We start from the raw sequence: 104,579 nt of genomic DNA on the forward strand, positions 1-104,579 counted from the left end.
CTTGTCTTCATCCACCACGATAGAAGCAACGTCTGCTGGCGCCATTGCGTTAATCACGAACTGCGCCGGGTTATCATCCCACAGGACGATATCGATACGCTCGCCGCCCAGTTCGGTAGAAACCGCCTGAACGCGCGCACCGCGCATACCAACACAGGCGCCGACCGGATCAATACGCTTGTCGTTGGTCTTAACGGCGATTTTCGCACGCGATCCCGGATCACGGGCAGCCGCTTTAATTTCGATAACTTCTTCGCCAATTTCCGGTACTTCAATGCGGAACAGCTCAATCAGCATTTCCGGTTTGGAACGGGTTACAAACAGCTGCGCACCGCGCGCTTCCGGGCGTACAGAGTACAGAACGCCACGAATACGGTCACCTGGGCGGAAGTTTTCACGCGGGAGCATGTCTTCACGCAGGATAACAGCTTCAGCATTGCTGCCCAGATCCAGAGAAATGTTGTCGCGGTTTACTTTCTTTACCACACCGGTGACGATTTCGCCTTCGTGTTCGCGGAACTGATCGACAACCATTGCGCGTTCAGCTTCACGTACTTTCTGTACGATAACCTGTTTCGCGGTCTGGGTGGTGATACGGTCAAAGGTGACAGATTCAATCTGATCTTCAACATATTCGCCCACGTTCAGACTTTCGTCTTCGAAGCGTGCCGCTTCCAGCGTAATTTCTTTGGTCGGCTGAGTAACTTCTTCTACGATTACCCAACGACGGAAGGTATCGAAATCACCGCTTTTACGATCGATTTCTACGCGAACGTCGATCTCTTGCTCATATTTTTTCTTTGTTGCTGTAGCCAGCGCACTTTCCAGTGCTTCAAAAATTTTCTCGCGTGGCAGCGCTTTTTCGTTGGATACGGCTTCAACAACAGCCAAAATTTCTTTGTTCATCGCGGGCTTTTCACCTCAATCCAGACTGTTAAAAGTGGGGAACCAGGTTCGCCTTCTGGATATTACTCAGCGCGAACACTTCATCTTTGCCTTCGACTGTGACCGTGATCATCTCACCGTCCACCGCTTTGATAACGCCCTGCCATTTACGACGGTTTTGTACCGCCATACGAAGAACCAGCGTGACTTCTTCACCCAGGAAACGCACGTAGTGTTCAGCTGTGAACAGAGGACGGTCGAGACCCGGAGAGGAGACTTCCAGGTTATAGGCAACGGTGATTGGGTCTTCGACATCCATCACGGCGCTTACCTGATGGCTCACATCAGCACAATCATCAACATTGATGCCATCTTCACTATCAATATAGATGCGCAGTGTGGATGTGCGACCACGAATAAATTCGATGCCGACCAGTTCGTAGCCCAGGGCTTCAACTGGCGCTGTAATCATCTCTGTTAATTTTTGCTCTAATGTGGACAAGCCCACCCCCAAGACATAAAAAAAGGGCCTAAAGCCCAGTTATTCTGTAGTCAGATAACAAAAAACCCCGATAAATCGGGGCTTTAGATAACTGAACCCTATAACCGCACCTGCGGTTCGGAGAACCTTCCGAAAGAATTTTTTTCAAATCCAGCTACGAAGGCCTAAGTCTTCACAGTATATTTGAAAAAGAACTCTAAGGGAAAGTGGTTGCGGGGGCCGGATTTGAACCGACGACCTTCGGGTTATGAGCCCGACGAGCTACCAGGCTGCTCCACCCCGCGCCTGAAACGTGGCAAATTTTACTCGTTTTGGGTAAAAAATGCAAATACTGCTGGGATTTGGTACCGAGGACGGGACGTAAAATCTGCGCACAGTATATTGATTCACTATGCGTTATGTCAACCTTGTTACGACTATGCAAATCAATGAATGCTGCCCAGCGCTAGCCCAGCAAGATAAATATGCCACCCACGCCGTTATTTAACGAAATTATCACTAAACTCTTCCTGTCATCCAGAAAAGATGATTAAATGAAAACTCATTTATTTTGCATAAAAATGCAATTAGCATAATAAGCGACCTCTTCACCAGTCTATCAAGCAGGGTTTTATTTTATGACGACGATTCTCAAGCATCTCCCGGTAGGTCAACGTATTGGTATCGCTTTTTCCGGCGGCCTGGACACCAGTGCAGCACTGCTGTGGATGCGACAAAAAGGGGCTGTCCCATATGCATATACTGCGAATTTGGGCCAGCCGGATGAGGATGACTATGACGCCATTCCTCGCCGTGCAATGGAATATGGTGCTGAGAATGCTCGCCTGGTAGATTGCCGTAAGCAGCTCGTTGCCGAAGGGATCGCTGCCATTCAGTGCGGTGCATTCCACAACACCACTGGCGGACTGACCTACTTCAATACCACCCCGCTGGGCCGTGCCGTGACCGGCACCATGCTGGTTGCCGCCATGAAAGAAGATGGCGTAAATATCTGGGGTGACGGTAGCACCTATAAAGGTAACGATATTGAACGTTTCTATCGTTACGGTCTGCTGACCAACGCCGAACTGCAGATTTATAAACCATGGCTGGATACCGATTTTATCGATGAACTCGGCGGTCGCCATGAGATGTCCGAATTTATGATTGCCTGTGGTTTCGACTACAAGATGTCCGTTGAGAAAGCGTACTCAACAGACTCCAATATGCTCGGGGCGACCCACGAAGCAAAAGATCTGGAATTCCTGAACTCAAGCGTCAAAATCGTCAACCCAATTATGGGCGTGAAGTTCTGGGATGAGAGCGTGAAGATCCCGGCAGAAGAAGTGACCGTGCGTTTTGAACAGGGTCATCCGGTTGCACTGAACGGTAAAACCTTCAGCGACGACGTTGAGATGATGCTGGAAGCCAACCGTATCGGCGGCCGTCACGGTCTGGGTATGAGCGATCAGATTGAAAACCGCATCATTGAAGCGAAGAGCCGTGGCATCTACGAAGCCCCGGGGATGGCATTGTTACATATCGCATACGAGCGTCTGCTGACCGGTATTCACAACGAGGATACCATCGAGCAGTATCACGCACATGGTCGCCAGCTTGGTCGTCTGCTGTATCAGGGTCGCTGGTTCGACTCTCAGGCGCTGATGCTGCGTGACGGTCTGCAGCGTTGGGTTGCCAGCCAGATTACCGGTGAAGTGACGCTGGAACTGCGCCGTGGTAATGACTACTCGATCCTCAACACCGTATCTGACAATCTGACTTATAAACCAGAACGTCTGACGATGGAAAAAGGCGATTCCGTATTCTCTCCGGACGACCGTATCGGTCAGTTGACCATGCGTAATCTGGATATCACCGATACCCGTGAGAAGCTGTTCGGCTATGCGCAGTCTGGTCTGCTGACCGCTTCTTCCACAACCGGCCTGCCGCAGGTTGAGAATCTGGAAAATAAGGCGAAGTAAAGATACACCATCTTAAGGCCGCGAAAGCGGCCTTTTTTATGTGCGGAATGTAGCTCTGCGGCCCAGTAGGTCGGATAAGGCGTTTACGCCGCCATCCGACATTATTACAACGCCTGATGGCGCTATGCTTATCCGACCTACAGGACAGCCAAAAATAACAGACGAAAAAAAAGACGCTTTGCAGCGTCTTTTTTTTGGAATTTGGTACCGAGGATGGGACTCGAACCCACAAGCCCGTTAGGGCACTACCACCTCAAGGTAGCGTGTCTACCAATTCCACCACCTCGGTACAGAATACTTAGCGTGGGATATCGCTGGTCGGCTGAGCCGGAGCAGCTGGCTGAGTTTGCTCGGTTTTCGCCGGTGCACTCAGATTTTCCCACTCACTTCCTTTATTGGTCTTATTGCTGTTCATGTTACCCAGCACCAGACTGATGATGAAGAACAAGGTTCCCAATACAGCTGTCATACGGGTCATGAAGTTACCAGAACCACTTGAACCAAACAGAGTACCAGAAGCGCCTGCGCCAAAAGAGGCTCCCATATCAGCGCCTTTGCCTTGCTGCAGCATGATCAAGCCTACCAGGCCAATTGCCACAATAAGGAAAACTACTAAAAGAGCTTCGTGCATAATCAACCTGTTCCTTGCGGAGTTGCCGCGTACAATGCTTCGACCATTAAAGCGGGAATATTTACTGTTTCCCACTGAAGCGGGTGTGAATACTAACCAAAGCGAATAACCTTCGCAAGGGCAATTTGTTAGCATTGTATCAACTGCGGAAAAAATCGCCATATCAATCAAAAACGCAGCAACTTCTCCCAGCATCTCTGCATGACGGCGCGTTGATCGTCAAGATTCGCCCATACCACAACGGGGATTTCACAAATCAGATCTGCATTTTGTGGCCAGCAGTGAATAATTTGCTGATTCACCAACTCTTCCGCCACCATCGATTCAGGTAACCAGGCCATTCCCATATGGCGCAACACCATTTCTCGTATCGTTTCGCTTAAACCACTCTCAAACACTTTTTTCAATCGTGGTCGCACTCGTTGTTCTGCCAGATCAATAATACGTCTGACAAAGGTATAGTCGCTGTAACATAGCCAGGGGATCGGGGTATGCGGATCGTCAAGCGTATCCACCAACTGTGCAGAAATCACAGGAATAAATCGCTCATACCGCCATAGTGAACGTTTTAACCCTCCGGCAATCTCCAGCCCTGGTTGTGAAGAGGGTAAATCGTAAGTCACCAGCATATCAATTTGCCGGTTTATCAGGGCATTGAAGTGGTTGTCTATCCCCTGGATACTGGCGTTTACCGTAAAGTTTAACTGCGGCTCACTCTGTCGCAGGTAGTTGATCATATCCGGCAGGATATTCACCGACAGCGTATGCAGGCTGACCATCACCAGCGTGTTATCCGTTGCTGGCGTCATCGCCGACAGCTCATGGCGTGCCTCTGTTAACGTACTGAGGACGTGCCGGGCATAAGGTTCAAAGCGTTCACCATAGCGCGTCAGCGTGACGGGGGTCGTTGTCCGATCAAACAAAGGCACGCCCAGCACCTCTTCAAGCGCCTTTATACGCCGACTCAGCGCAGGTTGAGTAATATGTCGCTGCGCCGCGGCCTGAGAGTAGTTTCCATGCTGGCTCAAGGCCAGAAAATCTTCCAGCCACTTACAATCCACGTTGTGCTCTCCGCCATGCCATAACCGCATCCTCCAATAACAAATCGGTAATAGTCATAGTTATAGTAATGGCTTTATGGTGGGCATCATAACAACAATATTCCGTTTCACCTGCCGACTCTCACCTTCGACGTTTGACAGGACCGCTATGTTTACTTTATTGACCAATGCCCGTGTTTTTTCTCCTGAGGATTTAGGCCTCTGCTCCCTGCTCATTCATGCCGACCGAATTGTGGCGGTAGAAAAAGATATTTCATTGTTTGATGGCGTCAACGAGGTCATCGATTGTCGGGGTAAATGGGTTATCCCTGGCATCATCGATCAGCATGTTCATCTTACCGGTGGCGGTGGCGAAGCCGGATTTGCCAGCCGGACACCCGCCGTCAAGCTGCGCGATCTGATTCAGGCGGGTATTACCACGGTGGTTGGCGTGTTAGGCACCGATGCCATTTCTCGTTCGCCCAAAGACCTCTACGCTAAAATGCAGTCTCTCAACCTTGAGGGATTACGCGCGTTTATGCATACGGGAGCCTACGCCGTTCCCAGCCCAACCATTACGCGATCCATCCGCGATGATATGGCCTTCATTCCGGCAATTCTTGGTGTAAAAATCGCCCTCGCCGATCACCGCGGCTCTTACCCCTCTTTCCAGGAGTTGCTGAGGATAGTGAGCGATATTCGCGTCGCTTCCCTGCTGGCAGGGAAAAAAGGCTTGCTGCATGTGCACCTGGGGAATCTGCCGGAAGGGATGTCGCAACTTATTGAGTTGTGTGATGCGGGTATTCCGATTCACCATATTTCACCGACCCATGTTGCAAGAACAGAGCCCTTGTTCGAACAGGCTATTGCTTTCGCCCATCGTGGCGGCCATATCGATGTTACGTCTGGTGGCAGTCGTTTTATGCCTCAGGAGCAAGCGATTCTCCACGCACTCGAAGCACAGGTTCCGGCGGAGCGCATCACGATCAGTTCTGACGGCAATGGCAGCGTTCCGCGCTTTAACGCTCAGGGTATCGTTGAAGGTTTAAGCGCGGCACCGGTCGCAGGCAATCTTAACCTACTTCCTCGCCTGATTGATGTCGGTATTCCGGTGCCGCAGGCCATCGCAATGCTGACGGCAAACGTTGCACGCTCGCTGGGTATTTCCGGGGGTGTGCTCTGCGCCGGAGAACGTGCCGATATCTGTGTACTCAATGATGACCTCTCGCTGGCCCATCTGTTTGCCGCGGGTAAACCGTTGCTGCGGGATGGCGAGTGCCTGGTTACCGGCAACTTCGAGTAAGGGGGCAAGAATGTCATTACTACTGGCGCTAATCGCCATCATTTTTGCCGGACGTCTGATCCTCAAAAAATATCACCCCCAGTCGGTACTGTTATTGACCGGGATTGTGCTGTTGCTTATCGCGCATTTTAGCGGAATGACCTCACTCAGTGGTCTGGTGAAAAAGAGCACCGGATTTGGCCCCTTTGACGCCTTTGAGTTTATCCGCGATACCCTGAGCGTGCGTCTCGGCGGCCTCGGGCTGCAAATTATGCTGATTGGTGGTTTCGCCACGTACATGTCAGCCATTGGCGCAAGCCAGGTACTGGTTCGGGTAACATCTCGTCCTCTACAACGGCTGAACTCGCCTTATCTGCTGCTGGGACTGGCACTGCTATTAGGCCAATTCCTGTCGCTGTTTATCAGCAGCGCCACCGGATTGGGTCTGCTGTTGATGGCGACGCTTTACCCATTGCTTACCCGTCTTGGCTGTAGCCGCGCCGCAGTTGCCGCAGTTATCGCCAGTACCTGTGCGGTTGAGTTTGGCCCAGGATCCGGCAACTCGGTTCTCGCCGCCAAAACCGCAGGTATTGAGGTGGTGAACTATTTTGTGCAGGATCAGTTGCCGATCGTTGTGCCCGTCATCCTTTTCATCGCCCTGTTGCATATTGTTGTGCAACGCTTTTTTGACCGTCGGGAAAGTGGCGACAATGCAGCTCAGCAGATGCAGACATTAACGGCAACTGATGAAGCCGACGCACCTATCGCCTGGCTGTTTCTGCCCATGCTGCCGCTGGTATTGATGTTGGTGTGTAGCGATTTAGTATTTAGCTCGCTTAAGATTACGCTGGATACCGCCGTACTGATAAGCCTCGCTATTACGCTGGTTTGTGAGTACTGCCGTCATCGCAAAGCGCGCGAGGTGATGGCTGGCGTACAAAAGGTTTTCGACAGCATGGGCAGCGTTTTTGCCACCGTCGTGACGCTGATTATCGCCGGTGAAGTTTTTTCCGCCGGGCTGAAAGCCATTGGCGCCGTCGACGCGCTGCTGTCGCTTTCTCGCGAATTTGGCCTCAGCGCCGCCTCTATTATCCTGCTGATGACCCTGATCACCTTCGCTATTTCAGCGCTGATGGGCTCCGGGAATGCGGCATTTTTCTCCTTCGCACCCATGGTGCCGGAGATCAGCCGTCATATCGGTAGCGATATCGCAGTCATGATGTTGCCTATCCAGATATCGGCGGGTATTGGTCGTACGTTATCGCCGATTGCCGGCGTCATCATTGCTATCGCAGGGATTGCAGGCGTCTCGCCTGTGGATATTGTTAAGCGCACCGCGATTCCGATGCTGGGCGGTTGGCTACTGATGATTGCGCTAACCTTTGCCCGGTCTGGGCATTTGCTGGCGGTTCTGCCGTGGCTGGCAGTCCTTGTACTACTGATGGTCGGTGGTTACTTCTGGCAGCGCCGACGTAAACAGCCGCTTGCCGTACAGTAAAAAAAAGCCGGAGTCTCAGACTCCGGCTCTCACTTTCTTCGGGATTACGCCGCTTTCACAGCATCGGCAATACGGTGGGCGAATTCAGTCACCTGCGCTTCGTCTTCACCTTCAACCATCACACGAATTAACGGTTCGGTACCAGACTTACGCAGCAGGACGCGTCCACGGTTACCCAGTGCCGCTTCCACTTCCGCCATCACCGCTTTCACATTTTCATGTTCCAGCGGATCGCCGCTACCTGCGGTGTAACGTACGTTAACCAGCAGCTGTGGGAACATTTTCATGCCGCTGCACAGGTCGTGCAAACTCATATGGTTACGCACCATCGCCGCCAGCACCTGCAGGCCCGCCACGATGCCGTCACCAGTGGTGGTTTTGTCCAGCAGGATCACATGACCAGAGTTTTCGGCACCGATACGCCAGCCTTTTTCCTGCATTTTTTCCAGCACATAGCGGTCGCCAACTTTCGCCCGAGCAAAAGGAATACCCAGCTGTTTCAGCGCCAGCTCGAGGCCCATGTTGCTCATCAGCGTACCTACCGCACCACCACGCAGCTGTCCCTGACGCAGGGCTTCACGGGCGATGATGTACATGATCTGATCGCCATCGACCTTATTGCCTTCGTGGTCAACCATAATAACGCGGTCGCCATCGCCGTCCAGCGCAATACCCAGATCGGCTTTTTCCGCAATCACGCGCGCCTGCAGGGCACGGACGTCAGTGGCGCCGACTTCTTCATTGATGTTCACACCGTTTGGCTCACAGCCAATGGCAATCACGTTTGCACCCAGCTCACGCAGTACATTTGGTGCAATGTGGTACGTTGCACCGTTAGCGCAATCCACCACAATTTTAAGCTCACTCAGACTCAGTTCGTTCGGGAAGGTGCCTTTGCAAAACTCGATATAGCGACCGGCAGCATCAACGATACGGGTAGCTTTACCCAGTTCAGCCGAGTCCACGCAGGTGATCGCTTTTTCCATTTCGGCTTCGATAGCTTCTTCAACCGCATCCGGCAGTTTGGTCCCATCGATGGAGAAGAATTTAATCCCATTGTCATAGAATGGGTTGTGCGAAGCGGAGATAACAATCCCGGCCTCAGCACGGAAAGCACGCGTCAAATAAGCAACGGCAGGTGTTGGCATTGGCCCTGTGAATGAGGCTGAGAGTCCGGCGGCTGCCAGGCCCGCTTCCAGCGCGGACTCCAGCATATAGCCGGAAATACGCGTATCTTTACCGATAATAATTTTACGTGAACCATGACGAGCCAGCACTTTCCCTGCAGCCCAGCCCAGCTTGAGCACAAAGTCAGGAGTAATTGGGGCATCACCTACGCGACCGCGGATCCCATCAGTGCCAAAATATTTACGATTACTCATAGCGTTTTTTTTCCTTTGCAGACAATGTGGCTTCCACCACACGCATCGCTTCTACGGTTTCTTTGACGTCATGGACACGAACGATCTGCGCCCCCTGCATTGCGGCAATCACCGCGCACGCCAGACTGCCGCTCAGGCGTTCGGATGGCCCCACATTCAGCAACTGGCCAACCATTGATTTTCGTGACATCCCAACCAGCAGCGGCAGATTAAAATGATGAAACTCCGCCAGACGTGCCAGTAATGTGTAGTTGTGAGTGAGATTTTTACCGAATCCGAACCCGGGGTCGAGCAACAATTTATCTTTTGTGATTCCAGCCCGCTCGCAACGTGCTATTTGCTCAACAAAGTAACGATCTACCTCAGCAAAAACATCCTCATACTTTGGCGCTTCCTGCATGGTTTTCGGCTGCCCCTGCATATGCATCAGGCAAACCGGCAATCCGGTCTCCGCTGCGGCTTCCAACGCTCCAGGCTCCGAGAGTGAGCGAATGTCATTGATGATATGCGCGCCAACTCTGGCGCATTCGCGGATCACTTCGGGCTTTGAGGTATCAACCGAAATCCACACTTCAAAACGCTGAGCAATCGCCTCCACCACAGGGATCACTCGCTGCAACTCTTCTTCAACACTCACATCAGCCGCGCCCGGACGCGTGGACTCACCACCCACATCAATGATAGTCGCCCCGGCGTTAATCATCAGGTTTGCGTGTTTTACCGCCTCAACCAAAGAGTTGTGCGCTCCACCATCGGAAAATGAGTCTGGCGTGACGTTCAAAATCCCCATGACGTGCGGATGGCTGAGATCCAGTGAAGACCCCTGAGCAAAGAGTTTCATAGTTTTATCCCTGGTAAAATCTTGAATATGCAGATAAGAAAAACCCCGGAGCAAGCCCCAGGGTTTTCAATTAAAACACGGTCATCATCAACGATAACTTATTTGTCGCCCAGCTGCTCTGACATAGTGCCAGAGTCCGGCGCACGCGGTTCATCAACCGGACGCGGTGCACTCGGCTTGCCGGTGCTGCCAGAGTTGTTGTTAGAAGAACCCGGTTCTTCCCAACCCGCAGGCGGACGCACATCGCGGCGAGCCATCAGATCGTCAATCTGCGGCGCATCGATAGTCTCATATTTCATGAGCGCATCTTTCATCGAGTGCAGAATGTCCATGTTTTCGTTCAGCAAACGACGTGCACGGTCATAGTTACGCTCAATCAGCAGTTTAACTTCCTGATCGATAATGCGAGCGGTTTCATCGGACATGTGTTTCGCTTTCGCCACAGAACGTCCCAGGAACACTTCGCCTTCTTCTTCAGCGTACAGCAACGGACCGAGTTTATCGGAGAAGCCCCACTGAGTAACCATGTTACGCGCCAGGTTAGTCGCGACTTTAATGTCGTTCGACGCACCGGTAGAAACATGTTCAGCACCGTAGATGATCTCTTCCGCCAGACGGCCACCGTACAATGTGGAGATCTGACTTTCCAGTTTCTGACGGCTGGCGCTGATTGCATCGCCTTCAGGCAGGAAGAAGGTCACACCCAGCGCACGACCGCGCGGGATAATCGTCACTTTGTGCACCGGATCGTGTTCCGGCACCAGGCGACCGATAATCGCGTGGCCAGCTTCGTGATACGCGGTAGATTCTTTCTGCGCTTCCGTCATCACCATGGAGCGACGTTCCGCACCCATCATGATTTTGTCTTTCGCTTTTTCGAACTCAACCATCGACACTACGCGCTTGTTGCCACGAGCAGCAAACAGTGCCGCTTCGTTGACCAGGTTCGCGAGGTCCGCACCGGAGAAGCCAGGCGTACCACGTGCAATGATTGCCGCATCGATATCCGGAGACAGCGGCACGCGACGCATATGCACTTTCAGGATCTGTTCACGACCGCGAACGTCCGGCAGACCAACCACAACCTGACGGTCGAAACGGCCTGGACGAAGCAGCGCAGGGTCAAGAACGTCCGGACGGTTAGTCGCTGCGATAACGATAATACCTTCGTTACCTTCGAAGCCGTCCATCTCAACCAGCATCTGGTTCAGCGTCTGTTCACGTTCATCGTGACCACCGCCCAGACCTGCGCCACGCTGGCGGCCTACGGCGTCGATTTCATCGATGAAGATGATGCACGGTGCCGCTTTTTTGGCTTGTTCGAACATGTCACGCACACGAGATGCACCGACACCCACGAACATTTCCACGAAATCAGAACCGGAAATTGTGAAGAATGGAACCTTCGCTTCACCTGCGATAGCTTTCGCCAGCAGGGTTTTACCCGTACCCGGAGGACCGACCATCAGGACGCCTTTCGGGATTTTACCGCCCAGTTTCTGGAAACGGCTCGGTTCGCGCAGATACTCAACCAGCTCAGCGACTTCTTCTTTTGCTTCGTCACAACCCGCAACGTCAGCAAAAGTCGTTTTGATCTGATCTTCCGTCAGCATGCGCGCTTTGCTCTTGCCGAACGACATGGCACCTTTGCCACCACCGCCCTGCATCTGACGCATGAAGAAGATCCAGACACCAATCAGCAGCAGCATTGGGAACCAGGAAATGAAGATAGAAGCCAGCAGGCTCGGCTCTTCAGGTGGTTCGCCAACAACCTTGACGTTTTTGGTCAGCAGGTTATCAAGCAGCTTCGGATCGTTAACCGGGATGTAGGTCGTGTAACGGTTACTATCTTTCTTGGTAACGTTAATCTCACGTCCGTTGATCTTCGCTTCACGAACCTGGTCCTGATTGACCTCTTGCAGGAAGGTAGAGTAATCAACCTTACGGCCATTAGACTCGCTGGGCCCAAAGCTCTGGAATACTGACATCAGCACAACGGCAATGACCAGCCAGAGAATTAGGTTTTTCGCCATGTCACTCAAGGGATTAACCTCATATTACAACTGTGTTAAAAACAGCGTCAGGATACTCTATATCCAGTTTCTTTCAAACTTTCGTTTGAAATCTGCCGGTTATGGTTTACGCCCGGTCGCTACAATATACACTTCACGCGAACGGGCGCGAGAAGAGTCCGGCTTACGAACTTTGACCTTCGTAAACAGGGAGCGAATCTCTCTTAGATACTCATCGAAGCCTTCGCCCTGGAACACCTTCACTACAAAACTACCACCTGGCGCTAATACATCACGAGCCATTCCAAGCGCCAGCTCTACCAGATACATGGCCCGGGGAATATCCACCGCCGGTGTTCCACACATATTTGGCGCCATATCAGACATGACAACTTGTACTTTACTGTCACCTACGCGTTCAAGTAACGCTTTCAGGACTAATTCATCACGAAAGTCGCCCTGAAGGAAGTCCACACCAACGATTGGATCCATAGGTAAAAGATCGCAAGCGATAATGCGGCCGGTGTTGCCGATCTGCGTAACTGCATATTGCGACCAGCCACCGGGTGCAGCACCGAGATCAACTATCGTCATCCCCGGTTTAAAAATTTTGTCACTTTGCTGTATTTCATCAAGTTTAAACCAGGCACGGGAACGTAACCCCTTTTTCTGCGCCTGTTGAACATATTTATCGCTAAAGTGTTCCTGAAGCCAGCGACTCGAGCTGGCAGAACGCTTTTTACCTGTCATTTCACATTCCCAAAGGGCAGTTCATCGTAACCAATGGTGTAAATTTCTACACAGCTATTTGGTGATATATGGGAGATGGCGGTAGAATGACCCGTTTTCAATCCCAACGTAAGCAAAAATATACGATGAATCTGAGTACTAAACAAAAACAGCACCTGAAAGGTCTGGCACATCCGCTCAAGCCTGTAGTTATGCTTGGCAACAATGGTTTGACCGAAGGGGTACTGGCCGAGATTGAACAAGCGTTAGAGCACCATGAACTTATCAAGGTGAAAATCGCCTCGGAAGATCGCGATACTAAAACCTTGATCGTGGAAGCTATCGTACGCGAAACCGGCGCCTGTAATGTGCAGGTCATCGGCAAAACGCTGGTACTGTATCGCCCGACTAAAGAACGTAAAATCTCGCTGCCACGCTAAGAATATCCCAAAGTTGCACACGAAGTTTGTGTAAAACGCGGGGTTTTCCGCTAGCAGGAGAGCAAAATGCCACGCTCTCTTCGTTGATAAAAGGCCGCTATGCGGCCTTTTTCCTTTCTTTACAATGTATCAACATCTTAACCAAGATGCGAATTACAGGTATTCTACCTTCGTCACTTCATATTCCACTTCGCCGCCCGGCGTTTTGATAACCACGACGTCATCCTGCTCTTTACCGATAAGGCCACGAGCGATAGGCGAGTTCACTGAAATCAGGTTCTGTTTAAAATCGGCTTCATCATCGCCGACAATACGCCAAGTCTGCTCTTCATCGTTATCGAGATTCAACACGGTAACCGTCGCGCCGAAAACAACGCGGCCATTGTTCGGCATTTTAGTAACGTCGATTACCTGCGCGTTGGACAGTTTAGCCTCGATATCTTTAATGCGTCCTTCGCAGAAACCCTGCTGTTCGCGCGCCGCGTGATACTCCGCGTTCTCTTTCAGGTCACCGTGCTCACGCGCTTCAGCGATAGCGGCAATAATTTCAGGACGGCGCACAGATTTCAGAAAATCCAGCTCTTCGCGCAGTTTTTCAGCACCACGTAAGGTCATCGGGATAGCTTGCATTTGTTATACCTCTTGAACATTCCTGTAGGGGGCAGTTGCTCTCACCCCGGCTGCTAAGCCCACCCTGGCGAATGTCATGCCAGAGTCAGAAGCAAAAAAATACCGACCCGGGGCTCAAGGTCCCAGGTCAGCTACAATTCTCTATTTGATGATCATTTTACCCTGGAGTTCCTTATGGGTCATCGTTTACTTTTTGGGGCGTTGCGCCGTAGTATGACGGCCTGTTTCCAGGTTGTTAGCGCGAGATTATGCGATTTTCCAGATTTACCATCGGATTGACTGCCAGTATAGCGTTCAGTGTTCAGGCTGCGAACGTCGACGAGTATATCAATCAGCTCCCTGCCGGGGCCAACCTCGCCCTTATGGTACAGAAGGTTGGCGCACCTGCACCCGCTATTGATTTTCATAGCCAACAGATGGCGCTGCCGGCCAGTACCCAGAAAGTGATCACCGCGCTGGCGGCATTGATTCAGCTCGGGCCTGACTTTCGTTTTACCACTACGCTTGAGACTAAAGGCAACGTGGAAGGCGGCGTATTGAAAGGTGACTTAGTGGCACGATTTGGTGCTGATCCGACGCTAAAACGCCAGGATATTCGCAATATGGTGGCAACCCTGAAAAAATCAGGCGTGACGCAAATTGCCGGAAATGTCCTGATCGACACCTCTATTTTCGCCAGTCATGATAAAGCGCCCGGTTGGCCCTGGAACGACATGACGCAGTGTTTTAGCGCACCGCCCGCAGCGGCTATTGTCGATAGAAACTGTTTCTCGGTTTCACTCTACAGCGCGCAAAAACCCAACGATCTCGCCTTTATTCGCGTGGCATCTTATTACCCGGTCACCATGTTCAGTCAGGTGCGTACTCTCGCCCGAGGTTCTGCGGAAGCGCAATATTGTGAACTGGATGTGGTTCCCGGCGATCTCAACCGCTATACGCTGACCGGATGCCTGCCCCAACGAGCCGATCCGCTGCCGCTGGCGTTCGCCATTCAGGACGGAGCCAGCTATGCCGGGGCGATTATCAAAGATGAGCTAAAACAAGCAGGTATCACCTACAGCGGTACGCTGCTGCGCCAGACGCTGGTCAACGAGCCGGGAACGGTGGTCGCCAGTAAGCAGTCAGCGCCACTGCATGACCTGCTTAAGATTATGCTGAAAAAATCGGACAACATGATTGCCGATACCGTTTTCCGTATGATTGGTCATGCCCGATTTAACGTGCCAGGCACCTGGCGGGCGGGTTCTGATGCCGTACGCCAGATTTTGCGTCAGCAGGCGGGCGTTGATATCGGCAACACCATTATTGCCGACGGTTCAGGCCTCTCCCGGCATAACCTGATTGCTCCGGCGACCATGATGCAGGTGCTGCAATATATCGCTCAACACGATAACGAGCTGAACTTTATCACTATGCTGCCTCTGGCGGGGCACGACGGCTCCCTGCAATACCGTGCGGGTCTGCATCAGGCTGGTGTGGATGGCAAAGTATCGGCGAAGACAGGCTCGCTGCAAGGAGTCTATAACCTTGCCGGCTTCATTACCACGGCAAGCGGCCAACGCATGGCATTCGTGCAGTATTTGTCTGGTTATGCGGTAGAGCCGGCTGACCAGCGTAATCGCCGTATTCCGTTGGTGCGCTTCGAGAGCCGGTTGTACAAGGATATTTATCAGAACAATTAGATGGGTAGTTTGATTGCCGGATGGCGGCACTAACGTGCCTTATCCGGCCTACAGAGAAACCTGAAAACAATAACCCCGGCAACATGGCCGGGGTTTTTCATGCGATTAACGCTTGTAGATGAACTCGACGCCTTCGTCGTCTTCTTCGTCCCAATCGTCATCCCAGTCATCTTCCGCTTCGTCTTCGACTTCAGCGAGCTGCTGGCGGTGATAATCATCCCACATGAACTCAACTTTCTCTGGCTGTTTCGCTTCTTCAGCCTGAACAATCGGGTTCTCGATGATAAAGGTCATCACATCCCAGCAAAGATCCTTCACGCCCAGCTGGCTGGCGGCAGAGATCAGGTAATATTTACCTTCCCAGCCCAGCGCTTCGGCGATCGCTTTCGCTTTCTCTTCCGCTTCAGCCTTGTCCATCAAATCAATTTTGTTGAAAACTAACCAGCGCGGTTTAGATGCCAGATCCTGACTGTATTTTTCCAGTTCGCCAATAATGATACGGGCGTTTTCTACCGGATCGGAACCGTCAATCGGATCGATATCGATGAGGTGCAGCAACACGCGGCAACGTTCCAGATGCTTCAGGAAGCGGATACCCAGGCCTGCGCCTTCAGCCGCACCTTCAATCAGACCCGGAATGTCGGCAACCACGAAGCTCTTTTCGTTGTCCATACGCACCACGCCCAGGCTCGGCACCAGGGTGGTGAACGGATAATCAGCGACTTTCGGCTTCGCCGCAGATACTGCACGGATAAACGTCGATTTCCCGGCGTTTGGCATACCCAGCATACCCACGTCTGCCAGCAGCATCAGCTCCAGCATCAGATCGCGCTTATCACCCGGCGTACCCATTGTTTTCTGACGCGGAGTACGGTTAACCGATGATTTGAAACGGGTGTTGCCCAGACCATGCCAGCCGCCTTTAGCGACCATCAGACGCTGACCGTGTTTGGTCATGTCGCCCATAGTTTCGCCCGTGCCCTGATCGATAACACGCGTACCAACAGGCACTTTGATCGTGACGTCTTTGCCACGCTTACCGGTGCAATCACGGCTCGCGCCATTCTGACCACGTTCCGCACGGAATGATTTTTCAAAACGGTAATCGATTAGTGTGTTCAGGTTTTCGTCGGCTTCCAGCCAAACGTCACCACCGTCACCACCATCACCACCGTCCGGACCGCCTTTTGGGATGTACTTTTCGCGGCGGAAGCTGACGCAACCATTACCGCCATCACCTGCAACGACCAGAATCGATGCTTCATCAACAAACTTCATTTTACTCTCCGTAAATCATTCGCCTGAGCGGGGTTGCGAAACCACCGTTTCATGCTTACGTAAACCGCCCCAAATTCGATGACCAATGGCGGAATACATCGCGCCCGCAACCACGATAAACGCACCGAGATAACCTAATAGGTTTAGCATCGGTCTGGCGAAGAAATCGGGCCAGGCCAGTGATAATAAATCTGAAAATAACAACGTAAACAGCGGTGTGAGCGTGATAATAGCGCTCACCTGCGCCGCCTGCCAACGCGCCATCGCTTCCGCAAGAGCGCCGTATCCTACCAGCGTATTCAGGCCGCAGAATACCAGGCATGCCAGCTGCCAGTCGCTGAGCTGCGTGATGACACCGGGTTTAGCCAGCGGCAACAACGCAATCGTACATAAAGTGTACAGTAAAAACAGGATCTGCGGTGATGCCAGACGGCGCAATAACACCTTTTGCGCGACCCCATAGCTCACCCAGACCATCGCCGCACCGACACCAAAGATAACGCCCCAGGTGTAATCGGTGAGTCGGGTAAAAATTTCGATCAGACTGGTATTAAAAAACAGGACCAGGCCGCTCAGAAGCATAATGGCGCCAATCACCTGCGTGCCGCGCATCTTTTCTTTCAGGATAAAGACGCTGGCGATCATCATACCAACCGGTGACAGCTGACCGATAACCTGCGAAGCCGTTGGGCTCAAATACTGCAAGGATGAACTAAACAGAATGAAGTTACCGAACAGCCCACCGGTTGCGATAGCCAGCAACACCAGCCAACGCGCTTTGCGAAAAATACGCAATGGAGGGAGCTTTTTTTTAACCGCAAGAATAGCGCCAAGGCCAACGCTTGCCATTAAAAAACGGTAGAACACCACGGTAGGAGGCTCCATCACCTCCAGCACTTGCTTCATTGCTATTGGCAAAGCCCCCCAACATACTGCCGTTGTGAGTGCTAACAGAATACCAATGCCTGCCTGTTGCTTCATGCCGTATTCCCTGCAAGGGCTCGTTTCCGGGTTGTCACGGCGTGACGAGCGTATTTACCGGCCGTCGAATGTAAAAAGCCCCGCAACGTGTTGCGGGGCTTTTATCCGTTACCGGGACGCGAAAACTTATTCAGCAACGATGCTGATGAATTTACGGTTTTTCGGACCTTTCACTTCAAATTTCACTTTACCGTCTGCTTTAGCAAACAGAGTGTGGTCTTTGCCGCAACCAACGTTGGAACCAGCGTGGAATTTAGTGCCACGTTGACGAACGATGATGCTACCAGCCAAAACTGTTTCACCGCCGAAGCGTTTTACGCCCAGACGTTTAGCTTCTGAATCGCGACCGTTACGAGTCGAGCCGCCAGCCTTTTTATGTGCCATTTAATCTGCTCCTCTTAACTTAAGCGCTGATGCCAGTGATTTTCACATCAGTAAACCACTGACGATGGCCCTGCTGCTTACGGTAGTGTTTACGACGACGAAACTTAACAATTTTAACTTTCTCGCCACGACCGTGAGCAACAACTTCAGCTTTGATAACGCCGCCATCAACGAAAGGAACGCCGATTTTGACTTCTTCACCGTTTGCGATCATCAGAACTTCTGCGAATTCAACAGATTCGCCAGTTGCGATGTCCAGCTTTTCCAGGCGAACGGTCTGACCTTCGCTTACTCGGTGTTGTTTACCACCACTTTGGAAAACCGCGTACATAAAAAACTCCGCTTCCGCGCACACCTTTTTGATGATTCAGAGCGCGCTATAAATATTCACAATAGGGCGCGAATATTACGCAAAACGCGAGCCTTTGACAAGTGCTACCGTCAATACATGAAGAAAAAAAACACAACACGTACGGTAACGTTTATCTACGGCGTTTTTTCAGTACAATCAGCATATATTTATAACCCTAAACCCGACGTTACCTTCTCATACAGTAAGGTAATCGGGGCGAGAAGCCCGGCTTTTGCGATGAATTTAGAAAAAATCAATGAGTTAACCGCGCAAGATATGGCGGGGGTCAATGCGACAATCCTTGAACAGCTCAATTCTGACGTTCAGTTGATCAATCAACTGGGGTACTACATCGTTAGCGGCGGCGGAAAACGCATTCGCCCAATGATCGCCGTCCTCGCAGCGCGGGCCGTTGGTTACCAGGAAAATGCGCACGTTACGATCGCGGCCCTCATCGAGTTTATCCACACAGCGACCCTGCTGCACGATGATGTTGTGGATGAGTCAGACATGCGCCGTGGGAAAGCTACGGCAAATGCGGCGTTTGGTAATGCGGCCAGCGTGCTGGTTGGCGATTTTATCTATACCCGCGCATTTCAGATGATGACCAGCCTTGGCTCGTTGAAAGTGCTGGAAGTCATGTCGAAAGCAGTCAACGTCATCGCCGAAGGTGAAGTCTTGCAGCTGATGAACGTCAACGACCCAGACATCACCGAAGAAAACTATATGCGCGTCATCTACAGTAAGACGGCGCGGTTGTTTGAAGCGGCAGCCCAATGTTCAGGCATTCTGGCTGGCTGTAGCGAAGAACAAGAAAAAGGGTTGCAGGATTATGGCCGTTATCTCGGTACAGCTTTCCAGTTAATTGACGATTTGCTGGATTACAGCGCGGATGGCGAGCAGCTGGGTAAAAACGTCGGTGATGACCTCAACGAGGGTAAACCTACGCTGCCGCTGCTGCATGCCATGCGCCACGGTACTCCAGAACAAGCGCAAATGATCCGCCAGGCCATTGAGCAAGGTAATGGTCGTCACCTTCTGGAGCCGGTTCTGGAAGCGATGAACGCCTGTGGTTCCCTGGAGTGGACGCGCCAACGTGCAGAAGAAGAGGCTGATAAGGCCATCGCTGCGTTGCAGGTGCTGCCTGATACGCCGTGGAGAGAAGCGCTGATTGGTCTGGCGCATATCGCCGTACAGCGCGACCGTTAATTCCCTACAGCATCCTCCCTCATCCCGTGCTCTGCACGGGATTTTTTTATAAGTTCTAGTAATCCCCCCACCCTCCTCCGGATAATTACGCAGAACCTTGGCATATTCTGAATATATACACACTTTACATGAACATTTTAGAACATTCGTTCTTCGGGCGTTATAGTGTCGCCACAACCGATCGTGGAACCGTAAGTCGTTAACCAAAGGAGAGATGAATTTATGGAAAACAAGCTGATTGACTGGCATCCGGCCGACATCATCGCCGGACTGCGCAAGAAAGGGACCTCAATGGCCGCTGAATCACGTAAAAATGGATTGAGTTCATCAACGCTGGCAAATGCGTTAACGAGACCATGGCCAAAAGGTGAGTTGATTATCGCCCGGGCACTGGGAACTGATCCCTGGGTGATTTGGCCGTCACGCTATCACGATGCCAAAACGCATGAGTTCATCGACAGAACGCGGATGATGAGGAGTCGCAGAGAGAAAAAGAATCCGGAATGAACATTGAGCTGTAACCCCCGGCCAACTGAACTGGGGGTTACAAGAGACGTTGACGATTACTCGCCTTTCACGCGCTCAATGTTTGCGCCCAGCGCACGCAGTTTATCTTCGATGCGCTCATAGCCGCGATCGATGTGATAAATACGATCGACCACTGTTGTACCTTCAGCAATACAACCTGCCAGCACTAAACTTGCAGATGCACGCAGATCGGTCGCCATAACCTGTGCGCCTGAGAGTGTTTCCACGCCGTGGCAAATCACGGTATTGCTTTCGATTTCTGCGTGAGCGCCCATACGGCTCAGCTCAGGCACGTGCATAAAGCGGTTCTCAAACACGGTTTCCGTGATGAAGCCGGTCCCTTCTGCCACCAGGTTCAGCAGCGTGAACTGGGCCTGCATATCGGTAGGGAACGCCGGATGCGGCGCAGTACGCACATTGACCGCTTTCGGACGTTTGCCGTGCATATCAAGGCTGATCCAGTCATCACCCACTTCAATATCTGCACCCGCATCACGCAGCTTCGCCAGAACGGCATCCAGTGTGTCCGGTTGTGCATTACGGCAGATAATTTTGCCACGAGAAATTGCCGCCGCCACCAGGAAGGTACCGGTTTCGATACGGTCTGGCAGAACGCGATACACACCACCGCCGAGACGCTCAACGCCTTCGATCGTAATACGATCTGTGCCCTGGCCAGTGATCTTCGCGCCCAGCGCAATCAGGAAGTTCGCGGTATCCACAATCTCCGGCTCGCGCGCGGCATTTTCGATGATGGTGGTGCCTTCGGCAAGCGTTGCTGCACACATGATGGTGACAGTCGCACCGACGCTCACTTTGTCCATGACAATATGCGCGCCTTTCAGACGGCCATCAACGGACGCTTTCACATAGCCTTCTTCCAGCTTGATAGTCGCGCCTAACTGCTCCAGACCGGTAATGTGCAGGTCAACCGGACGCGCGCCGATGGTGCAGCCGCCCGGCAGTGAAACCTGGCCCTGACCAAAGCGAGCAACCAGCGGCCCGAGCGCCCAAATGGATGCACGCATGGTTTTCACCAGATCGTACGGCGCACAGAAGACGTTCACATCACGCGCATCAATGTGCACGGAACCATTACGCTCAACTTTCGCACCCAGCTGGCTCAACAGCTTCATTGATGTGTCAACGTCCTTCAGTTTCGGGACGTTTTGGATCTCTACAGGTTCTTCAGCCAGCAGCGCCGCAAACAGGATCGGCAGTGCGGCGTTTTTAGCGCCTGAAATTGTGACTTCGCCCTGGAGCTTGGTTGGCCCCTGAACACGAAATTTATCCATTATTCTGTTCTCTGTTAAGAATTTATCTTCGCTACCGGCACATCACCCGTAGCTCAAAAACCGTTAAGTTTGCGATCGCGCGCCCATTCCGCTGGGGTAAACGCCTTAATCGACACGGCATGAATGCGGTTGTCCGCAATGTACTCCATCAACGGGCCATAGACCGATTGCTGCTTCTTGACCCGGCTCATGCCTTCAAACATCTCACCCACGGCAATAACCTGAAAGTGACTGCCGTCGCCAGAAACGTGGACTTCCTGGAGGGAGAGTGCATTCATCAGCACGCTCTGAATTTCATTATTTTCCATGGGCTCTTCATTCGTCAGATAGTGAAAACAGCCCAACATCTTAGAGCAAAGTGGCGCTGTCATAAATAAGCAAAAAGCCTCGCTGATAAATCAGACAAGGCTTTAGTGGCAGATCCCCCTCGGGGGTTTTGCCGGATAGCGGCACAAGACCTTATCCGGCCTGGAAAAATTAACGCGGAAGGACGTCGTCAGGCAGATTGTAAAGCTGCGCCAGCGTGTACACTTTATCGTTAACACCAGTGAGCGAAACGCTGTTTCCCTGCTGCTTGCCTTGATTAATCAGATGCAACAGTAACGCCAGACCGCCGGTATCTACCCGGGATACCTGGTTCAGATCGATGCAGGATACCCCTTTCATCGCCTCAATTCGCGCATCCCATAAGGGATTTAACACGTCCTGATCCAGCTCTCCCACCAGCACCAGCTTGTCGCCTTCGCGCGTCCAGGTGAGTGACTGCGTCATTATTTTTTCTCTTCCAGAGTGATTTTCTGCTGAGAAATAGATTTCAGCTGTGCCGTCAGGCCATCAATACCTTTGGTACGCAGCAGGTCGCTCCACTCATTTTGTTTGGTGGTGATCATACTTACGCCTTCGGCGATCATGTCATACGCCTGCCAGTTACCGGTCTGGGAGTTTTTACGCCACTGGAAATCCAGACGTACCGGAGGACGACCGTTTGGATCGATGATGGTTACGCGGATAGGTACGATGGTCGCATCACCCAACGGCTGCTCAGGGGCAATCTGATAGGTCTGGCCGTGGTACATCGCCAGTGCCTGGCCGTAAGCCTGCTTCAGATATTCACGGAATGCAGCAAAATAGGCTTCACGTTGGGCAGGAGTCGCATCTTTGTAGTAACGACCCAGCACCAGCGCACCGGCATACTTAACCTGCACATAAGGCAGCAGTTCCTGATCGACGACCTGACGCAGGTAATCGGGGTTGGAACGGATTTTTGGTTGCTCGTTTTTCAGACGGTCAAAGGTCTTTTGCGCCGCCTCATCCATCAGTTTGTACGGGTTAGTCTGGTCTGCTGCGGTTGCCGCGCTAAGTGGAGCAATCACCAGCATAGCCACCATCATCAATCGTTTAAACATACGTCGATTCTCCTGATATTATTTCGTTGCGCCCGCAGGCGTAGTGGCTTCATTATTGCCTTCAGTTGCGGCTGGCGCATCGCCAGAATTCTTATTGTCATCACCTTTGCTGTTGCTGTTGTAAAGGAACTGACCAATCATATCTTCCAGCACCATCGCGGATTTCGTGTCCTGAATCGTACCGCCATCTTTGAGGATAGACGTTCCCAGCTCAGGATCTTCAAAACCCACGTTCAATGCCAGATACTGTTCGCCCAGCAGACCGGAAGTACGGATGCTCAGAGAACTGGTGTCAGGAATATGGTTAAAACGCGATTCGATTTCCAGCGTCACGCGCGGCAGGTACGTTTTCGGATCTAACGAGATGTCCGATACGCGTCCAACTACCACCCCGCCAATCCGCACCGGAGAACGCTCTCTCAGGCCGCCGATATTATCAAAGGTCGCATAAATCGTGTAAGTCGGTTCAGTACGCATTGAGGTAACGTTCGCCGCCTTCAGGCAGACAAACAGCGCAGCCAGCAGCGCAACCAGCAGGAATAACCCGACCCAAATTTCATTTTTTTTCGTTTGCATGAACTCAATTCCCAAACATCAGTGCGGTCAGCACAAAATCCAGCCCCAGAACGGCAAGAGAGGCGTGCACAACGGTGCGTGTCGTTGCCCGGCTAATCCCGGCAGAGGTCGGGATCGCATCATAACCATTGAACAATGCAATCCAGGTGACCGTAATGGCGAACACCACGCTCTTAATCAGACAGTTGACCAGGTCCAGACGCCAGTCGACGGCATTTTGCATAGCCGACCAGAAAAAGCCCGCATCAATACCCTTCCAGCTTACGCCAACCAGTGAACCACCCCAGATCCCCACGGCGACAAATATAATCGTTAGCAGCGGCAATGAAATGACACCGGCCCAAAAACGCGGAGAGATCACTCGGCGCAGTGGATCGACGGCCATCATTTCCAGGCTGGAAAGCTGCTCGGTCGCTCTCATCAGACCAATCTCTGCGGTTAAGGCCGATCCGGCTCGCCCGGCAAACAGCAGCGCCGCAACAACCGGCCCCAGCTCACGTAACAATGACAGCGCCACCAGCATACCGAGGCTGGTTTCCGCACTGTAGGTCGTCAGCACCAGGTATCCTTGCAACCCCAACACCATACCGATGAACACGCCAGAAACAATAATGATCAGCATCGATAAGACACCGACATTATAGAGCTGGCGTATCAGCAGCGGCGCATGTTTGCGAAACTCCGGTTTGCCGACAACCGCATTGAACAACATTAATCCGGCTCGCCCGAACGTCCTGAGGGTTTTTATTCCTCGGTGTCCGAGTGATGCCAGCGCATTTAACAACATGGGTGGCTTAACTCCCTGTTTAGAGTAAATCGATATGGTAGTCACCCGCCGGGTAACGGAACGGAACCGGTCCATCGGCAATGCCGTCAAGGAACTGGCGTACGCGCGGATCGGCATTTTCTTGTAGCGCCTGAGCACTACCGTAGGCCACTATTTTTTTGTCCGCCATTATATAGGCGTAATCCGCAATACTCAGTACTTCAGGCACATCATGGGATACCACCACACAGGTGACACCCAGCGCGCTGTTCAGTTCTGAAATCAACTTCACCAGCACGCCCATGGTGATGGGATCCTGACCGACGAACGGCTCATCAAACATAATGAGGTCAGGCTCTAGCGCGATAGCACGCGCTAACGCAGCGCGGCGCGCCATCCCACCGGATAATTCAGAAGGCATTAATTTGGCCGCACCCCGCAGGCCGACGGCCTCGAGCTTCATCATCACCGTGCTCTTCAGCAACGGCGCTGGCAACGTCGTATGCTCGCGCAGAGGGTACGCAACGTTGTCAAACACATTCATGTCGGTAAATAGCGCACCTGACTGAAACAGCATACTCATGCGCTTACGCACGGTAAATAAACGTGAACGGGACATGGCCGGGACGTTCTCACCGTCAAACAGAATCTCGCCCTTATCCGGTGAGATCTGTCCGCCAATCAGACGCAACAGCGTCGTTTTGCCGATGCCTGATGGCCCCATGATTGCCGTCACCTTACCGCGCGGTACCGTCAGGGAAATATTATCAAAGATGCAGCGGTCACCCCGGGAAAAGCTGACATCGCGCATATCGACTAGATTCGCCACAGACTGCCCCATTGATTCATCCTTTACTATTGCCTCGTTGATCGAAGAGTTTGGCGCTCAATTTAGCCCTGAACTCAACATATTTACAGATTATTGCCTGTCCTGGTTAGCGAAAGCTGGCATTTGTTTTACTTTTTAGCCGCATAAAGTCAAAATTAAGACTTCGTTACGGCTTCCAGAAGATCCTTCAAGAGGACCGGCGAGTATACCTGAAGAAAGGACTTTAGATGCTTTTAGCGACGGCGCTGTTAATAATTGGTTTACTTCTGGTGGTCTACGGTGCCGACCGTCTGGTATTTGCCGCATCCATTTTATGTCGAAACGTCGGTATTCCCCCCATTATCATCGGAATGACCGTGGTCAGCATTGGTACGTCGTTACCCGAGATCATTGTCTCCGTTGCCGCATCGATGAATGGGCAACTCGATCTGGCTGTCGGGACCGCCATAGGTTCTAACATCACCAACATTCTGCTTATTTTGGGCCTGTCGGCGCTGATTCATCCTTTTACCGTGCATTCTGATGTTCTGCGTCGTGAATTACCGCTAATGTTGCTGGTAAGTATTTTAGCTGCATCCGTACTGTATGACGGGCAGTTGAGCCGCAGCGACGGTTTCTTTCTTCTACTCCTGGCCGTGCTATGGCTGCTATTCATTGTTAAAATCGCTCGTCTGGCCGAGCGACAAGGCAATGACAGCCTGACACGCGAGCAGATAGCTGAGCTGCCGCGCGAAGGCGGGTTACCCGTCGCATTTTTGTGGTTGGGTATTGCGCTGATTATTATGCCTATGGCTACGCGTATGGTGGTAGATAACGCTACCGTACTGGCGAACTATTTCGCCATGAGCGAACTCACCATCGGGTTGACGGTGGTCGCCATTGGTACCAGCCTGCCGGAACTGGCAACGGCGATTGCGGGTCTGCGTAAAGGTGAAAACGATATTGCCGTCGGTAACATTATCGGCGCGAACATTTTTAATATTGTTATCGTCCTCGGGCTACCGGCGTTGATTACGCCGGGCGAAGTCAATCCGATGGCCTTCGTCCGGGACTACAGCGTCATGCTGCTGGTGAGCGTTATTTTTGCATTACTCTGCTGGCGACGTCCGCGCCAGATTGGTCGCGGCGCGGGCGCGCTGCTGACCGGCGGTTTTATCATATGGCTGGCGATGCTGTATTGGTTATCGCCACTTCTCGTTGGATAACTGGAAACGCATTATGTCGCACTTAGAGTTGCAACCGGGTTTTGACTTTCAGCAAGCAGGCAAGGAAGTCCTGGCAATTGAACGTGAAGGCCTGGCGGAGCTTGATCAGTACATCAACCAAAATTTTACCCTGGCATGCGAGAAAATATTCAGTTGCCCGGGCAAAGTCGTGGTGATGGGAATGGGGAAATCCGGCCATATCGGGCGGAAAATGGCAGCCACATTTGCCAGCACCGGCACCCCCTCATTTTTTGTACACCCAGGCGAAGCTGCACATGGCGATCTGGGTATGGTCTCGCCGCAGGATGTGGTCATCGCCATCTCTAACTCCGGTGAATCCAATGAGATAGCGGCGCTGATCCCGGTATTAAAACGTCTTCATGTACCGCTTATATGCATGACCGGTCGTCCGGAAAGCAGTATGGCGCGTGCAGCAGATGTGCATCTGTGTGTTAAAGTGCCCAAGGAAGCTTGTCCGTTAGGCCTGGCGCCGACCAGCAGCACGACAGCAACACTGGTGATGGGCGATGCCCTTGCGGTGGCATTATTAAAAGCGCGCGGCTTTACCGCGGAAGATTTTGCATTGTCTCATCCCGGTGGCGCACTGGGCCGTAAGCTTTTACTGCGCGTTAACGATATTATGCATACGGGCGACGAGATCCCGCATGTAACCAAAAACGCCAGCCTGCGTGACGCCTTAATTGAGATCACGCGTAAAAATCTCGGCATGACCGTCATTTGCGATGATGCCATGAAGATTGACGGTATTTTCACCGATGGTGATTTACGTCGTGTCTTCGATATGGGCGTTGATGTACGCCAGTTAGGCATTGCCGATGTGATGACCCCTGGAGGCATTCGCGTGCGTCCGGGTATTCTTGCCGTCGATGCCCTGAACTTAATGCAGTCCCGCCATATCACCTCGGTAATGGTTGCTGATGGCGACCAGTTACTCGGTGTGTTACATATGCATGATCTGCTACGTGCAGGTGTAGTGTAAGAAACTCAAGGATAACGAAAATGAGTAAAGCAGGTGCGTCGCTTGCGACCTGTTATGGACCCGTCAGCGCAGACGTTATCACCCGGGCAGAAAACATCCGTTTGCTGATCCTGGATGTGGATGGCGTACTGTCTGATGGTCTGATTTATATGGGCAACAACGGTGAAGAGCTGAAGGCTTTTAACGTCCGCGATGGTTACGGAATTCGCTGTGCGCTCACTTCCGGTATTGAGGTTGCCATTATTACCGGACGAAAGGCTAAACTTGTAGAAGATCGCTGTGCCACTTTGGGGATCACCCACCTGTATCAGGGACAGTCAGACAAACTGGTTGCTTTTGGCGATCTCCTTAGCAAACTGGCGATCGCGCCGGAGAATGTCGCCTACGTTGGCGATGACCTGATCGACTGGCCGGTGATGGCACAAGTGGGATTGAGCGTCGCGGTGGCAGATGCCCACCCTTTGCTGATCCCGCGGGCCGATTATGTCACCCGTATTAATGGGGGACGTGGCGCTGTGCGTGAAGTCTGCGATTTATTACTCCTGGCGCAGGGCAAACTGGACGAGGCCAAAGGGCAATCGATATGAGCAAAACCAGACGTTGGGTTATCATTCTACTGTCGCTGGCTGTCCTTGTGATGATTGGTATTAATCTGGCAGACAAAGAGGACACCGCTCAGGTCGTCGTCAATAACAACGAGCCAACCTATAAGAGCGAACATACTGATACCGTCGTGTATAGTCCGGAAGGCGCGCTGAGCTATCACTTGATCGCACAACACGTTGAATATTATTCGGAACAAGCGGTTTCGTGGTTTACTCAACCAGTATTAACCACATTTGATAAGGATAAAGTACCGACCTGGACGATCAAGGCCGATAAAGCCAAATTGACCAACGATCGGATGCTGTATCTGTACGGCCATGTTGAGGTTAACGCCCTGGTGCCTGACTCTCAACTACGCAGAATTACGACCGATAACGCGCAGATTAACCTGGTGACACAAGATGTCACTTCCGATGATCTGGTGACGTTGTATGGCACAACATTTAACTCCAGCGGACTGAAGATGCGCGGCAACTTACGCAGCAAGAACGCCGAGCTGATTGAAAAGGTTAGAACCTCATATGAAATCCAAAACAAACAAACTCAGCCTTAATCTTGTACTTGCCAGCTCACTTCTGGCCGCCAGCATTCCGGCATTTGCCGTCACCGGCGATACCGAGCAGCCGATTCACATTGAGTCGGACCAGCAGTCCCTGGATATGCAGGGCAACGTGGTAACGTTTACTGGCAACGTGATTGTGACTCAGGGCACCATCAAAATTAACGCCGATAAAGTCGTCGTGACCCGTCCTGGCGGCGAAGACGGCAAAGAAGTGATTGACGGCTATGGCAATCCAGCGACGTTTTACCAGATGCAGGACAACGGTAAACCGGTTAAAGGCCGCGCCTCGCAGATGCACTATGAACTGGCGAAAGATTTTGTCGTGCTAACCGGCAAGGCGTATCTGGAACAGCTCGATAGCAACATCACGGGCGATAAGATCACCTATCTGGTAAAAGAGCAGAAAATGCAGGCCTTCAGCGATAAAGGCAAACGCGTCACCACCGTTCTGGTTCCGTCGCAGTTGCAGGACAAAAACAAGGCTCCGGCAGAGAAAAAAGGTAACTGATTCGTTATGGCAACATTAACTGCAAAGAACCTTGCAAAAGCCTATAAAGGCCGTCGTGTGGTGGAAGATGTCAGTCTGACCGTCAACTCCGGGGAGATCGTCGGTCTGCTCGGTCCTAACGGTGCAGGCAAGACAACAACCTTTTACATGGTGGTCGGCATTGTCCCGCGCGATGCGGGTAACATTATCATTGATGACGAAGACATCAGCCTGCTGCCTCTGCATGCGCGCGCGCGTCGCGGCATCGGCTACTTACCGCAGGAAGCATCGATTTTCCGTCGCCTGAGCGTGTTTGATAACCTGATGGCGGTACTGCAAATTCGTGACGATCTGACCAGCGAGCAGCGGGAAGATCGCGCCAACGAGCTGATGGAAGAATTCCACATCGAGCACCTGCGTGACAGTATGGGGCAGTCGCTCTCCGGTGGTGAACGACGCCGCGTGGAGATCGCCCGCGCACTGGCCGCTAATCCGAAATTTATCCTGCTGGATGAACCGTTTGCCGGTGTTGACCCGATTTCCGTTATTGATATCAAACGGATCATCGAACACCTGCGCGACAGCGGCCTTGGCGTGCTGATTACCGACCATAACGTCCGCGAAACGCTGGCAGTGTGTGAGCGCGCCTATATCGTGAGTCAGGGGCACCTGATCGCGCACGGCACGCCAACAGAAATACTGCAGGATGAGCACGTTAAGCGCGTATACCTTGGGGAAGACTTCAGACTCTGATAGGGTAGAAGACTTCACGTCACCGCAGGAGAAAACAACTCTGAACATGAAGCAAGGTTTGCAACTCAGGCTTAGCCAACAACTGGCGATGACGCCTCAGCTACAACAGGCTATCCGTCTGTTGCAGCTGTCCACGCTGGAACTTCAGCAAGAACTTCAGCAAGCGCTGGAAAGTAACCCACTGCTCGAGCAAACCGATCTTCACGACGAAATTGATACCCAGGAAAAACAGGACAGCGAAACCCTCGACACCGCTGATGCTCTCGAACAAAAAGAGATGCCTGAGGAGCTGCCACTCGATGCCAGTTGGGATGAAATTTATACCGCCGGGACGCCTTCGGGCACCAGCGGAGATTACATCGACGACGAGCTGCCTGTGTATCAAGGTGAGACCACGCAATCACTACAGGATTACCTGATGTGGCAAGTGGAACTGACCCCGTTCTCGGATACCGATCGCGCCATTGCGACATCCATTGTGGATGCGGTAGACGAAACCGGTTATCTCACCGTGACCCTGGACGATATTCTCGAAAGCATGGGCGATGACGACGTCGGTATGGACGAAATCGAAGCCGTGCTTAAACGCGTTCAGCGCTTTGATCCCGTAGGCGTGGCCGCTAAAGATCTCCGCGACTGCTTACTGATCCAACTTTCGCAGTTTGATAAAGCCACACCGTGGCTGGAAGAAGCGCGCCTGATCATCAGCGATCATCTCGATCTGTTAGCCAACCATGACTTCCGCACGCTGATGCGCGTGACCCGACTAAAAGAAGACGTGCTAAAAGAAGCCGTCAATCTTATTCAGTCACTGGATCCAAGGCCTGGGCAGTCGATCCAGACTGGCGAACCAGAATACGTTATTCCGGATGTGCTGGTGCGTAAGCATAATGATCGCTGGGTGGTCGAACTCAACAGCGACAGCATCCCACGACTGCAGATTAACCAGCACTACGCCGCTATGTGCAATAGCGCGCGCAACGATGCCGACAGTCAGTTTATCCGTAGCAATCTACAGGATGCGAAGTGGCTGATTAAAAGCCTGGAAAGCCGCAATGATACACTGCTGCGCGTAAGCCGTTGCATCGTTGAACAACAGCAAGCCTTCTTTGAGCAAGGCGAAGAGTTTATGAAACCGATGGTGCTGGCGGATATCGCCCAGGCCGTCGAGATGCACGAATCGACCATTTCCCGTGTGACCACGCAAAAGTATCTGCACAGTCCGCGCGGCATTTTTGAATTGAAGTATTTCTTTTCCAGTCACGTTAACACTGAAGGTGGAGGCGAAGCCTCATCCACGGCGATCCGTGCGCTGGTGAAGAAATTAATTGCTGCGGAAAACCCCGCGAAACCACTGAGTGACAGCAAGTTAACCTCTATGCTGTCAGAACAGGGTATCATGGTGGCACGCCGCACCGTTGCGAAGTACCGAGAGTCTTTATCCATTCCGCCGTCTAACCAGCGCAAACAGCTGGTCTGACCCAACCGATAAGGAAGACACTATGCAGCTCAACATCACTGGAAACAACGTCGAAATCACTGAAGCCCTGCGCGATTTTGTTAATACAAAATTTGCCAAGCTTGAACAATATTTCGACCGGATTAATCAGGTCTATATTGTGTTGAAAGTGGAGAAGGTTACACATATCTCGGATGCAACGCTGCATGTGAACGGTGGCGAAATTCATGCCAGCGCGGAAGGTCAGGATATGTACGCCGCCATTGACGGTTTAATTGATAAACTGGCTCGGCAGTTAACAAAACATAAAGATAAACTGAAACAGCACTAACTTGTCCGGGCAGTTAGCGGGTGCAGGACGGCCTGTTGTGTAGCACAACGGGCCATTTGTACAGTTAGCGCTTAGGTGAAATTATGACAAATAACGATACGACTCTACAACTGAGCACTGTTCTTAACCAGGAATGTACACGCGCAGGCGTTCACTGCCAAAGCAAGAAACGCGCACTGGAAATCATCAGTGAACTGGCGGCAAAACAGCTCAGCTTGCCTTCTCAGGTGGTATTTGAGGCCATTCTGACGCGTGAAAAAATGGGCAGTACCGGCATCGGTAATGGTATTGCTATCCCGCATGGAAAGCTGGAAGAAGACACGATGCGCGCGGTTGGTGTGTTTGTGCAACTTGAAACGCCTATCGCCTTCGACGCTATTGATAATCAGCCAGTCGATCTGCTGTTCGCCCTGCTGGTTCCGGCGGACCAAACCAAGACGCATTTGCATACGTTGTCACTGGTCGCAAAACGTCTGGCGGATAAAACCATCTGTCGTCGTCTGCGCGCCGCACAGAGTGACCAGGAGTTGTATCAAATCATCACGGACACCGAAGGTGGACAGGATGAAGCATAACAACCCAATGGCATCCTTTTTTGTCGTTGTGAGGAGAAACAGTACATGGTACTGATGATCGTCAGCGGCCGTTCAGGGTCAGGTAAATCTGTCGCTCTGCGTGCGCTGGAAGATATGGGTTTTTACTGCGTGGATAACCTTCCCGTAGTGCTGTTGCCCGATCTGGCTCGTACTCTGGCCGATCGCCAGATTTCTGCGGCCGTCAGCATTGATGTGCGCAACATGCCTGAGTCCCCGGAGATTTTCGAGCAGGCCATGAACAATCTGCCTGAAGGTTTCTCACCACAACTGCTGTTCCTTGATGCTGACCGTAACACGCTGATTCGTCGCTACAGTGACACGCGTCGCCTGCACCCACTCTCCAGCAAGAACTTGTCTCTGGAAAGCGCTATCGATAAGGAAAGCGATTTGCTTGAGCCTTTGCGCTCTCGCGCTGACCTGATCGTTGATACCTCCGAAATGTCCGTGCACGAACTGGCGGAAATGTTGCGTACCCGACTGTTGGGCAAACGTGAACGTGAATTGACGATGGTTTTCGAATCCTTTGGTTTCAAACACGGTATCCCGATTGATGCGGATTACGTCTTTGACGTGCGCTTCCTGCCTAACCCGCACTGGGATCCGAAGCTGCGCCCAATGACCGGTCTTGACCGCCCCGTCGCCGCGTTCCTCGACAGGCACACAGAAGTACACAATTTTATCTACCAGACGCGCAGCTATCTTGAGCTATGGTTACCCATGCTGGAGACCAACAACCGCAGCTACCTCACCGTAGCCATCGGTTGTACCGGCGGGAAGCACCGTTCGGTGTATATTGCAGAGCAGCTGGCAGACTACTTCCGCTCACGCGGTAAAAACGTGCAGTCACGCCATCGTACGCTGGAAAAACGTAAATCATGACCGTGAAGCAAACTGTTGAAATCACTAATAAGCTGGGCATGCATGCCCGTCCAGCTATGAAACTGTTTGAATTGATGCAGGGTTTCGAAGCAGAAGTTTTGCTGCGTAATGATGAAGGTACGGAAGCCGAGGCCAACAGCGTTATCGCTCTGCTGATGCTGGATTCAGCCAAAGGGCGTCAGATAGAAGTTGAAGCCACGGGTCCGCAGGAAGTTGAAGCCCTTGCCGCAGTGGTTGCCCTGTTTAATTCAGGTTTTGATGAAGATTAGTCAAGTGGTTTTAACACGTAGCCAGTAGGTCGGATAAGGCGTTTACGCCGTATCCGGCAATGCCATTGTGTCGTATTGTGTCTGATGCGCTGCACTTAAATCAGGCCTACAAAAACAGCGACAGCAGCAATTAATACAGCTTATTTTCCCGCATAAACGACTCACCGCCTAACTGGCGCATTTGACGCATGATCCACGCCTGACGGCTACGCACATAACCAGAAGGCGCATTCGCTTTAAAACGCAAAGGATTGGGTAATACCGCCGCCAGCAAGGCCGCTTCAGACAGACTCAACCGACTGGCAGGTTTATGGAAATAGCGCTGCGCCGCCGCCTCCACGCCGAAAACCCCATCGCCAAACTCAGCGATATTCAGGTAAACGGTCAGAATACGTTTCTTGCTCCAGACGGTTTCCATACCCAGCGTTAGCCCGGCTTCAAGACCTTTACGTACCCAGCTACGCCCATCCCACAGAAAGAGATTTTTCGCCGTCTGTTGCGATAACGTCGACGCCCCGCGAATACGGTTTTCATTGCGTTCATTGTGCGCCAGCGCTTTCTCTATGGCGGAGACATCGAATCCCCAGTGCTCGGGAAACTTCTGGTCCTCCGCGGCAATGACGGCCAGTCCCATCCACGGTGAGATCTCGTCCATGCTCACCCAGTCTGAGTGCGCCACATAACCAAAATCACCGGACAGCCATGCTCCCAGTTGCCGTTCAACCATCACCGCCGAGAAAGGTACAGGCATCACGCTGAAAAGTGCGATGCCTCCGCCCCAGAATACGCCGAGGACAATGACCGCCCGCAGAAAGATACGTCGCAGAAAGGCGGTAACTCCTGTTCTCATTCAGCCAGCACCAGCACACGTGATACCAGTTTATCGATGCCACTCGCAGCCTGAGCGATATCCTGCGCCAGCATATAGGCGGGCGTGGTGACAATTTTGTTGTCCTCATCGACGACAATGTCATCAACCGGACAAGGCACATGCTCAGCGCCCATCTCTTCCAGCACCTCTGCCGTATCGATATCAGTACCAATGGTCAGACGCAGAGGGAAATCAAAAATTTTAGGTAACATAGCGGGCGCAATGCACATAAATCCCAGCGGCTTACCCGCCTGATGCATAGCCACCGCCAGCGCGGCTAAATCGCTGTCAACCCGGCATTCGCTGCCCTGACTGGCAAAATTGCTCAGATTTTTGGCCGCACCAAACCCACCCGGCACGATCAACGCATCCAGTTCCGTTGAGACTGCCTGAGCGAGCGGGCGAATTTCACCGCGTGTTATACGTGCGGCTTCAATCAGTACATTACGCGTTTCCAGCATCGGCTCGCCGGTCAGATGATTAATCACATCCGCTTGCTGTTTATCCGGAGCAAAGCAGACGGCCTGAGCGCCGTTGCGGGCAATGGCCAGAAGCGTGAGAACAGTTTCATGGATCTCTGCACCGTCATACACGCCGCATCCGCTGAGCACTACACCCACTTTTTTCATCGTGATACTCCTTTCTCAACTGGCTGAAACATATTAGTTATTATGATTTAAATGCTACGCTTCACACATTTAACTGATTCATGTAACAAATTATTTAAGATTTGCTATCTTAACTGCGTGCGGCCTGAAAATTAGGGCTGCGCCCTTGTAAACAATGATAATAATTTACGGCGCAGCCACGATTTCCCTGGTGTTGGCGCAGTATTCGCGCACCCCGGTCAAGCCGGGGTCATTTTTTTTCCACGCTCGCCACCCAGGCTTTTAATACCGCCACGTCGTGCTGCCACTCCTGCTTCATCTCTTCAATCCATTCAGCAACGTTATCTTCCCAGGCGGGAAGGTCCGGCGACTGGATTTGCTGACCTAACTGTTGCAGGTGACGCAGCCCCACTGAACCTGCTGCGCCTTTAATTTTATGACCTTCCTCAACCACACCTTTTTTATCCCGTGCGGTCAAGTTTGACTCCAGCACGCTCAAATATCCCGGCATCATCTTCTCAAACACCGCCAGCCCGTCGGTAATTAACTTCGGTCCCACCAGCTCGAGGTATTGTTCCAACATAGGAATATCTAACAGCGCTTGCGATTTACTGCTTTCTTCAGATGTCACAGTGCTCTCCTCTTCGTTTCTGGTATCCCAGTATTTTTTGATCATGGCGGTTAGCGCCGGAACCGACAGCGGCTTACTCAACACGTCATCCATTCCCGCGTCCAAATACTCTTTTTTATCTTTCAGTACGTTGGCGGTGAGTGCAACCAGCGGCGGAAGGTCCTCACGAGCGTATTTTTGCGTGAGCTCCCGCGAGATATCCAGACCGGTCATATCCGGTAGCTGAATATCCAGCAGCACCAGGTCATATTCACCCGGCTTAAACATTTCCAGCGCGGCTTTCCCGGTCATCGCGACATCCACGCTGTTGCCTAATTTTTCCAGCACGGAACGCGCAACAATAACGTTTAGTTCAATGTCTTCCACCAGCAGCACATTCAGGGCTGGCAGCGGCATGTCATCGTCTTCAAAGGCGTCTTCAATCTCTTCCGCTACCGCAGGCGCATGTACGGTCAGCGTAAAGATGGAGCCTTTACCTGCCTGGCTGGAAACCGTAATATCGCCGCCCATATTTTTCGCCAGACGCTTCGACACGGCCAAACCAATCCCGGTTCCTGTGGCCGGTTTACCGCCGTTGCTGTCCTTCACCTGATAATACATGGCGAAGATTTTATCCTGCTCATCCTGCGGAATGCCGATCCCAGAATCTTCAACCTCGAAATGCAGCATATCGCCCTGGTCATAGCGCGCCCGCACGGTCACCTGTCCCTGCTGAGTGAACTTCACGGCGTTGCTGATCAGATTCCACAGAATCTGGCGCAAACGCGTGCCGTCGGTAATGACCTTATGCGGTAGCGGTAACGTTGGCTCAAGTACAAAACGCAGCCCTTTTTGCTGCGCCTGCAGGCCAGAAAGGTTTTCCAGATCCGCCATAAAACTGGTGAAATCAACAGGCTGGTTATCGAGCTGGACTTTACGTCGCTCCATCTTATCCATATCTATGATATCGTTGAAAATATTACCCAGCGTCACGGCAGAGACATGGATGGTTTTCAGGTATTTTTCCTGCTCAGCGGTCAGGTCTGTATCCAACAGGATTCGGCTTAAGCCGACAATGCCGTTAAGCGGAGTGCGCAGCTCGTGGCTGATGGTGGAAATGAAGGTGGTCTTATCGCGGCTGGCACGTTCAAGCGCGTCCTGATAGCGCTTACGCTCGGTAATATCGCGCCCAAAGCCCATCAGGCCATGTCGCTTACCTACGCGGTCATAGTACGGCACTTTACGAATTTCAAAGCAGGCTTTGCGCCCGTCCGGGTAGTCCAGCCACTGTTCGTAGGTGAGTGAGACGTTATGACGGAATACCTTCTCGTCGGTTTCAATTACCTTTTCAGCCGCTTCAGGAGAGTAAACGTCAGCCGGTTTTAAGTTCACCAGCTGCTTTTCGCTTTTGCCAGTCAGCAGCTCCATGGCACGGTTACAGCCAGAAAATTCTTTATCTTCATTGCGATAAAAAACCAGATCCGGCGAGGCATCAAGGAAAGAGCGTAAAAAGGAAGACTGTTGCTCGAGCTGGATCTGCGCTTCTTCGCGCTCTTTGATTTCAACCTTCAGTTGCTCGAACGTTTCCTGGCGCTCCGCTTCGGCTTTTTCGCGCTCAACAATTTCCTGATTGAGCTGGGCTATATTATCTTTCAATTGCACATTGAGCTTGAGATCGCGCTCGCGCATCTCTTCCAGCTTTTGTACCAGTCGTGACAGGCGTTGCCGGGACTCTTCCAGTTGCTCCACCACCACTGACAGGAAATAGACAGCCCAAGGGGTAATTAACAGACCAAAAAAGATAGAACGGATAACATCAATGCTTTCTACCTGGCCATGCAGCACCATGGTGACAGCCATCTGCACCACAATTGCCAACACGACCAGAGCCAGCGCTAATAGCAGCGAAAAGCGCACCAGACCCAACTTCATCATTAGGTCGACGTAATATTGCGCCAGCATACGGATTTGCTTCATAGAGGGTTCCTTCACGACAACTTGGCACAATAATACTCAATTCTTGGCGTGACGTTTGAGAATGTGCAAGAAATGCGGAGGTTATCAGTGAAATGACCGTAGAGAGGTTAATCGTAGGCCTGATAAGCTAAGCGCCATCAGGCAAGCAGGCGCAGATTGCCGGATGTCGGCTTTGCCTTATCCGGCCTACGAGGGTTAGATCACCGGCTGCACCCATGGCGTACCCAGCGCCGAGCCTTGCACGCCGTGCTCGTTAAGGTACTTATCCAGTTCAACCATCCCAGTCCAGCGATTTTCACACCATAGCGGTGCTAACAACGTTGGGCGACGCGCGCTGGCGGAAATGCGATGATAAATCACCTCTGGCGGCGTATGGCGGATCATCTCCCCGGCGGTAACCGTATAATCGTCCAGTTCAATTCCGTTCAGCCGCCCAGCCTCCCAGGCTTTCGCCATCGTACTGCCTTTCACAATATGCAGCGGATGCAGCTTAATACCGTCGACACCCGTCTCCACCACACGTTCCATGGTTTGCAGGCATTCTGCCTGCCCTTCTCCCGGCAGACCGACAATCAGGTGCGAACATACTTTCAGCCCGCGTTCACGCGCCAGCCGCGTGGTGTTCTGGTAGCAGGCAAAATCATGACCGCGGTTAATACGGTGCAGGGTTTTGTCATGTGCGGTTTGCAGACCAAGTTCCAGCCATACCTCATAACCCAGGTCTTTATACTCGCAAAGCAGATCGAGTACCGCATCCGGCACGCAGTCGGGGCGCGTCCCAACGCATAACCCGACGATACTGGCCTGGCTGACCGCCTGCTGATACATCGAACGCAGCACCTGTACTTCAGCAAAGGTGCTGGTATAGGCCTGGAAATAGGCCAGATAGCGTCTGGCGCGATTGACCAACTGCGCCTGATGCTCAAGTTGCTCGGCAATGGAATGATGCTGCTGAGTTTCATCGGCAAACGAGGCGACATTACAGAAAGTACATCCGCCACGTCCGATGGTGCCATCACGATTTGGACAGCTAAAGCCGCCGTGCAGCGTGAGTTTATGAACCTTTTGCCCATAACGGCGAGAAAGATCCCCACCAAACATATTGACTAATTTCTGTAACTGCATAATCTGGTAGACCGCGCCTTGAAAAGAGGCCAAAGCCTGCCATTTTTTGCCCCAGTCGGCGATGACCTGGATCAATCGCCCTGGCGAGCCTTTATTTATTGCATAATAAATCAAAATAATTGAAATTTCATTCACTCAAAATCTAATTACTTTTCCTTATATTCAGCGGTTTTTTTTATCTTCTTATACTCTGAGCGTAAAAACAGTATCTTTAAGACGCCTGAACTCTAAAAACCAGCATAAAATGCCAGTCATCTCGATAAATAAAGGGAAGACGGGGGATATCCAGCCTTTCTGACAGTGAGACAGATCACACTTCCAGGGGGATTCCTCTTAGGTTAAATCAATGTAAAAAACCCTTTTATTTCAATATTTTCATAAAGTTAATTGCCCTATAGCACATTTTTGCATAAATAAGATTGCCATTTGACCTGTGTGTGGATTCCCGATAACTTGGAAATCCGCTGGAAGCTTTCTGGATGAGCAGTCTGCTCATCATATTTATGCAGTAATTGAGATTCCCTCTGAAGCAAGTCCTCAAACTTGTTTGACCTGTGCGAAAAGGATAAAGAGGGCGAATGCGAGGTAAGCGTATGACACGCAAACCCCGTCGCCATGCTCTTGGTGTGCCCGTGCGCAACGGTCCAGATGGGAATCCCTCAGAGCCTGGGGAGGTTCACTGATATGTTGTACGATAAATCCCTTGAGAGGGATAACTGTGGTTTCGGCCTGATCGCCCACATAGAAGGCGAACCTAGCCACAAGGTAGTGCGTACCGCCATACACGCACTGGCCCGTATGCAGCACCGTGGCGCAATTCTTGCCGATGGAAAAACCGGCGATGGTTGCGGCCTGCTGTTACAAAAACCTGACCGCTTTTTCCGCATCGTGGCGCAAGAGCGCGGCTGGCGTTTAGCCAAAAACTACGCCGTCGGCATGATCTTTTTAAATAAAGACCCTGAGCTGGCTGCAGCTTCTCGTCGCATTGTTGAAGAAGAATTACAGCAGGAGACCCTGTCGATTGTCGGCTGGCGCGACGTGCCGACCAACGAAGGTGTTCTCGGTGAAATTGCGCTCTCCTCCCTGCCTCGTATCGAGCAAATTTTTGTTAACGCCCCTGCAGGCTGGCGTCCGCGTGATATGGAGCGTCGCCTGTTCATCGCGCGTCGTCGTATCGAAAAACGCCTCCTGCAAGACAAAGATTTCTACGTCTGTAGCTTGTCGAACCTGGTCAATATCTATAAAGGTCTGTGTATGCCGGCCGATCTGCCGCGCTTCTACCTGGACCTGGCAGACCTGCGTCTGGAATCGGCCATCTGCCTGTTCCACCAGCGCTTCTCTACCAACACCGTACCGCGCTGGCCGCTGGCGCAGCCGTTCCGCTATCTGGCGCACAACGGTGAAATCAACACCATCACCGGCAACCGCCAATGGGCGCGCGCCCGTACCTATAAGTTCCAGACCCCGTTGATCCCGGATCTGCACGACGCCGCGCCGTTTGTTAACGAAACCGGCTCAGACTCCAGTTCGATGGACAACATGCTGGAACTGCTGCTGGCAGGCGGGATGGACATCATCCGTGCCATGCGCTTACTGGTTCCACCGGCATGGCAGAACAACCCGGATATGGATCCGGAGCTGCGCGCGTTCTTTGACTTTAACTCCATGCACATGGAACCGTGGGACGGCCCGGCGGGCATCGTCATGTCCGACGGCCGCTTTGCCGCCTGTAACCTTGACCGTAACGGCTTGCGTCCGGCACGCTACGTCATCACCAAAGACAAGCTGATTACCTGCGCCTCTGAAGTCGGGATCTGGGATTATCAGCCGGATGAAGTGGTAGAGAAAGGCCGCGTCGGCCCTGGCGAGCTGATGGTTATCGATACCCGCAGCGGGCGCATTCTCCACTCCGCCGAAACCGATGATGACCTGAAAAGCCGTCACCCATACAAAGAGTGGATGGAGAAAAACGTCCGCCGTCTGGTGCCGTTCGAAGACCTGGCTGACGATCAGGTCGGCAGCCGTGAACTGGACGATGACACCCTCGCCAGCTATCAGAAACAGTTTAACTACAGCGCTGAAGAGCTGGATTCCGTGATCCGCGTGCTCGGCGAAAATGGCCAGGAAGCGGTCGGTTCAATGGGTGACGATACCCCGTTTGCCGTACTCTCCAGCCAGCCGCGCATCATTTATGACTACTTCCGCCAGCAGTTCGCGCAGGTGACTAACCCGCCGATCGATCCGCTGCGTGAAGCGCACGTTATGTCGCTGGCCACCAGCATCGGTCGTGAGATGAACGTCTTCTGCGAAGCCGAAGGTCAGGCACACCGCCTGAGCTTTAAATCGCCGATCCTGCTGTACTCCGATTTCACCCAGCTTACCACCATGAAAGAGGAGCATTATCGCGCTGACCGTCTGGATATCACCTTCGACGCGACCGAAACTACGCTCGAAGAGACCGTCAAAGCATTGTGCGATAAGGCGGAACAGATGGTGCGCAACGGCACGGTACTGCTGGTACTCTCTGACCGCAACATCGCTAAAAATCGTCTGCCGGTTCCGGCGCCGATGGCCGTGGGCGCAGTGCAAACGCGTCTGGTAGAACAAAGCCTGCGCTGCGACGCCAACATCATCGTTGAAACCGCCAGTGCCCGCGATCCGCACCATTTTGCCGTCCTGCTCGGTTTTGGCGCGACGGCAATCTATCCGTATCTCGCGTATGAAACATTGGGACGTCTGATCGACACTCAGGCGATTGCCAAAGATTACCGGACCGTGATGCTGAACTACCGTAACGGCATCAACAAAGGTCTGTACAAAATCATGTCCAAAATGGGCATCTCGACCATTGCCTCCTACCGCTGCTCGAAGCTGTTTGAAGCCGTTGGTCTGCACGATGATGTGGTTGCGTTGTGCTTCCAGGGCGTGGTCAGCCGTATTAGCGGTGCAGGGTTTACCGACTTCCAGCAGGATCTGCTGAACCTCTCCAAACATGCATGGCTGGCGCGTAAACCTATCAGCCAGGGCGGTTTGCTGAAGTACGTCCACGGCGGCGAATACCACGCCTACAACCCGGACGTGGTACGCACTCTGCAGCAGGCGGTACAAAGCGGCGAGTACAGCGACTATCAGGAATACGCCAAGCTGGTTAATGAGCGTCCGGCGGCCACGCTGCGCGATCTGCTGGCGATTACGCCTGGCGATGAAGCCGTAAGCATTAGCGAAGTAGAACCCGCGACCGAACTGTTTAAACGCTTTGATACCGCCGCCATGTCTATCGGCGCATTAAGCCCGGAAGCACACGAAGCGCTGGCCGAAGCCATGAACAGCATCGGCGGCAATTCGAACTCCGGTGAAGGCGGCGAAGACCCGGCGCGCTATGGCACCAATAAAGTGTCACGGATTAAGCAGGTTGCTTCCGGTCGATTTGGCGTAACCCCGGCATACCTGGTCAATGCCGATGTCATTCAGATTAAAGTCGCTCAGGGCGCGAAACCTGGCGAAGGTGGTCAGTTACCGGGTGATAAAGTCACCCCGTACATCGCCAAACTACGCTATTCCGTACCGGGCGTGACGCTGATCTCCCCGCCGCCGCACCACGATATCTACTCTATCGAGGATTTAGCGCAGCTGATTTTCGACCTGAAACAGGTCAACCCGAAGGCGATGATCTCGGTGAAGCTGGTTTCCGAACCAGGCGTTGGTACCATCGCCACTGGCGTAGCGAAAGCCTATGCGGATCTGATCACCATTGCTGGCTACGATGGCGGCACAGGCGCAAGCCCGCTCTCATCAGTGAAATATGCGGGCTGCCCGTGGGAACTCGGCCTGGTGGAAACCCAGCAGGCGCTGGTGGCTAACGGTCTGCGTCACAAGATTCGTCTGCAGGTCGATGGCGGTCTGAAAACCGGCGTCGATATCATTAAAGCGGCAATTCTGGGTGCAGAAAGCTTTGGCTTCGGTACCGGCCCGATGGTGGCGCTGGGCTGTAAATATCTGCGTATTTGCCACCTGAACAACTGCGCAACCGGTGTTGCAACTCAGGATGAGAAACTGCGTAAGAACCACTATCACGGCCTGCCGTTCAAAGTGACCAACTACTTTGAATTTATCGCCCGTGAAGTGCGCGAGCTGATGGCCGAGCTGGGCGTCACCCGCCTGGTCGACCTGATTGGCCGCACCGATCTGCTCAAAGAGCTGGAAGGGTTTACCGCCAAGCAGCAAAAGCTGGAGCTGTCTCGTCTGCTGGAAACAGCCGAACCGCATCCTGGTAAAGCGCTGCATTGCACCGAGAACAACCCGCCGTTTGATAATGGCGTGCTGAACGCCCAGCTGTTGCAGCAGGCGAAGCCGTTCGTCGACGAGCGCCAGAGCAAAACCTTCTGGTTCGATATCCGCAACACCGACCGTTCCGTCGGCGCATCGCTGTCGGGCTATATCGCTCAGACGCATGGCGATCAGGGGCTGGCGTCTGACCCGATCAAAGCGCACTTCAGCGGTACTGCAGGCCAGAGCTTTGGCGTGTGGAACGCGGGCGGCGTGGAGCTGTATCTGACCGGCGATGCCAACGACTATGTCGGTAAAGGCATGGCGGGTGGCCTGCTGGCAGTGCGTCCTCCGGTTGGCTCTGCTTTCCGTAGCCATGAAGCGAGCATCATCGGTAACACCTGCCTGTATGGCGCCACCGGTGGTCGCCTGTTTGCTGCGGGTCGTGCGGGTGAGCGCTTTGCAGTACGTAACTCCGGCGCAATCACCGTGGTTGAAGGTATTGGCGACAACGGCTGTGAATACATGACCGGCGGCATCGTCTGTATTCTCGGCAAAACCGGCGTTAACTTTGGCGCGGGCATGACCGGCGGATTCGCCTACGTGCTCGATGAAGACGGTGAATTCCGCAAACGCGTAAACCCGGAACTGGTCGAAGTGCTGAGCGTGGACTCGCTGGCGATCCACGAAGAGCACCTGCGTGGCCTGATTACCGAGCACGTACAGCATACCGGCTCTTCTCACGGCGAAGAGATCCTGGCGAACTGGCCAGCATTCTCGGCGAAATTCGCGCTGGTAAAACCAAAATCCAGTGATGTGAAAGCACTGTTGGGTCACCGTAGTCGTAGCGCAGCAGAGCTGCGTGTGCAGGCGCAGTAAGGGGTAGCAGCAATGAGTCAGAACGTATACCAATTTATCGACCTGCAGCGTGTTGATCCGCCGAAGAAGCCGCTGAAGATCCGCAAGATCGAGTTTATCGAGATTTACGAGCCGTTTTCCGAAGGCCAAGCCAAAGCACAGGCAGATCGCTGCCTGTCCTGCGGTAACCCGTACTGCGAGTGGAAGTGCCCGGTGCATAACTACATCCCGAACTGGCTGAAGTTGGCGAATGAGGGACGTATTTTTGAAGCGGCTGAGCTGTCACATCAGACCAACACCCTGCCGGAAGTCTGCGGGCGCGTGTGTCCGCAGGACCGTCTGTGTGAGGGTTCCTGTACGCTGAACGATGAGTTCGGCGCGGTGACCATCGGCAATATTGAACGCTATATCAACGACAAAGCGTTTGAGATGGGCTGGCGTCCGGATATGACCGGTGTTCGCCAGACGGACAAGCGCGTCGCCATTATCGGTGCCGGTCCTGCAGGTCTGGCCTGTGCTGATGTGCTGACCCGCAACGGCGTGAAGGCGGTGGTCTTTGACCGTCACCCGGAAATCGGCGGCTTGCTGACCTTCGGTATCCCAGCCTTCAAGCTGGAAAAAGAGGTCATGACCCGTCGCCGTGAAATCTTCACCGGCATGGGCATTGAGTTCAAACTGAACGTGGAAGTAGGCCGTGACGTACAGCTCAACGATTTGCTGAAGGATTACGACGCCGTGTTCCTTGGCGTAGGAACCTATCAGTCGATGCGCGGCGGGCTGGAAAACGAAGACGCTGATGGCGTGTTTGATGCCCTGCCGTTCCTGATTGCCAATACCAAACAGTTGATGGGCTTTGGCGAAAGCAGCAATGAGCCATACATCAGCATGGAAGGCAAACGTGTCGTCGTGCTCGGCGGTGGCGATACCGCGATGGACTGCGTGCGCACCTCCGTACGTCAGGAAGCATCACACGTTATCTGCGCCTATCGTCGCGATGAAGAGAACATGCCGGGTTCGAAACGCGAAGTGAAAAACGCGCGCGAAGAAGGCGTCGAGTTCCAGTTCAACGTCCAGCCTTTAGGTGTGGAAGTGAATGCCAACGGGAAAGTGTGCGGCGTGAAAATGGCGCGCACTGAAATGGGCGAACCGGATGCGAAGGGACGTCGCCGTGCGGAGATCGTCGCTGGCTCCGAGCACGTTGTTCCGGCTGATGCCGTGGTCCTGGCGTTTGGTTTCCGCCCACATAGCATGGAATGGTTGAAAGAGCACAGCGTCGAACTGGATTCACAGGGGCGCATTATTGCCCCGGAACGTAGCGACAACGCTTTCCAGACCAGCAACCCGAAAATCTTCGCAGGCGGCGACATCGTACGCGGTTCGGATCTGGTGGTCACCGCGATTGCCGAAGGTCGTAAAGCGGCAGACGGGATTCTGAATTACCTGGAAGTGTAAAAGAGCCTTCTCTGGCCCCTGTTCACGTTTGTCGACAGGGGCTTTTTTTCTCCGTATTTCTCCACCATTCTTTGAAAGCTACTCGCAATTAAGACTGCAAGTCTTTGTAATTAGTAGAATGTGGATTGACCACTTCAGCACCCGGGCGTATTGATCGCGGAATATTTTTACACCGTAACTTTCACGAAAGGGATGAAGTATGACCACGCCGACGTCACTTCAGGATGCAGATGACTATCAGCAAATCCATAACGGAATTGTTCGACTACTGGACACCGCGCGGACAGAAACTGTCCGTAGTATCAATGCACTAATGACGGCGACCTACTGGGAAATTGGTCGACGAATTGTTGAATTTGAGCAAGGTGGTGAATCCCGGGCAGCCTATGGCGCTCAGCTTATTGAACGGCTGTCAGTGGATCTAAACCAACGCTATAAACGGGGGTTTTCCATGGTAAACATACGGCAAATGCGTATGTTTTATCTTTATTTTCAACAAATTGAGATTCAGCAGACACTGTCTGGTGAATCTCAAAATCTCATACAACTCGCCAAAACATTCCCACTACCCTGGTCGGCGTATGTCCGCCTCTTGTCTGTTAAAAATGCCGATGCCCGCACTTTTTATGAGAAAGAGACTCTCCGTAACGGCTGGTCAGTACGGCAGCTCAATCGACAAATTGCCACTCAGTTTTATGAGCGGACGCTGTTGTCCCGCGACAAATCCGCCATGTTGCAGAAGGCAGTCCCGACGGAGCCTGAAGTCTTGCCTGAAAAGGCCATCCGCGATCCGTTCATTCTGGAGTTTCTTGGCCTCAAGGATGAGTATTCAGAATCGGATCTTGAAGAGGCGCTGATCAATCACCTGATGGACTTTATGCTGGAGCTCGGCGACGATTTTGCTTTTGTTGGCCGTCAGCGTCGATTGCGCATTGACGATAACTGGTTCCGCGTCGATCTGCTGTTCTTTCATCGTCGTTTACGCTGCCTGTTGCTCGTTGATCTAAAAGTAGGCAAATTCAGCTATGCGGATGCCGGGCAGATGAATATGTATCTGAACTATGCCAAAGAACATTGGACGATACCGGGGGAAAATCCGCCAGTCGGGCTGATTCTGTGCGCAGGAAAAGGGGCGGGGGAAGCGCACTACGCGTTGAACGGCCTACCGAATACCATCCAGGCGAGCGAGTACAAAGTACAGCTACCTGATGAAAAATTACTTGCAGACGAGCTCATTCGTTCACAAACCATGCTGGGAACTCAACTCACAGACGCGGGTTAACTGTCGACCAAGGAAAATCAACGCAATCATCAACACCATAAATAATAACCATGTAAAGATTATACGTAATCGTTTGCTTTATTCTGAGAACTGTATATTATGCGGCGGATTTTTTGGGCAAAATTCATGGAGGCGTTGTGTCGCAGGACAACAATTATAGCCAGGGCCCCGTCCCTCTGGCGGCGCGGAAAGGCGTGGTTCCACTAACATTTGTCATGTTGGGGCTTACATTTTTTTCCGCCAGTATGTGGACCGGTGGCACACTCGGTACCGGTCTTTCCTATAATGATTTCTTCCTGGCAGTTCTCTTCGGTAATCTTCTCCTCGGTATTTACACTGCATTTCTCGGTTTTATCGGCGCAAAAACAGGGCTCTCAACCCACCTTCTGGCGCGTTACTCATTTGGTTTGAAAGGTTCATGGCTTCCCTCACTGTTGTTAGGCGGTACGCAGGTAGGCTGGTTTGGCGTGGGTGTGGCTATGTTTGCTATCCCGGTGGGCAAAGCGACAGGAATTGACGTCAATATCCTGATTGCGGTTTCCGGTCTGTTGATGACCCTGACCATCTTTTTTGGCATCTCGGCGCTGACCGTTTTATCTATCATCGCCGTGCCTGCCATCGTCGTTCTTGGCAGCTACTCCGTCTGGCTGGCGGTGAGTGATGTCGGCGGTTTAGACCATTTAAAAGCGATAGTGCCGCAGACGCCGCTGAATTTCTCCACCGCCCTGGCGCTGGTGGTCGGTTCGTTTGTCAGCGCAGGAACATTAACCGCCGACTTCGTGCGCTTTGGTCGCAACGCCAAAGGCGCGGTGCTGATTGCCATGGTGGCGTTTTTCCTTGGCAACTCCTTGATGTTCATCTTCGGCGCTGCGGGCGCGGCTGCGGTTGGACAGGCGGATATCTCTGATGTGATGATTGCCCAGGGACTGCTGCTGCCCGCGATTGTAGTGCTCGGTCTGAACATCTGGACGACTAACGACAATGCGCTGTATGCCTCAGGTCTGGGATTTGCCAATATTACCGGCCTTTCCAGCCGTACGCTGTCGGTGGCTAACGGTATTATCGGCACATTGTGCGCGCTATGGCTTTACAATAACTTTGTCGGTTGGCTGACTTTTCTGTCGGCAGCAATTCCCCCGATTGGCGGGGTGATCATCGCCGACTATCTGCTGAACCATCGTCGCTATGCCGACTTCAGCAAAGCGCAATTTATTTCCGTAAACTGGATAGCGATCCTGTCCGTTGCATTGGGCATTGCCGCAGGTCACTATATTCCCGGTATTGTGCCCGTCAACGCCGTACTTGGCGGCGTATTCAGCTATATCCTGCTGAATCCACTTTTTAATCGCAGCCTTGCTAAATCACCAGAGGTCAGCCATGCAGAATAATAACATCACCCTTCGTCAGGCACGTTTACAGGGACGCGAAGGATTGTGGCAGCTCACGATTGAAAACGGGCGCTTCAGCCGGATTGAGCCACAGGACACCGCCACGTTACCGCAGGGCGAAGTGCTTGATGCCGAAGGCGGCCTGGCCATTCCACCGTTCGTTGAGCCACATATCCATCTGGACACCACGCAAACCGCAGGCGAGCCGAGCTGGAACCAGTCTGGTACGTTATTTGAAGGCATTGAGCGTTGGGCCGAACGTAAGGCAATGCTCACGCACGAAGACGTCAAAGCGCGCGCCATGCAGACGCTGAAGTGGCAGATGGCCAACGGCATCCAGTATGTCCGCACGCACGTTGACGTTTCCGATCCGACGCTGACTGCACTGAAAGCCATGCTGGAGGTGAAGCAAGAAGTCGCGCCGTGGGTAGAGCTGCAAATTGTCGCCTTCCCGCAAGAGGGCATTCTTTCTTACCCCAACGGTGAAGCGCTATTAGAGGAAGCCGTGCGTTTGGGCGCAGACGTCATTGGCGCGATCCCCCACTTTGAATTTACGCGTGAATATGGCGTTGAGTCGCTGCACAAAATTTTCGCTCTGGCGCAGAAATACGATCGGCTTATCGATGTGCACTGCGACGAAATTGACGATGAGCAATCACGCTTTGTTGAAACCGTCGCGGCGCTGGCGCATCGTGACAATATGGGCGAACGCGTGACCGCCAGCCATACCACGGCAATGCATTCCTATAACGGCGCGTATGCTTCCCGCCTCTTTCGCCTGTTGAAAATGTCCGGCATTAACTTTGTCGCGAACCCACTGGTAAATATTCACCTGCAAGGGCGCTTTGATACGTATCCTAAACGTCGCGGCGTAACGCGCGTCAAAGAGATGCTGGAAGCGGAGATCAACGTCTGCTTCGGCCATGATGACGTCTTCGACCCGTGGTATCCGCTGGGCACCGCCAATATGCTGCAGGTACTGCATATGGGATTACATGTGTGTCAGCTGATGGGATACGGACAAATCAACGATGGGCTGAACCTGGTTACCACCCACAGTGCGAAAACCCTGCACCTGCAGGATTACGGTCTGAACGTGGGAAACTCCGGAAATCTGGTGATTTTAGCGGCAGAAAATGGATTTGACGCGGTTCGTCGCCAGACGCCTGCACGTTATTCCATTCGTCACGGGCGAGTCATTGCTGAGACAGTGCCAAGCCAGACCACGCTGCATCTGGCGCAGCCGGAAGCGGTGACGTTTAAGCGCTAAGTTGTTCTATCCAGTGTCGGATGGCGCAAGCCTTGCCATCCGACACGGTCTCTCATCGTCAGGCTTGTAATAAGCTGGCGCGCACCTTGATCACGACCTTTTTGATTTCCCCCGGCCCCCCCACCATACAGCCCGGTTTATGCGGCTCGCCCGGCATAAAAATCGCAAATCTTCCCGGTTTCAGTACGATCGCCTGCTCATCGGCAATCTCGCTGCACAGCTGATAGTCATCCTCAACATGCATCTCATCGCACTGGCGAGCAGAATCGGTCATCCCGAACAGAATGCGTTCTTCGCCGGACAACAGCACCTGAATATCAATGTACTGCTGATGCAGTTCCGCTTTCTTTTGCTCTGGGCTCTGCGTCGCAAACTGCATGACATTCATAAAAATAGTATCGCCCTGCAACGCGTAGCGCCCTGGCGTTTTCTCCTGCGGATTCGCCGCAATGGCAAGCGTTAATGCCTGCTGTAAGACCGGATGTAATCCGGCAGAAGGCAGTGAACGCAACTCATCTGATATCATCATCATTCTCCCTGGGCCAACAGCGCGGCCCCCAGTAATCCAGCGTCATGGCGGTAATGCGCCGCCAGTAATTCCACGTGATAGGCCAAGGGCTCTTGTGCCAGATAATGTTCAACCAGCGCCATATATCCTTCAGCCAGCCCAACGCTGCCGCCAATCACCACAATCTGGCAATCGGTCGTGGCCTTCACATCGCCGATAAGCCTTGCCAAAGTACGCGCCGAGCGATGGATCAACCTGCTTGCCTGCTCATCTCCTTGCCCGGCGCGGCTAAAAATGGTTTTGGCGTCGCATCCAGCAAGCGTACCTTCGGCTGCAGCCGCGATCCCTCGACCGGAAGCAATCGCCTCGACGCAGCCCACACGTCCGCAGCCGCAGGCCGGTCCATTGGGATCCGCCAGCGTATGTCCTAAGTGCCCAGCCAGACCACCAGACCCGGTGAGTAACTTGCCGCTGCTGATCACGCCGCCGCCGACGCCTGTCGACACGGTGATAAACACCATGTCGCTTATCTCATCTGCCATAGCGTGGTATTCCGCCCAGGCCGCCGCCTGTGCGTCATTGACTGCCAGCGTCGGCAGGCCGGTGATTTGTTCCAGCGTTTGTGTTAGCGGAAAATGCATCAACCCGCCAAGGTTATGCGGATTCAGCGCCAGTAAAGCCCCCTCACGGATAATCCCCGTCGAGGCGATCGCCACCCGATTAGCACGCCCCTGTAGCGGTGCAACCAGTGCTTGCAGCGCAGCGCGCAGCGCCTCCGGCGTTTTGCTGGAGGGCGTCGGCAATTCACGCCGCTCGCGAATTTGCAGATTACTGTCTAACAGCGCGGCAGCCAGTTTGGTACCGCCGATATCCATTGCCAATGTGGTCATGACACCGCCTTCTGCATCGCGGTGATACGCTTTTTATCCCGTTGCTCAAGTAACGACATACTTCTTCCCTTACGCTAATTGCCCGGTTCAACACCGGGCAATGGGATTAACTTTTGGATTTCACCATGGTGCTTTTGTCACCGCCGAACGGCACAGCCCCGCTAAACGGTCGACCATCAATGGCATCATGCGTACGTAACGCTTCAGGACGCAGCCAGCGCTGTACGCGGGACGGCATATCGAGACCAATCAGCAGGATCACCACAAATGTCAGGCCGAAAGAGAGCGATCCCAGCGCGGTGCCCAGATCCAGACGTTGGGCAATCAGCGCGCCGATGATCGGTGCCAGAGCCCCACCCAGTGCGCCCACGTTATAGGTGAAGCCCAGGCCCGCCGCACGCTGGTCGGTATCGAAATAGCCGCCAATCAGTTTTGGTAAGATCCCGGAGATCCCCTGGCCGAGCATTTGCTGGAAAAACAGCAGCAAACCCAGCACCCAGACGTTTGAGCCGCCAATCGCAAATACCGGAATAATCAGCAACTGCGAGGCCAGCAGACTGCAGACATAGGCCTTGCGCGTGCCCAGCCAGTCGCCAAGAAAACCGCCGACGCAACAACCGACCGCCGCGCCAAATCCGCTAAAGAACAGGACATTGGCAACCGTGTGCGGATCATAGGCCAGCTCGGTTTTCAGATAGGTTGGCAGCAGCGCCTGAATGGGCCATGAATAGAGGAAGGCGAATAGTACGACCACCATCAGCATGACGCCCGTCGGCCAGCGCTTCCCGCTGCTTTGCACCATAAAGCTAATGAAAATAAACGCACATATCAGGCCGAGGACCGCCACGATAGCCGCATTTTGCAGGTCGCCAGCAAAGCAGAACCACAGCGCGGTTGCAGCGGCGATCGTCATCAGAATATTAATTACCCGATGATCGCCCCGGTAGAGAATATCCACCATCGTGCGCACTGGCGCTTTGCCTTCGTGTTTCTCTTTCCAGTCTTCCGCTTCCGGAATATTTTTACGCAGCCAGAGGGCGAAGATAATTGGCAGAATGCCGATGAAGAACAGCGCGCGCCACCCCCAGACCGGAACCACCAGGCTGTAGACCTGCGCGGCGATCACCGCGCCAACAGAGAAACCGGAAATCAGGAAGCCACTGGCTTTATTTCGCAGGTGTTTAGGCCAACTTTCAATAACATAGGTTGCACTGGAGCCGTACTCACCCGCCATTCCCATACCGATAACCAGACGGGCGATAAACATGGTGGTGTAGCCCGGCGCGAAGCCGCAGGCCAGCGTCCCCACGGAGAACAGAATGATGCTGGTGACCATTGCCAGACGGCGTCCGTAACGGTCGCCCATTGCCCCCAGCACTAACCCGCCAAACCAACGGGAGATAAAGGCGGCCGAGATCAGGCTGGCGGCCTGCACCGTCGTCAGTCCGAATTCGCCCTGCACTTCTGTCAGCACCAGGGCGATTAACACAAAATCGAAACCATCAAGCAAATATCCCAGCCAGGCGGCGGAAAATGCCCGCCATTGTGCCCGATTGAGATGGCGATACCACGGGATGCTCTGGGTAGAAATACTCATTTTACTCTCCCGACGATCTTTGTTGTTGTGCCGGGTGGTGGCTTTGCCTTACCCGGCTTACGGTCGAAAAATCCAGGCCGGGCAAGCGAAGCGCCCCCGGCGACCCGCGATTACGCCTTTTCCGCCAGCAGTTGGTTTGCCAGCGCTTTCAGTTCCGGCAGATAGCGTTCATCTACCGGAGCAAAGGGTTTACGGCACAGTGGAATAGAAACCACATCCATATAGTGCAGTACTGTTTTCAGGCCGCGGAACACGCCAACCTTAATAAGCAGATCGATAACCTTATTGCACTCGGTTTGCAGCTTTTGCGCCGTGCGAATGTCACCTTCTTTGAGCGCTTTCACAATTCCCTGATAACGCCATCCCATGATGTTGTAAGTGCTACCGATACCACCATCTGCGCCTGCTAGCAGTCCAGAAGCGAAGATCTCGTCATAACCGTTATAAAGCACCAGATCGGGATGAGCGCGGCGGATCTGTTCCATCTGATAGAGATCGCCAGAAGTTTGCTTCAGTGCGCCAACGCCCGGCAACGTCACCAGCGTGTTGATCTGATCCAGCGTCAGTTTTACGCCGCTCAGTGCCGGGATGTTATAGACCACCATCGGTAAGCCACCGGCGGAATCGATAATTGCGCGGTAGTGATCGCAGTGCTCTTCAAAGCTGAACGGATAGTAAAACGGCGTGACGGCCGAAACCGCATCAAATCCGTATCGATGCGCAGCGCTCGCCAGCTGTTGGCTCTCTTCGGTGCTCACCGTGCCAACATGGGCGATCAGCGTCACCTTGCCTTTTGCTTCTTCAGCAACAATTTCCAGAACCTGCTCTCTTTCAGCGCGGTTCTGGACAAAAGCCTCACCCGTTGAGCCACCAACGTAGAGCCCATCGATCCCCTGCCCAATATTGAAACGCACCAGACGGCGCAGGCTCTCGATGTCCAGTTTCTGTTGGTTATCGAATGGAGTTAATAACGCTGGCATTACGCCTTTTAAATTTCTTGCCATAACGACCTCTGACGATGATTAGTGTTATCTGACTGCATACCTTTATACCTGTTATACCAGATCAAATAAGCAGCAATACAATACAGAACGCTTATAGTGCGATCTGCTTCACTAAAAGATCGTCAGGATCGCGATTACTTACGCAATTTTTTACTTTTGCTGAAGGCGTGCCAGGTTGCGGAAACGCTATTGAGATGTTCTTGCAGTGCGCGGTCTGCTTCTTCAGGATCACGCTGACGAATCGCCTCGACAATGGCGATATGCTGCTGATAACTCACGTTATTGTGTTCATACAATTCTTGATCGGCAACGGCCGGACGGGCAGCAATTAACCAGTCTAACAGCGCAACGTGGATCGCCATAAAGATGGGATTGCCCGGGATCTCCGCCAGTACGCGGTGAAAATCAACGTCCGAACGGATGAACAACGTATTGTCATCGAGCGACTGGCTGTTGATCTCCAACGCTTTCGCCAGCCTGTCGATTTGCTCATCTGTCGCATGTTCGGCGGCGTATCGAACCAGGCTTGATTCAAAGAACAGTCGCAACTGCTCGAAGTGGGCAATGCCGCCGGGATGTGCGAGGAAATCTTTCGCCATACCAGACAGCTCGCTGATGATGGTATCAGCTGAAGGACGCGAAACGCGGGCGCGCTCGCCGTTGTTGATTTGTACCAGACCTTTGCGTTTTAACGCGGCCAGCGCTTCTCGTACAGAAGGACGGCCCACGTTAAAGAAGGCCATCAGCTCCCGTTCAGACGGCAACTGTTCGCCCTCGCCAAATTCCCGACGACGAATCATCTGCTCCAGTTCTTCCTCAACCATTTCAGACAGTTTTTTACGCGCCAGCGGGCGATTGCGTAAGCTACGGCCAATGGTGGATGGAGAGTCTTCAGCTTGCGAATCAAATGCGTTCATAGGGTCCATTCAGCTAAGTCGTGGTGACAAACAACAGCGGGTTTATCCTAACACAGGATCGAAAGCAGGGTGAAATGATGGTCGATCCGCCCCCGCTGGCTTATTGATAATATACGTAACAGCAATATTATTTTAAGCGAGTATCTTCCGCCTATTTTTAATTTAATAGAGTTATATCATCTTCATGAAATTTATGAACATTAACGTGATAATTTATCATAACCATCTATTTTATAACGATAAATAATTAAACCCTTGAATTAAAAATAAGATATTCACTCCATAAAAAATGCCCAGAAAAATATAACATCCGTTGGGATAACAGCGTTATTACCGGATTTATCTTCTTCTCTGGCATGGAGTGAAACAATGTTCGGCATCATTATCTCTGTCATCGTTTTATTAACGATGGGTTACCTGATCCTCAAAAACTACAAACCGCAGGTCGTGCTGGCCGCCGCCGGGATCTTCCTGATGATCTGCGGCGTCTGGCTGGGCTACGGCGTGTTGGTCGCTGACGATAAGAGCAGTGGCTATCTACTGGTCGATATTTACAACGAAATTTTGCGTATGCTCTCCAACCGCGCGGCCGGGCTGGGGTTATCAATCATGGCAGTGGGTGGTTATGCCCGCTATATGGACAGAATGGGAGCCAGCAGAGCGATGGTTAGCCTGTTAAGCCGCCCGCTCAAGCTAATCCGCTCACCCTATGTTGTGCTTGCCGCCACCTATGTTATTGGTCAGATCATGGCGCAATTTATTACCAGCGCATCCGGGTTAGGTATGTTGCTGATGGTGACGCTATTCCCAACGCTGGTCAGTCTTGGCGTGAGCCGTTTATCCGCTGTTGCGGTCATTGCCACTTCGATGTCGATTGAATGGGGCATTCTGGAAACCAACTCTATTTTTGCCGCGCAGGTCGCGGGTATGAAAATCGCCACTTATTTCTTTCAATACCAGTTGCCCGTCGCGTCGTGTGTCATTGTCGCCGTCGCCATTGCGCATTTTTTCGTTCAGCGTCAGTTTGATAAAAAAGCCGCACCGGAAAGCAACGGATTTGCTGAACAAAAGACGCTGGAAAACGTACCTCCGCTCTATTACGCCATTCTACCCGTCATGCCGCTGATCCTGATGCTGGGCTCGCTTGCCCTTGCGCAAATGGGGCTAATGAAAGCAGAGTTGAATCTGGTGGTGGTGATGTTGATGAGCATGACGCTGACTATGTTTGTTGAATTCCTGCATAAACATAATCTGCGCGAAACGATGGATGATGTGCAGGCTTTTTTTGACGGCATGGGGACGCAGTTTGCCAACGTTGTCACGCTGGTGGTCGCCGGTGAAATCTTTGCGAAAGGGTTGACGACTATCGGGACTGTCGACGCCGTAATAAAAGGCGCAGAGCATTCCGGTCTTGGCGGCATTGGCGTGATGATCATCATGGCGATGGTCATCGCCGCCTGTGCGATTGTCATGGGGTCAGGCAACGCACCGTTTATGTCTTTTGCCAGCCTCATTCCGGATATTGCCGCCGGGCTGCATATGCCTGCAGTAGTGATGATTATGCCGATGCATTTTGCCACTACGCTTGCCCGCGCGGTGTCACCCATAACCGCTGTAATTGTCGTGACATCAGGTATTGCCGGCGTGTCGCCCTTTGAAGTAGTAAAACGTACAGCAATCCCGATGGCAGTAGGATTTGTGGTGAATATGGTAGCCACCATCGCGCTGTTTTACTGATCCCGAAGCCAGAAAACAGAACAGGCCCGAAAGGGCCTGTTTTTTTATTTCACTATTTATTTCACTACGCGCAGCGCTGGACGCCCACCGCGAGGTGGCGGCGGAGTGTCATCAGGATCGTTGTCGTCGCCATTGTCAGGCTTATCGCCATCAATGACCGACATGACTGTTTCACTCTCAAAACCAGACGCGTCGTTGTCGTCATCATTTAAGCTGGCGACATCTTCATCGTAGGCGGCTTCCGGTTCGAACATCGTACCAGCGCCATTTTCACGTGCATAAATTGCCAGAACAGCAGCCAACGGCACAGACACCTGACGCGGCACACCACCGAAGCGCGCGTTAAAGCGCACTTCATCGTTAGCCAGTTCCAGGTTGCCCACCGCACGCGGTGCAATATTCAGAACAATTTGCCCGTCACGCGCATATTCCATTGGAACCTGCACGTCCTGGAGCGTCACATCCACCACCAGATGCGGCGTGAGCTGGTTGTCTAGCAACCACTCATAGAATGCGCGCAGCAGATACGGACGGCGTGGTGTTAGCTGTGGCAAATCCATACAGGTTAACCCCGGCCCAGACGCATTTCACGTTCAGGCTCAGTCAGAGAAGCCAGGAAAGAGTCACGTTCGAAGACGCGAGTCATGTACCCTTTCAGTTCTTTCGAACCTGCACCGTTGAATTCAATACCCAGCTGCGGTAAACGCCACAGCAGCGGCGCCAGGTAACAGTCTACCAGGCTGAACTCATCGCTCAGGAAGTAAGGTTTCTGGCCAAATACTGGCGCAATTGCCAGCAGTTCTTCGCGCAGACGCTTACGCGCGACTTCGGCTTCAGATGCAGAACCGTTCACGATGACATTCATCAGCGTGTACCAGTCTTTTTCAATACGCTGCATGTACAGGCGGCTTTCACCACGCGCAACCGGGTAAACCGGCATCAGCGGCGGATGCGGGAAGCGCTCATCCAGGTATTCCATAATGATGCGAGATTCCCACAGGGTCAGCTCACGATCCACCAGTGTCGGTACGCTCTGATTCGGGTTGAGGTCGATCAGATCCTGAGGTGGATTGTCCTTCTCCACGTGCTCAATCTCGAAACTAACACCTTTCTCAGCCAGCACAATGCGGACCTGATGGCTATAGATGTCAGTAGGACCAGAAAACAGCGTCATTACCGAACGTTTGTTGGCAGCGACAGCCATGAAAACCTCCAGGTATATTCAGAATTTTTACTGCTACCAGCCACTCAGTGGCCAGCCAGAAGTGATGTCACCCAGACTCGGGAAAGTCATTGCTGTTCAAAATACAAACAAAAAATGAACGATACCGGACATTTGGGCAGAAAATTGGATGATAGTTTACCAGATTTTGTGACCTTTGTGGTGAGTCGATTCTTGAAATGGGGAAAAAGAGGTGGCAATCAGCGGATTACCGTGGATCTGAGGCGAAAAATAACGATAAAAAAACCCGCCAAAGCGGGTTTTTTCGCAAATTGTCGTCTGCCGAAGCAGAGTACAATTAACGTTTGGAGAACTGAGGACGACGACGTGCTTTACGCAGACCGACTTTCTTACGTTCAACCTGACGAGCATCACGGGTAACGAAGCCAGCTTTACGCAGTTCGCCACGCAGGGACTCGTCGTACTCCATCAGAGCGCGGGTGATACCGTGACGGATCGCACCAGCCTGACCAGAGATACCACCACCTTTAACAGTGATGTACAGATCCAGTTTCTCAACCATGTCGACCAGTTCCAGCGGCTGACGAACTACCATGCGGGCAGTTTCACGACCGAAGTACTGTTCCAGAGAACGTTGGTTGATTACGATTTTACCACTGCCCGGTTTGATGAAAACGCGAGCTGCGGAACTTTTGCGGCGACCAGTGCCGTAGTATTGATTTTCAGCCATTGCCTATAATCCCGATTAGATGTCAAGAACTTGCGGTTGCTGTGCCGCGTGGTTGTGCTCGTTGCCAGCGTAAACTTTCAGTTTACGGAACATAGCACGACCCAGCGGGCCTTTTGGCAGCATGCCTTTAACCGCGATTTCAAGCACACGCTCAGGACGGCGAGCAATCATCTCTTCAAAGGTCGCTTGTTTGATACCACCGATGTGGCCGGTGTGGTGATAGTACACTTTGTCAGTACGCTTGTTGCCGGTTACAGCAACTTTGTCAGCGTTCAGAACGATGATGTAATCACCGGTATCTACGTGCGGAGTGTATTCCGCTTTGTGCTTACCGCGCAGGCGCAGAGCCAGTTCGGAAGCCAGACGGCCCAGAGTTTTACCGGTCGCGTCAACAACATACCAGTCGCGTTTTACGGTTTCTGGTTTAGCTGTAAAAGTTTTCATTAAAAGCTTACCCAAATAAATAAGTTACACGTTGGTGAACACCCAAACGTTTTGTCAGTTGAGGTTCACACGACATTGTCCAGCAAACCTACCCCTTCGAATAGCCTATGCCGGCGCATAGAAAGTTTTGGGAAAAAAACTCTCTCGTAACGTGGGGTCGCAAGATTATAGAGAAGTCAGGGTCAAAGATCGACCCCTTTATGTGATTTGCGGCAGGTTTAACCGGCTAAATGTTCCCGCTTCAGATACTCTTCGCTTTGCATCTCCTGCAAACGCGACAAACAGCGCTGAAATTCAAACTTCAGACGCTCGCCCTGATAAATTTCATAGAGTGGCGATGCCGCGCTGACCACCAGCTTGACGTGGCGTTCGTAGAACTCATCCACCAATGCGATAAAGCGCCGCGCTTCACTCTCCATCAGCGGAGTCATGACCGGCACATCAGACAACAGTACCGTGTGAAACAAACGCGACAGCGCAATGTAGTCATGCTGGCTACGCGCATCGACACAGAGCGTGGTAAATGACACCGCCAGCGTTTGGTTTTCGACGGCCAGCGTCTGCATCGGACGATGATTGATCTCCAGCGTCGGCGCATGTTCACCTTTGGTTCCCGCTAATGCCAGCCAGAGTTTATCCATCTGTTGGCGGGTTTCCTCATTCAGTGGCGACAGCCACAAATGCGCCTGCGTTAAGGTGCGCAGACGATAATCGACGCCAGCATCAACATTCATGATGTCGCAATGCTGTTTGATAGCATCAATGGCCGGAAGAAAACGCGCGCGTTGTAAACCGTTGCGATACAGCTCGTCTGGCGGAATATTGGAGGTCGCCACCAGCGTAATGCCACGGGCAAACAGTGCCTTCATCAGGCCGCCGAGTAGCATGGCGTCGGTAATATCAGAAACAAAAAATTCGTCAAAGCACAGCACGTCCGTTTCGGCCTTAAAGCGATCGGCGATGATTTCCAGCGGATCGCTCTGCCCCTGTAAGGCAGTAAGCTCTTCATGCACACGCAGCATAAAACGGTGAAAGTGCAAACGCTGTTTACGTTCGCCCGGCAGACTATGGTAGAACAGATCCATCAGCCAGGTTTTTCCGCGCCCAACTCCGCCCCACATATATAAACCACGCACCGGTGTGTTGATCGGCGACTCACGCTTGCCCAGCAATTTGCCAAAACGCGCCATCAGTCCGCTCTCCTGCGGCGCAGGTCGCGCTGGCGTCGTAAGTGCCTGGAAAATTGTTTCCAGTCGATTCACGGCTTCTTGTTGTACATTGTCGGGCTGATGACTGCCGTCGTTGAGGGCTTGCTGGTAACGCGATGTCGGGGAAAGGCTTTGCATGATGTTATTGTTATTCCTTGAGAATCGATGTGCCGTCGCTCACGGTTGACGAAAAAAAGGCCGTTCTACATTACGTGATATAAACACGGGATTCCACTTCTACGGGATTAGCGGTTATAGTGGCATAATCAGGCGCAGGCATGGAGCCTAAAGCCAACACCCTACGGAAACACAAGACAACGGGAGATGTTCATGACCTGGGAATATGCGCTAATTGGGTTAGTCGTCGGTATCATTATTGGTGCTGTAGCCATGCGTTTTGGTAATCGGAAATTACGCCAACAGCAGGCATTGCAGTACGAACTGGAAAAAAATAAAGCTGAGCTGGAAGAGTACCGTGAAGAACTGGTGAGCCACTTTGCCCGCAGCGCTGAATTGCTGGATAACATGGCGGACGATTATCGTCAGATTTACCAGCACATGGCGAAAAGCTCCAGCAACCTGCTGCCGGGTATGTCGCCGGAAAACAACCCGTTCCGTAATCGTCTGGCAGAGTCTGAAGCAGGCAACGATCAGGCGCCGGTTCAGATGCCACGTGACTATTCTGAAGGGGCATCTGGCCTGCTGCGTAGTGGCGCAAAGCGCGACTAACCGCACATCGTTAAGAAATTTATTGGGCGCAGCAATTGCGCCCTCCGCTTCTCTTCCCGTCCCAGCTATTATTTAGTCGTTAGCCTCATTGTGACCAAACCGAAAATTCAATAACATCAAACTGTTTTGAATCATCTTCCGTTTACTCAAGGTACGAGAGCAGGATCCATGAAAAAACAAACCCAGCTGTTGAGTGCATTAGCGTTAAGTGTCGGGTTAACTCTCTCGGCGCCATTCCCGGCCGTTGCGTCGATTCCCGGCCAGGTTCCCGGTCAGGCTGCGCTCCCCAGCCTCGCCCCGATGCTGGAGAAAGTGTTGCCAGCCGTGGTGAGTGTAAGGGTCGAAGGCACCGCCACTCAGGGGCAGAAAGTCCCGGAAGAGTTCAAAAAGTTTTTTGGTGATGAACTTCCCGATCAACCTTCCCAACCTTTTGAAGGACTGGGTTCAGGTGTCATTATTGATGCCGCCAAAGGCTACGTCCTGACCAATAACCACGTTATTAATCAGGCGCAAAAAATCAGCGTTCAGCTTAATGATGGTCGTGAGTTCGACGCAAAGCTTATTGGCAGCGACGATCAGAGCGATATCGCACTGCTACAAATTCAACACCCCAGCAACCTGACGCAAATTGCCATTGCTGACTCTGATAAACTCCGCGTGGGTGATTTCGCGGTGGCTGTGGGTAACCCGTTCGGTTTGGGTCAAACAGCCACCTCCGGCATTGTATCGGCTTTGGGTCGCAGTGGGTTGAACCTGGAAGGTCTGGAAAACTTTATTCAGACTGACGCCTCTATCAACCGCGGTAACTCCGGCGGCGCATTGCTTAACCTCAACGGTGAGCTGATCGGTATTAACACCGCGATTCTGGCCCCCGGTGGCGGCAGCATCGGTATTGGTTTTGCAATCCCGAGCAACATGGCGCGCACGCTGGCACAGCAGCTGATGCAGTTTGGTGAAATCAAACGCGGTCTGTTGGGCATCAAAGGCACCGAGATGACTTCCGATATCGCCAAAGCGTTCAAACTGGACGTACAGCGTGGCGCGTTTGTCAGTGAGGTTCTGCCTAACTCCGGCTCCGCAAAAGCGGGGGTGAAATCAGGTGACGTCATTACCAGTCTCAACGGTAAACCGCTTAACAGCTTCGCCGAACTTCGTTCACGTATTGCGACAACCGAACCAGGGACCAAAGTCAAACTGGGCCTGCTACGTAACGGTAAACCGCTGGAGGTTGAAGTCACCCTCGATACCAGCACATCATCGTCCGCCAGCGCAGAGATGATTGCGCCTGCGTTGCAAGGGGCCACGCTCAGCGACGGTCAGTTAAAAGACGGTACCAAAGGCATCAGAATTGATAACGTTGAAAAAAGCAGCCCTGCCGCACAGGCCGGACTGCATAAAGATGACGTTATTATTGGCGTTAACCGCGATCGCGTAAACTCGATCGCTGAAATGCGTAAAGTGCTGGAAGCGAAACCGTCGATCATTGCCCTGCAGGTGGTGCGCGGTAACGAGAGTATTTACCTGCTCCTGCGTTAACGCATGCAACCGGACATCAGCCCCTCGTGTGATGTCCGGTAAACTCGTGATATGCTGCAGCCGTTCCCTTTATTAATGACGCCGCCATCATGTTTGTGAAGCTTTTACGTTCGGTCGCGATTGGTTTAATCGTCGGCGCTATTCTGCTGGCCGCGATGCCCTCGCTGCGCAAAATTAATACGCTTACCGCACCGCAGTTCGACAGTGCAGATGAAACGCCCGCCAGCTATAACCCGGCGGTTCGCCGTGCAGCACCTGCCGTCGTTAACGTTTATAACCGCAGTATGAACAGCACAGCGCATAACCAGCTTGAGATCCGCACGCTCGGCTCAGGCGTTATCATGGATCAGCGCGGCTACATCATTACCAATAAGCACGTCATTAACGATGCCGACCAAATCATCGTCGCATTGCAGGACGGTCGCGTATTTGAAGCGCTGCTTGTGGGGTCTGATACGTTAACCGACCTTGCGGTGCTGAAAATCAACGCCACTGGTGGACTGCCGACAATTCCAATTAATAACAAACGCGTACCGCACATCGGCGATGTGGTTCTCGCAATCGGGAACCCGTACAACCTCGGGCAAACCATCACTCAGGGGATTATCAGTGCCACCGGTCGTATTGGCCTGAACCCGACGGGGCGGCAAAACTTCCTGCAAACCGATGCCTCCATCAACCACGGTAACTCCGGCGGCGCGCTGGTCAACTCGCTGGGCGAGTTGATGGGTATTAACACCCTGTCATTTGATAAGAGCAACGATGGCGAAACCCCGGAAGGGATCGGCTTTGCTATTCCTTTTCAGCTGGCAACCAAAATCATGGATAAGCTGATTCGTGACGGGCGCGTGATTCGCGGCTATATCGGCATCAGCGGCCGAGAAATTGCGCCACTGCACGCCCAGGGCGGCGGAATGGATCAAATTCAGGGGATTGTGGTTAACGAAGTAGCCCCGGACGGTCCGGCAGCGCAGGCAGGTATTCAGGTTAACGATCTGATTATCTCGGTCAATAACAAACCGGCGGTATCTGCACTGGAAACGATGGACCAGGTGGCAGAGATTCGACCAGGTTCAGTTATCTCCGTGGTCGTGATGCGCGATGACAAGCAGTTGACGCTGCAGGTCACGATTCAGGAATATCCGGCGACCAACTAATACGGATATAAAAAAACCGGAGCAAGTGCTCCGGTTTTTTACTTTTGGGCAGTTCGTTACTTAACGAACTCTTCGCCCAGAGTGATATCTTTCTTCAGCGTATCCAGCATACCTTCCAGCGCAGCTTGTTCAAACGCGCTCAGCTTGCCGATAGACTGACGCTCTTCTACGCCGTTTTTGCCCAGCAGCAGCGGCTGAGAGAAGAAGCGAGCATACTGGCCATCGCCTTCAACGTAAGCACATTCAACCACACCTTTTTCGCCGCTCAGTGCGCGAACCAGTGACAGTCCGAAACGTGCTGCGGCCTGACCCATAGACAGGGTTGCAGATCCGCCACCGGCTTTAGCTTCCACAACTTCAGTACCCGCATTCTGGATACGTTTGGTCAGGTCAGCTGCTTCTTGCTCGGTGAAGCTTACGCCAGGAATTTGTGACAGCAGCGGCAGAATGGTCACGCCAGAGTGGCCGCCAATAACCGGGACTTCAACGTCGCCAGGCTGCTTGCCTTTCAGTTCCGCAACAAAGGTGTTGGAGCGGATGATGTCCAGCGTGGTCACGCCAAACAGTTTGTTCTTATCGTATACGCCTGCTTTTTTCAGGACTTCTGCAGCGATAGCAACGGTCGTGTTCACCGGGTTGGTGATGATACCGATACATGCTTTCGGACAGGTTTTAGCAACCTGCTGCACCAGATTCTTCACGATACCGGCGTTGACGTTGAACAGGTCGGAACGATCCATACCCGGTTTACGTGCGACGCCCGCAGAGATCAGTACCACATCAGCACCTTCCAGTGCAGGGGTAGCGTCTTCGCCGCTGAAGCCTTTGATTTTCACAGCAGTAGGGATATGGCTCAAATCAACGGCCACACCAGGTGTTACTGGAGCGATGTCGTACAGGGAGAGTTCTGAACCTGAAGGCAGTTGGGTTTTTAACAGTAATGCTAGCGCCTGACCGATACCACCAGCAGCGCCGAGGACTGCAACTTTCATCCTAAACTCCTTATTATATTGATAAGCAAAATGTCTATTGCTCCGCGGCGGCGACCTTAATTCACAAATCCAACGAATACAACAACCACGCGTCAAGAATGCGTAGTCACGCAAATTTGGCTTTTATGCATTTAACTTACGTAAAATAAAACCTAAGTTACGTAATTCAAAACCACCCGCACAGTAGAGCAACTTTCCAACAGGTGCTGACAATATACCCTACCCACCTCTCAAAACAACATCAATTTGATAACATTTAATTTACTTTTAACCTTATTTGCGAGCCGTGACACAGGCATGTTTCTTGATAACGAAATTTGATAAAATTCCGCTCTTTCATAACATTATTTCAGCCTTGAACAAGGCAGACTGTTTGCATAAAAATTCATCTGTATGCACAATAATGTTGTTTCTACCGCCATATTACGGGTGACTTATGCGAAGCTCGGCAAAACAAGAAGAATTAGTAAAGGCGTTTAAAGCGCTGCTTAAAGAAGAAAAGTTCAGCTCTCAAGGCGAAATCGTCCTCGCATTGCAGGATCAGGGCTTTGATAATATCAATCAGTCCAAGGTTTCACGCATGCTGACCAAATTTGGCGCCGTGCGTACCCGCAATGCGAAAATGGAAATGGTGTACTGTCTTCCGGCGGAGCTGGGCGTGCCTACGACCTCCAGTCCGCTGAAAAATCTGGTGCTGGATATCGACTATAACGATGCGGTCGTGGTTATTCATACCAGTCCTGGCGCTGCTCAGTTGATTGCACGTCTGCTGGACTCATTGGGGAAAGCGGAAGGTATCCTGGGTACGATTGCAGGTGACGATACCATCTTCACCACCCCAGCTAAGGGTTTTACGGTAAAAGATCTGTACGAAGCCATTCTGGAACTGTTCGAACAAGAACTGTAATACCGCCTCCCCGTCGCCACGCGGCGGGGGAAAACACTCTCTTTCTACCCCCTTCCGTCTATTTTTAACTGCTATGCATTTAACAAATGGTGCGTTTAACCGTCAAAAACCATTCACATAGTGAATATGAAGGTTTAAAAACGCACATTTTGCAAAAAGCCATATCCAATTGATTTTATTTAATTTATTTCTTTTAAAATGTTCGAAACGCTCTTTTTAATTCCATTTGGTTATAAAAAATATTTTTCTTAACACTTACCACCCATGGAAACAATTAGCGTGGTATTAATTTATTAGGTTATTAGTGTATACTTGATTTTGTGATGAGGGTCACGAAACGTAGACCCCTATAAAAGAATTCGACGAGGTAAATATCATGAAAATCAAAACTACTATTGCAACCTTAAGCCTTCTTTCTGTTCTCTCCTTCGGTGCAAGCGCCGCAGTTACTCAGGTGAACTCACAAGAAGCACAGAATCTGCAATCTATGGGTAGCATCTCCGTATCTCAAATCGGTAGTTCACCAATGGACATGCGTCAGGCCATCGCCGCTAAGGCTGAAAAAGCAGGCGCCAGCAGCTATCGCGTCACCGAACTCCGTGAAGGTGCTCACTGGCACGCTACTGCAGAACTCTACAAATAAACCCTCGTCGTCTAAGTCCGACGACTTGCCCCCGCCTGCCGGGGGCTTTTTTATGTCTTACATTGAGTGACGAACGTTAAAACGCAACTGCCCTTCCAGCTCTTCTTCCGCTTCATCGAACAGTAAAATCAGCGCGCCGTATCGCCTGCGCAGCTTGTCCGGTAAATGGACAAATTCAATCTCCAGCGGCAACGGTAAAACTTCCCCGATAACCACCTCCCACAGAGAATCTAAATCAACCACCTTTTCCCTGGCGAGACCGAACGTGCGCGTAAACTCGCGATAGAAATCACCCTGGTCTTCTATCTCGTCAAAATCAAATGTATAGATATTCATCTATAGCCACCATCCCAACGCCAGCCACTCTACAGACCGCCAATATGTGGGGGTCTCTCGCATTTTCAGGTAAGTATAGCCATAAAAAAACCGACGCTTTTAGCGTCGGTTTTCAACTCTTAATTACTGACCAGCGCATGCTGGTATTTGTGCAACATCCCACTGAGTCGTTTTACCGGCTCGGTCACCTGTGGTGGTGCTTGCCAGATGATTAATTTCTCCTGATAGATCTCAAGCTCTTCCAGCAACTGGCTAAAGTAGCGTCGGCGCTTGTCGTCATTTCCTGCAGAAATCACGCGATCGGCAGTGCGTCGAAGCTGGCGATGGAATGCGGAGAGATCTTCGTTTACCGGCACCGGCGCATCGCGCAGGCGCTGATGCGCGATGATCATGGTCAGCGCCAGGCGAAACTTCGCCAGGTCGCCCGGAAATTTGTTCATCAGCAAAAACAGCTGCTGATAAAGCGCCGGGAGGTGGTTTTCTTTACGACGTACCACGTTGGTGGTCATCGCTGAAACCGCCGCCGAGACAAACTGGTTGAGCAACACACGACCCGTTCTGTCACGAGAGTTATCACGCACCAGCAGAATAACGATAAACGCCAACATGCAGCCAACAATCTGCCCCAGCGCACTGTCCAGGAACTGGCTAAAGTGGAAGGTCATCGGGTTATCCAGCACGATGATATTAATGGTGCTGGCCAGCGCCCCCATCGAACCCAGCCGTCGTTTCTGTACTTCAATCCCCAGAAAGAATCCCAGCACTGCCAGGCTCAGGCACAGCAACAACATGCTTTGCTGCGTATTAGGGATAATCACCAGGAAATAGAGTGCCCCGAGCGGTAACGCCGCCAACGTACCGTAGATAAAATCTATCGCCACCATGCGCGGGTTGGGCAAACGCATTGCCAGCGAGGTGACGACCGCAATCATCACCATTGCGCCGCTGCCGGATGTCCAGCCGGTCCACAGCCAGAATAAGGTTCCCAGCACACAAGAAAGCGTGGTGCGCCAAAAGTTAACCATCGCATGGTGACGCTCGGCAGATTCCACTTTCACCACCGGTTCACCTTGCAGGATCTCTTCTTCGATAGCGCTAATTTTGGTGTTGCTGACAACTCCACGTTTAAGTAACAGATAGCGCGTTGCCGCCCCGGCCCAGGTGTAAATTGTGACAGGTGTGTCACGTTCACCGGTCCATGCAATCACCCGACGCATCCGCTTCAGCTGTTTATGGACATCCTGTACCGTTTCAACCGGCGTATCGAACAACTCGCGGAAGGTATCGGTGATCAGTTCTGGTCGGGTATTCTGAATAAGATAGGTTTCGCAGGATTGTGTGATAAGCGTAAGCGACAGCGTATTCAATGCCTTGAGTCTGCGGTTAGCCCGCACCCAGCGCGAGGACTCCATATTCAGGTTACTACGCATGCCTTCCAGCGCCGCCGTACGCCGGACTAAATCTCCCCAGGCTTTGTCCACTTCCTCACTGTCGCCATGCTTAATGCACAGCTGCATAAGCTGATATTGCGCCACCAGCAGGCTATCCAGTTCGACATCAATCTCCTGTTTCACCGAACGGGGCGAAAAGAGCAGGTCGGCAACAATGGCACAGACAATACCCATCACAATTTCACTACAGCGTTCGAGCGCAAATTGCGGCGTCAGCAGCGGTTCAGCCTGGATAGTAATGACGATGATCAGCGCCGTATAGCCTGAAAGCCCCCAGGCATAAGAGTTTTCGATCTTCACTAACGACGAGATCCAGGTACAAAAACCGGCCCAGATACAACACACCAGGATCATCAATAGCGGGGCGCGGATCATGCTGATGATAATGATCAGGGCGGCAATACAGCCGATAAATGTCCCGACAATACGCAACATGCCTCGATAGCGGATAGCACCTGAATAAGGTTCTCCGCCAGCGGCAAAGGCCGGACCTGCAGCCACAATGGCCGCGGTCAGCACCGCCCAGCGCGGGGTCTCAAGCTGGAAGTGAAAGCCAACGAACAGCGCCAGTACAATCGCGCAGGCCAGTTTTACCGCAAAGCGGATATGCTGGTTGGCAATGGAGAAAATACCCATCGCGATTAACCAAACTCGCGCAGGCGGTGCGCCATTTTACGGAAGAAAGATTCCTGGCTGGCATCGCGATCCTGCTTGCCGGTAATGACGACGGTCGCAGTCGTCCCGGCAGGCCACAAGGTTCCCTGCTGCTCATCAAGACGAATTCGCACCGGCACACGCTGCGCCAGGCGCACCCATTCAAGATTGGAATCAATGGTCGCCATACCCTTGGCGTCCCGCGTGCTGCTGGCATTCGTTACGCCAGCCGCCACACTATCAACCGTGCCCTTCAGCACATTATTACTGCCAAGCGGGGTGATTTCAGCGCGATACCCAGGGCGGACGCCTTCCAGTTTGGTTTCTTCCATATACGCCAGCACATAGAAAGAATGCTGTTTGACCAATGCCACCGCCGTGGAACCGCGCGTGATAAATTCGCCGCTATAGACGTTCAGGTTAGTCACCCAGCCGTCTGCTGGCGCGCGGATAACGGTACGTTCCAGATCTAATTTCGCCAGATCGCGGGTCGCTTGCGCCTTCGCAAGCTGGTGTAATACGGTTTGCAGGACGTTGTTTGATTGGTCAATCTCTTCACGAGACATAGCCTGCACGCCCAATCGGTTACGACGACCGGCCTCCTGGCGTTTTTCCTGCGCCAGTACCTGATAATAGGCCACGTCAGCTTCGGCCTGCTCGAGGGCTTTCTTATAGCGTGGCTGGTCGATAGTGAACAGGATCTGATCCTTTTTCACCAGTTGGTTATCATGGATGTTAACGTTGGTAATAAGGCCCGCAACATCCGGCGCAATCGCGACGACATCGGCGCTGAAACGCGCATCACGCGTCCACGGCGACTCGGTGTAGAACACCCATGCGCGGAAAATAGCGATGAAAGCCAGAATGACCAGTATCACGGTAATGGCCGTGCGGGAGAGTTTTCTTGTTAGTGTTTTCACTTCAACCTCAAACGAACAGGCGCGTTATTAAATAGAACAGACAGCAATACAGCGCGGTGTTAAACAGAGCCGGATGCCAGACAAAATCATAGATGCCAGTCGGAACAAGCACCCGGCGCACCAGCCAGAAAATCGCCAGTGACAAAAGTAATTCGAAAAAAATCGGTGGGAAGGACAGACCAAACACCACGATAACGGGAAACAGACTCATGTTGACCTTGGTAACGTAAGAGAGTGCAGATGATAGATTTTCTAGCGTATGTCACCGCAGAGAAGGGCAAGGATGAGCCAGGCGAGAGCGACATAGCCGTTATTTGAATAATAATATATTAACGTAACTGTTATGCTGTTATCTATATTATGTGATCTAAATCACTTTTAAGCCAGAGTGAACAATGGAACGATTAAAACGTATGTCGGTGTTCGCCAAAGTTGTCGAAATGGGCTCCTTCACCGCCGCCGCAAGACAGCTACAAATGAGCGTTTCATCGATAAGCCAGACGGTCTCAAAACTGGAAGATGAGCTACAAGTCAAGCTGCTAAACCGCAGCACGCGTAGCATTGGGCTAACTGAAGCCGGTAAAATTTATTATCAGGGCTGCCGGAGAATGCTGCACGAAGCGCAGGATGTTCACGAGCAACTCTATGCCTTTAACAACACGCCCATCGGCACTCTGCGCATTGGCTGTTCTTCAACTATGGCACAAAATGTCCTCGCCGGATTAACCGCCACGATGCTGAAAGAGTATCCGGGATTGACGGTAAATCTGGTGACCGGCATCCCGGCCCCGGATTTAATCGCTGATGGTCTGGACGTGGTTATCCGCGTCGGCGCGTTGCAGGACTCCAGCCTGTTTTCACGCCGTTTGGGAGCTATGCCGATGGTGGTCTGCGCGGCGAAAAGCTATCTCGCACAGTTTGGCACCCCAGAGAAACCTGCCGATCTCAGCAACCACTCGTGGCTGGAATACAGCGTGCGCCCGGATAATGAATTCGAGCTTATCGCTCCGGAAGGAATTTCCACCCGCCTGATCCCAGAGGGTCGTTTTGTGACTAACGATCCGATGACATTGGTGCGCTGGCTGGCCGCAGGCGCGGGCATTGCCTATGTACCGCTGATGTGGGTGATCAATGAGATCAATCGTGGCGAAGTGGAGATTCTGCTTCCCCGCTACCAGTCGGATCCGCGTCCGGTCTATGCGCTGTATACCGAAAAAGACAAATTGCCGCTCAAGGTGCAGGTGGTGATTAACTATCTGACAGACTATTTTGTCGATGTAGCGCAGCTGTTTCAGGGAATGTACGGTCGGGGAAAAGAGAAATAAAAAAAGTGTAGGCCGGATAAGGCATTGACGCCGCATCCGGAAAGATGCCCGATGGCACTGGTGCTTATCGGGCATACATCATGATGTTATGCGGTGCCACCCACGGTCAGGTTATCCACCTTCAGCGTGGGCTGGCCCACGCCCACCGGCAGGCTCTGCCCTTCTTTACCGCACACGCCAACCCCGTTATCCAGTTTCAGGTCGTTACCCACCATCGAAATCTGCTGCATCGCTTCGATACCAGAGCCAATCAGCGTCGCGCCTTTCACCGGTTTGGTGACTCTACCGTTTTCAATCAGATATGCTTCAGACGTAGAGAACACAAATTTTCCGGAGGTGATATCCACCTGGCCGCCGCCGAAGTTAGGCGCATAAATACCGTATTCAACGGATTCGATGATTTCCTGCGGCGTAGATTTCCCCGGCAGCATATAGGTGTTGGTCATACGTGGCATCGGCAGGTGCGCGTAAGATTCGCGGCGACCGTTACCCGTTGGCGCGACGCCCATCAGGCGCGCATTCAGTTTGTCCTGCATGTAGCCTTTCAGAATACCTTTTTCGATCAGCACGTTGTACTGACCCGGTGTGCCTTCATCATCAATAGCCACAGAGCCACGACGGTCCGCCATTGTGCCGTCATCCACCACGGTGCACAGTTCTGACGCTACCAGCTCACCCATGTGACCGCTGAATACCGAGGTACCACGGCGGTTAAAGTCACCTTCCAGACCATGACCGACCGCTTCATGCAGCAGAACGCCAGGCCAGCCAGCGCCGAGTACTACCGGCAGCGTACCAGCAGGCGCAGCTACCGCAGAGAGATTAACCAGCGCCATGCGTACGGCTTCTTTCGCCCATGCGTCAGCACGAACTTCACCATCAAGGTCGCCCAGGAAATAGTCATAGCCAAAACGACCGCCGCCACCGCTGGCGCCGCGCTCGCGCTTACCGTCCTCTTCCACCTGTACGCTTACGGACAGGCGTACCAGCGGGCGAACGTCAGCGGCCAGCGTACCGTCGGTCGCTGCTACCAGGATCAGTTCATAAACACCGGTCAGGCTGGCGGTTACTTCCTGGACGCGCTTGTCGGCGGCACGCGCCACGCTGTCTACGCGGCGCAGAATATCCAGTTTCTCTTCGCGGCTCATGCTCTGCAGGGGATCAACCGAGGTGTAAAGCGCCTGATGCTCCACAGCTCCCAGCGTTTTTACTTTGCCGTCACCGCTGTCACGCACGATAGTACGGGCAGCATGAGCACTCTGCTCCAGAGCCAGCAGGCTAATCTGGTCTGCATAGGCAAACCCTGTTTTTTCGCCGCTGATGGCGCGCACGCCAACGCCCTGATCGATATTGTAAGAACCATCTTTAATGATGCGGTCTTCTAAAACCCAGGATTCGTGATAGCTCGACTGAAAATAGAGATCGCCGTAATCAAGACGGCGTTCGGCCAGTTGGCCCAGGATGGCAAACAGATCCTGATGTTTCAGGCCATTTGCCGCTAGCAATTGTTCACTTACCAGGTTCAGACTCATCGTTTTGCTACTCATTAGTTACTGTTGTAGGCCTGATAAAACGCGCCAGCGTCGCCATCAGGCACTTCAATGCCGGATGGCGGCGTGAACGCCTTATCCGGCCTACGGACTGCGGTAGAGGATCTATGTTGAGATTGGGGCAATTACTCGCCCCCGTCAAATTATTGCTGGCTTTCTTTGCGCGGCTGACGCAGAACTTCGTTAATCTGCGGCTTATCGACCGGACCGGTGATGCGATAGCGCAGAATCGACACTTTGCTCCACAATGGTCCCAGAACCTTACTGGCAGCAAACACCGCCGCGCCGACAATCGGATTGACAGCAAACGCAGCGGCAACGCCTACGGTGGCAGAAATTTCCGGCGCGACAATGGCTTCCATATCCAGCTCCCGGCGTACCAGGTTCACCGAGCCTTTCATCGCAATGTCTGCCTCCAGACCGTCCACCAGCGTGTCATCGGTATGCATCACGCCATCTTTGATCCAGGCCGTGCTGCGAATCGAGTCGAAATAGAAACCTTCGCTGAAGGTGTCGCTGAAATCAAAACGCAGTTTACGCAGCAACGCATCAAAGCTTAGCAGTCGCAATAGTTGCCCCGCATGTCCGGTGCTGAGTTCAGTAAGCTCACCTTTGCCCAACCGGGTACGCAAAATCCCATTCAGCGAAGCTTCATCTGGATCCCATGGCGGGTTACGCCAGTGCAGGTCATACTCCACGTTGAACGAAGAGTTACGAATCGGGGTCGATACGCCAAAGAAACTGGCAGCGGAGTCAATTTTACTGCCGCTCAGTTTACCCTTCAGTGACGTTCGTTCTTTGCCCGGCGCGTTCACCCACACACCATCGGTGGTCAGTCTGGCAAAGCCTGTATCCAACAGACCGTTACTCAGCGTTAGCGTGTCGCCTTTAATCGCCACATCGGCGTCAATGCGCCCGTATTTCTGTCCCCACATCCAGCACTCGGCACAGCGTAACTGAACATCCGGCCAGCCGTGGAAGCTGACGTTGCCCACGGCGGAAAACGGCGAGGCTGGAGTACTATTCAGTGGTGCTTTCGTCGGCGACGCTTTCGCCGCGCTGGGGTTGTAATAAAGATACTTAATATTGGCCAGCCACGGCGCATTATTGCGCATAGCCAGCGTGGCATTTATTTCACGTCCCTGCGCCTGCGCGATGGAGCCATTGCTCGCAGGCTCAGACACGATACTCAAGTTATTCCACTGCTGACCGCCCAGGGATAACGATGGCGTACGCACCGTGATGCGCTGCGGGAAGTTGGCGTTGGTGCCAACGTTATCTGCTGCACCTTTCTGGAACAACGCCAGCCATTGCACGCCATCCATAGGGGGAAGGTTAAGCTCAATACCTTGCTGATCGGGTAACGCGGGCACGGTGCGGCTTTCCGACGTCCAGATTGCGCGGTCAAGCGTCAGTTTCTGATTCAGCAACCAGCGGCTGTTAAAGTGGTTCTTACTGCCCGCGTTGCCGGTCAGTTCAAAACTGCGCAGATTGCCGTTGGCCTTAACGTTCACCGGTAATGCCTCACCGGCTGCCTTATTCAGCGGAGCAGGTAAGTGACTACTTACATTCTTCAGGTCGCCTTTTAGCTCAATGTCGTAGGTCGGTCCGGCATGATACGGAAGATCGATACCCACCTTGCCATTCCACGCCATGCTGCCGCTTAAGGCATCGTTGACCTGCGCCGGTAAAATCCCCATGCGGGTTGGCTGCCAGTCGCCTTGCAGGTTCACGGCTACCTGATAGGCTTTCGCCCCTTCGGTGGTGGAGAAGTCGACGTTCAGCGGCTGATTAAACCAGTTCGCCGTCATCGGCTCGCTCTTCAGATCGCCGTTGATAAAGCTGAATTTACCATTCAAATTCTTCAGCGTGCTGTCGAGCGGTTTAATAAACAGGCTGTTATTACGCAGGTTGACATCGCCTTTGGCGGTAACCAGCGAGCCGTCTAGCGGGATATCCAGATGTAAGCGAGCATTCACATCGCCGTCAATCTGCAACTGCTCAAGCGTAGCGCCGAGGGAGTCCTTCAACGGCGTCTCATCAAAATAAGGTCCGACCGACTTGCCCGGCCCGTTGATATCGGCATCAATCAGCAGTTTTTCTTTAGCATAGTCGGGAATATTAGCCGTCAGGTTACTGGCCTTCACGCCGCCTAAATTGACGCTATCCGTCTTCATCCACAGACCATCGTTAATGAAGTTCAGTTCAATATTGAGATCGGTTAGCGCAGGCCAGTCGGGCTGGAAAGCAAATTTCGCGTTGCGTAGCGGCACCAGGACCTGAAATTGCCCTTCGTTGTGCAGATACGGGAACAGATGCGGGTTTCCGCCATACACCAGCGTGGCGTTATCCGCTTCGCCGCCCTGAATAGCGCCGCTGAGGTAGTCAACCAGCTCTTTGCCCATCAAGTTTTCCGGAAAATAGCGCCAGGCCTGAGAGCCGTCGTCGGTGCTAATGCCAGCCAGAATGCCTAACCACGGTTCATCTCCAGTGGGCTGCAGATAGCGAAAACCACCGCGTGCGCGTACCGCTTTCGCTTTAACATCGATGTTGCGCCCATCTAACTGAAAACCTTTATCATTTTTCAGCCAGCTTAGCGTCGCCACGCCGTTCTCTATTTCCAGCGGCGCGCGGAAGACAGTTTCATACGGCATTTTGGCTTGCTTCATGGAGGCGGTGAGCGTCCCATTTTCAACGCTGCCCGCAAGCGTACCGGAGAAATGTTCTGCCCCCGGCAGCAGCTTCCACTGTTTCCAGGCCAAATCGGTCCACGAGGACAGGAAGCGGGTTTTTTCTGTCGCCTGTAACGGGATATCCAGCGCCAACACATCGATCTTGCCACTTGGTTGCGTGGCCCGCCAGATATCACCCAACGCTGGTGATAACCTGGACGCCATCGGACGTAGCCCTTCTAACCCGGCCAGTTCCAGATTGCTGGCGCGAATGCGTAACTCGTCGCTGCGTTTGTTATTCTCGCCACCGACTTCCTGCTCAGGGATCCATGCCAGCGTTAATGCACCGCTCGGCCAGGGTTTATCATCCATGGTAATACGAGTATCGGGAATAGAGAATTGCCAGCCCGCCTCTTCACGGCTGATGTGCGCCGTCAGATTATCGACGGAGAGCGTGTGCGTACGATTTTCACCCAGCCAACTTGCTCCACCTTTTTTCAGCCAGACATCGCCACCAGAAACGACGCCTTTGCTGATCGTCATCCATGCTTCCAGGCTAAAACGCGCGGTTTGTAGCGCGACATTATCCTGCATCCATTTGCCCAGCCATGGTTTGACGTCGATGTCGTCTGCCTGCAGCCAGACTCGACCATTATTCAACAGCCCTTCGTCATCACGCAGATCCATACGCACCTGCATAACGCCGTGCTGTCCGGTCAGGCTGGAGAGGCTGACCTGACCTTCGGCGCGATGCCGATTTTTACCATTCAGCCAGGTAAGCTGTGGGATCGCCAGTTCAGCACGTTGACCTGAGAGGGTTATAAAGCTGATATAACTGTCGCGTAGATCGAAATGATCAAACTGACGCAGGAAGAGATTGCTGAGATGGTCGGTTTCAATTCCATCTCCGCCTTCACTACGCTGGATAGGAGTATTGGTGCGCAACTGCAGTTGCCAAAAGGTGAGATCGCGAAACTGCCAACGCATGTGCAGCAAACTTTGCCAGACATCCAGCGCCAGCGTGACGCGTTTTACCGAAAATTCTCCCCCATCTTTTAGCTGCGCATGGATATTACGCGCTTCAAGCGTAGGACCGAAATTTTGCCAACTGGCAGAAAGCTGACTGGCGGAAACAGGTAGACCTGTAGCGGATTCAATCTTGCCAAGAATGGCTGGACGCCAGCTATCAAGATGAGGTAACGCAAGGCGCAGTCCACTGACCAGCAGCGCTGCGATGACAACGAATGCGGCTCCAGTGAGCAGTAATATCCCCGGCAATCGCCTCACGCACCTCTCCTTGTCTACCAAAAAATATGACTCACACCCCTTGAGTGAATATTGCCGGATGACGGCGCTTGCGCCTTATCCGGCCTACATGCGCGGGTGCCACTACACGATTTACATCATGACGACGTCGAACTGCTCCTGGTTATACAGCGGTTCGATTTGTACTTTGACCTGTTTGCCGACAAAGATCTCAACCTCCGCCAGCGCATGTGACTCTTCACCTTTCAGGGTTTCAGCCACTGCCGGAGAGGCATAAACCAGGAAACGATCGGAGTCATATGCATGATGTACCCGCACGATTTCGCGCATGATTTCATAGCATACGGTTTCCACCGTTTTCACCGTACCACGCCCATGGCAGGTTGGACACTCGTTGCACAGTACATGTTCCACGCTTTCACGTGTGCGTTTGCGCGTCATCTCCACCAGGCCCAGCTGTGAAAAACCGTTAATGCTTGTTTTTACGCGATCCTTGCTCAGAGCCTGCTCCAGGGAGTGCAGTACCCGGCGACGGTGATCTTCATTATTCATGTCGATAAAATCGATAATGATAATGCCGCCGAGGTTACGCAGACGCAGCTGACGAGCAATGGCCTGCGTTGCTTCAATATTAGTATTAAAGATAGTGTCGTCGAGATTACGATGCCCAACAAACGCGCCGGTATTGATGTCGACGGTGGTCATCGCTTCAGTTTGATCGATGATCAGATAACCGCCGGACTTCAGCTCAACTTTGCGTTCCAGCGCGCGCTGGATTTCATTCTCTACGTCAAAGAGATCAAAAATAGGCTGACGCCCGCTGTAATGTTCCAGCTTGCTGGTCATCTCGGGGATATATTCCGCCGTAAATTCCAGTAACGCCTCATAGGTCAGACGGGAGTCGACGCGGATGCGGTCAAGCTGCGCATCAGCAAAGTCACGCAACACGCGCTGTGCCAGTGCCAGTTCACCGTACATCTGGTAGCGCGTTTGCGGGCGCTTTTTACGCTCCATGACTTTTGTCCAGACGCGCTTCAGGTAGGCAGCATCCGAGGCCAAATCCTCTTCGCATACGCCTTCTGCCGCCGTGCGAATGATGAAGCCACCCTGCTCATCGCAGTAATCCGCCACCACTTTTTTCAGACGTTCGCGTTCCGTTTCGCTTTCGATACGTTGGGATACGCCAACATGCGAGGCCCCCGGCATAAAAACGAGATAACGGGAAGGAAGCGTGATGTCCGTCGTCAGGCGTGCGCCCTTCGTTCCCAAAGGATCTTTTACCACCTGCACCATCAGATCCTGACCCTGGCGCACCAGTTCAGAAATGTCGCGTACCGTGAACTGTTTTTGTTCTTCACCCGCCACGCATTCGGTGTGCGGCATGATGTCAGAAGCGTGAAGAAATGCGGCTTTATCCAGTCCAATATCTACAAAAGCCGCCTGCATACCCGGAAGTACACGACTTACACGACCTTTGTAGATATTGCCTACGATTCCGCGTCGCGCCTCACGTTCAATATGAATTTCCTGCAGAATACCGCCATCAATGTAAGCCACCCGAGTTTCCGATGGCGTTACGTTTACCAACAATTCAGCCGTCATGTTTATCCCTTTTCTCACGCAGTGCGTTAAAATTGGTCAGCAACTCATACGTTTCTACCAGCGGTAAGCCGACTACGGCGTGATAGCTGCCATTTATCTTCCTGACAAAACAGCCACCCAACCCTTGAATACCGTATGCACCTGCTTTATCCATTGGTTCACCGCTGGCAACATAACCCGCGATGTCCTCATCGGTTAGTGCTCTGAATGTCACTTCCGTCACTACCAGGCAGTCCAGACTGTGCTGGCAATCGGCCAGTGCCACGGCCGTCATAACTTGATGCGTTTTGCCCGACAGTTTGCGCAGCATTGCTGCGGCGTGGGCAGCGTCGTGCGGTTTTTCCAGCACTTCGCCATTAAGGATAACGATGGTATCCGCACCCAATACCGGCAAATCGCGCGGTGCCAGCGCTACACCAGCCTGCGCTTTTTCGCGCGCCAGACGCGAAACGTACTGCTGCGCACTTTCCTGCGGGTGCCGCTGTTCTTCAATCCCAGGGATCAGCCGTTCAAACGTAACACCAAGCTGAGCAAGCAACTCCTGACGACGTGGAGAACCTGAAGCAAGATACAGAGTATTCATATCAACCTTATTGCACCGCAAACTGCTGACGGACTTTACGCATCAGTAAGAATAGCCATGGCCAAAGCACGCCATTCACTACACTACTCCAGAACACTTCAGGTCTGAAAGAGACGTTGATCACTAAAAACTCGGCCCAGAAAACAATAATATCCACGACCAGTGATAACAACATGACCACCAGCGCCTGTTGCCAGAGCGCGAGGTTTCGGAATAGCTGGAATTTCAGCGCGACCAGATAAGCAATGATACTCATCGACAATGCGCGCACGCCAAGCGTGGAGCCGCTGATGAGATCCAGTATGGCACCCACCACAAATCCCGTGCCCACATTTACGCGATGCGGCAGCGCCAGGATCCAATACAACAAGATGAGCAGTACCCAGTTTGGCCGGAAAACCAGAATGTCATCCGGCCAGGGCATGACTTGCAGCAACAGTGCAATAAGGAACGAGAGCCAAATCACCCAACGTCCCTGGCTACGATAGCTTGCCACTTACTGTCCTCCCGGCTTACGCGGAGCAGGTTGTGGCGGCGTGGTATCCACAGGCGCAGGAGTCACACCTGTTGCAGGAGTTGGCACTGGCGCAGGCGGCCCCATGGCATCTGGTGCTGGCAGAACTTGCGGCATCATTTGCATCAGACGTTCATTGGCAACGCGGTGTACTTCTTCCGGCGTCATCGGGTTCGCGCCATTACGATCGGCACCCCACAACAGCAACAGATAGCGCAAACGCTGCAGACCCGCGGTCGGGCGAGCCTGAATCACGGTATAAGCGCGCTGAGTGTCCAGCTTAACGGAAGAAACAACAGCAACTGGATAACCTTCTGGGAAACGTCCGCCCAGACCCGAGGTGACCAGCACATCGCCAACGCGAATGTCGGTATTGGCCGGCAGGTGTTCGAGCTGAAGATCGTCAGTGCAGCCGTTACCCGCAGCGATCACGCGAATATCGTTACGCAGAACCTGAATGGGCAGCGCATGCGTTGCATCGCAAATCAGCAGCACACGGCTCGTCAGTTTAGCCACCGCCACGACCTGACCCACAACGCCTTTGTCACTAATAACCGGCTGACCTTCGTAGACGCCGTTAACGCTCCCTTTGTCGATCACCACCTGATCGCTGTAAGGGTCATTAACCGTTGAGATGACTTGCGTCACCATCTTTTGTTCGTCCTGACGCAATGGCGATCCCAGCAGCTCACGCAAACGCGCGTTCTCCTGTTTGTATTGCCCCAGCATCAGCAGTTCGCTATTTTTCAGCAGCAGTTCCTGACGCAATGCCCGGTTTTCAAGTTCGAGTTGGTCACGCGAAGCCAGCGTTTGCGACACGCCGTCAAGTAATTCACGAGGACCATTTGAGATAAAGTAGAAAGGACTGACGGCGGTATCCATGTACGTTCGGATTTGACTAAACGTACCCAAGCGGCTGTCGGCAATAATAACGCCGAGCGCCACCAGCACCGCCAGAATAAGGCGAATCTGTAGCGAAGGGCCACGGCTAAAAATTGGCTTCATAGTCTATGCGTATTCTCGTATCAGAGCGGAAGGGCAACCCGCGGGGGCTACCCAACCTGCATCCGATTACTCTTCGCTGAACAGGTCGCCGCCGTGCATGTCGATCATTTCCAGCGCCTTGCCGCCGCCGCGCGCCACGCAGGTCAGCGGATCTTCAGCAACAACAACTGGAATACCGGTTTCTTCCATTAACAGACGGTCAAGGTTACGCAGCAGCGCACCGCCACCGGTCAGCACCATACCGCGTTCGGAGATGTCAGACGCCAGTTCCGGCGGGCACTGTTCCAGTGCAACCATTACCGCGCTAACGATACCGGTCAGCGGTTCCTGCAGGGCTTCCAGAATCTCGTTGGAGTTCAGGGTAAAGCCGCGCGGAACGCCTTCAGCCAGGTTACGACCGCGAACTTCGATTTCGCGCACTTCGTCGCCCGGATAAGCGGAACCGATCTCGTGTTTAATACGTTCTGCGGTCGCTTCACCGATCAGAGAACCGTAGTTACGACGAACATAATTAATGATGGCTTCATCAAAGCGGTCGCCGCCAATACGAACAGAAGAGGAGTAAACCACGCCGTTCAGGGAGATAACGGCAACTTCAGTGGTACCACCACCGATATCAACAACCATTGAACCGGTTGCTTCAGAAACCGGCAGACCCGCACCGATCGCAGCCGCCATCGGCTCTTCGATCAGGAAGACTTCACGAGCACCTGCGCCCTGAGCTGATTCACGGATCGCACGGCGTTCAACCTGAGTTGCTCCAACCGGTACACACACCAGTACGCGCGGGCTTGGGCGCATGAAGCTATTGCTGTGCACTTGCTTGATAAAGTGCTGGAGCATTTTTTCAGTCACGAAGAAGTCAGCGATAACGCCGTCTTTCATTGGGCGAATTGCAGCGATATTGCCCGGCGTACGACCCAGCATCTGCTTCGCATCATGACCTACTGCAGCCACGCTTTTCGGCGAACCGGCACGATCCTGACGAATGGCCACAACAGAAGGCTCATTCAATACGATGCCTTGTCCTTTTACATAAATAAGGGTATTCGCGGTACCCAGGTCAATGGACAGGTCATTGGAAAACATGCCACGAAATTTTTTCAACATACTAAGGGATAATCCTGAAAGCTGGGGCGGAAAACAAAATCCGCTTACTTTACCAACCACACGCAGCAGCGACAAGGCGCAAAAATCATCTGCTACGGTGAAAATTAGTGCAGTTCGTTTCCTTTGTTACAAAACCGGCCTGAGTCCATCAGGGCTGAATAAATCAGCAGCACTCCTCGCTTTTGTTTGCAACCTGTCAAAGGTCATTCACCTGCATGTTTGCTGTTACAACCTGGCGAGCAGGCAAGCACACCCCCAGAAGGCACAGCGCGCGTTATTCTACGTGAAAACAAATTAAACGGCAGGTTAAACCGAGTATCTTTGCGAATATTTTTTCACGTTAGTGTCAAGTGGTTGTGATGCAGCAAAAAAATCCCCTTGCCCACCCGCAACTCCGCGTTCTGTCAGCGTATGCCACTCACTACGCGAACGTACGCCCGTAGCGTAAACCTGCGTGGGTGTTCCCGAACAGGCCTCCACCAGGCTTTGAACCAGAAGCTGATTTTCCGTTCGCTTATCAATGTTCCTCACCAGACTTGGATGCAGCTTCAATAACTCAACGTTAAGCTCTTTAATCCAACTGGTGCTCACCAGCGTTAACCCCGCCTGCGTAACGGCAATACGCACGCCCAGCGCATTCATCAATCTGATGACAGGCTGTAACCGGCTGATATGTTGACAGACATCTGCCTCAGCAAGTTCAATAATTATGCGTTTGCGTAATGATTTTTCGCACTGCATCAGCGTATCACGCAGCCAGCGCTGAAAACGTGGGCGAATAAGCGATTCAACCGTTATCTGCATCGCCAGATTTTCCTGCGGCCAGTAACCCAAAAGCAGGATCAGACGGCTTATCTGCAAACGGTCATACTCTTCAGCCAGGCCAAATTGAAGGACCATCGGCATATATTCCGCCGAAATGACCTCTTCGTTACCATCAAAAATACGGCACATCAGCTCCCGATGGTGCACTCGCCCTTCACGGGTTACTGCTGGCTTTTGATAAATTCTCGGCCCACCCCGGCTGAGCATCTGTTCGATCAGCGTTCGCCAGCGTACGTTGCCCCGACCTTTTTCCGGCAGCGAGTCATCATAGACCGACCAGCTATTTCCGCCCTGCAAAACCGAATTCCGCGTGGCTGCTTCAGCATGATCCATCACTTGCTCCGGCGACTGACCGCTGCGGCAAACGCAAATACCAATATGAACCATATCGGCACGATCGATCATTTTATTAGCCGGAAGTGCATCTACCGCTTTTAATAATTGCCCGGCAATGCTTTCCGCCTCTTTCAACGTGCGGTGTGGCAGCAGGATGGCAAAATCGCTACGGTGGTAACGCGCCAGCAACGCGCCCGGATAGCGCGTCATAAAAGTCGACAACAAATTGATCAGCGTCGAGATTTGTTCTTCCGCGAGGGTGATTCCCCAGCTATCGCGCAGCAGCGTAAAGTCCGGCAGGCGCACCATCATCACGACGCCATGCGAGCCTACTTTTTCCTGATCTTCCAGCAGCGTGGCCAGTTGGTTATCAAAGAACAGGCGGTTGCTTAGCCCAGTTTTTGTATCCTGCGCGACATAGGAACGAATCAGCGTATCCAGGCGGCTGCGTTGCTCGCGAGCATTTTGAATTTCAGTCAGCAGCATATCGAGCGCACTGCTGGTGCGCGCAGGCCATTCATAGACCGTTCCCCGCACGTTCGGTCCACGTTCGCCGTTCAGAATACGTGTGGAACGAATCTCCAGCAGCTCCTGACCCGAAAGCTGGCGCTGAAGCCAGCGCACAGACAAAAAGAGCATCAGAATAATGAAAGCAATGGCTATCGTGAGCGGTGCGGTGGTCAGTAGCGAATGGAAATAGTTACCCATCGGATCCTGATAAACCAGACGCAATGACATGCCCGGATGCTTGACCAACGGTACGGTGATCTCGCGGTAGAGATTGTTCGTCCCTGCCGGTCGGTAGCTACTGGTGCGCGAATGGTCATACACCACGTGTTCGCCCTGCAACAGTTCGATGCGCACGATATCAACAGAAACCATCAGCTCATCGATTTGCGGGGTTAACGCAACGACATCTCTGGAGACCAGATGCGTATCAATCGCCGTCGCGACCGCCTGCACGCGCGTGGTGAACTTATATTGAATAGCGTTATAGAAACTCAGCGAACAGCCGATCAGAGTCACGAAGATCGTTAACCCAGTAAGCAGCGTGACAAAAGCTGAAAATTTCGTCGTTAATCGCATCCTTGTGTTAACTCCGACAGTTATGAAACAGGCCTGAAAGTGATAAAGCGACCCAAAAATGCAAAACTGAACGCAAAATCCGTCCATTTATACATACAGTGTGGGCATACTACCAAATCAGGTATATCTGGCAATTTATTGCGCAGAATCGGCATCATGTTTTGATTAGCGAGTATAGTCTTCATTAATAATTTTCCAATCCACTATACGAATTGAGGACAGGTTATGCAGGCTTTGATCTTAGAACAGCAGGACGGAAAAACCCTCGCATCCGTTCAACCCCTCGACGAAAATCAGCTACCTGAAGGCGATGTTACGGTGGATATCCACTGGTCAAGCCTGAACTATAAAGATGCTCTGGCTATCACTGGCAAGGGTAAAATCATTCGTAATTTTCCGATGATTCCTGGTATCGATTTCGCCGGTACCGTACGTGCAAGCGAAGATCCCCGTTTTCATGCGGGTCAGGAAGTGTTGCTGACCGGCTGGGGCGTGGGTGAAAATCATTGGGGTGGACTGGCTGAGCGTGCACGCGTGAAAGGCGACTGGCTGGTTGCGCTGCCAAAAGGACTGGATGGACGTAAAGCCATGGTCATCGGTACCGCCGGCTTTACCGCTATGCTGTGCGTTATGGCGCTTGAAGATGCAGGTATTCGCCCGCAAGACGGTGAAATTGTCGTCACCGGCGCCAGCGGCGGCGTGGGCAGCACAGCCGTTGCGTTACTGCATAAGCTGGGTTATCAGGTTGCGGCGGTTTCGGGCCGTGAAAGCACCCACTACTACCTGAAAAGCCTGGGCGCTAACCGTATTCTTGGCCGCGATGAGTTTGCCGAGTCCCGTCCGCTGGAAAAACAGCTGTGGGCTGGCGCGGTGGATACCGTTGGCGACAAAGTTCTGGCAAAAGTTCTGGCGCAGATGAACTACGGTGGCTGCGTTGCCGCCTGCGGCCTGGCGGGTGGTTTCGCTCTGCCGACCACGGTGATGCCATTCATTCTGCGTAACGTTCGTTTGCAAGGAGTGGACTCGGTGATGACCCCGCCGGCACGCCGTGCAGAGGCCTGGGCGCGTCTGGTTAAGGATCTGCCGGAATCTTTCTATGCTCAGGCGGCAACGGAAATTACGCTGGCGGATGCACCGAAGTTCGCCGATGCCATCATCAATAACCAGGTGCAAGGCCGTACGCTGGTGAAGGTGAAGTAACAGGCCCTGGCGCAGAAATTTACACTTAATTAACCAAATTTCGCGGCACATCAACAGACTCCCTGCCATATTAACTACGCGTCCCCTGTCAGTTATGACGCGTAAGCCGGGAGTCTGTTATGAAGAAATTACGTCCATTTACAGAAGCCGACGTCACTGACGAGTCGGCTTTTTTTATGCAGCGTCGCCAGGTGCTGAAAGCACTAGGGATCAGCGCAGCCGCGTTGTCTTTACCCCACTCTGCTCAGGCTGACCTTCTGAGTTGGTTTAAGGGTAATGACCGCCCGCCCGCACCTGCAGGTAAGCCGCTTGATTTCAGTAAGCCCGCCGCCTGGCAAAATTCACTTCCTTTAACGCCTGCGGATAAGGTTTCTGGCTACAACAACTTCTACGAGTTCGGTCTCGATAAAGCGGATCCGGCAGCCAATGCAGGCAGCCTGAAAACCGATCCGTGGACGTTGCAAATCAGTGGCGAGGTGGCAAAACCACTCACCCTCGATCACGATTCGCTGACCGCCCGTTTCCCGCTGGAAGAACGGATTTATCGGATGCGCTGCGTGGAAGCCTGGTCAATGGTCGTGCCGTGGATCGGCTTTCCGTTACATAAACTGCTGGCGCAGGTTGAACCCACCAGCAACGCAAAGTATGTCGCGTTCGAAACGCTGTACGCACCGGATGAAATGCCAGGACAGAAAGATCGCTTTATTGGCGGCGGGCTAAAATATCCCTATGTTGAAGGACTGCGTCTGGATGAAGCAATGCACCCACTCACACTGCTTACTGTGGGGGTTTATGGTAAGGCCCTTCCGCCACAAAATGGCGCGCCCATTCGCTTAATTGTGCCGTGGAAATATGGATTTAAAGGTATTAAGTCGATCGTGAGTATCAAACTCACGCGCGAACGCCCTCCGACATCCTGGAATCTGGCCGCGCCCAATGAATACGGATTTTATGCCAACGTGAATCCGCATGTCGATCACCCCCGCTGGTCCCAGGCCACTGAGCGTTTTATAGGCGCAGGCGGTATCCTGGACGTACAGCGTCAGCCCACGCTGATGTTTAACGGCTATGCCGAAGAGGTTGCGTCACTGTATCGCGGACTCAATTTGCAGGAGAATTTTTAAGTGCGTCTGACCGCAAAGCTCATTATCGGGCTGAAAGTTTGCCTGCATCTTGCCGGTTTATTGCCGTTTGTCTGGCTATTTTGGGCGGTAAATCACGGCGGCCTGAGCGCCGATCCTGTCAAAGATATCCAGCACTTTACCGGTAGGACAGCTCTGAAATTCTTGCTGGCGACCTTGCTGGTCTCTCCACTCACGCGCTACGCTAAACAGCCATTATTGATACGCACACGTCGTCTGTTAGGGCTATGGTGTTTCGCCTGGGCAACGCTGCATTTAACCAGCTACGCATTACTGGAGCTGGGCATTAATAATCTGGCGTTATTAGGGCGGGAATTACTTACGCGACCTTATTTAACATTGGGCATTGCTAGCTGGGTCATATTATTCGCCCTCACCTTAACGTCTACGCAAGCTGCACAGAGAATGCTGGGTAAAAAATGGCAGTATCTGCACAACTTCGTCTATCTTGTGGCGATCCTGGCACCCATACATTATCTGTGGTCGGTAAAAATTATCTCCCCTCAACCGATTATTTATGCAGCGCTCGCGGCGGTGCTGTTAGCGTGCCGTTACAAGAAGTTTCGCCAGTGGTGGCGGTAGTTTCACGTTATGTGCAGTGCGTTGCAAAACACGGACGATCCGATTTTCTTTACATGTTAACGGTTGATTATCTTCCCTGATAAGACCAGTATTTAGCTGCCAATTGCTACGAAATAGTTATAATGTGCGACTTTGCTATCCCCGGTAGCGTTTTTAAAGCGCGGAAAGGGTGACAATCGCGTATTGAAGGTATATTTTGTCTTTTACCCGAAAATGGCAGAAGATAGCCGCACAATGACTAACAAGTCTGGCAATCTCATTTAATGGCAGCAGCACCCAGTGCAGCGCCTGAGATGCGTGGCATCTTGTCACTCACTGTTATAAAAATGCTATACAGACGGCGGTAAAACGCTTGTCACAATCTCACTAAACAAAGAGTACGGAACCCACTCATGGATATTCGTAAGATTAAAAAACTGATCGAGCTGGTTGAAGAATCAGGCATCTCCGAACTGGAAATTTCTGAAGGCGAAGAATCTGTACGCATCAGCCGTGCAGCGCCAGCTGCAAGTTTTCCGATGATGCAACAGGCTTATGCTGCACCAGTGATGCAGCAGCCAGCTCTGTCTAACGCTGTCGCACAAACTGCCTCTCCAAGTATGGAAGCTCCGGCAGCAGCGGAAATCAGTGGTCACATCGTACGCTCCCCAATGGTTGGTACGTTCTACCGCACCCCGAGCCCGGATGCGAAAGCGTTCATCGAAATCGGCCAGAAAGTGAATGCGGGCGATACCCTGTGCATCGTTGAAGCCATGAAAATGATGAACCAGATCGAAGCCGACAAATCCGGCGTAGTTAAAGCGATTCTGGTAGAAAGCGGTCAACCGGTAGAATTTGACGAGCCGCTGGTCGTCATCGAATAACGAGGCGAACATGTTGGATAAAATTGTTATCGCCAACCGCGGCGAGATTGCCTTGCGTATTCTTCGTGCCTGTAAAGAACTGGGCATCAAGACTGTCGCGGTGCATTCAAGCGCGGATCGCGATTTAAAACACGTATTGCTGGCGGATGAGACGGTCTGTATTGGCCCGGCAGCATCCGTAAAAAGCTATCTGAACATCCCGGCTATCATTAGCGCTGCTGAAATCACCGGCGCGGTGGCAATTCACCCGGGTTATGGCTTCCTCTCTGAAAACGCCAACTTTGCTGAACAGGTAGAACGTTCCGGCTTTATCTTCATCGGCCCGAAAGCCGACACCATCCGCCTGATGGGTGACAAAGTGTCCGCAATCACCGCGATGAAGAAAGCAGGTGTACCAACAGTCCCAGGCTCTGACGGCCCGCTGGGTGATGACATGGACGCTAACCGCGCTCATGCTAAACGCATCGGTTATCCGGTTATCATCAAAGCCTCCGGCGGCGGCGGCGGTCGCGGTATGCGCGTCGTGCGCAGCGATGCCGAACTGGCACAATCCATCTCCATGACCAAAGCGGAAGCGAAAGCGGCTTTCAACAACGACATGGTTTACATGGAGAAGTACCTGGAAAACCCACGCCACATTGAGATTCAGGTGCTGGCAGACGGTCAGGGTAACGCAATTTATCTGGCAGAGCGTGACTGCTCCATGCAGCGTCGTCACCAGAAAGTTGTCGAAGAAGCACCAGCACCGGGCATTACTCCGGAACTGCGTCGCTACATCGGCGAGCGTTGCGCCAAAGCCTGTGTTGATATCGGCTATCGCGGGGCGGGTACTTTCGAGTTCCTGTTCGAAAACGGCGAGTTCTACTTCATTGAGATGAACACCCGTATTCAGGTTGAACACCCGGTAACCGAAATGATCACCGGCGTTGACCTGATCAAAGAGCAACTGCGCATCGCAGCGGGTCAACCGCTGTCCATCAAGCAGGACGAAGTTGTGGTTAAAGGCCATGCGGTAGAATGCCGTATCAATGCCGAAGACCCGAACACCTTCCTGCCAAGCCCGGGTAAAATCACGCGTTTCCACGCGCCGGGTGGTTTTGGTGTGCGTTGGGAGTCTCATATTTACGCAGGCTACACCGTACCTCCGTACTATGACTCAATGATCGGTAAGCTGATCTGCTATGGCGAAAACCGCGACGTCGCTATCGCCCGTATGAAAAACGCCTTGCAGGAACTGATCATCGACGGTATCAAAACCAACGTTGACCTGCAGATCCGTATCATGAATGACGAGCACTTCCAGCACGGTGGAACCAATATCCACTATCTGGAGAAAAAACTCGGACTTCAGGAAAAGTAAGCGTGCGTTAACCAAAAAGGCCGGAAATTCCGGCCTTTTGTTTTTCTCCCCTCCCGCACGTGCCATAAGGTACAATCCCCGCTTTCTTTATCCACAAGGGACAAAAAATGGACGCTCGTTTTGTTCAGGCCCATAAAGAGGCGCGCTGGGCGCTGTGGCTAACCCTTTTATATCTGGTTACATGGTTAGTGACCGCTTACTTACCTGATTCAACGCTGGGTTTTACCGGCTTACCGCACTGGTTCGAAATGGCCTGCCTGCTAACGCCGCTGGTTTTCATCGTGCTGTGCTGGGCGATGGTGAAGTTTATCTATCGCGACATTTCGTTGGAGGATGACGATGCAGCTTGAAGTTATTTTACCGCTGGTCGCCTATCTTCTGGTGGTCTTCGGTCTTTCTGTTTACGCCATGCGTAAGAGAGTGACCGGTACCTTCCTGAATGAATATTTCCTTGGCAGCCGTTCCATGGGCGGGGTCGTGTTAGCGATGACGCTAACGGCAACCTACATTAGCGCCAGCTCGTTTATTGGCGGTCCTGGCGCCGCTTACAAATACGGACTGGGATGGGTGCTGCTGGCGATGATCCAGTTGCCTGCCGTCTGGCTCTCATTGGGGATTCTTGGTAAGAAATTCGCGATTCTGGCGCGTCGTTATAATGCTGTTACCCTCAACGATATGCTGTTTGCGCGCTACCAGAGCCGCCTGCTGGTGTGGCTGGCGAGTCTCAGCCTGCTGGTCGCGTTTGTCGGAGCAATGACCGTACAGTTTATTGGCGGCGCACGTCTGCTTGAAACCGCAGCGGGCATTCCTTACGAAACTGGATTGCTGATTTTTGGCGTCAGTATCGCATTGTATACGGCGTTCGGCGGATTTCGCGCCAGTGTACTGAACGATACCATGCAGGGTATGGTGATGCTGATTGGAACTATCGTTTTGCTGGTCGGCGTCGTCCATGCTGCCGGTGGCCTTAGCAATGCGGTGGTAACCCTGCAGACTATCGATCCTAAACTGGTCTCGCCGCAGGGCGCTGATGACATTTTGTCACCCACGTTTATGACCTCATTCTGGGTGCTGGTATGCTTTGGCGTGATTGGCCTGCCGCATACGGCGGTACGCTGCATCTCTTATAAAGACAGTAAAGCGGTACACCGCGGCATTATCATCGGCACCATAGTAGTGGCGATCCTGATGTTTGGTATGCATCTGGCGGGTGCTCTGGGACGGGCGGTAATCCCTGACCTGACGGTACCAGATCTGGTTATCCCTACGCTGATGGTCAAAGTCTTGCCGCCGGTCGCTGCCGGGATTTTCCTCGCGGCCCCAATGGCTGCGATCATGTCGACGATCAATGCCCAATTGCTGCAAAGTTCCGCTACGATCATTAAGGATCTGTACCTGAACCTTCGCCCGGAACAGCTGGAAAACGAAACCCGGCTGAAGCGCATGTCAGCCGTGATTACCCTGCTGCTCGGCGCGTTACTGCTGCTGGCAGCCTGGAAACCGCCTGAGATGATTATCTGGCTTAACCTGCTGGCGTTTGGCGGGCTGGAAGCCGTCTTCCTGTGGCCGCTGGTGCTGGGCCTGTACTGGGAGCGAGCAAACGCGGCTGGCGCATTGAGCGCGATGATTGTCGGCGGCGTGCTTTATGCCGTACTAGCGACCTTTAACGTTCAGTACCTGGGCTTCCATCCAATTGTGCCTTCGTTACTGATTAGCTTGCTGGCTTTCCTGATCGGCAACCGTTTCGGTTCCACCGTTCCGCAAGCCGCCATATTGACTACTGATAAATAAAGAGTTTTGCCATGCCATGGATCCAACTAAAACTGAACACGACCGGTGCCAACGCTGAAGAGTTAAGCGATGCGTTGATGGAAGCGGGCTCCGTTTCTATTACTTTCCAGGATACGCATGATACGCCGGTATTTGAGCCTCTGCCGGGCGAGACTCGCCTGTGGGGTGATACCGACGTTATCGGCTTGTTCGATGCAGAAACCGACATGAAAGAAGTCGTTGCCATCCTGGAGCAGCATCCGCTGTTGGGTGAAGGCTTCGCACATAAAATCGAACAGCTTGAAGACAAAGACTGGGAACGCGAATGGATGGATAATTTCCATCCGATGCGCTTTGGCGAGCGTCTGTGGATTTGCCCGAGCTGGCGCGATGTCCCGGATGAGAATGCTGTCAACGTGATGCTGGACCCGGGTCTGGCGTTTGGTACAGGCACGCACCCCACCACTTCCCTGTGCCTGCAATGGCTGGACGGTCTCGATCTTAACGGTAAAACGGTTATCGACTTTGGCTGCGGCTCCGGTATTCTCGCCATTGCAGCACTGAAGCTAGGTGCGGCGAAAGCCATTGGCGTGGATATCGATCCGCAAGCGATTCAGGCCAGCCGTGATAACGCCCAGCGTAATGGTGTTTCTGAGCGTCTGGAGCTTTATCTACCGAAAGACCAGCCACAAGCGATGAAAGCCGACGTGGTGGTCGCCAACATCCTTGCTGGCCCATTACGTGAACTGGCGCCGTTAATCAGCGTACTGCCCGTTGAGGGTGGTCTACTGGGGCTTTCTGGTATTCTTGCCAGCCAAGCGGAAAGCGTCTGTGAAGCCTATGCCGATCTCTTTACGCTCGATCCGGTTATCGAGAAAGAAGAGTGGTGCCGCATTACCGGTCAGAAAAAATAATCCCTTCCGGCGTGGTTATCTGACCACGCCATTTTCAGACAATAGACCAGCATACCGACACTGTCCTCAGCGATATAATAATCAATTGATTTTGTTAATTTTTATATTGTTTTCGTTGAGTGTACGTATGCATTTCTATCGTTTTACAACAACTTTACTAACAGCATGCTTGATGCCCCTGACAACGCTTGCCGCATCATGGGGATATATCGGAGAGACCGGCCCTGCACGGTGGGGAGAAATCAGCAAAGCGTATGCAACGTGCCAGACAGGCATAAACCAATCCCCTATAGACATCCAGACCACCACAACCAGTAAACTCGGTCTTCCCGCGCTCAACATGCAGTACTTCGATGGCCCAACTAGATTTCGGAGCATTAACCATACGTTGCAGGCAACGATGAGTAGCTATACATCTAATTCCATTGAAATTGATGAAACGCTTTATTATTTAAAACAATTTGATTTTCACGCCCCGAATGAACATACCCTCAACGGTAAAACCTATCCGCTGGAGCTGCAGTTAGTCCACAAAAACCAACACGGAGACATCGCCATCGTAGCGGTCATGTTTGATGTCGATGAACCTAACCAGGCGATTCAAAATTTGTGGGAGTCCTTTCCAGCCATGGAAGACAGCAGTATGCCCATCTTCTCACCAGTTAATATCAATCAGCTTTTACCCGACAATAAAACCTACTGGCGCTACCGTGGTTCGCTAACAACGCCTCCCTGCACCGAAGGCGTTACCTGGGCTGTCCTGAAAACGCCTGTTGCTCTTTCAGCCGAACAGTTGGATAAATTTCACTACACTGTTGGGCCTGCAAACAATCGCCCGCTGCAGCCGTTGAATGAACGCAAGATTACGGAAAGCTATTCTGGGGATACCGAGATCCTGTACTAAAATGAGGTAGCGATCACACAATGGCGAGGTAATTTGCTGATTAATTCAGCAGAATATCTTGTCAGTACCTTCTGCAGCTGAAGAAAAAATGAGAAGTTACGCAAAATTATATGTGTATATAAAATAGACACATTTTTATAATGCAATGATTTATATGATTAAATATTTTCATGCGTTCACATTTACGGCAATTCATTGATCCACCTCAGTGGATTGGTCAAAGTTTGGCCTTTCATCTCGTGCGAAAAATGCGTAATATACGCCGCCTTGCAGTCACAGTATGGTCATTTCTTAACTCATGCGCATCGGACAATACCAGCTCAGAAATCGCCTGATCGCAGCACCTATGGCTGGCATCACTGACAGACCATTCAGGACGCTGTGCTATGAGATGGGAGCAGGATTGACGGTATCCGAGATGATGTCTTCTAACCCGCAGGTTTGGGAAAGTGACAAGTCTCGTTTACGGATGGTGCACGTTGATGAGCCAGGAATTCGCACGGTGCAAATTGCCGGTAGCGACCCTGTTGAGATGGCCGATGCCGCACGTATTAACGTGGAAAGCGGCGCCCAGATTATTGATATCAATATGGGGTGTCCGGCTAAAAAAGTGAATCGCAAGCTCGCAGGTTCAGCCCTCTTGCAGTACCCGGATTTAGTGAAGTCGATACTAACCGAGGTCGTCAATGCAGTGGACGTTCCTGTCACACTCAAGATTCGCACCGGCTGGGCTCCGGAACACCGTAACTGCGTAGAGATTGCCCAACTGGCTGAAGATTGTGGCATTCAGGCTCTGACCATTCATGGACGCACCCGCGCCTGTTTGTTCAATGGAGATGCTGAGTACGACAGTATTCGGGCAGTTAAGCAGAAAGTTTCCATTCCGATTATCGCGAATGGCGACATTACTGACCCGCATAAAGCCAGAGCTGTACTCGACTATACGGGGGCGGATGCCCTGATGATAGGACGTGCAGCTCAGGGAAGACCCTGGATCTTTCGGGAAATCCAGCATTATCTGGACACTGGGGAGCTGCTGCCCCCGCTGCCTCTGGCAGAGGTGAAGCGCTTGCTTTGTGCGCACGTTCGGGAACTGCACGACTTTTATGGTCAGGCAAAAGGGTACCGAATTGCGCGTAAACACGTATCCTGGTATCTCCAGGAACACGCTCCGGATGACCAGTTTCGGCGCACATTCAACGCCATTGAAGATTCCAGCGAACAGCTGGCGGCGTTGGAGGCATACTTCGAAAATTTTGCGTAAACAGAAATAAAGAGCTGACAGAACTATGTTCGAACAACGCGTAAATTCTGACGTACTGACCGTTTCTACCGTTAACTCTCAGGACCAGGTAACTCAAAAGCCCCTGCGTGACTCGGTTAAACAGGCACTGAAGAACTATTTTGCTCAATTGAATGGTCAGGATGTTAACGATCTCTATGAGCTGGTACTGGCTGAAGTAGAACAGCCCCTGTTGGACATGGTGATGCAATACACCCGCGGTAACCAGACCCGTGCTGCCCTGATGATGGGCATCAACCGTGGTACGCTGCGTAAAAAACTGAAAAAATACGGCATGAACTGATACTAATCAGTTAAATGTTTGTTTTAAAAGGCGCTACTCGGCATGGGGAAGCGCCTTTTTTATTAACTTCACACGGGAGGCTTTGGCGATGAACGCAAGATGTGAACCTGTCTATTTTGGCGATGAATCTAAAAAGATAATCCTGGGTGATGCACTGACCGAACTGAAAAAACTGCCTTCTGAAAGCGTCGATCTCATTTTTGCCGATCCACCTTATAACATCGGTAAAGATTTTGACGGGATGGTGGAGTCCTGGGATGAAGAGGCTTTTCTGGCGTGGCTGTTTGAGTGCATTGACGAGTGCCATCGCATTCTCAAACCGCACGGCACCATGTACATCATGAACAGTACGGAGAATATGCCGTATATTGACCTCAAATGCCGCCAGCTCTTTACTATCAAGAGCCGTATCGTGTGGTCATACGATAGCTCAGGGGTACAGGCTAAAAATTACTTTGGTTCGATGTATGAACCGATCCTGATGATGGTAAAAGATCAGAAAAACTACACATTTAATCGTGACGATATTCTGGTTGAAGCCAAAACCGGGGCTCAACGCGCGCTAATAGACTACAGAAAAAATCCACCACAGCCATACAATCAGAAAAAAGTGCCGGGAAATGTCTGGGAGTTCCCACGCGTTCGCTATCTGATGGACGAATACGAAAACCACCCCACCCAGAAACCCAAAGCCCTCCTGGAGCGTATAATTCTGGCATCCTCGAACCCAGATGACAGGGTACTGGATCCGTTTGCCGGCAGCTTCACCACCGGTGCCACCGCCGTGGAATTGGGTCGCAAGTTTGTCGGGATTGAGATCAATGTTGAATACGTAAAAATGGGGCTCAGAAGACTGAGTATCGGTTCTCATTTTTCAGAAATTGAGCTTGCCAAGGTGAAAAAACGTAAGACAAAAAACCTGTCTAAAAAGAGTCGATTGACGGCAAAGAGCGGCGATCTTTCAACAAAGTAAAGGCATTGTAAGTCTGCTTTTCAGGTTACAGATTTCGTGTATATTCCCTGCACGCTTGGGCATGAATACACAGGGTTTGGTAATGATTCGTAAGTATTGGTGGCTGGTTGTTTTTGCAGTATTCGTTTTTCTTTTTGATGCGCTGCTCATCCAATGGATAGAGCTGATGACAACAGAGCACGATAAGTGCCGGAATATGAACTCAGTGAATCCCCTTAAGCTGGTCAACTGCGTCGACCTCGAATAGCGCCACCAACCCCACTTCAGCAGCCGTCAGGCCTGGCGGCTAAAACTACCCCACCTGACTCTCACTCTGCGCTAATTGCCTTACGCTACCATCTGGGCTTAACATTTTTAATACATTATCAACTAATACTGGCGCTTGTTTATAAAGATCATAACTCATTGGATTAATGAGCCAGTTTTTAACAATGCCACTAAAACTCCCATGAAGAATAATTATTATAACGTCTAAATCAAGGTTGGTTGCGATAAGTCCGTCATCCATACATTTCTGCAAGGCAATGCGCATACCCTGATGATTGATACCAATTTTTTCACGAATAGCCTGTTCCGATATCATATCGTTATGGAATTCACATTTATGATATAAAATCTGCATTAATGCCTGCTGGCGAGGATTCTGCGCAATATATTGCAAACCCACAACTAACTTTTCACGCAGTCGCTGTAAAGGATTATCTCCCCAACGGCCAATAAGCTGGTCCTGAATAAGATCGCGCAATGGCGGTTGTTGTAACCATAGTTCATTAAACAATTGCGTCTTGTTTTCAAAATGCCAATACAGCGCCCCCCGCGTCACACTGGCGGCATCTGCAATGTCGTTTAGCGTCGTATTGCTTACGCCACGTGCGGCAAACTGTACAATCGCTGTTTCTATCAGGTGCTGCCGCGTTTTGAGGGCATCAGCTTTCGTTTTTCTGGCCATGGTTTCAGCTGTCTGAGGTAAGGGTAAGGTAGAGAATGATTAACTTTCTTATCTAATATTTGCGGTATGGAACAAATGTATCACTTAGCATTTATTTAAACGAGCCCTAAAGAATATTATTACTGACTTTGCACACGAATAAACAAAACAAATACCAACAATCAATATATTCACAAACCAAATACTTATTTCAATTTGTGTTTATACGCATCATAGCATTGCTATTAACACCACAATGAAACAGCAGTCGATTAATCTATTTTTGCTTTTACGTGCCGTGAATCGCACCCATAAATAAGTATTGCTTACATCGCTAGCTAATAATTTGTAGGATAGCCAACTATTATTTTCTCTTGTGCGCGTTATCGCCCCTGCGTTACCCGGTTAATAACGAGCGTTCGGTTTTTTAAGGAATTGAAATGACGAAAAATGCCAGGTTTTCACTCCTGCCCTCATTCATCATCGTCTCCGCTGCATTACTCGCCGGTTGTAACGATCAGGGAGAAACACAAGCTCATCCCGCAGAACCGCAGGTGACTGTCCATGTCGTCGAAAAGGCTCCTTTAGCCGTAACGACCGAATTACCCGGGCGCACAACGGCATTCCGAATTGCAGAAGTCCGTCCCCAGGTCAGCGGGATAGTGCTTAAACGGAATTTCACTGAGGGAAGCGATATTGACGCCGGACAGTCGCTTTATCAGATCGATCCCGCGACTTACCAGGCCGACTATGACAGCGCCAAAGGTGAACTGGCGAAGAGTGAAGCGGCGGCTGCAATCGCGCATTTAACGGTAAAACGCTATGTGCCATTGGTTGGCACCAAGTACATCAGCCAGCAAGAGTACGATCAGGCAATTGCTGATGCTCGTCAGGCCGATGCCTCCGTGATCGCGGCAAAAGCGGCGGTCGAAAGCGCGCGTATCAATCTTGCCTACACAAAAGTGACATCGCCGATTAGCGGACGCATCGGTAAATCTAACGTCACCGAGGGCGCATTAGTCACGAATGGCCAGGCTACAGAGCTTGCTACCGTTCAACAGCTCGATCCCATTTACGTCGACGTAACACAGTCCAGTAACGACTTTATGCGCCTCAAACAGTCTGTTGAACAAGGGAATCTGCATAAAGACAGCGCCAGCAGTACAGTCGAACTGGTGATGGAAAATGGTAAGTCATACCCACTAAAAGGCTCTTTGCAGTTTTCTGATGTGACGGTTGATGAAAGCACCGGATCAATCACCCTCAGAGCCGTGTTCCCTAACCCACAGCATACGCTGTTGCCGGGCATGTTTGTGCGCGCACGCATTGATGAAGGTGTTCAGCCAAATGCCATTCTCGTTCCGCAGCAGGGGGTAACGCGTACGCCTCGCGGCGATGCCACCGTAATGGTCGTCAATGACAAGAGTCAGGTTGAGTCTCGAGCAGTCGTTGCCGCACAAGCCATTGGCGACAAATGGCTTATCAGCGAAGGCCTGCAACCGGGTGACAAAGTTATCGTGAGCGGCTTACAGAAAGCACGTCCAGGCGTTCAGGTTAAAGCAACCGCCGATACCGAAACTCCTGCCACGAAAGCCCAATAAGGTAACCGGACATGGCTAACTTTTTTATCAGGCGTCCTATCTTTGCCTGGGTACTGGCTATCATTCTGATGATGGCGGGCGCTCTGGCAATCATGCAACTGCCCGTGGCACAGTACCCGACCATTGCGCCTCCTGCGGTCGCCATTTCTGCCACCTATCCTGGTGCAGATGCGCAGACGGTTCAGGATACAGTCACACAGGTTATCGAACAGAATATGAATGGTATCGATAACCTGATGTATATGTCCTCCACCAGCGACTCAGCCGGGAGTGTGACTATTACGCTGACTTTCCAGTCCGGTACCGATCCCGATATCGCGCAAGTACAGGTGCAAAATAAACTGCAGCTCGCCACTCCCTTACTGCCGCAAGAAGTTCAGCAGCAAGGGATCAGCGTCGAGAAATCGAGTAGCAGCTTTTTGATGGTCGCGGGTTTTGTTTCTGACAACCCCCAAACCACACAGGATGACATTTCCGACTACGTCGCTTCGAACGTTAAAGACTCAATCAGCCGTCTGAATGGCGTGGGTGACGTGCAGCTGTTTGGTGCACAGTACGCCATGCGCATCTGGCTGGATGCAAACTTATTGAACAAATATCAGCTCACGCCAGTTGATGTGATCAATCAGTTGAAGGTACAGAACGATCAGATTGCCGCAGGTCAGTTAGGGGGGACGCCTGCATTACCTAACCAGCAGTTGAACGCCTCTATCATTGCGCAAACGCGACTGAAAGACCCTGAAGAGTTCGGGAAAGTGACTTTACGCGTGAACAGCGATGGTTCGGTTGTTCACCTGAAAGACGTCGCGCGTATCGAGTTGGGTGGGGAAAACTACAACGTCGTGGCGCGTATTAACGGTAAGCCTGCATCCGGCCTTGGGATCAAGCTGGCAACCGGGGCAAACGCGCTGGATACCGCGAACGCTATCAAAGCCAAGCTGGTTGAACTGCAACCATTCTTCCCGCAGGGAATGAAGGTGGTCTACCCGTACGACACGACGCCGTTTGTGACCATCTCCATTCATGAAGTGGTAAAAACGCTGTTTGAAGCGATCGTGCTGGTGTTCCTGGTCATGTATTTGTTCCTGCAAAACATCCGGGCAACGCTCATTCCAACCATCGCTGTCCCCGTCGTATTGTTGGGCACATTCGCCGTACTTGCCGCGTTTGGCTACTCGATAAACACCCTGACGATGTTCGGCATGGTGCTCGCCATCGGTCTATTGGTCGATGATGCGATAGTGGTGGTGGAAAACGTGGAACGCGTGATGATGGAAGATAATCTGCCGCCTAAAGAGGCGACGGAAAAGTCCATGTCACAAATACAGGGAGCACTGGTTGGTATTGCCATGGTGCTGTCTGCGGTATTTATCCCGATGGCCTTCTTTGGCGGTTCAACTGGGGCTATCTATCGGCAGTTCTCCATTACCATCGTTTCCGCCATGGCGCTTTCTGTACTGGTAGCGCTGATCCTGACTCCTGCGCTTTGTGCAACGTTGTTGAAGCCGGTATCGGCTGAACATCACGAGAAAAAAAGCGGTTTCTTTGGCTGGTTTAATGCCAAATTCGATCACAGCGTCAATCACTATACCAATAGCGTCAGCGGTATTGTGCGTAAAACAGGGCGTTACCTTATCGTCTATCTGATCATCGTGATCGGAATGGCGGTTCTGTTTATGCGCCTGCCGACCTCCTTCCTGCCAGAGGAGGATCAGGGTGTGTTTATGACAATGATTCAACTTCCGGCAGGAGCTACGCAAGAGCGCACCCAGAAAGTACTGGATCAGGTTACTCAGTACTACCTGACCAATGAGAAAGCTAACGTCGAAAGCGTCTTCACGGTTAACGGTTTTAGCTTCAGCGGTCAGGGGCAAAACTCAGGTCTGGCATTCGTTAGCCTCAAGCCCTGGAATGAACGTAGCGGCGAGGAAAATAGTGTTGAAGCGGTCATTGCACGCGCCACACGCGCGTTCAGCCAGATCCGCGATGGGTTAGTCTTCCCCTTCAATATGCCCGCTATTGTTGAACTGGGTACCGCAACCGGCTTCGATTTTGAGCTGATCGATCAGGGCGGTCTGGGGCATACGGCGTTGACGCAAGCGCGTAACCAACTACTGGGAATGGTGGCTAAACACCCCGATCTGTTGGTTCGCGTTCGTCCTAACGGACTGGAAGATACTCCGCAGTTTAAGCTGGATGTTGATCAGGAGAAAGCACAGGCACTGGGGGTATCGCTGTCGGATATCAACGAAACTATCTCCGCATCACTGGGCGGCTATTACGTCAATGACTTTATTGACCGCGGTCGTGTGAAAAAAGTATACGTTCAGGGGGATGCAAAATACCGCATGCTGCCAGCGGACATCAATAATCTGTATATCCGCAGCTCCAATGGCGAAATGGTTCCGTTCTCTGCGTTCAGTGCATCACATTGGATTTATGGTTCACCGCGACTGGAACGTTACAACGGTATGCCATCCATGGAAATACTGGGCGAAGCGGCACCAGGGCGAAGCACTGGTGAAGCAATGGCGCTGATGGAAAGTCTGGCGGAAAAACTGCCGAATGGTATTGGTCATGACTGGACGGGTATGTCTTATCAGGAAAGGCTGTCGGGTAACCAGGCGCCTGCGCTGTATGCCATCTCGTTAATCGTAGTATTCCTTTGCCTTGCCGCATTGTATGAAAGCTGGTCTATTCCGTTCTCGGTGATGCTGGTTGTACCGCTCGGTGTTGTAGGCGCATTGTTAGCAGCATCACTGCGCGGGATGAATAACGATGTTTATTTCCAGGTTGGCTTACTAACCACTATCGGCCTCTCGGCTAAGAACGCCATCCTGATCGTCGAGTTTGCCAAAGACCTGATGGATAAAGAAGGCAAGGGGTTGATTGAAGCGACGCTGGAGGCATCGCGTATGCGTCTTCGTCCTATCCTGATGACATCCCTGGCCTTTATTCTGGGGGTTATGCCTCTGGTTATCAGTCACGGAGCAGGTAGTGGTGCACAGAATGCGGTCGGTACAGGTGTTATGGGAGGAATGCTGACCGCAACATTGTTGGCTATCTTCTTCGTCCCCGTCTTCTTTGTTGTCGTGAGACGGCGTTTTAGTCGGCACAACGATTAATTTGTAAAATAAAGGCGTCTACGGACGCCTTTTTTACCTACGATGCTCCTCTTTATTTATTAGTAAGATAGCCATTTATTTCATTTAAACTATCCCTCTAAACTCGCCTACGACCTTTCTTTTTATCCATTATTTTTACAATCCACATGAATTGAGATTATTCCTCATGTCAGTCCTTTTTTAAGAAGTGGTAAAATAATCACCGAGTTCGCAGATGGCTTAGCGTTTGTCTTTGCTTAATTAGCGAAACGCTTATTTTGAGGTAACACCATGAAAAGATTAATATCCGTTGCATTGCTTACCGCATTCCTGGCTGGCTGTGCACACGATTCTCCTTGCGTACCTGTATACGACGATCAGGGGCGCCTGGTTCATACCAATACCTGTATGAAAGGCACTACCCAGGATAACTGGGAAACAGCCGGAGCCATCGCCGGTGGTGCTGCAGCCGTTGCCGGACTGACACTTGGGATTGTCGCCCTGACCAAATAAATCATCTCAAAAGCGCGGTTATTACCGCGCTTTGAGCACTAAGCATAAAATCTACATATAAGACAAAACGTTGCTTAATAGCGACTGACATATAATAAAATTATTATAGATTTCCCTCACACATCCACGATTTAAAATTAGCATTTTTTCTGTTTTTCGTTACACCACAGTTTCTTTTCATTATTCTCACGCCATTAATATTAACGCCAGAAATCGTTATCACGCGTCCTGTCTGATTTTTAAATTTTTTGCGCCGAAATGTGGCTTACGTTTCAATTTTGCACCACTTCAGGGCGCTACATTTATTTTTTCCTGTCTACACTCTGCATATTGCGTCGAATAATCAGGCGCAAAAAACTGGCACTACCTTTGCTTAAAAGAGTATGGCCAAAGCCACAGACAGGTAAAAGACGTTTTCAGAACGTTTCCATAACAATAATTCCTCCACACAGGATGCTCTATGAAAAAGATGATAATCGCCAGCCTGGCTGCGGCCGGCGTGCTGCTTGCTGTTGCAAATCAGGCGCATGCCGGCGCAACACTTGATGCCGTAAAGAAAAAAGGGTTTGTGCAATGTGGGATCAGCGACGGCTTGCCTGGCTTTTCTTATGCCGATGCAAGCGGCAAGTTCTCGGGTATTGATGTTGATGTATGTCGTGGCGTTGCCTCCGCCGTATTTGGCGATGATAGCAAAGTAAAATATACCCCGCTCACCGCCAAGGAACGCTTTACTGCATTACAGTCTGGTGAAGTCGACATGCTCTCTCGTAATACCACGTGGACCTCCTCTCGTGATGCCGGTATGGGTATGTCCTTCACTGGCGTAACGTATTATGACGGCATTGGTTTTCTTACCCACAATAAAGCAGGTCTGAAGAGCGCTAAAGAGCTGGATGGCGCAACGGTCTGTATTCAGGCGGGAACCGATACCGAACTGAACGTGGCCGACTACTTTAAAGCCAACAATATGAAGTACACCCCCGTCACCTTTGACCGCTCGGATGAATCAGCCAAAGCTCTGGAATCTGGACGTTGCGATACGCTGGCTTCCGACCAGTCTCAGTTGTATGCCCTACGCATCAAGCTGAGCAATCCTGCGGAGTGGATCGTCCTGCCAGAAGTTATTTCTAAAGAACCACTGGGACCTGTCGTACGTCGTGGGGACGATGAGTGGTTCTCCATTGTTCGCTGGACGCTGTTCGCCATGCTGAATGCGGAAGAAATGGGTGTTAACTCGAAAAACGTCGATGAAAAAGCGGCTAATCCAGCAACTCCGGATATGGCTCACCTGTTGGGTAAAGAAGGGGATTATGGCAAGGATCTGAAGCTTGATAACAAATGGGCCTACAACATTATCAAGCAGGTTGGTAACTATTCGGAGATCTTTGAACGTAACGTTGGATCGGAAAGTCCGCTGAAGATCAAACGTGGACAGAACAACCTCTGGAATAACGGTGGCATCCAATATGCGCCACCGGTGCGCTAATGCGTAGTGATGTAACGGGCGCCGCAACTGCGGCGCTCAGCCCAGAGTCATAGTTACTGAGGTTTTCTTATGTTCCATCGCCGCTCAACCGTAAAAGGATCGTTATCCTTTTCTAACCCTGCGGTCCGCGCCTGGTTATTTCAAATACTCGCCGTCATTGCGGTTATCAGCATTGCGGTCTATCTCATTCATAACACGATAAATAACCTGAACAATAGCGGTATTACCTCGGGGTTTTCTTTTCTCGATCGCAGTGCCGGATTTGGTATTGTCCAGCATCTGATTGATTACGAGCAAGGCGATACGTATGGTCGTGTCTTTGTGGTCGGCCTGCTCAATACGCTATTAGTTTCTGCATTATGTATTGTTTTCGCATCAATTCTCGGTTTCTTTCTCGGACTGGCACGCCTGTCAGATAACTGGTTATTGCGAAAACTCTCGACGATCTACATCGAAACGTTCCGCAATATACCGCCGCTGCTGCAGATCTTCTTCTGGTATTTCGCTGTATTACGTAACCTGCCCGGCCCACGCCAGGCTGTTAACGCACTGGATTTGATGTTCCTGAGTAACCGGGGGCTCTATATACCAGCCCCGCAAATGGGAGAAGGTTTTTTTGCCTTTTGCACCGCTGTCGTTATCGCTATCGTCGTCACCATCGGATTATTTCGCTTCAACAGAATGCATCAGACCAAAACCGGCCAGCTACGTCGGACCTGGCCCATGGCTCTGGCGTTGATCGTACTTTTACCGGTGATTTCACAGTGGATGTTTGGCGCTGCGCTTCACTGGGACATTCCCGCGCTTCGTGGTTTTAACTTCCGTGGCGGTATGGTGCTTATTCCCGAACTGGCGGCACTGACTCTGGCGCTTTCGGTGTACACCTCGGCATTTATTGCAGAAATTATTCGGGCGGGAATTCAGGCCGTTCCTTATGGCCAACATGAAGCGGCACGCTCGCTGGGTCTGCCAAATCCGGTGACGCTACGCCAGGTAATCATCCCACAGGCGCTACGCGTCATCATTCCCCCTCTGACCAGCCAGTACCTGAATATCGTCAAGAACTCTTCTCTTGCGGCCGCCATTGGCTATCCGGACATGGTTTCACTGTTTGCCGGCACGGTACTCAATCAAACAGGGCAAGCCATTGAAACGATCGCCATCACTATGTCGGTATACCTGATCATTAGTCTGAGTATTTCTTTGCTGATGAATATTTATAACCGCCGTATTGCACTGATTGAGCGCTAAGGAGCCATGATGACAAAAGCCCTGCTGTCTCACCCCTCACGCCAGCGCAGTAATCCGGCAAGCCGCAGCCTACTCTGGGTACGTAAAAACCTGTTCTCCAGTTGGTCAAATAGCCTGCTTACCCTACTATGCATATGGCTGATTTGGTCATTTCTTCCGCCGCTGTTGAACTGGGTATTCTTTCAGGCCAACTGGGTAGGTTCAACCCGAGCAGACTGCACCAAAGCCGGAGCCTGCTGGGTGTTCATTCATGAACGCTTTGGGCAATTCATGTATGGACTTTATCCCCACGATCAGCGCTGGCGTGTAAATCTGGCCCTGATAATTGGTTTGCTGTCTATCGTTCCCATGTTCTTGAAAACAATCCCGCATCGTGGCCGCTATATCGCCGTCTGGGCCGTCGTTTATCCAGTGGTGGTTTGGTGGCTGATGTACGGGGGTTTTTTCGGGCTGGAGCGCGTAGAAACCCGGCAGTGGGGTGGATTAACACTGACGCTAATTATCGCATCCGTGGGGATTGCAGGCGCGCTTCCATGGGGCATTTTACTGGCGCTGGGACGTCGTTCCCATATGCCAGTCGTGCGGGTTTTATCCGTCATTTTCATTGAGTTCTGGCGCGGTGTGCCGTTGATTACCGTTCTGTTTATGTCCTCGGTCATGCTTCCTCTGTTTATGTCCGAAGGAACCAGTATCGACAAGCTTATCCGGGCCCTGGTCGGCGTTATTCTTTTCCAGTCGGCCTATGTCGCAGAAGTGGTTCGCGGAGGGTTACAAGCCCTACCAAAAGGTCAGTATGAAGCCGCTGAATCACTGGCGTTAGGATACTGGAAAACTCAGGGGCTGGTCATTCTTCCGCAAGCCCTCAAACTGGTTATCCCTGGCCTGGTTAACACGATTATCGCCCTGTTCAAGGATACCAGTCTGGTCATTATCATCGGTCTGTTTGATCTCTTCAGTAGCGTGCAGCAGGCAACTGTGGACCCTGCGTGGCTGGGTATGTCGACAGAAGGATATGTTTTCGCTGCACTGATTTACTGGATCTTCTGTTTCAGTATGTCGCGTTACAGCCAACATCTGGAAAAACGTTTTAACACCGGGCGTACACCGCACTGAGGAATTTATGAGCCAATTATTAATGCCGTCTACCGACGCGATGATTACGCTGGAAAACGTCAACAAATGGTACGGACAGTTTCACGTCTTGAAAAACATCAACCTGAAGGTAAAACAGGGAGAGCGCATCGTATTATGCGGGCCTTCCGGTTCGGGTAAATCGACAACTATCCGCTGTATTAACCATCTGGAAGAGCATCAGCAAGGACGCATTGTGGTGGATGGGATTGAACTCAATGAAGACATCCGCAATATTGAGCGCGTCCGACAAGAAGTTGGCATGGTCTTTCAGCACTTTAATCTCTTTCCTCATTTAACTGTCCTGCAAAACTGCACACTGGCGCCTATCTGGGTGCAAAAGATGCCGAAAAAAGAGGCTGAAGTACTGGCAATGCACTACCTCGAGCGGGTCCGCATTGCCGAACATGCGCATAAATATCCCGGGCAAATCTCTGGTGGACAACAACAGCGCGTGGCCATTGCACGCTCGCTGTGTATGAAACCCAAAATCATGTTATTTGATGAACCCACATCAGCGTTGGATCCTGAAATGGTAAAAGAAGTACTGGATACCATGATAGGTCTGGCACAATCGGGCATGACCATGCTATGTGTAACCCATGAAATGGGCTTTGCCCGCACAGTAGCTGACCGGGTGATCTTTATGGATCTTGGCGAGATTGTGGAACAGGCACCACCGGATGAGTTTTTTGCTCACCCCAAATCTGAACGCACACGCGCCTTCTTGTCGCAGGTTATCCATTAAATTTCAACGAACTGAAAGCAAAAAGGCCACCCTAATGGATGGCCTTTTTGCTGATTTGATGCCTGGCAGTTTATGGCGGGCGTCCTGCCCGCCACCCTCCGGGCCGTTGCTGCGCAACGTTCAAATCCGCTCC

The 104,579-nt window shown here is 52.1% G+C and carries 98 protein-coding genes and 2 tRNA genes (1 of these 100 only partly in view); 50 read left to right on the forward strand and 50 right to left on the reverse strand.

Annotation, left to right across the window (positions count from 1 at the left end; translation table 11 throughout):
• The 3 genes from nusA to OGV74_RS08695 form a co-directional block, all read right to left on the reverse strand.
• Positions 1-906, reverse strand: the 5' portion of a protein-coding gene (gene nusA, locus OGV74_RS08685; RefSeq protein ID WP_003024992.1) for a transcription termination factor NusA. It extends 582 nt beyond the left edge of the window; only the first 906 of its 1,488 coding nucleotides appear in the window; its start codon is at positions 904-906; the stop codon falls past the left edge of the window.
• Between the two features lie 28 nt (positions 907-934).
• The gene (gene rimP / locus OGV74_RS08690) at positions 935-1,387 is read right to left on the reverse strand and encodes a ribosome maturation factor RimP (RefSeq protein ID WP_003024996.1); all 453 of its coding nucleotides are present in this window, start codon (positions 1,385-1,387) and stop codon (positions 935-937) included.
• A gap of 207 nt (positions 1,388-1,594) precedes the next feature.
• Positions 1,595-1,671: transfer RNA gene (locus OGV74_RS08695), tRNA-Met, on the reverse strand.
• Positions 1,672-2,004: 333 nt separating this feature from the next.
• Here OGV74_RS08695 and argG point away from each other — a divergent pair.
• Positions 2,005-3,348, forward strand: coding sequence for an argininosuccinate synthase (argG, locus tag OGV74_RS08700; RefSeq protein ID WP_003024998.1), 1,344 nt, complete (start codon positions 2,005-2,007; stop codon positions 3,346-3,348).
• A 202-nt stretch (positions 3,349-3,550) separates the two neighbouring features.
• Here the strand turns inward: argG and OGV74_RS08705 are convergent.
• From OGV74_RS08705 to OGV74_RS08715, 3 genes are all read right to left on the reverse strand, one after another.
• Positions 3,551-3,637, reverse strand: a tRNA-Leu gene (locus OGV74_RS08705).
• A 9-nt stretch (positions 3,638-3,646) separates the two neighbouring features.
• Positions 3,647-3,979, reverse strand: a complete 333-nt coding sequence (gene secG, locus OGV74_RS08710; protein ID WP_003025000.1) for a preprotein translocase subunit SecG — start codon at positions 3,977-3,979, stop codon at positions 3,647-3,649.
• Positions 3,980-4,146: 167 nt separating this feature from the next.
• Positions 4,147-5,040, reverse strand: a complete 894-nt coding sequence (locus tag OGV74_RS08715) for a LysR family transcriptional regulator (protein WP_008320638.1) — start codon at positions 5,038-5,040, stop codon at positions 4,147-4,149.
• Positions 5,041-5,188: 148 nt separating this feature from the next.
• Here OGV74_RS08715 and iadA point away from each other — a divergent pair, with 148 nt between their 5' ends.
• Both iadA and dcuC (OGV74_RS08725) read left to right on the forward strand, forming a co-directional pair.
• On the forward strand, positions 5,189-6,322 hold the full coding sequence (gene iadA / locus OGV74_RS08720) for a beta-aspartyl-peptidase (RefSeq protein ID WP_003025004.1): 1,134 nt from the start codon (positions 5,189-5,191) through the stop codon (positions 6,320-6,322).
• Positions 6,323-6,332: 10 nt separating this feature from the next.
• Positions 6,333-7,799: a C4-dicarboxylate transporter DcuC gene (gene dcuC / locus OGV74_RS08725; protein ID WP_286520664.1), complete on the forward strand. Its 1,467-nt coding sequence runs from the start codon at positions 6,333-6,335 to the stop codon at positions 7,797-7,799.
• A gap of 44 nt (positions 7,800-7,843) precedes the next feature.
• Here the strand turns inward: dcuC (OGV74_RS08725) and glmM are convergent, their stop codons facing one another.
• From glmM to rlmE, 4 genes are all read right to left on the reverse strand, one after another.
• Complete coding sequence (glmM, locus tag OGV74_RS08730; protein WP_003025008.1) at positions 7,844-9,181, reverse strand: phosphoglucosamine mutase; 1,338 nt, start codon at positions 9,179-9,181, stop codon at positions 7,844-7,846.
• The gene (gene folP / locus OGV74_RS08735) at positions 9,174-10,022 is read right to left on the reverse strand and encodes a dihydropteroate synthase (protein WP_003025010.1); all 849 of its coding nucleotides are present in this window, start codon (positions 10,020-10,022) and stop codon (positions 9,174-9,176) included. Before folP ends, glmM begins: the two co-directional genes overlap by 8 nt.
• A gap of 98 nt (positions 10,023-10,120) precedes the next feature.
• On the reverse strand, positions 10,121-12,055 hold the full coding sequence (ftsH, locus tag OGV74_RS08740) for an ATP-dependent zinc metalloprotease FtsH (protein WP_003025013.1): 1,935 nt from the start codon (positions 12,053-12,055) through the stop codon (positions 10,121-10,123).
• A 99-nt stretch (positions 12,056-12,154) separates the two neighbouring features.
• On the reverse strand, positions 12,155-12,784 hold the full coding sequence (rlmE, locus tag OGV74_RS08745) for a 23S rRNA (uridine(2552)-2'-O)-methyltransferase RlmE (RefSeq protein WP_003025015.1): 630 nt from the start codon (positions 12,782-12,784) through the stop codon (positions 12,155-12,157).
• A gap of 125 nt (positions 12,785-12,909) precedes the next feature.
• Here rlmE and yhbY point away from each other — a divergent pair, with 125 nt between their 5' ends.
• Positions 12,910-13,203: a ribosome assembly RNA-binding protein YhbY gene (gene yhbY / locus OGV74_RS08750; protein WP_003025016.1), complete on the forward strand. Its 294-nt coding sequence runs from the start codon at positions 12,910-12,912 to the stop codon at positions 13,201-13,203.
• Positions 13,204-13,356: 153 nt separating this feature from the next.
• Here yhbY and greA read toward each other — a convergent pair whose 3' ends face one another.
• Positions 13,357-13,833: a transcription elongation factor GreA gene (greA, locus tag OGV74_RS08755; RefSeq protein WP_003025019.1), complete on the reverse strand. Its 477-nt coding sequence runs from the start codon at positions 13,831-13,833 to the stop codon at positions 13,357-13,359.
• A gap of 248 nt (positions 13,834-14,081) precedes the next feature.
• Here greA and dacB point away from each other — a divergent pair, with 248 nt between their 5' ends.
• Positions 14,082-15,515: a serine-type D-Ala-D-Ala carboxypeptidase gene (gene dacB / locus OGV74_RS08760; RefSeq protein ID WP_003025021.1), complete on the forward strand. Its 1,434-nt coding sequence runs from the start codon at positions 14,082-14,084 to the stop codon at positions 15,513-15,515.
• A 105-nt stretch (positions 15,516-15,620) separates the two neighbouring features.
• On the opposite strand, the gene cgtA is transcribed toward dacB, so the two are convergent.
• The 4 genes from cgtA to rplU form a co-directional block, all read right to left on the reverse strand.
• Entirely contained in the window at positions 15,621-16,793 is a 1,173-nt protein-coding gene (gene cgtA, locus OGV74_RS08765; protein WP_003025024.1) for an Obg family GTPase CgtA, read from the reverse strand.
• 15 nt (positions 16,794-16,808) lie between these two features.
• A complete protein-coding gene (locus OGV74_RS08770) occupies positions 16,809-17,774 on the reverse strand; it encodes a DMT family transporter (RefSeq protein WP_003844844.1) in 966 nt (321 codons plus the stop codon).
• A 126-nt stretch (positions 17,775-17,900) separates the two neighbouring features.
• Positions 17,901-18,158, reverse strand: coding sequence for a 50S ribosomal protein L27 (rpmA, locus tag OGV74_RS08775; protein ID WP_003025030.1), 258 nt, complete (start codon positions 18,156-18,158; stop codon positions 17,901-17,903).
• 19 nt (positions 18,159-18,177) lie between these two features.
• Positions 18,178-18,489 carry a 50S ribosomal protein L21 gene (rplU, locus tag OGV74_RS08780; RefSeq protein WP_003025032.1) on the reverse strand — a complete coding sequence of 104 codons (312 nt, stop codon included), beginning with the start codon at positions 18,487-18,489 and terminating at the stop codon, positions 18,178-18,180.
• A 258-nt stretch (positions 18,490-18,747) separates the two neighbouring features.
• Here rplU and ispB point away from each other — a divergent pair, with 258 nt between their 5' ends.
• Complete coding sequence (ispB, locus tag OGV74_RS08785) at positions 18,748-19,719, forward strand: octaprenyl diphosphate synthase (protein ID WP_003025033.1); 972 nt, start codon at positions 18,748-18,750, stop codon at positions 19,717-19,719.
• A 222-nt stretch (positions 19,720-19,941) separates the two neighbouring features.
• Positions 19,942-20,226, forward strand: coding sequence for a DNA-binding transcriptional regulator SfsB (gene sfsB, locus OGV74_RS08790; RefSeq protein WP_003839952.1), 285 nt, complete (start codon positions 19,942-19,944; stop codon positions 20,224-20,226).
• A gap of 56 nt (positions 20,227-20,282) precedes the next feature.
• Here the strand turns inward: sfsB and murA are convergent, their stop codons facing one another.
• The 7 genes from murA to mlaF all read right to left on the reverse strand — a co-directional run bounded on the left by murA (position 20,283) and on the right by mlaF (position 25,131).
• A complete protein-coding gene (gene murA, locus OGV74_RS08795) occupies positions 20,283-21,542 on the reverse strand; it encodes a UDP-N-acetylglucosamine 1-carboxyvinyltransferase (protein WP_003839949.1) in 1,260 nt (419 codons plus the stop codon).
• 53 nt (positions 21,543-21,595) lie between these two features.
• A complete protein-coding gene (ibaG, locus tag OGV74_RS08800; protein WP_003025040.1) occupies positions 21,596-21,850 on the reverse strand; it encodes a BolA family iron metabolism protein IbaG in 255 nt (84 codons plus the stop codon).
• A gap of 169 nt (positions 21,851-22,019) precedes the next feature.
• Positions 22,020-22,313 carry a lipid asymmetry maintenance protein MlaB gene (gene mlaB, locus OGV74_RS08805; protein WP_003025045.1) on the reverse strand — a complete coding sequence of 98 codons (294 nt, stop codon included), beginning with the start codon at positions 22,311-22,313 and terminating at the stop codon, positions 22,020-22,022.
• Positions 22,313-22,948: a phospholipid-binding protein MlaC gene (gene mlaC, locus OGV74_RS08810; protein WP_003025047.1), complete on the reverse strand. Its 636-nt coding sequence runs from the start codon at positions 22,946-22,948 to the stop codon at positions 22,313-22,315. The genes mlaB and mlaC overlap by 1 nt, the downstream gene beginning before the upstream one ends.
• A gap of 18 nt (positions 22,949-22,966) precedes the next feature.
• Complete coding sequence (mlaD, locus tag OGV74_RS08815) at positions 22,967-23,524, reverse strand: outer membrane lipid asymmetry maintenance protein MlaD (RefSeq protein ID WP_003025050.1); 558 nt, start codon at positions 23,522-23,524, stop codon at positions 22,967-22,969.
• Between the two features lie 4 nt (positions 23,525-23,528).
• A complete protein-coding gene (gene mlaE, locus OGV74_RS08820) occupies positions 23,529-24,311 on the reverse strand; it encodes a lipid asymmetry maintenance ABC transporter permease subunit MlaE (RefSeq protein WP_003025053.1) in 783 nt (260 codons plus the stop codon).
• A 19-nt stretch (positions 24,312-24,330) separates the two neighbouring features.
• Positions 24,331-25,131, reverse strand: coding sequence for a phospholipid ABC transporter ATP-binding protein MlaF (gene mlaF, locus OGV74_RS08825; protein ID WP_003025057.1), 801 nt, complete (start codon positions 25,129-25,131; stop codon positions 24,331-24,333).
• 215 nt (positions 25,132-25,346) lie between these two features.
• Between mlaF and OGV74_RS08830 the strand changes: the two genes are divergently transcribed.
• The 11 genes from OGV74_RS08830 to npr all read left to right on the forward strand — a co-directional run bounded on the left by OGV74_RS08830 (position 25,347) and on the right by npr (position 33,266).
• Positions 25,347-26,324 carry a calcium/sodium antiporter gene (locus tag OGV74_RS08830; protein ID WP_003839941.1) on the forward strand — a complete coding sequence of 326 codons (978 nt, stop codon included), beginning with the start codon at positions 25,347-25,349 and terminating at the stop codon, positions 26,322-26,324.
• A 13-nt stretch (positions 26,325-26,337) separates the two neighbouring features.
• Positions 26,338-27,324, forward strand: a complete 987-nt coding sequence (kdsD, locus tag OGV74_RS08835; protein WP_003025063.1) for an arabinose-5-phosphate isomerase KdsD — start codon at positions 26,338-26,340, stop codon at positions 27,322-27,324.
• 20 nt (positions 27,325-27,344) lie between these two features.
• Positions 27,345-27,911 (forward strand): 3-deoxy-manno-octulosonate-8-phosphatase KdsC, encoded by a 567-nt coding sequence (gene kdsC / locus OGV74_RS08840; protein WP_003025065.1) that lies wholly within the window; start codon positions 27,345-27,347, stop codon positions 27,909-27,911.
• Entirely contained in the window at positions 27,908-28,483 is a 576-nt protein-coding gene (lptC, locus tag OGV74_RS08845; protein ID WP_003025068.1) for an LPS export ABC transporter periplasmic protein LptC, read from the forward strand. The genes kdsC and lptC overlap by 4 nt, the downstream gene beginning before the upstream one ends.
• Complete coding sequence (gene lptA, locus OGV74_RS08850; protein ID WP_003025070.1) at positions 28,452-29,000, forward strand: lipopolysaccharide ABC transporter substrate-binding protein LptA; 549 nt, start codon at positions 28,452-28,454, stop codon at positions 28,998-29,000. Before lptC ends, lptA begins: the two co-directional genes overlap by 32 nt.
• A 6-nt stretch (positions 29,001-29,006) precedes the next feature.
• Positions 29,007-29,732 carry an LPS export ABC transporter ATP-binding protein gene (gene lptB, locus OGV74_RS08855; RefSeq protein WP_003025073.1) on the forward strand — a complete coding sequence of 242 codons (726 nt, stop codon included), beginning with the start codon at positions 29,007-29,009 and terminating at the stop codon, positions 29,730-29,732.
• 46 nt (positions 29,733-29,778) lie between these two features.
• The gene (rpoN, locus tag OGV74_RS08860; protein ID WP_003025074.1) at positions 29,779-31,212 is read left to right on the forward strand and encodes an RNA polymerase factor sigma-54; all 1,434 of its coding nucleotides are present in this window, start codon (positions 29,779-29,781) and stop codon (positions 31,210-31,212) included.
• A gap of 22 nt (positions 31,213-31,234) precedes the next feature.
• On the forward strand, positions 31,235-31,522 hold the full coding sequence (gene hpf / locus OGV74_RS08865; RefSeq protein WP_003025078.1) for a ribosome hibernation promoting factor: 288 nt from the start codon (positions 31,235-31,237) through the stop codon (positions 31,520-31,522).
• A gap of 83 nt (positions 31,523-31,605) precedes the next feature.
• A complete protein-coding gene (gene ptsN / locus OGV74_RS08870) occupies positions 31,606-32,097 on the forward strand; it encodes a PTS IIA-like nitrogen regulatory protein PtsN (protein ID WP_003025083.1) in 492 nt (163 codons plus the stop codon).
• Positions 32,098-32,142: 45 nt separating this feature from the next.
• Positions 32,143-32,997, forward strand: coding sequence for an RNase adapter RapZ (gene rapZ / locus OGV74_RS08875; protein ID WP_003025085.1), 855 nt, complete (start codon positions 32,143-32,145; stop codon positions 32,995-32,997).
• On the forward strand, positions 32,994-33,266 hold the full coding sequence (gene npr, locus OGV74_RS08880) for a PTS phosphocarrier protein NPr (protein ID WP_003025086.1): 273 nt from the start codon (positions 32,994-32,996) through the stop codon (positions 33,264-33,266). The genes rapZ and npr overlap by 4 nt, the downstream gene beginning before the upstream one ends.
• Positions 33,267-33,396: 130 nt before the next feature.
• Here npr and mtgA read toward each other — a convergent pair whose 3' ends face one another.
• The 4 genes from mtgA to mnmL form a co-directional block, all read right to left on the reverse strand.
• A complete protein-coding gene (gene mtgA, locus OGV74_RS08885; protein WP_003025087.1) occupies positions 33,397-34,116 on the reverse strand; it encodes a monofunctional biosynthetic peptidoglycan transglycosylase in 720 nt (239 codons plus the stop codon).
• Positions 34,113-34,766 carry an isoprenoid biosynthesis glyoxalase ElbB gene (gene elbB / locus OGV74_RS08890; RefSeq protein ID WP_003025088.1) on the reverse strand — a complete coding sequence of 218 codons (654 nt, stop codon included), beginning with the start codon at positions 34,764-34,766 and terminating at the stop codon, positions 34,113-34,115. Before elbB ends, mtgA begins: the two co-directional genes overlap by 4 nt.
• 229 nt (positions 34,767-34,995) lie before the next feature.
• Complete coding sequence (arcB, locus tag OGV74_RS08895) at positions 34,996-37,332, reverse strand: aerobic respiration two-component sensor histidine kinase ArcB (RefSeq protein ID WP_003844840.1); 2,337 nt, start codon at positions 37,330-37,332, stop codon at positions 34,996-34,998.
• Between the two features lie 195 nt (positions 37,333-37,527).
• The gene (gene mnmL / locus OGV74_RS08900; RefSeq protein ID WP_003025090.1) at positions 37,528-38,457 is read right to left on the reverse strand and encodes a tRNA modification radical SAM protein MnmL/YtqA; all 930 of its coding nucleotides are present in this window, start codon (positions 38,455-38,457) and stop codon (positions 37,528-37,530) included.
• Between the two features lie 684 nt (positions 38,458-39,141).
• Here mnmL and gltB point away from each other — a divergent pair.
• The 5 genes from gltB to OGV74_RS08925 all read left to right on the forward strand — a co-directional run bounded on the left by gltB (position 39,142) and on the right by OGV74_RS08925 (position 48,973).
• Positions 39,142-43,602, forward strand: coding sequence for a glutamate synthase large subunit (gene gltB / locus OGV74_RS08905; RefSeq protein ID WP_003025093.1), 4,461 nt, complete (start codon positions 39,142-39,144; stop codon positions 43,600-43,602).
• A 12-nt stretch (positions 43,603-43,614) separates the two neighbouring features.
• Positions 43,615-45,033 (forward strand): glutamate synthase small subunit, encoded by a 1,419-nt coding sequence (locus tag OGV74_RS08910; RefSeq protein ID WP_003025096.1) that lies wholly within the window; start codon positions 43,615-43,617, stop codon positions 45,031-45,033.
• Between the two features lie 199 nt (positions 45,034-45,232).
• Positions 45,233-46,315, forward strand: a complete 1,083-nt coding sequence (locus tag OGV74_RS08915) for a PDDEXK nuclease domain-containing protein (protein WP_003025099.1) — start codon at positions 45,233-45,235, stop codon at positions 46,313-46,315.
• A gap of 137 nt (positions 46,316-46,452) precedes the next feature.
• On the forward strand, positions 46,453-47,703 hold the full coding sequence (gene codB, locus OGV74_RS08920) for a cytosine permease (protein WP_003844832.1): 1,251 nt from the start codon (positions 46,453-46,455) through the stop codon (positions 47,701-47,703).
• A complete protein-coding gene (locus OGV74_RS08925) occupies positions 47,693-48,973 on the forward strand; it encodes a cytosine deaminase (RefSeq protein WP_003025105.1) in 1,281 nt (426 codons plus the stop codon). The genes codB and OGV74_RS08925 overlap by 11 nt, the downstream gene beginning before the upstream one ends.
• Positions 48,974-49,031: 58 nt before the next feature.
• On the opposite strand, the gene nanQ is transcribed toward OGV74_RS08925, so the two are convergent.
• The 5 genes from nanQ to nanR all read right to left on the reverse strand — a co-directional run bounded on the left by nanQ (position 49,032) and on the right by nanR (position 53,898).
• Positions 49,032-49,499: an N-acetylneuraminate anomerase gene (nanQ, locus tag OGV74_RS08930; protein WP_003025108.1), complete on the reverse strand. Its 468-nt coding sequence runs from the start codon at positions 49,497-49,499 to the stop codon at positions 49,032-49,034.
• 2 nt (positions 49,500-49,501) lie between these two features.
• Positions 49,502-50,371 (reverse strand): N-acetylmannosamine kinase, encoded by an 870-nt coding sequence (gene nanK / locus OGV74_RS08935; RefSeq protein ID WP_086504611.1) that lies wholly within the window; start codon positions 50,369-50,371, stop codon positions 49,502-49,504.
• Between the two features lie 106 nt (positions 50,372-50,477).
• Positions 50,478-51,968, reverse strand: a complete 1,491-nt coding sequence (locus tag OGV74_RS08940) for an MFS transporter (RefSeq protein WP_086504612.1) — start codon at positions 51,966-51,968, stop codon at positions 50,478-50,480.
• Between the two features lie 110 nt (positions 51,969-52,078).
• Positions 52,079-52,972, reverse strand: coding sequence for an N-acetylneuraminate lyase (gene nanA / locus OGV74_RS08945; RefSeq protein ID WP_071697447.1), 894 nt, complete (start codon positions 52,970-52,972; stop codon positions 52,079-52,081).
• 134 nt (positions 52,973-53,106) lie between these two features.
• Positions 53,107-53,898, reverse strand: a complete 792-nt coding sequence (gene nanR / locus OGV74_RS08950) for a transcriptional regulator NanR (protein ID WP_071697446.1) — start codon at positions 53,896-53,898, stop codon at positions 53,107-53,109.
• Positions 53,899-54,258: 360 nt separating this feature from the next.
• On the opposite strand from nanR, the gene dcuC (OGV74_RS08955) reads away from it, so the two are divergent.
• Positions 54,259-55,626, forward strand: coding sequence for an anaerobic C4-dicarboxylate transporter DcuC (gene dcuC / locus OGV74_RS08955; RefSeq protein ID WP_286520667.1), 1,368 nt, complete (start codon positions 54,259-54,261; stop codon positions 55,624-55,626).
• 56 nt (positions 55,627-55,682) lie between these two features.
• Here the strand turns inward: dcuC (OGV74_RS08955) and sspB are convergent, their stop codons facing one another.
• The 5 genes from sspB to zapE form a co-directional block, all read right to left on the reverse strand.
• Positions 55,683-56,186, reverse strand: coding sequence for a ClpXP protease specificity-enhancing factor (gene sspB / locus OGV74_RS08960; protein WP_003025130.1), 504 nt, complete (start codon positions 56,184-56,186; stop codon positions 55,683-55,685).
• Between the two features lie 5 nt (positions 56,187-56,191).
• Positions 56,192-56,830 (reverse strand): stringent starvation protein SspA, encoded by a 639-nt coding sequence (sspA, locus tag OGV74_RS08965; RefSeq protein ID WP_003025132.1) that lies wholly within the window; start codon positions 56,828-56,830, stop codon positions 56,192-56,194.
• Between the two features lie 316 nt (positions 56,831-57,146).
• A complete protein-coding gene (rpsI, locus tag OGV74_RS08970; RefSeq protein WP_003025138.1) occupies positions 57,147-57,539 on the reverse strand; it encodes a 30S ribosomal protein S9 in 393 nt (130 codons plus the stop codon).
• Between the two features lie 15 nt (positions 57,540-57,554).
• A complete protein-coding gene (rplM, locus tag OGV74_RS08975) occupies positions 57,555-57,983 on the reverse strand; it encodes a 50S ribosomal protein L13 (protein WP_003025141.1) in 429 nt (142 codons plus the stop codon).
• 218 nt (positions 57,984-58,201) lie between these two features.
• Positions 58,202-59,329, reverse strand: a complete 1,128-nt coding sequence (gene zapE, locus OGV74_RS08980) for a cell division protein ZapE (RefSeq protein ID WP_003839902.1) — start codon at positions 59,327-59,329, stop codon at positions 58,202-58,204.
• A 192-nt stretch (positions 59,330-59,521) separates the two neighbouring features.
• On the opposite strand from zapE, the gene zapG reads away from it, so the two are divergent.
• From zapG to degS, 3 genes are all read left to right on the forward strand, one after another.
• On the forward strand, positions 59,522-59,920 hold the full coding sequence (gene zapG, locus OGV74_RS08985) for a Z-ring associated protein ZapG (protein ID WP_003025147.1): 399 nt from the start codon (positions 59,522-59,524) through the stop codon (positions 59,918-59,920).
• A gap of 168 nt (positions 59,921-60,088) precedes the next feature.
• Positions 60,089-61,456 carry a serine endoprotease DegQ gene (gene degQ, locus OGV74_RS08990; protein ID WP_003025151.1) on the forward strand — a complete coding sequence of 456 codons (1,368 nt, stop codon included), beginning with the start codon at positions 60,089-60,091 and terminating at the stop codon, positions 61,454-61,456.
• 89 nt (positions 61,457-61,545) lie between these two features.
• The gene (gene degS / locus OGV74_RS08995) at positions 61,546-62,613 is read left to right on the forward strand and encodes an outer membrane-stress sensor serine endopeptidase DegS (protein ID WP_003025154.1); all 1,068 of its coding nucleotides are present in this window, start codon (positions 61,546-61,548) and stop codon (positions 62,611-62,613) included.
• A 56-nt stretch (positions 62,614-62,669) separates the two neighbouring features.
• Here degS and mdh read toward each other — a convergent pair whose 3' ends face one another.
• Positions 62,670-63,605 (reverse strand): malate dehydrogenase, encoded by a 936-nt coding sequence (gene mdh, locus OGV74_RS09000; RefSeq protein ID WP_003025158.1) that lies wholly within the window; start codon positions 63,603-63,605, stop codon positions 62,670-62,672.
• Positions 63,606-64,041: 436 nt separating this feature from the next.
• Between mdh and argR the strand changes: the two genes are divergently transcribed.
• Together argR and yhcN are read left to right on the forward strand one after the other, a co-directional pair.
• Positions 64,042-64,512, forward strand: a complete 471-nt coding sequence (gene argR / locus OGV74_RS09005; RefSeq protein ID WP_003025162.1) for a transcriptional regulator ArgR — start codon at positions 64,042-64,044, stop codon at positions 64,510-64,512.
• A gap of 376 nt (positions 64,513-64,888) precedes the next feature.
• The gene (gene yhcN / locus OGV74_RS09010; protein ID WP_003025165.1) at positions 64,889-65,155 is read left to right on the forward strand and encodes a peroxide/acid stress response protein YhcN; all 267 of its coding nucleotides are present in this window, start codon (positions 64,889-64,891) and stop codon (positions 65,153-65,155) included.
• Positions 65,156-65,212: 57 nt separating this feature from the next.
• Here the strand turns inward: yhcN and OGV74_RS09015 are convergent, their stop codons facing one another.
• The 4 genes from OGV74_RS09015 to aaeX all read right to left on the reverse strand — a co-directional run bounded on the left by OGV74_RS09015 (position 65,213) and on the right by aaeX (position 68,727).
• Positions 65,213-65,491 (reverse strand): barstar family protein, encoded by a 279-nt coding sequence (locus tag OGV74_RS09015; protein ID WP_003025168.1) that lies wholly within the window; start codon positions 65,489-65,491, stop codon positions 65,213-65,215.
• 119 nt (positions 65,492-65,610) lie between these two features.
• On the reverse strand, positions 65,611-67,578 hold the full coding sequence (aaeB, locus tag OGV74_RS09020; protein WP_003025171.1) for a p-hydroxybenzoic acid efflux pump subunit AaeB: 1,968 nt from the start codon (positions 67,576-67,578) through the stop codon (positions 65,611-65,613).
• 5 nt (positions 67,579-67,583) lie between these two features.
• On the reverse strand, positions 67,584-68,516 hold the full coding sequence (gene aaeA, locus OGV74_RS09025) for a p-hydroxybenzoic acid efflux pump subunit AaeA (RefSeq protein WP_003025174.1): 933 nt from the start codon (positions 68,514-68,516) through the stop codon (positions 67,584-67,586).
• 7 nt (positions 68,517-68,523) lie between these two features.
• A complete protein-coding gene (aaeX, locus tag OGV74_RS09030; RefSeq protein ID WP_003025177.1) occupies positions 68,524-68,727 on the reverse strand; it encodes a p-hydroxybenzoic acid efflux pump operon protein AaeX in 204 nt (67 codons plus the stop codon).
• 184 nt (positions 68,728-68,911) lie between these two features.
• Between aaeX and aaeR the strand changes: the two genes are divergently transcribed.
• Positions 68,912-69,841, forward strand: coding sequence for an HTH-type transcriptional activator AaeR (aaeR, locus tag OGV74_RS09035; protein ID WP_003839896.1), 930 nt, complete (start codon positions 68,912-68,914; stop codon positions 69,839-69,841).
• A gap of 86 nt (positions 69,842-69,927) precedes the next feature.
• Here aaeR and tldD read toward each other — a convergent pair whose 3' ends face one another.
• The 8 genes from tldD to csrD form a co-directional block, all read right to left on the reverse strand.
• The gene (gene tldD / locus OGV74_RS09040) at positions 69,928-71,373 is read right to left on the reverse strand and encodes a metalloprotease TldD (protein ID WP_086504975.1); all 1,446 of its coding nucleotides are present in this window, start codon (positions 71,371-71,373) and stop codon (positions 69,928-69,930) included.
• 161 nt (positions 71,374-71,534) lie between these two features.
• A complete protein-coding gene (gene yhdP, locus OGV74_RS09045; RefSeq protein WP_086504613.1) occupies positions 71,535-75,350 on the reverse strand; it encodes an AsmA2 domain-containing protein YhdP in 3,816 nt (1,271 codons plus the stop codon).
• A 111-nt stretch (positions 75,351-75,461) separates the two neighbouring features.
• On the reverse strand, positions 75,462-76,931 hold the full coding sequence (rng, locus tag OGV74_RS09050; RefSeq protein WP_003025190.1) for a ribonuclease G: 1,470 nt from the start codon (positions 76,929-76,931) through the stop codon (positions 75,462-75,464).
• Entirely contained in the window at positions 76,921-77,514 is a 594-nt protein-coding gene (locus tag OGV74_RS09055; protein WP_003839891.1) for a Maf family protein, read from the reverse strand. The genes rng and OGV74_RS09055 overlap by 11 nt, the downstream gene beginning before the upstream one ends.
• Positions 77,515-77,521: 7 nt before the next feature.
• A complete protein-coding gene (mreD, locus tag OGV74_RS09060; RefSeq protein ID WP_003025196.1) occupies positions 77,522-78,010 on the reverse strand; it encodes a rod shape-determining protein MreD in 489 nt (162 codons plus the stop codon).
• Positions 78,011-79,033 (reverse strand): rod shape-determining protein MreC, encoded by a 1,023-nt coding sequence (mreC, locus tag OGV74_RS09065; protein ID WP_003025198.1) that lies wholly within the window; start codon positions 79,031-79,033, stop codon positions 78,011-78,013.
• 66 nt (positions 79,034-79,099) lie between these two features.
• On the reverse strand, positions 79,100-80,143 hold the full coding sequence (mreB, locus tag OGV74_RS09070) for a rod shape-determining protein MreB (protein WP_000913396.1): 1,044 nt from the start codon (positions 80,141-80,143) through the stop codon (positions 79,100-79,102).
• A 306-nt stretch (positions 80,144-80,449) separates the two neighbouring features.
• Positions 80,450-82,390, reverse strand: coding sequence for an RNase E specificity factor CsrD (csrD, locus tag OGV74_RS09075; protein WP_003025202.1), 1,941 nt, complete (start codon positions 82,388-82,390; stop codon positions 80,450-80,452).
• A 225-nt stretch (positions 82,391-82,615) separates the two neighbouring features.
• On the opposite strand from csrD, the gene acuI reads away from it, so the two are divergent.
• The 13 genes from acuI to OGV74_RS09140 all read left to right on the forward strand — a co-directional run bounded on the left by acuI (position 82,616) and on the right by OGV74_RS09140 (position 93,931).
• Positions 82,616-83,590: an acrylyl-CoA reductase (NADPH) gene (gene acuI / locus OGV74_RS09080; RefSeq protein WP_086504614.1), complete on the forward strand. Its 975-nt coding sequence runs from the start codon at positions 82,616-82,618 to the stop codon at positions 83,588-83,590.
• A 119-nt stretch (positions 83,591-83,709) separates the two neighbouring features.
• Positions 83,710-84,714 carry a protein-methionine-sulfoxide reductase catalytic subunit MsrP gene (msrP, locus tag OGV74_RS09085; RefSeq protein ID WP_057063161.1) on the forward strand — a complete coding sequence of 335 codons (1,005 nt, stop codon included), beginning with the start codon at positions 83,710-83,712 and terminating at the stop codon, positions 84,712-84,714.
• Complete coding sequence (msrQ, locus tag OGV74_RS09090) at positions 84,715-85,314, forward strand: protein-methionine-sulfoxide reductase heme-binding subunit MsrQ (protein ID WP_086504615.1); 600 nt, start codon at positions 84,715-84,717, stop codon at positions 85,312-85,314.
• Between the two features lie 392 nt (positions 85,315-85,706).
• The gene (gene accB, locus OGV74_RS09095; protein ID WP_003025210.1) at positions 85,707-86,177 is read left to right on the forward strand and encodes an acetyl-CoA carboxylase biotin carboxyl carrier protein; all 471 of its coding nucleotides are present in this window, start codon (positions 85,707-85,709) and stop codon (positions 86,175-86,177) included.
• 10 nt (positions 86,178-86,187) lie between these two features.
• Positions 86,188-87,537: an acetyl-CoA carboxylase biotin carboxylase subunit gene (gene accC / locus OGV74_RS09100; protein WP_003025213.1), complete on the forward strand. Its 1,350-nt coding sequence runs from the start codon at positions 86,188-86,190 to the stop codon at positions 87,535-87,537.
• Positions 87,538-87,644: 107 nt separating this feature from the next.
• Positions 87,645-87,887, forward strand: a complete 243-nt coding sequence (locus OGV74_RS09105; protein ID WP_003025216.1) for a YhdT family protein — start codon at positions 87,645-87,647, stop codon at positions 87,885-87,887.
• A complete protein-coding gene (panF, locus tag OGV74_RS09110) occupies positions 87,877-89,328 on the forward strand; it encodes a sodium/pantothenate symporter (RefSeq protein WP_048218739.1) in 1,452 nt (483 codons plus the stop codon). The genes OGV74_RS09105 and panF overlap by 11 nt, the downstream gene beginning before the upstream one ends.
• A gap of 11 nt (positions 89,329-89,339) precedes the next feature.
• Entirely contained in the window at positions 89,340-90,221 is an 882-nt protein-coding gene (prmA, locus tag OGV74_RS09115; protein WP_048218741.1) for a 50S ribosomal protein L11 methyltransferase, read from the forward strand.
• A 127-nt stretch (positions 90,222-90,348) separates the two neighbouring features.
• The gene (locus OGV74_RS09120) at positions 90,349-91,125 is read left to right on the forward strand and encodes a carbonic anhydrase (protein WP_086504616.1); all 777 of its coding nucleotides are present in this window, start codon (positions 90,349-90,351) and stop codon (positions 91,123-91,125) included.
• Between the two features lie 298 nt (positions 91,126-91,423).
• Positions 91,424-92,389 carry a tRNA dihydrouridine synthase DusB gene (gene dusB / locus OGV74_RS09125; RefSeq protein ID WP_003025224.1) on the forward strand — a complete coding sequence of 322 codons (966 nt, stop codon included), beginning with the start codon at positions 91,424-91,426 and terminating at the stop codon, positions 92,387-92,389.
• 25 nt (positions 92,390-92,414) lie between these two features.
• The gene (gene fis / locus OGV74_RS09130; RefSeq protein WP_000462905.1) at positions 92,415-92,711 is read left to right on the forward strand and encodes a DNA-binding transcriptional regulator Fis; all 297 of its coding nucleotides are present in this window, start codon (positions 92,415-92,417) and stop codon (positions 92,709-92,711) included.
• A gap of 88 nt (positions 92,712-92,799) precedes the next feature.
• Entirely contained in the window at positions 92,800-93,684 is an 885-nt protein-coding gene (yhdJ, locus tag OGV74_RS09135) for an adenine-specific DNA-methyltransferase (protein WP_003844806.1), read from the forward strand.
• A gap of 82 nt (positions 93,685-93,766) precedes the next feature.
• Positions 93,767-93,931 carry a DUF2556 family protein gene (locus OGV74_RS09140; RefSeq protein ID WP_003025279.1) on the forward strand — a complete coding sequence of 55 codons (165 nt, stop codon included), beginning with the start codon at positions 93,767-93,769 and terminating at the stop codon, positions 93,929-93,931.
• A gap of 45 nt (positions 93,932-93,976) precedes the next feature.
• Here OGV74_RS09140 and envR read toward each other — a convergent pair whose 3' ends face one another.
• Positions 93,977-94,633 carry an acrEF/envCD operon transcriptional regulator gene (gene envR, locus OGV74_RS09145; RefSeq protein ID WP_086504617.1) on the reverse strand — a complete coding sequence of 219 codons (657 nt, stop codon included), beginning with the start codon at positions 94,631-94,633 and terminating at the stop codon, positions 93,977-93,979.
• Positions 94,634-95,052: 419 nt separating this feature from the next.
• On the opposite strand from envR, the gene OGV74_RS09150 reads away from it, so the two are divergent.
• From OGV74_RS09150 to OGV74_RS09180, 7 genes are all read left to right on the forward strand, one after another.
• The gene (locus tag OGV74_RS09150) at positions 95,053-96,213 is read left to right on the forward strand and encodes an efflux RND transporter periplasmic adaptor subunit (protein ID WP_071697437.1); all 1,161 of its coding nucleotides are present in this window, start codon (positions 95,053-95,055) and stop codon (positions 96,211-96,213) included.
• Between the two features lie 11 nt (positions 96,214-96,224).
• A complete protein-coding gene (locus OGV74_RS09155) occupies positions 96,225-99,338 on the forward strand; it encodes an efflux RND transporter permease subunit (protein ID WP_257651784.1) in 3,114 nt (1,037 codons plus the stop codon).
• Positions 99,339-99,608: 270 nt separating this feature from the next.
• A complete protein-coding gene (locus OGV74_RS09160) occupies positions 99,609-99,830 on the forward strand; it encodes a lipoprotein (RefSeq protein WP_003025292.1) in 222 nt (73 codons plus the stop codon).
• Between the two features lie 460 nt (positions 99,831-100,290).
• Positions 100,291-101,316, forward strand: a complete 1,026-nt coding sequence (locus tag OGV74_RS09165; protein WP_003025295.1) for an amino acid ABC transporter substrate-binding protein — start codon at positions 100,291-100,293, stop codon at positions 101,314-101,316.
• A 69-nt stretch (positions 101,317-101,385) separates the two neighbouring features.
• Positions 101,386-102,567 (forward strand): amino acid ABC transporter permease, encoded by a 1,182-nt coding sequence (locus OGV74_RS09170; protein WP_086504619.1) that lies wholly within the window; start codon positions 101,386-101,388, stop codon positions 102,565-102,567.
• Positions 102,568-102,576: 9 nt separating this feature from the next.
• On the forward strand, positions 102,577-103,680 hold the full coding sequence (locus OGV74_RS09175; RefSeq protein ID WP_003025299.1) for an amino acid ABC transporter permease: 1,104 nt from the start codon (positions 102,577-102,579) through the stop codon (positions 103,678-103,680).
• Positions 103,681-103,687: 7 nt separating this feature from the next.
• Positions 103,688-104,446 (forward strand): amino acid ABC transporter ATP-binding protein, encoded by a 759-nt coding sequence (locus tag OGV74_RS09180; RefSeq protein ID WP_003025300.1) that lies wholly within the window; start codon positions 103,688-103,690, stop codon positions 104,444-104,446.
• Positions 104,447-104,579 lie beyond the last annotated feature (133 nt).

This window comes from Citrobacter sp. Cf116, from assembly GCF_030336505.1.
GTDB lineage: Bacteria > Pseudomonadota > Gammaproteobacteria > Enterobacterales > Enterobacteriaceae > Citrobacter > Citrobacter freundii.

Coding starts and splice junctions, on each gene's coding strand:
- argG (WP_003024998.1), top strand. CDS start 2,005: ATGACGACGATTCTCAAGCATCTCCCGGTAGGTCAACGTATTGGTATC.
- secG (WP_003025000.1), bottom strand. CDS start 3,979: ATGCACGAAGCTCTTTTAGTAGTTTTCCTTATTGTGGCAATTGGCCTG.
- iadA (WP_003025004.1), top strand. CDS start 5,189: ATGTTTACTTTATTGACCAATGCCCGTGTTTTTTCTCCTGAGGATTTA.
- dcuC (WP_286520664.1), top strand. CDS start 6,333: ATGTCATTACTACTGGCGCTAATCGCCATCATTTTTGCCGGACGTCTG.
- glmM (WP_003025008.1), bottom strand. CDS start 9,181: ATGAGTAATCGTAAATATTTTGGCACTGATGGGATCCGCGGTCGCGTA.
- folP (WP_003025010.1), bottom strand. CDS start 10,022: ATGAAACTCTTTGCTCAGGGGTCTTCACTGGATCTCAGCCATCCGCAC.
- ftsH (WP_003025013.1), bottom strand. CDS start 12,055: ATGGCGAAAAACCTAATTCTCTGGCTGGTCATTGCCGTTGTGCTGATG.
- rlmE (WP_003025015.1), bottom strand. CDS start 12,784: ATGACAGGTAAAAAGCGTTCTGCCAGCTCGAGTCGCTGGCTTCAGGAA.
- yhbY (WP_003025016.1), top strand. CDS start 12,910: ATGAATCTGAGTACTAAACAAAAACAGCACCTGAAAGGTCTGGCACAT.
- greA (WP_003025019.1), bottom strand. CDS start 13,833: ATGCAAGCTATCCCGATGACCTTACGTGGTGCTGAAAAACTGCGCGAA.
- dacB (WP_003025021.1), top strand. CDS start 14,082: ATGCGATTTTCCAGATTTACCATCGGATTGACTGCCAGTATAGCGTTC.
- cgtA (WP_003025024.1), bottom strand. CDS start 16,793: ATGAAGTTTGTTGATGAAGCATCGATTCTGGTCGTTGCAGGTGATGGC.
- OGV74_RS08770 (WP_003844844.1), bottom strand. CDS start 17,774: ATGAAGCAACAGGCAGGCATTGGTATTCTGTTAGCACTCACAACGGCA.
- rpmA (WP_003025030.1), bottom strand. CDS start 18,158: ATGGCACATAAAAAGGCTGGCGGCTCGACTCGTAACGGTCGCGATTCA.
- rplU (WP_003025032.1), bottom strand. CDS start 18,489: ATGTACGCGGTTTTCCAAAGTGGTGGTAAACAACACCGAGTAAGCGAA.
- ispB (WP_003025033.1), top strand. CDS start 18,748: ATGAATTTAGAAAAAATCAATGAGTTAACCGCGCAAGATATGGCGGGG.
- sfsB (WP_003839952.1), top strand. CDS start 19,942: ATGGAAAACAAGCTGATTGACTGGCATCCGGCCGACATCATCGCCGGA.
- murA (WP_003839949.1), bottom strand. CDS start 21,542: ATGGATAAATTTCGTGTTCAGGGGCCAACCAAGCTCCAGGGCGAAGTC.
- ibaG (WP_003025040.1), bottom strand. CDS start 21,850: ATGGAAAATAATGAAATTCAGAGCGTGCTGATGAATGCACTCTCCCTC.
- mlaB (WP_003025045.1), bottom strand. CDS start 22,313: ATGACGCAGTCACTCACCTGGACGCGCGAAGGCGACAAGCTGGTGCTG.
- mlaC (WP_003025047.1), bottom strand. CDS start 22,948: ATGTTTAAACGATTGATGATGGTGGCTATGCTGGTGATTGCTCCACTT.
- mlaD (WP_003025050.1), bottom strand. CDS start 23,524: ATGCAAACGAAAAAAAATGAAATTTGGGTCGGGTTATTCCTGCTGGTT.
- mlaE (WP_003025053.1), bottom strand. CDS start 24,311: ATGTTGTTAAATGCGCTGGCATCACTCGGACACCGAGGAATAAAAACC.
- mlaF (WP_003025057.1), bottom strand. CDS start 25,131: ATGGGGCAGTCTGTGGCGAATCTAGTCGATATGCGCGATGTCAGCTTT.
- OGV74_RS08830 (WP_003839941.1), top strand. CDS start 25,347: ATGCTTTTAGCGACGGCGCTGTTAATAATTGGTTTACTTCTGGTGGTC.
- kdsD (WP_003025063.1), top strand. CDS start 26,338: ATGTCGCACTTAGAGTTGCAACCGGGTTTTGACTTTCAGCAAGCAGGC.
- kdsC (WP_003025065.1), top strand. CDS start 27,345: ATGAGTAAAGCAGGTGCGTCGCTTGCGACCTGTTATGGACCCGTCAGC.
- lptC (WP_003025068.1), top strand. CDS start 27,908: ATGAGCAAAACCAGACGTTGGGTTATCATTCTACTGTCGCTGGCTGTC.
- lptA (WP_003025070.1), top strand. CDS start 28,452: ATGAAATCCAAAACAAACAAACTCAGCCTTAATCTTGTACTTGCCAGC.
- lptB (WP_003025073.1), top strand. CDS start 29,007: ATGGCAACATTAACTGCAAAGAACCTTGCAAAAGCCTATAAAGGCCGT.
- rpoN (WP_003025074.1), top strand. CDS start 29,779: ATGAAGCAAGGTTTGCAACTCAGGCTTAGCCAACAACTGGCGATGACG.
- hpf (WP_003025078.1), top strand. CDS start 31,235: ATGCAGCTCAACATCACTGGAAACAACGTCGAAATCACTGAAGCCCTG.
- ptsN (WP_003025083.1), top strand. CDS start 31,606: ATGACAAATAACGATACGACTCTACAACTGAGCACTGTTCTTAACCAG.
- rapZ (WP_003025085.1), top strand. CDS start 32,143: ATGGTACTGATGATCGTCAGCGGCCGTTCAGGGTCAGGTAAATCTGTC.
- npr (WP_003025086.1), top strand. CDS start 32,994: ATGACCGTGAAGCAAACTGTTGAAATCACTAATAAGCTGGGCATGCAT.
- mtgA (WP_003025087.1), bottom strand. CDS start 34,116: ATGAGAACAGGAGTTACCGCCTTTCTGCGACGTATCTTTCTGCGGGCG.
- elbB (WP_003025088.1), bottom strand. CDS start 34,766: ATGAAAAAAGTGGGTGTAGTGCTCAGCGGATGCGGCGTGTATGACGGT.
- arcB (WP_003844840.1), bottom strand. CDS start 37,332: ATGAAGCAAATCCGTATGCTGGCGCAATATTACGTCGACCTAATGATG.
- mnmL (WP_003025090.1), bottom strand. CDS start 38,457: ATGCAGTTACAGAAATTAGTCAATATGTTTGGTGGGGATCTTTCTCGC.
- gltB (WP_003025093.1), top strand. CDS start 39,142: ATGTTGTACGATAAATCCCTTGAGAGGGATAACTGTGGTTTCGGCCTG.
- OGV74_RS08910 (WP_003025096.1), top strand. CDS start 43,615: ATGAGTCAGAACGTATACCAATTTATCGACCTGCAGCGTGTTGATCCG.
- OGV74_RS08915 (WP_003025099.1), top strand. CDS start 45,233: ATGACCACGCCGACGTCACTTCAGGATGCAGATGACTATCAGCAAATC.
- OGV74_RS08925 (WP_003025105.1), top strand. CDS start 47,693: ATGCAGAATAATAACATCACCCTTCGTCAGGCACGTTTACAGGGACGC.
- nanQ (WP_003025108.1), bottom strand. CDS start 49,499: ATGATATCAGATGAGTTGCGTTCACTGCCTTCTGCCGGATTACATCCG.
- nanK (WP_086504611.1), bottom strand. CDS start 50,371: ATGACCACATTGGCAATGGATATCGGCGGTACCAAACTGGCTGCCGCG.
- OGV74_RS08940 (WP_086504612.1), bottom strand. CDS start 51,968: ATGAGTATTTCTACCCAGAGCATCCCGTGGTATCGCCATCTCAATCGG.
- nanA (WP_071697447.1), bottom strand. CDS start 52,972: ATGGCAAGAAATTTAAAAGGCGTAATGCCAGCGTTATTAACTCCATTC.
- nanR (WP_071697446.1), bottom strand. CDS start 53,898: ATGGACCCTATGAACGCATTTGATTCGCAAGCTGAAGACTCTCCATCC.
- dcuC (WP_286520667.1), top strand. CDS start 54,259: ATGTTCGGCATCATTATCTCTGTCATCGTTTTATTAACGATGGGTTAC.
- sspB (WP_003025130.1), bottom strand. CDS start 56,186: ATGGATTTGCCACAGCTAACACCACGCCGTCCGTATCTGCTGCGCGCA.
- sspA (WP_003025132.1), bottom strand. CDS start 56,830: ATGGCTGTCGCTGCCAACAAACGTTCGGTAATGACGCTGTTTTCTGGT.
- rpsI (WP_003025138.1), bottom strand. CDS start 57,539: ATGGCTGAAAATCAATACTACGGCACTGGTCGCCGCAAAAGTTCCGCA.
- rplM (WP_003025141.1), bottom strand. CDS start 57,983: ATGAAAACTTTTACAGCTAAACCAGAAACCGTAAAACGCGACTGGTAT.
- zapE (WP_003839902.1), bottom strand. CDS start 59,329: ATGCAAAGCCTTTCCCCGACATCGCGTTACCAGCAAGCCCTCAACGAC.
- zapG (WP_003025147.1), top strand. CDS start 59,522: ATGACCTGGGAATATGCGCTAATTGGGTTAGTCGTCGGTATCATTATT.
- degQ (WP_003025151.1), top strand. CDS start 60,089: ATGAAAAAACAAACCCAGCTGTTGAGTGCATTAGCGTTAAGTGTCGGG.
- degS (WP_003025154.1), top strand. CDS start 61,546: ATGTTTGTGAAGCTTTTACGTTCGGTCGCGATTGGTTTAATCGTCGGC.
- mdh (WP_003025158.1), bottom strand. CDS start 63,605: ATGAAAGTTGCAGTCCTCGGCGCTGCTGGTGGTATCGGTCAGGCGCTA.
- argR (WP_003025162.1), top strand. CDS start 64,042: ATGCGAAGCTCGGCAAAACAAGAAGAATTAGTAAAGGCGTTTAAAGCG.
- yhcN (WP_003025165.1), top strand. CDS start 64,889: ATGAAAATCAAAACTACTATTGCAACCTTAAGCCTTCTTTCTGTTCTC.
- OGV74_RS09015 (WP_003025168.1), bottom strand. CDS start 65,491: ATGAATATCTATACATTTGATTTTGACGAGATAGAAGACCAGGGTGAT.
- aaeB (WP_003025171.1), bottom strand. CDS start 67,578: ATGGGTATTTTCTCCATTGCCAACCAGCATATCCGCTTTGCGGTAAAA.
- aaeX (WP_003025177.1), bottom strand. CDS start 68,727: ATGAGTCTGTTTCCCGTTATCGTGGTGTTTGGTCTGTCCTTCCCACCG.
- aaeR (WP_003839896.1), top strand. CDS start 68,912: ATGGAACGATTAAAACGTATGTCGGTGTTCGCCAAAGTTGTCGAAATG.
- tldD (WP_086504975.1), bottom strand. CDS start 71,373: ATGAGTCTGAACCTGGTAAGTGAACAATTGCTAGCGGCAAATGGCCTG.
- rng (WP_003025190.1), bottom strand. CDS start 76,931: ATGACGGCTGAATTGTTGGTAAACGTAACGCCATCGGAAACTCGGGTG.
- OGV74_RS09055 (WP_003839891.1), bottom strand. CDS start 77,514: ATGAATACTCTGTATCTTGCTTCAGGTTCTCCACGTCGTCAGGAGTTG.
- mreC (WP_003025198.1), bottom strand. CDS start 79,033: ATGAAGCCAATTTTTAGCCGTGGCCCTTCGCTACAGATTCGCCTTATT.
- mreB (WP_000913396.1), bottom strand. CDS start 80,143: ATGTTGAAAAAATTTCGTGGCATGTTTTCCAATGACCTGTCCATTGAC.
- csrD (WP_003025202.1), bottom strand. CDS start 82,390: ATGCGATTAACGACGAAATTTTCAGCTTTTGTCACGCTGCTTACTGGG.
- acuI (WP_086504614.1), top strand. CDS start 82,616: ATGCAGGCTTTGATCTTAGAACAGCAGGACGGAAAAACCCTCGCATCC.
- msrP (WP_057063161.1), top strand. CDS start 83,710: ATGAAGAAATTACGTCCATTTACAGAAGCCGACGTCACTGACGAGTCG.
- accB (WP_003025210.1), top strand. CDS start 85,707: ATGGATATTCGTAAGATTAAAAAACTGATCGAGCTGGTTGAAGAATCA.
- accC (WP_003025213.1), top strand. CDS start 86,188: ATGTTGGATAAAATTGTTATCGCCAACCGCGGCGAGATTGCCTTGCGT.
- OGV74_RS09105 (WP_003025216.1), top strand. CDS start 87,645: ATGGACGCTCGTTTTGTTCAGGCCCATAAAGAGGCGCGCTGGGCGCTG.
- panF (WP_048218739.1), top strand. CDS start 87,877: ATGCAGCTTGAAGTTATTTTACCGCTGGTCGCCTATCTTCTGGTGGTC.
- prmA (WP_048218741.1), top strand. CDS start 89,340: ATGCCATGGATCCAACTAAAACTGAACACGACCGGTGCCAACGCTGAA.
- OGV74_RS09120 (WP_086504616.1), top strand. CDS start 90,349: ATGCATTTCTATCGTTTTACAACAACTTTACTAACAGCATGCTTGATG.
- dusB (WP_003025224.1), top strand. CDS start 91,424: ATGCGCATCGGACAATACCAGCTCAGAAATCGCCTGATCGCAGCACCT.
- fis (WP_000462905.1), top strand. CDS start 92,415: ATGTTCGAACAACGCGTAAATTCTGACGTACTGACCGTTTCTACCGTT.
- yhdJ (WP_003844806.1), top strand. CDS start 92,800: ATGAACGCAAGATGTGAACCTGTCTATTTTGGCGATGAATCTAAAAAG.
- OGV74_RS09140 (WP_003025279.1), top strand. CDS start 93,767: ATGATTCGTAAGTATTGGTGGCTGGTTGTTTTTGCAGTATTCGTTTTT.
- envR (WP_086504617.1), bottom strand. CDS start 94,633: ATGGCCAGAAAAACGAAAGCTGATGCCCTCAAAACGCGGCAGCACCTG.
- OGV74_RS09150 (WP_071697437.1), top strand. CDS start 95,053: ATGACGAAAAATGCCAGGTTTTCACTCCTGCCCTCATTCATCATCGTC.
- OGV74_RS09155 (WP_257651784.1), top strand. CDS start 96,225: ATGGCTAACTTTTTTATCAGGCGTCCTATCTTTGCCTGGGTACTGGCT.
- OGV74_RS09160 (WP_003025292.1), top strand. CDS start 99,609: ATGAAAAGATTAATATCCGTTGCATTGCTTACCGCATTCCTGGCTGGC.
- OGV74_RS09165 (WP_003025295.1), top strand. CDS start 100,291: ATGAAAAAGATGATAATCGCCAGCCTGGCTGCGGCCGGCGTGCTGCTT.
- OGV74_RS09170 (WP_086504619.1), top strand. CDS start 101,386: ATGTTCCATCGCCGCTCAACCGTAAAAGGATCGTTATCCTTTTCTAAC.
- OGV74_RS09175 (WP_003025299.1), top strand. CDS start 102,577: ATGACAAAAGCCCTGCTGTCTCACCCCTCACGCCAGCGCAGTAATCCG.
- OGV74_RS09180 (WP_003025300.1), top strand. CDS start 103,688: ATGAGCCAATTATTAATGCCGTCTACCGACGCGATGATTACGCTGGAA.